Genomic DNA, 111,972 nt, shown 5'->3' on the forward strand with positions numbered 1-111,972 from the left:
GACCTTATCCGTCACCGGGTTTTTCCAACGGTACTTGTATTCCCCCTGGTCCTGCTCGGCCATCAGCTTGAGGATCGGCTCGCCCACCGGCTTGCCGTCGGGGTCCTTGATCTTGCTGAAGTCGGTGTTGATCAGGCGCAGGTTGGTGCCATGGGCCACGTAGCGCTGGGTGTTCAAGTCCACGACAAACACATAGAGGTCATCCTGCAGGAAACCGCCCTGCAATGAGTTGATGGCCTTGAGTGTGCCGGCTTCATCCTTCAGCAATGCGTTCACCGCCTTGTTGCGCAGGGCCCGGGCCTGTTCCGGGGTGGCGCGGGGCAGGTAATAACCCACGGCCAGGATGCGCTCGCCGACGCGCTGGTAAAACACATGCTTGTGCTCGACCTTGCCGTCGTTCCAGTTCTGCCAGCGGTAGTCGGCCTGTTGGATACCCTGGCCTTCCGGCACCTTGAGCGCGTCCTTGAATGACTGGCGCAACTCTGGCCCGAGTACCTCGGACACATCCCGGCCGATCAAGGCGGAGGAGGGCCCGCCGCTGGCCAGCAGCACGCCCTGGGTGTCGACCACGAATACGTAGCGGTCATGGTCGACAAACTCGCCTTGGCGGCTGAACACGGCGAGCGCCTTGTCGCCGTTGCTCTGGTAGTAGGCCAGGGCTTTTTCCAGCAGGGCCTTGGCAGCCTGGGCGTCCTCGTCCTGAGTGGTCGCGGCGTGTACCTGGCTGAAACAAAACAGCAGCAGCCAGGTGATGCGGAGCAGTCCCTTCATGTCCCGTCCCTCGTTCTTATTGATGTGAGCACAGCGTAGACGGCTCTGGCTCAGGGCGCCGCCAACCATTGGCTGACGATGCCGTCGTAGACGCCGGTGGCCACGCTCAGGTGCAACCACTGGTCGACATAGCTCTTCCACGCCACATCATCACGGGGCAGCAGGAAGGCTTTTTCGCTGTACTGCATCTGCCGCTCCGGGTTGACCGCGCACAACCCGGGCTTTTGCTTCTGCTGGTAACGCGCTTCGCTGGCGTCGGTGATCATCACGTCGGCCTTGCCGGCCAGCAGTTCGTCGAAGATGGTCACGTTGTCGTGCAGGCGGATTTGCGCCTGGCCCAGGTGGGCGCGAGCGAAGACTTCGTTGGTGCCGCCCGCCGGTTCGATCACGCGCACCTGGGGCTGGTTGATCTGCTCCACGGTCTGGTAGCGCTTGACGTCGGCGCAACGCACCAGCGGGATCTTGCCGTCGACCCCGAGGGACTGGCTGAAGAAGGCTTTTTTCTGGCGTTCCAGGGACACCGAAATCCCGCCCACGGCGATGTCGCAGCGCTGGGCGAGGAAGTCCGGCATCAGGGTTTTCCAGGTGGTGGGCACCCATTGGATCCTGGCATTGAGGCTCTTGGCCAGGGACTCGGCCATGGCAATGTCGATGCCTTCATAGCTGCCATCAGCGCGCAACGAGGTGTAGGGCTTGTAGTCGCCGGTGGTGCAGACGCTGAGGGTGCCGCGCTCAAGCACCTGGTCAAGGCGCGAGGGGGCGGTGTCGGCCAGGGCGGAGGTGGCCAGGCTTGCCAGTACGCACAGGGTTATCGTTGTTTTCATGCGATCGGGTCCTTGGGGCATGCTCGGGGGCGGTCATTATTTCCAGCAGCAAGGCCAGGTAGCAAGAGGCGTTGAATGTTTAGCCAAGTCGCAACCAAACTCCATCAACCCTGAATTTAAACACCTATGCGGGCGTGTGACGCTGGGGGCATCTCTATCATTGTGATCCACCCATGGGCGGCTCTTCCGACACTCACCCTGCGACACTGCCCTCCGAGCTCGCCTTCTGGGCCCTGTTCCACTGCCGCCACGCGCGCCCGCCAGACTCCCTTCTCCTACGCTGATTTACCCCACGGATGACGCACCCTTGTGCGCGCCTGCCTGAAACAAACGTAAGAGAAACCCCCATGAGTGTTTTTGCCAGCCTGCACGAAGCTCACGCCTTCCTTGAACAGCATCCGGATATCGAGATGTTCGAGCTGTTTATCCTCGACAACAACGGCGTGCCGCGCGGCAAGTTGCTGCACCGCGACGAATTGCTGGCGGTGTATGAAAGCGGCCGTCCGCTGCCCAGCACCATCCTCGGCCTGACCATCAATGGCGACGATGTGGAGAATTCCGGGCTGGTGTGGGAGGTGGGCGATATCGACTGCCGCGCCTACCCGATCAGCGGCAGTTTGCAGCGCATGCCATGGCGGCTGATCCCGACCGCTGCGGTGCAGGTCAGCATGCACCCCACCGAAGGCCTGCCCGCCACCGTGGCCGACCCTCGGCATTTGCTGGCCAAGGTGATCGAAGGCCTGAACGCCGACGGTTATTACCCGGTGATGGCGGCGGAACTGGAGTTCTACCTGCTCGACCAGAAGCCCGACGGCAATGGCCGCCCGCAACCGGCGCGGGACGTGGACGGCGGGCGTCCACGCGCAACCCAGGTCTACGGCCTGCGTGAGCTGGAGCAGATCGAACCGTTCCTCGCCGACCTTTACAGCGCCTGCAAACTGCAAGGCATTCCGGCGCGCACGGCGATCTCCGAATACGCCCCGGGCCAGGTGGAAATCACCCTGGAACACCGCGCCGACGCCCTGCAAGCCATGGACGAAGCGGTGCGCTACAAGCGCCTGGTCAAGGGCGTGGCGCACAAACACGGCATGGCGGCGTGCTTCATGGCCAAGCCGTTCGATGACCTGGCGGGCACCGGCATGCATATGCACATCAGCCTGGCCGATGCCGAGGGCAACAACCTGTTCGCCAGTGAAGCCGCCGACGGCACGCCACTGCTGCGCCACGCAGTGGGGGGCATGCTCAGCACCCTGCTCGATTCACTGCTGATGTTCTGCCCCAACGCCAACTCGTATCGCCGTTTCCAAACCAACAGCTATGCGCCGCTGGCCGCCACCTGGGGCGTGGACAACCGCACCGTCAGCCTGCGGGTGCCGGGTGGTCCGGCCCATTCCCGGCATATCGAACACCGCATTTGCGGCGCCGATGCCAACCCTTACCTGGCGGCGGCCGCGATCCTGGCGGGCATCCACCGTGGCATTCGCGAACAACGGGACCCCGGCGCCCCGGTGGAAGGCAACGGCTACGCCCAGGCCAAGGCGTTGCTGCCCACCGATTGGCTCACCACCCTGCGCGCGTTGGAAGGTTCCGATTGGGCGCGAAAGGCGTTCGGCAGCGAGTTCCTGGGCGTGTACCTGGCGGTGAAACATGCTGAATACCGCCAGTTCATGGGCGAGGTGGGCGAGCAGGACTGGCGTTGGTATCTGCATCAGGCGTGATGGTTTTTACGGTGGTGAGGGCTTCGACCTTTTTTTCACGTTGCAAGGGTTAAGCTGCGAATCAAGGTCGTTCACTACCGTTTCAGTCACATGAGCCTGCGATGTCGCCACAACCTCCTTCTTCCATCGAGATCGAATACGCCGAACGCTGTGGCCTTGAGCACGCCAGGGTCTGCGGTGACACGCGCCCGCCCGGTCTGCGCCAGCGCCTGGCGTCATGGCGCGACGAGTGGTTGGTGCGCCAGGCGCTCAAGGTCGCTGGCGAGCCGGGGCTGATCCTGGACCTGGCCTGCGGCTCGGGGCGCTTCTGGCCGGTGTTGGCCGAGCACGTCAACCGGGTGATCCTGGCCTCGGACAATTCCCAGGACATGCTCGACCACGCCCGTAGCCACCATCCGCCGTCATTGCTCAAGCGCGTCAAGACCTTCCAGGGCTCGGCGTTTTCCATCGGCTTGTCGGCGAATGCGGTGGATTGCATTTTCTGCCTGGAGTTGTTTCGTCATGTGCCCAGCAGCGAAGGGCGCATGGCGTTGCTGCGCGAGTTTCACCGGGTCAGCCGCGACACGGTGATTGTGTCGGTACCCTCGCGTACCGCCGTGGAAGAGGAATTTCGCCAGGCCGGGTTCAAGGTCTTGAGTCAGCAGGAATTCATGCCGGGCTCCAGCCTGTGGCGGGTCTACGTTCTTCGTAAGAAAGGATAACTCCTACTTGTCGGACTATTCTTCATCTCCTGTCTGAGTTTTCATGGTTGCCTGTGCACTGCGGATGCTCGCTAGCCCCGTTCGCGATATATACTGCGCGCCATTCTTCAAGGGAGAGCCGTGTGGCCATCGATATTCACTGGATCTGCGACAACGATAGCCTCGGCCAGCATTGCGCCGAATGGCAGCAGTTGCCATTCGTCGCCCTCGACACCGAATTCATGCGGGTCGACACCTTTTATCCCATTGCCGGGCTGATCCAGATCGGTGATGGCGTACGCGCTTACCTGATCGATCCCCTGACCATCGACAACTGGCAACCCCTGGCCGCGTTGCTGGAGAACCCGGCGGTGATCAAGGTGGTGCACGCCTGCAGCGAAGACCTTGAGGTGTTGCTGCGCCTGACCGGCAGCCTGCCGGTGCCGTTGTTCGACACCCAATTGGCCGCCGCCTACCTGAACCTCGGCTTCTCCATGGGCTACTCGCGCCTGGTGCAAGCCGTGCTCGATATCGAGTTGCCCAAGGGCGAGACCCGCTCGGACTGGCTGCAGCGGCCATTGTCCGAGACCCAGGTGAGCTACGCCGCCGAAGACGCCGTGCACCTGGCCGAGGTCTACATTCGCCTGCGCCCGCGCTTGTCGGATGATAAATACGCCTGGGTCCTGGAAGACGGCGCCGAACTGGTTGCCAACCTGCGCCGCGAAGTCGACCCGTACGAGGTCTACCGTGACGCCAAGCTGGCGTGGAAACTGTCCCGTGCCCAGCTCGCCGTATTGCGTGAACTCTGCGCCTGGCGCGAGCAGCAGGCCCGCGCCCGCGACCTGCCGCGCAACCGCATCATTCGCGAACACTCGCTGTGGCCCCTGGCCAAATCCCAGCCGGACAACCTCGCCGCCCTGGGCAAGATCGAAGACATGCACCCGCGTACCGTGCGCCAGGATGGCCAGTTCCTGCTGGACCTGATCAAGCGTGCCGGCAGCGTTTCCATGGACCAGTGGCCGCCGGCCGTGGCTGAACCGCTGCCGGTGGACGCCGCCACGCTGATCAAGCAACTGCGCGCCCTCGGCCAGACATTCGCCGAGCGCCTGGAGATGGCGCCGGAACTGATGCTGCGCAAGAAAACCCTCGAAGCCCTGGTTAAAAGTGGCTACCCCGATGGGCCTTACCAATTGCCAGACTCGCTGCGTGGCTGGCGCCGCGAGTTGATGGGCCAGGCGCTGCTCGACAGCCTGGCCCCTGCCGGAGAACAGCCTTGAAACGTATTTGCTCCATCTATCGCAGCCTGAAAAAAGACGGCATGTACCTCTACGTGCTCAAAAGCGACGCCCTGGAGCGCGTGCCGGAGCCCTTGATGGCGGCGTTCGGCAAACCGCACCACGCCTTCGACATGGTGCTGACGCCGGAGCGCAAGTTGTCCCGCGAAGACATCATCGTGGTGCTGGAAAATCTCGACAAGCAGGGCTATCACCTGCAAATGCCGCCGGCCGAGGACGAGTACATCGAGCACCTGCCCGAAGAGCTGCTGCGTCGCAACGACCCGATGTGATCGGGCAGTGCCCCGCCCGGGGCACAGGTTTCAATGGAATCGTATTAGTGGGCGGTGGCCGTAGGGAAGCGGGCGGCCGTCTGCACTGTTTTTGAAAGGTTTGAACCATGCGTGTTCTGATTGCTGAACAGGATCACCCGCTCTACGCCCAATTGCTCAATGACGCGGCGCCGGACCTGGAGGTGCTCACCAGCGGCGACTCGGCCGAGCTGTCGCGCCTGGCCGCCGATTGCCCGGTATGGCTGGGCCAGCCGGACCTGTTGGCGACGCTGTTGCGCCAGGGACACCAGCCGCAGTGGCTGCAATCGACCTGGGCCGGCATTACGCCGCTGCTGGCCGAAGGCTTGCCCCGCGACTATCGCCTGACCCGCGCCGTCGGTATTTTTGGCCAGGTCATGGCCGAATTTGTCCTCACCTACATGCTGGGTCACGAGCGCGAAGTACTGGCGCGACTGGTCAGCCAGGTCGAGCGCAAGTGGGACAGCCGCACCGGCCAGAGCCTGGCGGGGCGCAAGGCGTTGATCGTGGGTACCGGCGACATCGGCCAGCGTGTCGCCGAGTTTCTCGTGCCGTTCGGCGTCAAGCTGTACGGCATCGCCAGCACTGCGCGGGAACAAGCGCCGTTTATCGAAGTGGCCGGCCTCGACCAACTGGGCCGGTTGGTGGGGGAGGTGGACTACGTGATCAACCTGCTGCCCAACACACCGAATACCCACGACCTGTACGACGCCGCGCTGTTCAAGCAGTTCAAGCCGACCGGTTTGTTCATCAACGTCGGGCGCGGTGTGGCGGTGGTGGATGCCGATCTGGTCGAAGCCCTGAAGGAAGGGCACCTGGCCGGCGCGGTAATCGACGTGTGCCGCCAGGAACCGTTGCCGCAGCGCCACCCGTTCTGGACCGCCTGGGGCCTGCTGTTGACCGGGCACAGCTCCGCGCCGACCTCGCCGCCGATGATGGTGGAGTTGTTCCTGGAAAACCTGCGCGCGTACAAGGCCAAGCAAGCCTTGCGTGGGGAAGTGGATTTCGAGCGCGGTTACTGAGGCGGCGCTGGGAGAAAATGTGGGAGGGGGCAAGCCCCCTCCCACATTTTGAGATTGCGTCAGTTTCAGAGGCTGAAATCACCTTCTGACACCAGCTCGCTCAGCGGCTTGCGCGGGCTTGGCGCTTCACGGCCTTGCAGGTACTCCGGCAAGGTCGATTTGTCGCCCAGCTTGCCCACCGCAACGGCGGCATGCAGCGCATAACCCTGTGGAATCTTCAGCTCCTTGCGCGTCAGCTCCTGATCGAAGCCGGCCATGCCGTGGGTGTGCCAGCCGCTGAGGCTGGCTTGCAGCGCCAGGTGGCCCCAGGCCGAGCCGGTGTCGAAGGTGTGCCACAGTGCCGGGGTTTCTTCCGTGGCGCCGGGGGCGATGAAGTCGGTTTTCGAGGCAATGATCACCAGGGCCGACGCATGCTGTGCCCAACCACGGTTGAATTCATTCAGCAGGCCCAGGAAGCGCTCCCAGTCCGGCGTATCACGGCGTGCGTAGAGAAAACGCCAAGGCTGCGAGTTGTAGGCCGACGGTGCCCAGCGTGCGGCTTCGAAGAAGCTCAGCAGGGTTTCCTGCGGGATGCTCTCGCCGGTAAAGGCACGGGGCGACCAGCGTTCGGTGAACTGGGTATGGATCGGGTAATCGGCAACGCGTGTCATGGGCAGCTCCTGATCGTCAATTCGGCGCTCAAAGCTACTGCGCCCCCGCTAGACTGACAAGTCTTGTCATACCGACAGTCGTAAGCGCTTGGCCCCAGGGGCCTTGGGCACTAGACTGGCGGCCTTTTCACCTACCGATACCGATGTAGAGCCATGGCCGCCAAAGTCGAACCTTTCTGGATACGCAAAACCCTTGAACACCTCGACCAGGAGGAGTGGGAGTCGTTGTGCGACGGCTGTGGCCTGTGCTGCCTGCAAAAGCTTGAGGATGAAGACGACAACAGCGTCTATTACACGCGCATCGCCTGCAAGCTGCTGGACCTGAAAACCTGCCAGTGCACCGACTACCCCAACCGCCGCGCCTCGGTACCCGACTGCATCCAGCTCACCCCGGGCCAGGCCGACCAGTTCAAATGGCTGCCGCCCACCTGCGGCTACCGCCTGGTCAGCGAGCGCAAGGACCTGCCGTTGTGGCACCACCTGGTCTGCGGCGACCGCGATGCCGTGCACCACGAACGCATTTCCCAGTCCGGGCGCATGCTCAGCGAAGGCAGCGTGCCCGAGGACGACTGGGAGGATTACCTGATCTTCCGCGCGGGCTGAGCAAGGAGTGTGTATGAGGGCGGGAACCAAGCTGGCGGCAAGCCTGGTGTTGCTGGCGTTGAGCATGCCTGCGTGGTGCGCGAAGAAAGTCGACCTGGATTATCACGTCAAGCTGCTGCCCCAGAGCGAGCAGGCCGAGGTGCGGGTGAGCCTGTCCCAGGGTTCGGCGGTGCGCAGCCTGAACTTCGACCTGGGCCGCACCGGCGACTACAGCGACTTCAAGGCCGATGGCCAGTGGAGCGTCAATGACCACCGTGGCCTGTGGCAACCCAGCGCCAACAAGGCCAGCCTGACCTATCGGGTGCGCCTGAGCCACGCGCGCAAACCGGGTATTTACGAAGCGCGGATGACCCCGAGCTGGGCGCTGTTTCGCGGCGAGGACCTGGTGCCGCCCGCCCGCCTCGACCAGCAGGACGGCGTCGAACTGGTCTCGCGCCTGGTGTTCGAACTGCCGGCCGGCTGGAAAAGCATCGAAACCGCCTGGCCGCGCATCGGCAAGAACAAGTTCCGCATCGACAACGTCTCGCGCCTGTTTGACCGGCCCACCGGCTGGATGCTCGCCGGCACCCTGGGCAGCCGCCGCGTGCGCCTGGGCGAGACCGAAGTGACCATCGCCTCGCCCAAGGGGCAAGCCATGCGGCGGATGGATGTGCTGACACTGCTGACCTTTGTCTGGCCGCAGGTGGAAGCGGCGTTCCCACGTCATCCGGCCAAGCTGCTGGTGGTGGGCGCCAGCGATCCGATGCGCCGTGGTGCGGTCTCGGCGCGCGACTCGATCTACCTCAACAGCCGCACGCCGCTGGTCAGCGAGAACGGCAGCAGCCCGTTGATCCGTGAAGTGGTGCAGGCGATTGGCCGCTTCAACGACCACGACACCAGTGACTGGATCAGCGAGGGGCTGGCGGAGTACTACGCCATTGAGCTGGTGCGCCGTGCCGGTGGGGTGACCGATGAGCGCTATCAGGCGATACAGGCGCGCTTGGCCAGGGACGGCAAGGACGTGACCAGCCTGCGCGGCGACCACGTCAGCGGTGCGACGGTGTCACGGGCGGTGGTGGTGTTGCAGGAGCTGGATCGCGAGATCCGCGTAAAGACTCACAACAAGCGCTCCCTGGATGACCTCGCGCAGGCGGTGATGCGCGCCAACAGCATCACCACTGCGGAGTTCGTGCAGTTGGCGGAGAGCATCATCGGCGAGTCGTCGGTGGTGCTCGACAGCAAGTTGTTACGCTGAGTCTTCGCCATACAAAAAAGTGGGAGAGGGCAAGCCCCTCCCACACTTGAATCTAACCAGTGGTTTTAACCGCCTTCTCAGCCGCCACTTCCGCCTTGGTCTTCAGGTTTTTCAGCTCTGCACCGGCACGTTCGATCTTCGTGCGCACGCTGTTCATTTCCTGGCGGCCCTGTTCCAGCTTGTCTTTAAGCGCGCTGTGCCCGGTAAAGCCGCGCGCCAGGGCCACGCCGCCGATCGCCACCTGAATCAGGCCGAAAATTCCGCCACGGCGCAGGCCTTTGCCCACCATCATCACGCCACCGGCCACTGAGCCGATGCGCTCCCAGCCGTGCACGTTCTGGGTGGGCTGATTCTGGAAGGGGGTGTGTTCGATGATAGGTCGCAAGGTTGTGCTGTCGCTCATGATCTGTCTCCAACAAGGTCAAGTGTATGCAGCTGACTGCGCGCAGGCGCCGGATGTTCCCAAAAGATCAGTACTTGGGGCCCGAGCGGGTGTTGTTGCCCTTGGCCATGCGGTCGTAGAGCACCACGTTGACGGTGGCGGCCAGGTTCATGCAGCCGGTGGTGGGGATGTACACGACGTCTTCGCACCAGTCGCGGATGTCTTTATCCAGGGACCCGTCTTCAGGGCCGAAGATATACAGCGCGCGGTCGGGGTGAGTGTATTCGGGCAGCGGGCGGGCACCGTCCACCAGCTCCACGGCGACCGGGATGCAGCCCAGGGGCAGGATCTTCTTCAGGTCATCGATGCCGATCAGCGGAATGTCGTGGTGGACCTTCTTGGTGTCGGTGACGAAGTCCCGGGCGCGCTCGTAGCGCACGCCGGTGTAGAACACCGAGGCCACGCCGTAGCAGCCGGCGGCACGCATGACCGAGCCAACGTTTTCGGGGGATTTGGGGTTATACAGACCGATGCAGCTGTAGCGTTTATTGCCCACGGGGAAGGGTGCCTTGGAGAAAAGCGGCGATTATACGGCCTGAAGGTGGTGTATTGCTTGGGCTAACGCTATCGGGAGCAAGCCCCCTCCCACATTTGAAAGTGTTCACAACTCAAAATGTGGGAGGGGGCTTGCTCCCGATGAGGCCAGGACAGGCGACGACACTCTTCAGTCGTCTTTCTTCATCAACCCCGCCAACGCCGCAAACGGGTTATGCGTGGCCTTGGCGATCGTCGGGCTGCTGGTGGAGCCTTCGCCGAAGTACTGCTGGTCGGTGTAGCGCGAGTGTTCGTTGTCGTGGCAGTACAGGCACAGCAACTCCCAGTTCGAGCCATCCTGGGGATTGTCATCATGATTGTGGTTACGGTGGTGTACGGTGAGTTCGCTCAAGCGCTTGCCGGCGAACTCACGGGCGCAGCGGCCGCACACGTGGGGGTACATCTTCAGGGCTTTGTCGCGGTAGCCCATTTCCCGGTCGCGCTGGGCATCGGCAAGGATGCGGTCCAGCTTGGCGGTGTGGGAGGGCGGGTTGGTCGAGCTCATCATGGCTCCTGGCTGTTTGGTGGTCACGGATAGCGTTGATTCTAGCCGCTTGCGTCGCAAATGACCGCTGGGATCGATTTACTTTACTCATAAGGATCTGAAAAACATGCGTCTGCTTTCATGGACTGTTGCACTGCTGCTGTGTGTCGTTACCCTTCAGGCCCAGGCGTTCTCGACGCCCCAGCCCGGGCAGGTGATCGAGGTTGCCCTTGAACAGTTGCATCCGACCCAGGCGGTGGTGGGCTTCGACCAGATCTACTACAGCCTGGGCCTGTTCGCCGATAAACCCGCCAAGGTCTTCGATGAATACTGCGAAACCAACGGCCAGGGTGAGGCCGGCAAGGTGCCCGACAAGGCTGACCTGCACCAGCCCGACAGCTTCACCTGCAAGGACCCGGTGGGCACCCATCCCGAGGACATGAAAACCGTGGTGGTCGGCCCTGCCGGCCAGCTGTACCTGACGGACGGTCACCACAGTTTCACCACCTTGTGGGAAGTGCCCGGTGGCGGCCCGCGCTTGAAGATGTGGGTCAAGGTCACCGACGACTTCAGCAACAGCCCGAACATGGCGAGCTTCTGGCAGCGCATGGAAGCGGCCCGCAAGGTCTGGCTCAAGGACAACCAGGGCCAGGCCCTGCCGCCGGAACAACTGCCGGCGCACCTGGGCTTCAAGAACCTGCAGGACGACACCTTCCGCAGCCTGGTGTATTTCACCCGCAAGGCCGCCTATGGCAAGCCGGATGGCGGCGAGATCGCACCGGAGTTCCTGGAGTTCTATTGGGGTAACTGGCTGCGCACGCAGATTGATCTGGGCCAGTACAACCTGAACAAGAAAGGCGGCTACAAGGACGCTATCGAAGCGGTCGCCAAGCGCATGGTCAGCCTGGCGCCGGGCTCACAGGTGGGTGACAGCGGTTTCACCGCCCATCAACTGGGCGGCATGACCCGGCTGGACCGCGATGAGCTGGAGAAGACCTTCGACAAAAAAGTGCCGTACGTGATCGACTACCGCAAATCCCACGACTGACAGGGATCAACATGTGGGAGGAGGGCGTCTTGGGAAGCGTGCTCAGCCCTTGAGCTTCTCCGCAATCCAGATGGTGTGCCGGGTGCCCTTGTTGCCATGGGCAAACACCTGCACTTCCTCGGCCTTGAAACCGGCCTTGCGCAGTTTGTCGCTGAACAGTTTGTCGGCGCTGGCGGACCACACCGCCAGCACGCCCTTGGGCCGCAGGGCCTTGGCGCAGGCAGACAGGCCACCGGCGGAATAGAGCCAGCTGTTGGCCTTCTGCGTCAGGCCTTCGGGGCCGTTGTCGACGTCGAGCATGATCGCGTCAAAGCCCTGGGGCTCGGCCTGCAGCACCTTGGCCACGTCTTCCATGCGGATCACCGTGCGTGGGTCCAGCAGTGGGCGACCGGACTTTTCCCCCAGGGGCCCCCGGTTCCACTCCACGACGCCGGGCACCAGTTCCGCCACCACCACTTCGGCGCTCTTGCCCAGGTGCTTGAGCGCCGAGGCCAGGGTGAAGCCCATGCCCAACCCACCGATCAGTACCCGTGAGCCCGGGCGCCCCGCGACCTTGCGGCAAGGGATTTCCGCCAGCGCGTCTTCGGAGCCGTGCATGCGCGTGTTCATCAACTGGCCGCCGTCACCGCCCTGGATCTTGATGACAAAGTCTTCACCGTATTCGAACAGGCACAAGGCACCGCCGTTGTCGGGGATCGGGGTGGTGTCCAGCAGAACGAAACGTTTCATGGAAATCTCATTGGGAAGGGCATTCTTGCGCGGTTGGGAGTAGCCTTACGACATTCCGGTCAGGCCATGGAGCCATCGATGAAGTGCAGCATTCTAACGGTCATTGTGTTGAGCGCGCTCGCATTGGGTGCGGCGCAGGCTCAGGAGTTGCAAACCGTACCGGTGGCGCCGGCACCTAGCCCCGGCGCACCGGGCACGCCGACGCCGACGCTGTATCCGCAGATCACCCCGCCGGCCGTGCCGAAGACGAACGGCTCACCGCCGTTGGTGCCCATCGTATTGCCGACACCGCCGAAGGATCAGACGGTGCCCGGCTTGCAGCAGAACGACAGCAAGCCGAAGACGCCCGGCGGTTAAAACTGTTGGGAGAGTAATTGCCCATCGGCCATGCGCAGGCGCTTGGACAACGCGATGGCGATTGCGCGGATGATCTTCGCCGCCACACGCGGCGTTTCATTGAGCATCTTTTCCAGGGCGTCCTTGCCCAGGTTCAACAACACGCAGTCGCTGGCGGCCACGCAACTGGCGGAGCGCCGCTCGCCGTCAAGCACGGCCATCTCCCCAAAGGCCCGGCCGCTGCGCAGGGTGGCAATGGTCAGGCGCTGGCCGGTGTGGTTGGTTTTCTGCACCGCCACCTGGCCGCTGTGGATGATGCACATGAAGGTGCCGGCATCGCCCTCGAGGAAAATCACCTCGCCCTCGGCAATGCTGCTGATATTGAAGTAGCCGGCGGCGACGTAGAAGTCTTCCGGCAACAACGGGTCGAACAGGCCGCAGTCCATGAGCATGTCGCGGATTTCGGTATTCATTAGCGTCGGTAGTGCCATGGCTGCAATCTTGGTCCATCAATCAGGAGGCGGTCTGAATGTTCAGACAGGACCGCCCCGCTAAGTTCCTTAAACCAGCCCCAGCGCCTTGAACACAAATGCATATTCGAGTGCTACGTCACGTAATCCCTGGTAGCGACCGCTCATCCCGCCATGGCCGGCACCCAGTTCGGTTTTGAGCAACAGCAGGTTGTCGTCCGTCTTGGTCGCGCGCAACTTGGCCACCCACTTGGCCGCTTCCCAGTACTGCACGCGGCTGTCGTTGTAGCCGGCGATCACCAGCGTGGCCGGGTAGGCCTGGGCGCTGACGTTTTCGTACGGCGCGTAGGCCTTGATGCGTTCATACACCGCAGGCTCTTCGGGGTTGCCCCACTCGTCGTACTCGGTGATGGTCAGCGGCAATTCCGGGTCGAGCATGGTGTTGAGCACGTCGACAAACGGCACTTCGGCAATCGCCGCCTGGAACAACTCCGGACGCTGGTTGAGCACCGCGCCGATCAACAGGCCGCCGGCACTGCCGCCGCTGATGACCAGTTGCCTGGAGGTGGTCAGGCCCTCGGCGATCAGGTGTTCGGCACACGCGATAAAGTCGCTGAAGGTGTTCTGCTTGTGTTCCTGCTTGCCATTGCGATACCAGGCTTCACCCAGTTCGCCACCGCCGCGCACATGCGCAATGGCGAAGGCCACGCCACGGTCCAGCAGGCTCAGGCGTGCATGGGAGAACCACGGGTCGAGGCTTGAGCCATAGGCGCCGTAGCCATACAGGTACAAAGGTGTCGGCTTGCCGAGCTGGTCGCGCTTGACCACCAGGCTGATCGGCACCTGGGTGCCATCGACGGAGGTGGCCCACAGGCGTTGGCTGACGTAGTCATCGGCATTGAACACGCCGAGCACCGGGGTTTCCTTGAGCACCTGCTGCGCGCCGCTGGCCAGTTCCAGCTGGCGCACCTGGGCCGGGCGGTTCAGGGCTTCATAGCGCAGGCGGATCTTGTCGCTGACGAATTCCAGGCTGTTTTGCACGTAGAGGCTGTAGGCGGCGTCGGGCAGCTCCACGCGATACGCCGGTAAGCCCTGGGGGTGCACTTCGATCACCGGCAGGCCGCCGATGCGCAGGCTCAGGGTCATGGCGCCGGTGTTCAGGCTGACACCGTCGAGCATCACGTCATCGCTGTGGGGGATCAGGTTCTGCCACTCATCCTCGGTCGGCACGTCGCCAATGTCGGTCGCCACAAACAGGGCGTAGTTGATGCCGTCACGGTTGCTGCGGATAAACCAGGTCCACGCGCCGTTCAGTTGGCCGTGGTCGACATCGTATTCATGGTCCTCGACCCGTGGCGCCAGGCAGGTGAAGTCCAGGTGCGGCTGGTCGGCATCCAGCGCCCAGACCTCGCTGGTGGTCTTGCTGCCGAGCGAGAGCAGCAACTGGCGCTCGGAGCTGGAACGGTAGCAATGCAGGAAGAACCGGCCGTCGGGCTCATGGAACACTTCCTGCGCCGCCGTGCCATCCAGGCGGTAGCGATACAGTTTGTGCGGGCGGTGGGTGTCGTCCAGCTCGCCGAAGAACAGGGTCAGGCTGTCATTGGCCCAGGTCATGCTGCCGTCGCAATCCTGGAACTCCAGTTCGCTGACTTTGCCCGTGGCCAATTCCTTCACGAACAGGGTGTAGATCTCTTCGCCACTGGTATCGAGGCTGTAGGCCAGGCGCTGGTGGTCGGGGCTGATGCTGAATGCGCCGAGGGAAAAGAAGCCGCCGTTGGCCAGCACGTTAGGGTCCAGCAACAGCTCTTCGCTGCTGTCGTCCACCTGGTTGCCGTCGTCGGCCGGGCGGCGGCAGCGGTAGTGGCGGGCGTATTCGTCACCGGCGGTGGTGCGCGTGTAATACAGGTACGGGCCCCAGGGGGAGGGCAGGGACAGGTCGGTTTCGAGGATGCGGCCCTTGATCTCCTCGAACAGGGTTTCGCGCAGGGCCTGCTGGTCGGCGAGCCGGGCTTCCTGGAAGGCATTTTCGGCCTTCAGGTAATCAAGGACCTCAACGCTGTCGCGCTCTTGCAGCCAGGCGTACGGGTCCTGGCCTGGGGCTTTACGGGCAATCGGGGCGGTCGATGAAGGCATGGAGCACTCTCTGTCTGGCGGAAGGTGGCAGGCATTGCAGCCGCGACACGCAAAAGCCGTTATCATAGCCGCCTGTTTGCCTACCTTGCCATGGACACCATGACCGAGAACGACTATCTGACCGCTTGGGGCCTTTACGCCTTCGCTGCCTTGGGCTGCCTGTTGGTGTGGTGGCGCATGACCCGCTGGATCTGGCGCTGGCTGCGCGAACCGCTGCAATTGCTGATGGCCGTGCTGCTGTTGAGCCCGACCATCGTCGACCCGGTCAAGACTCAGTTCGCACCGGCCGTGGCCATCACGGCCCTGGACCTGGTGCTCAAGGTCGGCAATAACGCCTGGCGGGCGATTTCCGATTTGTTCATGTACACCCTGATCGCCTTTGGCGTGTACCTCGTGTTTGTGCTGATCCGCTGGCCCATCGAGCGCGCCGCCAACGCCCGCCGTGAGCGCAAGGCCGCCACCGACGCCGCCTTGGCCGCCGAGCCTGTGGATGAAGACGATGAGCCGTTCCGTCGTCCTGCACCGGTGAGCGGTATGCGGGTCGAACCGCGCCTTTAACGTTGTCCGCCCTGCAGCGAGAGCCCTGGCATGTGTGAATTATTGGGCATGAGTGCCAACGTCCCCACCGATATCGTGTTCAGCTTTACCGGGCTGATGCAGCGCGGTGGGCGTACCGGCCCCCACCGCGACGGTTGGGGCATCGCTTTCTACGAAGGCCGTGGCCTGCGCCTGTTCCAGGACCCGGCCGCGAGCAGCGAGTCGGAAGTCGCCCTGCTGGTGCAGCGTTACCCCATCAAGAGTGAAGTGGTGATCGGCCATATCCGCCAGGCCAACGTCGGCAAGGTGAGCCTGGCCAACACCCACCCGTTCGTGCGCGAACTGTGGGGCCGCAACTGGTGTTTCGCCCACAACGGCCAGTTGGCGGACTTCCATCCCCGCGCCACGTTCTATCGGCCAGTCGGCGACACCGACAGCGAAGCGGCCTTCTGCGACTTGCTCAACCGCGTGTGCGAGGCCTTCCCCGAGCCGGTGGACATCGAACAGATGCTGCCGGACCTGATCGCCGCCTGTGCCGAATACCGCAGCAAAGGTGTGTTCAACTGCCTGCTCAGCGACGGTGACTGGCTGTTTTGCTATTGCTCGACCAAACTGGCGCAGATCACCCGGCGTGCGCCGTTTGGTCCGGCGCGCCTCAAGGATGTCGACGTGATCGTCGATTTTCAGGCCGAAACCACCCCCAATGATGTGGTGACGGTGATCGCCACCGAGCCGTTGACCGACAACGAAAACTGGACCCGCTACGAACCGGGCCAATGGAGCCTGTGGCGACGCGGTGAATGCGTCAGCCAGGGCGTTACCGAGTAAGGATATCGACCATGTTGCTCAGTTATCTGCGGTTGGTGCTGTTTGCCATTGGCCTGTTGGTCGGCGTGCAAGTGCCGGGGTTTATCAACGACTACGCCAAGCGCGTCGAAGCCCACCTGATCGAGGCCCAGACCGGCCTGAGCGGGTTTGAAACCACCGCGCGGCAGTTCTTCAACGGTGACTTGAAGGCCTTGGTGGCGCATTACCGCGCCAGCGACGACCCGGTGTTCCAGAGCGACGCCAACAGCCTGGGCGCCATGCTTGACCGCCAGGTGGCGTTGGACAAGCAATTCCAGGCCATGCAAGGCCCGTGGTACATCCGCGCACTGCAAGTGGCGGTGGCCGCCGACCCGGATATCCGCCTGGAGACCTGGAACGGCTACAGCTACCAGATCCTGCTGACCCCCGAAGCCATGGGCTGGGGCCTGGGCGGGGCGATGCTGCTGTCGTTTGGCCTGGAGTGTCTGTTCCGCCTGATCGACTGGGTGGTGCTGGGTGGCAAGCGCTTGCGCCAGAGCCGGCCGATTGAGGAACGGGACCTGAAAGGTCTCTAACCCACGCCTCGGTCTAATGTGGGAGGGGCGGTGCGACGACTCGACTTGCCCCCTCCCACATGTGTATCCGGTTTATTCAGTTGTTCAGCACCATCCGCTCTTCGCCGACTTCCTCGGCATAGCGGGTAACGACCTTCTGGCACAGCCCGACAATCTCCTCCACCAATTCCACCCCCACGCGCCACGACACCACCACCTGCAGGTTCGGCAGTTTCTGCGCCATCGGCAACATCACCAATTCGCCACGCGCCAGTTCTTCCCTGACCAGCACCGGCGGCAATGCACCAATCCCGAAGCCATCGCGCAACAACCGGGTAATCGCCGACACCGAGTTCACGCAGTTCATCCGTGGCGCGGCCACGCCGTTGGCCTGCATCAGGCTGATGACGTCCTGGTGCGGGTGGGAGTTTTTCGAGTAGGTGATGATGCGCTCCTGGGCCAGTTCGGCGAGGGAGGCGTAGTCGCGGTTGTAGATCGACTGGCTGGCGACGATCCAGGCCATGGGGTGGCTGGCCAGCTCCAGGCTGCGCACGGTTTCCAGGCGCAGCAGGTCGGTTTGCAGGATCAGGTCGAGAAAGCCTTTTTGCAGCTGATCGCTGAGGTTAAGCGCGGTATCGGCGACCAATTCGATTTCCACCAATGGGAAATGGTCCATCAGTTCCGCCACCAATGGGCTGAGCCAGGTGTGGATCACCGTGTCCATCGCACCGATGCGGATGCGCCCGACCTTGCTGCTGGTGGTTTCCAGGGACTGTTTCAGGCCCTGCATGGTCACCATCATCTGCTCGGCATAATCGAGCACCTTCAAGCCTTCCGGGGTCAGGCTCACGCCCCGGGAGTCGCGCAGGAACAGCTTTACCCCCAGCTCGCTTTCCAGCACGGCGATGCGGCTGGAAATCGAGGCCTGGGTGGTAAACAGCTTCTCCGCAGTCAGGCGGAAGCTCTTGAGCTTGGCCACCCAGACGAAGGTTTCGAGGAACTTCAAATTCATGGGATCAACTTTTTCTTATGCATGGATCGGTTTTTATTAGTTGGACGCCGCACCGGGCAAACGCCAAAAATCAGGCTATTCCACGATAAGCGCCGTTGGGGTGTCAGGACAAGTTGCGAGTTCTGCGTAAAAAATCCCACACTACAAAAAAACAAAGCCTACAGGAGCAACCAGCGTGAGCCGTCTGCTATTGAATTGCGACATCGGCGAGAGCTTTGGCAACTGGACCATGGGTCTGGACGCCGAGGTCATGCCGTTCATCGATTGCGCCAACGTGGCCTGCGGTTTTCATGCCGGCGATCCGAGCATCATGCGCAAGACCGTCAGCCTGGCCCTCAAGCACGGTGTACAGGTGGGCGCACACCCGGCGTACCAGGACCTGCAGGGCTTCGGCCGCCGCTCCATGGCCTACACCCCCCAGGAAATCCAGGACCTGCTGCATTACCAGATCGGCGCCCTCGACGGCATCTGCCGTGCCCAGGGCGGACGTGTCAGTTACGTCAAACCCCATGGCGCGCTGTACAACGACATGATGGCCAACCCGGCGCAACTGCGTGCGGTGATCGAGGCCGTGGCCGCGTATGGCGACCTGCCGCTGATGCTGCTGGCGACCCGCGACAACAGCGCGGCCCAGGCACTGGGCGACGAATACGGGGTGATCCTGTGGTTCGAGGCTTTCGCCGACCGTGCCTACGACGCCAACGGCCACCTGGTTTCGCGCCAGTTGCCGGGTGCCGTGCACCATGATCCAGAGGTCATCGTCCAGCAGTCCTTGACCCTTTCCCGTGGCGAACCCCTGACCGCCAGCGATGGCAGCCCGTTGTTGTTGCGCGCCAATACCCTGTGCGTGCATGGCGACAATGCCAGTTCGGTCGCCGCCGTAAAGCGTATCCGCGAGGCATTGAAGCCAGCATGAAGCCACGGATTGAAGTGGTGGCGATCGACTGCCTGATGGTGCGTCTGTTCGAGGTGATCGCCGAAGCCAATATGCCGTGGATGCTCTCTGCCACCCAGCGCTTGCGCAGCGGCTTTGGCGCAGCCCTGGTGGATCTGGTGCCTTCCTACACCACCTTGATGGTGCATTACGACCTCACGGCGTTGAGCCCGGCCCAGGCGCGGGAATTGATCGACCAGGCGCTGACCGACCTGCAACCCCAGGCCCAGGGCAGCGGCCAGTGCCATGTGCTGCCGGTATGGTACGACCTGAGTGTCGGCCCTGAACTGACGTTGCTGGCCCGGCGCAGTGGCTTGTCCGTCGACGACGTGATCCGCCGCCACAGCGCCCACGAATACCAGGTGTTCGCCCTCGGCTTCGCCCCCGGTTTTGCCTTTATGGGGTTGGTGGATGAAATCCTCGCCACCCCGCGCCTGAGCACCCCACGCCAGCGCGTGGCGGCCGGCAGTGTCGGTATCGCCGAGCGACAGACCGCTGCCTATCCGGTGGTGTCCCCCGGTGGCTGGAATCTGATCGGCCGCACGCCGGCCAAGTTGTTCGATCGCGAGCGCGATGGCTACAGCCTGATGCAACCCGGTGACACGGTGCGCTTTGAGTCGGTCAGCCACGCTGAATTTATAAACCTGGGTGGCGATGACACGCCGTTGGAGGCGCAGGCATGAGCCGCTTGATCATCGAGGCCAGCACGCCGCTGTGCCTGCTGCAGGACGCCGGTCGTTTTGGCGTGCGCCACCTGGGCGTGACCCAGGGCGGCGCGCTGGATTGGGTGTCGATGTCCTGGGCCAACTGGCTGCTGGGCAATGCGCTGGACGCGCCGGTGGTGGAAATCACCCTCGGTGGCTTTACCGTGCAGGCCGAGGATTATTGCCTGTTGGCGCTGGCCGGGGCGGATCTGGGGGCGTATATCGATGAACGTGCGATCAGTCCCGGGCGTAGTTTTATCCTGCAAAAGGGCCAGCGCCTGCGCTTTACCCAGCCCTTCAGCGGCGCGCGGGCTTACCTGGCGGCCCCCGGCGGGTTTGATGCGCCGGATGTGCTGGGCAGCTGCGCCACGGTGGTACGTGAGGCGCTGGGCGGGCCGGACGGTTTCGGCAAGGCCTTGGTTGAAGGCGGGCGACTGGGCTACTCCGGTACCGGCGGCGGGATGAAAGTGCTGAGCGAGCAGGCGTTGCCGGCCAAGGGGCCGCTGGAGGTGATCGTCGGCGCCCAAATTGGCCTGTTCAGCGGCCAGAGCCTGTTCGATGCCTTTAACACCGAGTGGACCCTGGACAGTCGCGCCGACCGCATGGGCATGCGCTTGCTGGGCACGCCGTTGCAGTACCAGGGACCGTCGCTGATTTCCGAAGGGATTCCCTTGGGTGGCATCCAGGTGCCGCCGGATGGGCAGCCGATCGTGTTGCTCAATGATCGCCAGACCATCGGTGGCTATCCGCGCCTGGGCGCCTTGACGCCGTTGGCGCTGGCGCGGCTGGCGCAGTGTTTGCCGGGAGAAAAGCTGAGGTTGGTGCCGGTGGTGCAGGAAATGGCGCATCGGCAGCATGTGGAGTATCTGCGCCGGTTTGCGCTGTAAGGAAAGCTCCTACGGGAGTGCCAGTGTTTGTCGTCTTCGCTGCTTTAGCGCAGTCATGAAAACCTGAATGGGTTCATCCACTATCCAGGCTTTTCCATGCGCTATTTGAAGATTTTTGCCCAAGATGTGCTCGATAACGATGTTCCCGATGTGGTGTACCTGGAGTTCTATGACGATTCCAGGACCCCCGCGCTTGTCCATCGGGCCACGGCCTTCGATATCACCGACGACGGCCAGTTCGACTGGATCATTGCGGACGATCTCAATCAGGACGGCATTGTCGACACCGTGGACCGAGAGATGGCCATCGAGTTTGCCCAGCTGTTTCTGGCGTTCGAATGGTTCAGCCTCGACGAACCCTTCGACAAGTACCTGAAGGTATTTGCCGGTGACTTTGATAACAACGGGATTCCCGACACGGTGCGCTTGCACTTTCATCAAGGGGAGGGGGGGCCGCGAGATGAAACCATTGTCTATTCGGCAGCGGTGTACAGCGACGGTAATGGTCGTGGCGCCTTTGTCTCGATCAACCAGGACGTCAACAATGATGGGAAGGTCGACCGTCAGGATTCGGAACTGGTCAAGCGGTTCGCCGCGCTCTTCCTCAAGTTTGCCTGGATCGACCGCGAGCACTGCTGAGTGAGGGGCCCGTAGCCGATGTTATCGGCTATGGGCCTGCTATCACTTGGACAGGAAGCGCATGCCTTCTTCCAACCCGCGCAACGTCAGCGGGTACATCTGGTCTTCCACCAACTCCCGCACAATCCCCGTCGACGCGGTATAACCCCAGGTATCCTTGGGATACGGGTTTATCCAGATCAGTTTCTTGTACTTGGCCATGAAGCGCTGCATCCACACATACCCCGGCTCTTCATTCCAATGCTCGACGCTGCCGCCGGCCTGGGTGATTTCATACGGCGCCATCGACGCATCGCCGATAAAGATCACTTTGTAATCGGCACCGTACTTGTGCAGCAGGTCCTGGGTGGAGGTGCGCTCGGAGGTGCGGCGCTGGTTATTCTTCCACACCGATTCGTACACGAAGTTGTGGAAGTAGAAGTACTCCAGGTGCTTGAACTCGGTCTTGCAGGCCGAGAACAGTTCTTCGCAGATCTTCACGTGGGCGTCCATCGAGCCGCCGATATCGAACAGCAACAGCAGCTTGATGGTGTTGCGCCGTTCCGGGCGCATCTGGATATTCAACAGCCCGGCATCGCGGGCGGTGTGGTCGATGGTGCCATCGATGTCCAGCTCTTCGGCCGCACCCTGGCGGGCGAACTTGCGCAGTCGGCGCAGGGCGATCTTGATGTTGCGGGTGCCCAGTTCCACCTGGTCGTCGAGGTTCTTGTACTCGCGCTGGTCCCAGACCTTCACGGCCTTGCCCTGGCGTTTGCCGGCGTCGCCGACGCGAATGCCTTCGGGGTTGTAGCCGCCGGAGCCGAACGGGCTGGTACCGCCGGTGCCGATCCATTTGTTGCCGCCGGCGTGGCGTTCCTTCTGTTCTTCCAGGCGTTTCTTGAATGCCTCGATCAGCTTGTCGAGGCCGCCGAGGGACTGGATCTGTGCGCGCTCTTCGTCGCTCAGCGAGCGTTCGAACTCCTTGCGCAGCCAGTCTTCGGGGATCAGCGCCTGCAGGTGATCGTCGAGCTTTTCCAGGCCATTGAAGTAGGCGCTGAAGGCGCGGTCGAACTTGTCGAAATGCCGCTCGTCCTTGACCAGGATCGCCCGGGCCAAGTAGTAGAACTCGTCCATGTCGGCAAAGGTCACGCGCTGTTTCAGCGCGTTGATCAGGTCGAGCAGCTCGCGCACCGACACCGGGACCTTGGCTGCGCGCATTTCATTGAACAGGTTGAGCAACATTATCGATTACCGCGACGGCTCATGAATGCCAGGCGTTCGAGCAACTGCACGTCTTGCTCGTTCTTGACCAAGGCACCGGCCAGGGGCGGGATGGCCTTGGTGGGGTCGCGCTCGCGCAGCACCGCTTCGCCGATATTGTCGGCCATCAGCAACTTGAGCCAGTCGACCAGTTCGGAGGTGGACGGTTTTTTCTTCAGGCCGGGGACTTTGCGCACGTCGAAAAACACGTCCAGCGCCTCGCTGACCAGCTCCTTCTTGATGTCCGGGTAGTGCACGTCGACGATTTTTTGCAGGGTGGTGCGGTCGGGGAAGGCGATGTAGTGGAAGAAGCAGCGGCGCAGGAACGCGTCCGGCAGCTCTTTTTCGTTGTTGGAGGTAATGATGATGATCGGGCGCTTCCGGGCCTTGATGGTCTCGTCGATTTCGTAGACGTAGAACTCCATCTTGTCGAGTTCCTGCAGCAGGTCGTTGGGGAACTCGATGTCGGCCTTGTCGATTTCATCGATCAGCAGGATCACCCGCTCCTCGGACTCGAATGCTTCCCAGAGCTTGCCCTTCTTCAGGTAGTTGCGCACGTCGTGCACCTTGTCCACCCCCAGTTGCGAGTCGCGCAGGCGGCTGACCGCGTCGTACTCGTACAGGCCCTGGTGGGCCTTGGTGGTGGACTTGATGTGCCAGGTGATCAGCCTGGCGCCGAAGGACTCGGCCAGTTGTTCGGCGAGCATGGTCTTGCCGGTGCCGGGCTCACCCTTGACCAGCAGCGGACGCTCCAGGGTGATGGCAGCGTTGACGGCCAGTTTCAGGTCATCGGTGGCAACGTAGGCCTGGGTGCCTTCGAACTTCATCGGTCATTCCTCGAATTCATCAATGCCCGGACTATACCGCGCGGCCCCGGCGACTGTGAACGCAGACGGGTTATTCAGTCTCTGAATGACCGGTCACGGCTCAATCCGCCGAAGGCTTTGGCTGCTCATAGCGCGCATTGAACGCCTGGATAAAACCATTACGCAAAATCGCCAAAAATGCGGAGAACGCGCTGACATTTTGCTGATGCACGCTGCCACTGAGTTCCACGCGGGTGGCGAACTGATTCTTTGCCTGGTTCTTCAATACGGTCTCGCTGGCGCCCACCACGGCCTCCCAGATCGAACGAAAGATGTTCTTGTCCTTGTTCTCCACGTCCTGCTGCCAGTCGAAGACTTCCACGTCGCGCAGCAGCGGCTTGATGTACCCGGTCAACTGACCTTTTTCCGCCTGGGCTTCGATCACCACGTCCCCGGTGCCGGCCTTGAAGTCGAACTTGCCATAGGCCGCGGCGAAGTCGTTCATGCGCTTGAGCTGCAAGTCCCTGGCGCGGAAGCGAAACTCGAAGTTCTCGAAATTGCTCAGCGGGTCGAAGGTGGCGGTGGCTTCCAGCGGAGCCTGGCCTTGCAGCAGGGCCTTGCCGTCGAAGCGCGCGTCGCGCCGGCCTTTGACGTCTACCACATTGGTCAGGTTGTAGAAGCTGGCGTTGACGTCGGTCGCGTCGATCTTCACCACGGGCTTGGAGCTGAAGTTGTGGAAGGCGATCTTGCCGTCTTCAATGCGCACTTCATCGAGGGTGATGGGGGCCAACTTACTCAACTGCTCGCGCCAGTCGGTGCCCTTACCGGTCTGGGAGGCTTGCTTGTTGGCACCGCCGTCGACGAAGTTAACCTCGGGCTTGATAAACAGCACTTTGGCCACCACCGCGTGGTCGTACCAGAGAGAGTGCCAGCTCACCGCCAGGTCGATCAGCGGCGCCTTGACGAACGGGACGGGCACCTTGCCGTCGACCTTGACGATCTCCAGGCCGTTGATCCGGTACGCGCCACGCCATAGCGCGAGGTCCACGTCGGTCACCTGGCCGCGGTAATCGCCCATGTCGGCGAGCTTGTCATTCAGGTAGTTACGCACCAGGTAAGGGAGCGCGATGCTCACGGCGACCAGGACCACCAGCAATCCGGCAATGGTCCATAGTGGCCAGCTGTAGCGACGTTTCATGGGGAGAGTCCTCTGTCCATACTGGTGCGGTGGACCCCTGCGGCAGGCGCAACGTTCCTTCGACTGGACGCTTTGCAGCACGAGGCATACCCTTGGAGCCTTTCTGAAAACCGCCTAATAGGACCCGCCATGAGCCGCATTTTTGCAGACAACGCGCACTCCATCGGTAACACGCCCCTGGTTCAGATCAACCGTATCGCACCCCGTGGCGTGACCATCCTGGCCAAGATCGAGGGGCGTAACCCGGGCTATTCGGTGAAGTGCCGCATTGGCGCAAACATGATCTGGGACGCCGAAGGCACCGGCAAGCTCAAGCCGGGCATGACCATCGTGGAACCGACTTCCGGCAATACCGGTATCGGCCTGGCCTTTGTCGCCGCCGCCCGTGGCTACAAGTTGCTGCTGACCATGCCGGCGTCCATGAGTATCGAACGCCGCAAGGTGCTCAAGGCTCTCGGTGCCGAATTGGTCCTGACCGAGCCGGCCAAGGGCATGAAGGGCGCCATCGACAAGGCCGGCGAAATCGTTGCCAGTGACCCGGCCACCTACTTTATGCCGGCCCAGTTCGAAAACCCGGCCAACCCGGCCATCCACGAAAAAACCACCGGCCCGGAAATCTGGAACGACACCGATGGCGCCGTGGACGTGCTGGTGGCGGGCGTGGGCACGGGGGGCACCATCACCGGCGTGTCGCGCTACATCAAGAACACCGCAGGCAAGCCGATCCTGTCGGTGGCTGTCGAGCCGATGGTGTCGCCGGTGATCACCCAGGCCCTGGCCGGTGCCGAGATCAAGCCCAGCCCCCACAAGATCCAGGGGATTGGCGCCGGGTTCGTGCCGAAGAACCTCGACCTGTCGATGGTCGACCGCGTGGAACTGGTGACCGACGAGGAATCCAAGGCCATGGCCCTGCGCCTGATGCAGGAAGAGGGCATCCTGTGCGGTATTTCCTGCGGTGCCGCCATGGCCGTGGCCGTGCGCCTGGCCGAGAAGCCGGAAATGCAGGGCAAGACCATTGTGGTGATCCTGCCGGACTCCGGTGAGCGCTACCTGTCGAGCATGCTGTTCAGCGATTTGTTTACCGAGCAGGAAAACCAGGCTTGATTTATGTCAGCCGGTCAGCCTGGGCCTTCTGCATAATGGCCCAACTGTTTATCATGGCCGGCTGTCACGTCTGGCCTCCCGTCGCCGGGAGGCTGTTGGCCAGGCGCTTATTTCCAGGAGTTGCTGCATGACCTTTTCTTTGGCCGCCAAACTGTCGGTGTTGTTGCTGTTTATTGGCAGCACGCTGTATGTGCACCTGCGCGGCAAGGCCCGTTTGCCGATGTTGCGCCAGTTCGTCAACCATTCGGCGCTGTTCGCCCCCTATAACGCCTTGATGTACCTGTTTTCGGCCGTGCCGTCCAAGCCGTACCTGGACCGCAGCAAGTTCCCGGAACTGGACGTGCTCAAGGACAACTGGGAAGTGATCCGCGAAGAGGCCATGCACCTGTTCGACGAGGGTTACATCCGCGCCGCGGAAAAGAACAACGATGCCGGTTTCGGTTCGTTCTTCAAGAAAGGCTGGAAGCGTTTCTACCTCAAGTGGTACGACAAACCCCTGCCATCGGCCGAGGCGTTGTGCCCGAAAACCGTGGCACTGGTGAGCAGCATCCCCAACGTCAAGGGCGCGATGTTCGCGCTGTTGCCGGGCGGCAGCCACCTCAACCCGCACCGTGACCCGTTTGCCGGTTCCCTGCGGTATCACTTGGGCTTGTCCACGCCGAACTCCGACGACTGCCGCATCTTCGTCGACGGCCAGGTATACGCCTGGCGCGACGGTGACGACGTGATGTTCGATGAAACCTACGTGCACTGGGTGAAAAACGAAACCGACAAGACCCGCGTGATCCTGTTCTGCGACATCGAGCGTCCCCTGAGCAACCGCCTGATGACCCGCGTCAACCGCTGGGTCAGCAAGCAGTTGGGCCGCGCCACCGCACCGCAGAACCTGGATGACGAGCGCGTCGGCGGCATCAACCAGGCGTATGCCTGGAGCAAGACCTTCAGCGACAAGTTCAGCGGTGTGGTCAAGCAGTGGAAGCGCAAGCATCCGAAGGCTTACCGCATTGCGCGGCCGGTGCTGGCGGTAGTGGTGTTGGTACTGCTGTGGAAGTGGTTGTTCGGCTGATCTGAAGCGTTAGACGCGGTCAAAATGTGGGAGGGGGCTTGCCCCCGATGGCGGTATGTCAGTCAAAACATCTATGACTGATCCACCGCTATCGGGAGCAAGCCCCCTCCCACATTTGATCTCCTGTGTTCTTAAGAGGCAATCAACTGCCGCAGCACATAGTGCAGAATCCCCCCCGACTTGAAGTATTCCACTTCATTCAAGGTATCGATCCGGCACAGCACCTCGACCTTCTCGCTGCTGCCGTCCTCCCGGGTGATCACCAGCGTCAGGTTCATCCGCGGCACGATCTCTACCTCGGTCAGGCCGAGGATATCGATCTTCTCCTTGCCCGTAAGCTTCAACGCCTTGCGGTTCTGATCCAGCTTGAACTGCAGCGGCAGCACGCCCATGCCCACCAGGTTGGAACGGTGAATCCGCTCGAAACTCTCGGCGATCACCGCCTTGACCCCCAGCAGGTTGGTGCCCTTGGCGGCCCAGTCGCGGCTGGAGCCGGTGCCGTATTCCTGGCCGGCGATCACCACCAGCGGTGTGCCCGAGGCCTGGTACTTCATGGCCGCATCGTAGATCGGCATTTTCTCGCCGGTGGGGATGTACAGCGTATTGCCGCCTTCCTCGCCGCCAAGCATTTCGTTGCGAATGCGGATATTGGCGAAGGTGCCGCGCATCATCACTTCATGGTTGCCCCGGCGTGAGCCGTAGGAGTTGAAGTCACGCGGCTCCACGCCTTGCTCGCGCAGGTAGCGGCCGGCGGGGCTGTCGGTCTTGATGTTGCCGGCGGGGGAAATGTGGTCGGTGGTCACCGAGTCCCCCAGCAACGCCAGTACGTGGGCGCCCTTGACGTCTTTGATCACCGGCAGAGGCCCGGCGATGTCGTCGAAGAATGGCGGGTGCTGGATGTAGGTAGAGTCTTTTTGCCACACGTAGGTCGCGGCCTGTGGCACCTCAATGGCTTGCCATTGCTCGTCACCGGCAAATACCTCGGCGTATTCCTTGTGGAACATTCCGGTGCTGACCTGCGCAACGGCGTCGGCGATCTCCTGGCTGCTCGGCCAGATGTCCTTCAAATACACCGGATTACCCTGTTGATCGTTACCCAGCGGTTCGCTGCTGATATCGATGCGTACGGTCCCCGCCAAGGCGTAAGCCACCACCAGCGGCGGCGAGGCCAGCCAGTTGGTTTTCACTAATGGGTGCACGCGGCCTTCGAAGTTGCGGTTGCCGGACAGCACCGAGGCTACGGCGAGGTCGGCCTTCTGGATGGCTTTTTCAATCGGCTCGGGCAACGGGCCGGAGTTGCCGATGCAGGTGGTGCAGCCATAGCCCACGAGGTCGAAGCCAATTTTATCCAGATACTGGGTGAGGCCCGCGGCCTTGTAGTAGTCGGTGACCACTTTGGAACCGGGCGCCAGGGAGGTCTTCACCCAGGGTTTGCGCGTGAGGCCTTTCTCCACGGCTTTTTTCGCCACCAGCCCGGCGGCCATCATCACGCTGGGGTTGGACGTGTTGGTGCAGGAGGTGATGGCGGCGATCACCACGGCGCCGTTTTTCAGGCGATAGGTCTGGCCTTCGTATTCATAGTCGGTTTCGCCCACCAGGTCGGCGTTGCCCACGGCCACACCGCCGCCGCCTTCACTTTCCAGGCGGCCTTCTTCCTTGGTGGTGGGTTTGAACTGCAGGTCGAGGAAGTCGCTGAACGCCTGGCCGACATTGGGCAGGGACACGCGGTCCTGTGGGCGTTTCGGCCCGGCGAGGCTGGCTTCGACGCTGCCCATGTCGAGGGCCAGGCTGTCGGTGAACACCGGTTCCTGGCCAGTGTTGCGCCATAGGCCCTGGGCCTTGGTGTAGGCCTCGACCAGCTTCACGGTGGCAGCCGGGCGCCCGGACAGGCGCAGGTAGTCCAGCGTCACTTCATCCACCGGGAAAAAGCCGCAGGTGGCGCCGTATTCCGGGGCCATGTTGGCGATGGTCGCGCGGTCCGCCAGGGGCAGGTCGGCCAGGCCGTCGCCGTAGAACTCGACGAACTTACCCACCACGCCTTTTTTACGCAGCATCTGGGTGACGGTCAGCACCAGGTCGGTGGCGGTGATGCCTTCTTTCAATTTGCCGGTGAGCTTGAAGCCGATCACTTCCGGGATCAGCATCGACACCGGTTGGCCGAGCATCGCCGCTTCCGCTTCGATCCCGCCCACGCCCCAGCCGAGCACGCCGAGGCCGTTGATCATGGTGGTGTGGGAATCGGTGCCCACCAGGGTGTCGGGGAAGGCGTAGGTGCGGCCGTCCTCGTCCTTGGTCCATACGGTGCGGCCCAGGTATTCGAGGTTGACCTGGTGGCAGATGCCGGTGCCCGGCGGTACCACGCTGAAGTTGTCGAAGGCGCTCTGGCCCCAGCGCAGGAAGGCGTAGCGTTCGCCGTTGCGCTGCATTTCGATGTCGACGTTCTGCCCGAAGGCGTCGGCGTTGCCGAACTTGTCGACCATCACCGAGTGGTCGATCACCAGGTCCACCGGCGAGAGTGGGTTGATGCGCTGCGGGTCGCCGCCGGCCTTGGCCACGGCGGCGCGCATGGCGGCCAGGTCGACCACGGCGGGTACGCCGGTAAAGTCCTGCATCAGCACGCGGGCGGGGCGATACTGGATCTCACGGTCGGACTGGCGCTCTTTGAGCCAGGCGGCAATGGCCTTGAGGTCGGCGCCGGTGACGGTCTTGTTGTCTTCCCAGCGCAGCAGGTTCTCCAGCAGCACCTTGAGGGACATCGGCAGCTTATCCAGGTCACCCAGGCGCTTGGCGGCTTCGGGCAGGCTGAAATAGTGGTAGGTCTTGTCGTCGATTTCTAAAGTTTTAAGGGTACTCAGGCTATCAAGGGATGACATTACATGACTCCTTATGGTCCGCACGGCTACGGACCTGACGGGACGAACAGAGCTTTCAAACTAGCGCTGTTTTCAGTAGCTGGCTAATTACTGGACTCTATGGACAGAACCAAGGTTCCGAACTCGGCTATCATGCGCGCGTTTTCATGACAGGCATTGCGATAGCGCAACGTCAGTTGAGTCACCAGGAGAGTCGATGAACACCCTTTTTATGCACTGCCGCCCGGGTTTTGAGGGCGAAGTCTGTTCCGAGATCGCGGAACACGCCGCGCGCCTGAACGTTTCCGGCTACGCCAAGGCCAAGACCGGCAGCGCCTGCGCCGAATTTGTCTGCACCGAAGAAGACGGCGCCCAGCGCCTGATGCACGGCCAACGCTTTGCCGAGCTGATCTTCCCGCGGCAGTGGGCGCGCGGGGTGTTTATCGACCTGCCGGAAACCGACCGTATCAGCGTGATCCTCGCCCACCTGCGTGAATTCCCGGTGTGCGGCAGCCTGTGGCTGGAGATGGTCGACACCAACGACGGCAAGGAACTCTCGAACTTCTGCAAGAAATTCGAAGTGCACCTGCGCAAAGCCTTGTTGAACGCCGGCAAGCTGGTGGACGACCCGAGCAAGCCGCGCCTGCTGCTGACCTTCAAAAGCGGCCGCGAAGTGTTCATGGGCCTGGCCGAGTCGAATAACTCGGCGATGTGGCCGATGGGCATCCCGCGCTTGAAATTCCCCCGGGACGCGCCCAGCCGCTCGACCCTGAAGCTGGAAGAGGCCTGGCACCACTTTATCCCCCGCGACCAATGGGACGAGCGCCTGCATGGCGACATGACCGGTGTCGATCTGGGTGCGGCCCCTGGCGGCTGGACCTGGCAGCTGGTCAACCGTGGCATGCTGGTGACCGCCATCGACAACGGCCCCATGGCCGAAAGCCTGATGGACACCGGCCTGGTGCAGCACCTGATGGCCGACGGCTTTACCTTCGTGCCCAAGCAGCCGGTGGACTGGATGGTCTGCGACATCGTCGAAAAGCCGACGCGCAACGCGGCATTGCTGGAGACCTGGATCGGCGAAGGGCATTGCCGCGAGGCGGTGGTGAACCTGAAGTTGCCGATGAAGCAGCGTTACGCCGAGGTCAAGCGCCTGCTGGAGCGTATCGAAGACGGCTTCAAGGCGCGCGGTATTCGGGTAGAGATCGGCTGCAAGCAGCTGTATCACGACCGTGAAGAAGTGACCTGCCACCTGCGTCGGCTGGTGGATGTGAAGAAAACCAAGGCCCGCTAAACTGAGCGCCGGTTCCAGGAGTAGACAATGAGCGATATTTTCGACACCGCCGTGGATGGCACCCTCGACGCAACGGGCCTCAACTGCCCTGAGCCGGTGATGATGCTGCACCAGCACATCCGCGACCTGCCGCCCGGCGGCTTGCTCAAGGTGATCGCGACCGACCCGTCGACGCGCCGCGATATCCCCAAGTTCTGCGTGTTCCTTGACCATGAATTGGTGGATCAACAGGAGCAGGCCGGCACGTACCTCTACTGGATCCGTAAAAAGGCCGACTAACCCCGCGCCTTCTCCAGGCGAATGCGCCGGCGTGCACTGCGCGCCAGGCGCACCAGCAGCATCCCCGCCGCACAGCTCAAGCCCACGATCAGCCCTTGCCACAAACCGCTCGGGCCGCTGGGTTCGCCCAGCCAGTTGCTCAGCCCCAGGGCGTACCCCACCGGCAGCCCCACGCCCCAATAGGCAAACAGGGTCAGCACCATAGTGACGCGGGTGTCCTGGTAGCCCCGCAGGGCGCCGGCGGCGGTGACCTGGATCGAGTCACTGAACTGGAACAGCGCTGAAAACACGATCAGCGTCGAGGCCAGGTGGATGACGATGGGGTCCGGGGTGTAGATCGCCGCAATCTGCTCGCGAAACACCAGCATCAGGCTGCACGACAGGCAGGCGTACGCCAGCGCCGTGCCCATGCCGACCCCGGCGGCGAAGCGTGCTTCACGCGCCTCGCCACGCCCCAGGGCCTGGCCGACGCGCACGGTGACGGCCATGCTCAGGGAATAAGGGATCATGAACACCAGTGAGCTGACGTTCAGCGCGATCTGGTGCCCCGACACAACGGTGGCGCCCAGGCTGCCGAGCAGCAGGGCGATGACGGCAAAGATGCTCGATTCGGCAAAGATCGCGATGCCGATCGGCAGGCCAATCCCCAGTACGCGCTTGATCACCGACCACTGCGGCCAGTCGAAGCGCTTGAACAGTTCGCTGCTCTGGTAGGCGGCCCCCCAGCGGGTCCAGGCAGCCATGCCGAGCATCATCACCCACATCGCAATGGCCGTGGCCCAGCCGCAGCCCACGCCGCCCATGGCCGGCACGCCCAGGTGGCCGTAGATGAAGATGTAGTTCAGCGGAATATTCAGCGCCAACCCGCACAGGCCCATGGCCATGCTGGGCAGGGTGCGGCCCAGGCCATCACTGAAACAGCGCAGCACGTAGTAGAGGGCGATGGCCGGCATCCCGGCGGCGATGCCATGCAGGTAGCCCATGGTGGGGGCGATAAGGTCCGGCTCAACCTTCATGGCATGCAGGATCGGCTCGGCGCAGAGCAACAGCAGCGCGCCGATGATGCCGACCACCACCGCCAGCCACAGTGACTGACGCACCAACGGCCCGATTTCGCCGTAGTGGCCCGCCCCGTAGCGCTGGGCGACTTTCGGCGTGGTGGCCAGCAGCGTACCGGTCATCAGCAGGTACACCGGAATCCAGATCGAGTTGCCCAGGCCCACCGCCGCCAGGTCCTGGGGGCTGACGCGCCCGGCCATCACCGCATCGACGAAGCTCATGGCCGTGGTTGCCAGTTGGCCGATCATGATCGGCAGCGCGAGCGTCAGCAGGCCACCCACTTCCCGGCTGATGCGGGCGGGGCGGGTGAGGGGGGCAGTGGCAGTGTTCACGTACGCAAGTCCAGTCAAAAGGGTGCAAGGCCGCGGATTCTACGCCTTGACGTAACGGTCAGGAAAAAACCTGTGTTAGGGATTTGTAAGCGACCTGCCAGCCCCCTCCCACATTGAAGATCGCATCCCTGTACACTGCTGATCCGCCAAAGGAGCCTGCCATGTTGATTGTTGCCGACGAAAATATCCCGCTGCTCGATGAGTTTTTCCAAGGATTTGGCGAGATTCGCCGAGTGTCCGGTCGTTCCATCGACCGCGCCACCGTCGAACAGGCCGATGTGCTGCTGGTGCGCTCGGTGACCAACGTCAACCGCGCCCTGTTGGACGGCACGAAGGTGCGTTTTGTCGGCACCTGCACCATCGGCACCGACCACCTCGACCTCGATTACTTCAAGCAGGCCGGTATCCAGTGGTCCAGCGCTCCCGGCTGCAATGCGCGGGGCGTGGTGGACTATGTGCTGGGCAGCCTGCAAACCCTGGCCGAGATCGAAGGCGCCGACCTCAACCAGCGTACCTATGGCGTCGTCGGCGCCGGTGAAGTGGGCGGGCGCCTGGTCGAAGTGCTCAAGGGCCTGGGCTGGAACGTGCTGGTCTGCGACCCGCCGCGCCAGATCGCCGAAGACGGCGATTACGTCAGCCTCGAGCAGATCATCGAGCAATGCGATGTGATCAGCCTGCACACGCCGTTGACCAAATCCGGCAATGGTTCCACCTGGCACCTGTTTGATCGCGATCGGCTCAGCCGCCTCAAGCCCGGCACCTGGCTGATCAACGCCAGCCGTGGCCCGGTGGTGGACAACGCGGCCCTGCGCGACGTGCTGCTGGCGCGTGAAGACCTGCAAGCGGTGCTGGACGTGTGGGAAGGCGAGCCCGAGGTGGACGTCGACCTGGCCGACCTGTGTGTGTTGGCCACCCCGCACATCGCCGGCTACAGCCTTGATGGCAAGCAGCGCGGTACGGCGCAGATCTATCAGGCGTTCTGCTCGCACCTGGGCCAGGGGCCGAGCATTCAGCTGGGCGACTTGTTACCGCAACCGTGGCTGGCCGAGGTGCACTTGAACGCATCGACCGACCCCGCCTGGGCGCTGGCGACGTTGTGCCGCAGCGTGTACGACCCGCGCCGTGATGATGCGGATTTCCGCCGCAGCCTGGTAGGTACCGTCGAAGAACAACGCAAGGCGTTCGACGTGCTGCGCAAGCATTATCCGGAGCGTCGTGAAATCGACGGCTTGAAGGTGCGCATTGTGAATGGGGAGTCAGCGGTGTTAGCGCGCATCGTGTCCGCATTGGGCGCGGCAACCGTTTAAACACCGAACAAAAAACCCGGCCACCTGGGCCGGGTTTGAAAGAGCGTAGGCCCTTCAGCCTTGCTGGGCAGGCTTGACCAGTCGCTGTTCCAGCTCGCGGCACGCCTGCTGGATCATCTCTTCGGTAATCTGCACTTCGCGGCCCTGGGCGTCGATCACGGAGCAAGGCAAGTGCTGCGGTTGGCGGATCACTTCAATCTTGGCATCGCTGCTGTTTTGCAAGGTCATGGCCTGTCTCCTCATCAGGTTGTGTACCTACTGTATAGCCCCCGAGTGACCGCGCTGTTACAACTCCTTACGAGATCACCGGTTCGAACATCCAGTCCACCAGAAACCGCTGTGGATTTCCAGCCGGGCGTTAGACCGATAGCCTCTAGGGGCCAGCATCGGCGGGCATAATTAACCTGACTCATTGTTATTCGCGCAAGTTCCCCCCATGTAAGCAGGCAGGTACCAACCCTTTCCGATCAGGTGATGCCCTCCATGCTCTCAGTCCGTCAACGCCGTGCAATTCGCCTGGCCAGCCGCTTCATCGCGCCCTACCGCTGGCAGGCCCTCGGTGCCCTGGTCGCGCTGATCGTCACTGCGGGCATCACCTTGTCCATGGGGCAGGGCATTCGCCTGCTGGTGGACCAGGGCTTCATGACCCAGTCGCCGCACCTGCTCAACCAGTCCATCGGCCTGTTCATGGTCCTGGTGCTGGGCTTGGCCGTGGGCACGTTTGCGCGGTTTTACCTGGTGTCGTGGATCGGTGAGCGGGTGGTGGCGGACATTCGCCGGCAGGTCTTCAACCACCTGATCTACCTGCATCCAGGTTTCTACGAGAACAACCGCAGCTCGGAAATCCAATCGCGGTTGACCACCGACACCACACTGCTGCAATCGGTGATCGGCTCGTCGTTGTCGCTGTTCCTGCGCAATGCCTTGATGGTGATCGGCGGCATCGTGCTGTTGTTCATCACCAACCCCAAGCTCACCAGCATCGTGGTGGTGGCGCTGCCGCTGGTGCTGGCGCCGATCCTGATCTTCGGCCGTCGCGTACGCAGCCTGTCGCGCCTGAGCCAGGACCGTATCGCCGATGTGGGCAGCTACGTGTCCGAAACCCTCGGCCAGATCAAGACCGTGCAAGCCTATAACCACCAGGTCCAGGACGAGCAACGCTTTGCCGTGACCGTGGAAGAGGCGTTCACCACCGCCCGCAAACGCATCGCCCAGCGCGCCTGGTTGATCACCCTGGTGATCATGCTGGTGCTGGGTGCGGTGGGCGTGATGCTCTGGGTCGGAGGAATGGATGTGATCAGCGGGCGCATTTCCGGCGGCGAGCTGGCTGCGTTCGTGTTCTACAGCCTGATCGTCGGCAGCGCCGTCGGTACCCTGAGCGAAGTCCTCGGTGAACTGCAACGTGCCGCCGGTGCAGCGGAGCGCATTGGTGAGCTGTTGCAGTCGAGCAACGAGATCCAGGCGCCGGCCACGGGCAGCGTGCAGTTGCCCGAGCGGGTCAGCGGGCGCATGGAGCTGCAGGACCTGCGCTTTTCCTACCCTTCACGACCGGACAGCTACGCCATCGACGGCCTGAACCTGAGCATCAACCCCGGCGAAACCCTGGCACTGGTGGGGCCGTCCGGCGCGGGCAAGTCGACGCTTTTCGACCTGCTGCTGCGTTTCTACGATCCTCAGCAAGGCCGCATCCTGATTGAAGGCCAGGCGCTGACCGATCTCGACCCCCTGGACCTGCGTCGCCACTTCGCCCTGGTGTCCCAGAGCCCGGCGCTGTTCTTCGGCAGCGTCGAAGAGAACATCCGCTACGGCAACCCCACCGCTACCCGCGAGCAAGTCGAAGCCGCTGCCCGCATCGCCCACGCCCACGATTTCATCCTGCAAATGCCCGACGGCTACCAGACCCACCTCGGCGACGGCGGCATGGGCCTCTCCGGCGGCCAGCGCCAACGCTTGGCGATTGCCCGTGCGTTGCTGGTGGACGCGCCGATCCTGCTGCTGGACGAAGCCACCAGTGCCCTGGATGCCCAGAGTGAACACCTGATCCAGCAAGCGTTGCCGCAATTGATGCAAGGGCGTACCACGCTGGTTATCGCCCATCGACTGGCGACGGTGAAGAACGCTGACCGCATCGCGGTGATGGATCAGGGCAGGCTGGTGGCGGTGGGCACGCATCAGCAGTTGATTGCGAGCAATCCGTTATATGCGCGATTGGCGGCGTTGCAGTTCAGTGATGGGGTTGAGGAGAGCAGCGAACACTGAGTTTCGGTGCCGATAAAAAATGCCCGCATCTCTCAATGCGGGCATTTTCATTTCTGCTTTAAACCTTATTGATCATCAAAGTAGCGCTCATGCCAATCCACCAACGGCTGTGGTGAGTTGAGCTTCTGCCCGTAGATCACCGAATAAGACAACACGTTCTGCACATACTGGCGGGTTTCGTCGAACGGGATGCTTTCCACCCAGACGTCGAAGCTCAGGTGGTCGGCGCCGCGCAGCCATTGGCGTACGCGGCCGGGACCGGCGTTGTAGGCGGCGGAGGCGAGGACGCGGTTGCCGTTGAACTGGCTGTGCACCTGGCTCAGGTAAGCCGCGCCGAGCTGGATGTTTTTGTCCGGGTCCAGCACCTGGGCGGGTGAGGCCAGCGGGATGCTGAACTTGCGCGCGGTGTCCTTGGCGGTGCCGGGCATCAGTTGCATCAGGCCGCTGGCGCCGACGCCGGAGCGGGCGTCGTCCATGAAGGCGCTTTCCTGGCGGGTGATGGCGAATACCCAGCTGGAATGCAGGCCACGGACCTTGGCTTCGCGCACCAGGGTGTCGCGGTGGGCCATCGGGAAGCGGATGTCCAGGTCATCCCAGTACTGGGCCTGGCTGATGGTGCGGATCGCCGGGAAGTACCACTTCATGTCGTAGGCCAGCTTGGCCTGGGCGACCATTTCGTCACGGTTGAAATGGCGGCTGACGTGGTACCACTCGCGGCGGCCATCCACGATCTGGCCACGGGCGTAGAACTCAAGGGCACGGCGCACACCCGGGGTGTTACGCACTTTGTTGACCAGCGCCTGGCTCATCAGCAGCGGCTTGTTCTTCAACTGGTACGGCGCCTTGGAGCGATCGGCGGCCAGGAAGCCATAGAAGTCACGTTCCTGCGCGAGATTCTTGTACAGCACCAGGGCTTGCGGGTTTTTCGGCTCGGCCAGTTCCAGGCTGCGGGCCTGCCAGTAGCGCCAGCGGTTGGTGGTGGCCAAATCCTGCGGGAGTTTGCGCGTCAGTTGGTAGGCATCTTCCCAGCGGGCCAGGCGCAACAGCAGGCGCAGGCGCCATTCGGACACGGTGTTGTCGCGCAACTCGGGGTCGTACTTGGTCATCACCTCAAGCGCCCGCGGGTCGAAGCGCTTGGCCAGGGTCAGGCCGATTTCACGGGCGATTGCCACTTTTTCGTCACGGGAGAAGTGCATGCTGCTGGCGTAACCGTCGAGCAGGGCCATGGCCTTGTCCGGATCCTGGCGTGCCAGGCGGCGCAGGCCCAGGCCCACGGCGTCAGACATCGCCTCGGTGGCCGGCAGGAAGCGCGACGGGTCGCCGAGCATGTCGGGTTTTTGCGCCACGTCCACCATCAGGCGGCCCTGGGCGCCCAGGGTCGGCAGGGTTTTTACCAGGCTGTTGGCCAGCGGGTAATTGCGTGCTTCGGCGGCGAGTTTGGCGCGGTCCCAGATTTTTTGTTCAGTCAGTTGGCCGTCGGCGGCCCATTGGCTGAAGGTGGCATCGCAGGCGGCCGGCTGGGATTTGCCGGTCATCCACAGTTTTTCGGTGGTCTTGTAGCCTTCAGCCTTGAGGTTGTGGGTCAGTTGGAACTGACCGTGCAGGCAGTCCAGCTCGACGAAATTAAGCTTGGGGTCGTAGTACTTTTCAAAGGTCTGCCAGTCGCCACGGTCGGCCAACCAGCGCAACCAGCGCAGCTTCATCCAGTTGGCCTGGGGCAGGTCGCCGTTTTTGGCGAGGAATTGTTCGATTTCCTCGTTGCTGGCGGTCTTCAACCGGGCGGTCAGTTCGTCGTAGGCCAGGTAGGGCGTCAGCGGGTAGTCGGCCAGGGCCTGGCTGTATTGCATGTAGGGGCCGGTATCGCCCTTGGCCAGGGCGCGTTTGGCTTCATCGTAATATTGACGTTGGGTGGTGAGGTCCACGGCCTGGGCGGATTGAACGGCGGTGGCGGAAAGAAGCAGGCAAGATAAAAAGTTGAAAAGGCGACTGCGCATGAGACGTCCGTGCAGAGAAATCACGACTAGCACCGGCACCGCCGACACTGATTGCCCCTAGCTTAGCCTTTTGCCAGCGGCCGGCGAAAGCTTTGCCGGGTGGTTCGTTCAAGTTCTCCGGAAATGTCCTACAGAACGTGTCGGTAGCGAAAATGCTGGCCGCATCCCACCCTCAAGTCAGGTAGAATGCGCGCCCAGTTTTTGGAGAAGCGTATGACCCTGCTCAAATTCAGCGATGTGTCCCTTGCTTTCGGCGCTATGCCGTTGTTGGACAAGGTGTCCTGGCAGATCGCCCGTGGTGAGCGGGTGTGCATCATCGGCCGCAACGGCACCGGCAAGTCCAGCATGATGAAGCTGGTAAAGGGCGACCAGAAGCCCGATGACGGCTCTGTCTGGCGCGCCCCAGGCCTCAAGATTGGCGAATTGCCGCAGGAATTGCCGGTTGCCGACGGACGGACTGTGTTCGACGTGGTTGCCGAAGGCCTGGACGGTGTCGGTGAGTTGCTTGCGCAATACCATCACCTGGCCCAGAACTGCGTCACCGAAGCCGACCTGGACAAGCTGATGCACGTTCAGCAAGACCTCGAAGCCCGTGACGGCTGGCGCCTGCAGCAACTGGTCGACAGCACCCTGAGCCGCCTGCAGCTGCCGGCCGACAAGACCCTCGCCGAGTTGTCCGGCGGCTGGCGTCGTCGTGTGCTGCTGGCCCAGGCCCTGGTGTCCGAGCCGGACCTGCTGCTGCTCGACGAGCCAACCAACCACCTGGACATCGGCGCCATCGCCTGGCTGGAAGAAGCCCTCAAGGATTTCCAGGGCGCCGTGCTGTTCATCACGCATGACCGTTCCTTCCTGCAAAACCTCGCCACGCGGATCCTCGAGCTGGACCGTGGTGGCCTGATCGACTGGAACGGCGATTACGCCAGCTTCCTGGTGCACAAAGAGGCGACGCTGGCTGCCGAAGAAACCGCCAACGCGCTGTTCGACAAGAAACTGGCCCAGGAAGAAGTCTGGATCCGCCAGGGCATCAAGGCGCGTCGCACCCGTAACGAAGGCCGCGTGCGTGCCCTCAAGGCCCTGCGCGTAGAGCGCAGCGAACGTCGCGAGCGCACCGGCAAGGCCAATATCCAGCTGGATACCGCCGATAAGTCGGGCAAGCAGGTCATGGTGCTGGAGAACGTCAGCTTCCATCACCCGGATGGTCCGTTCCTGATCAAGGACTTCTCCATGGTCCTGCAGCGCGGCGACCGTATCGGCCTGTTGGGTGCCAACGGTACCGGCAAGACCACCTTGCTCAAGCTGATGCTCAATGGTCTGCAGCCGACCAGCGGCACGGTGGAAGAGGGCACGCGCATCGACGTGGCCTACTTCGACCAGTTGCGCCATCAGTTGGACCTGGAAAAGACCGTGATCGACAACGTCGCCGAAGGCCGCGACTTTATCGATATCGACGGCCAGAGCCGCCACGTACTCAGCTACCTGGGCGACTTCCTGTTCAGCCCGCAGCGTGCGCGTACACCCGTGAAGGCCTTGTCCGGTGGCGAGCGTGCGCGCCTGCTGCTGGCCAAGCTGTTCAGCAAGCCTGCCAACCTGCTGGTGCTCGACGAACCGACCAACGACCTCGACGTGGAAACCCTCGAGCTGCTGGAAGAGGTCCTGCTGACCTTCAACGGCACTGTGCTGATGGTCAGCCACGACCGGGCATTCCTCGACAACGTGGTCACCAGCACCCTGGTCTTCGAAGGTGAAGGCAAGGTGCGCGAATACGTCGGTGGTTACCAGGACTGGCTGCGTCAGGGCGGCTCGCCGCGTCTGTTGGGCGTGACCGAGAGCAAGTCCGGCAAGGCCGACCTGGCCTCGGCTGTGGTGGCTCCGGTGGAAGCGGCTGCACCGGCCCAGGAAGCGGCACCGGCGGCCAAGAAGAAACTCAGCTACAAGCTGCAGCGTGAGCTGGAAGCCTTGCCGGGTGATATCGACGCCAAGGAACAGCAGATCGCCGCGGTAGAAGCGGAAATGGCTGACGCAGGTTTCTACCTGCGCCCGGCGGCGGAAACCGCCAAGGTCATCGCCTCCCTGGAGACGTTGAACCAGGAGCTGGAAGTGCTGGTCGAGCGTTGGGCCGAGCTGGATGCCTGAGTGACCTTCGTGCAATAAAAAAGCCCGGCGCCCTAATATGGGCGCCGGGCTTTTTCATATGAAATGCGGTTCAAATGTGGCCTTAAGAGGTTTTTACCAGCCTGACGGCCAATACATCGCACGGCGCACCGTGCAGCACATCATTGGCAGTAGAACCCAGCAGCAACGCCAAACCATGACGGCCATGGCTGCCGACCACGATCAGGTCGCAATGCTGCTCCTTGGCCAGGTGGTGGATTTCCTGGCGCGGTTGGCCGTAGGTGAGGTGGGAGTTTTCCTTGGTCACTTCGGGGTATTTGACGATCAGGCGGTCAAGGCGCTCCTTGGCCTGGTCGAACTGTTGTTGCTGCAGTTGGGAGAGGTCCATGGGCACGTCGCCGCCAAAGGCCATGGCCATGGGCTCGACGATATGCACCAGTGACAGTTTTGCGCCACTGGCAACGGCAAACGCTCGGGCGCGCTTGATCACTGGATCGCACTCTTCGGTCAGGTCTACGGCGACCAGAATATGTTCGTAGGACATGGGGCGTTCCTCCAGGGGACTGCAATAGATTCAGTATGGCTGCTTTCAAGCGGATAGGGTTGCGTCAGGTCAAATCCGCTCATCAGAAAAATCGGGAGTACACATATGACGGTCTGGATAGTGGTGTCAATCCTTGTCGTGGTTCTGAGCCCCCTGGCATGGCTGCGCCCATCGCGCCATCAGAGCGGGCGCATGGCCCTGCGCATGGAGGCACGCCGCATCGGCCTGGCCATGCAACTGGCGCCCCAGGAATGGCCGCACTGGCTCAAGCAAGAGCCGCCGAGCCCCTGTGCGCAGTACTGCCGACCCCGGCGCGGCAGTATGCCGGCCGTTTGGAGCTACTGGCAGCTGGAGCCGGGCGTGTGGGTCAATCAGTGGCGCGAAGTATGTGTGGATGAGAAGTTGTTGCCGCATTTTGCAACGCTGCCGGCGAATGTCTACAAGGTCGAGGCCGACAAGCAAATGATCGCCCTTTACTGGGGCGAGAAGGGCGAGGCGAGCGACCTGCTGGCCATTGATACATTGCTCAAGGCCCTGGCCTGACACCTGTGTGTCAAACCCCAGGCAATAAAAAGCCCGAAAGCATCATCGGGCTGGAGTTGGCCAGGCAGGCCGGTAAATCCGGGTTTCCCGCGCCGGATGTTCATCCAGGCGCGTTACGGTTGTCGCTAGCCTAGCGGCATATCCGGTTCTGTACAGCGGTTTTCCCTATCTTTTTCATTATTGATTTCGTGAATAGTCGAATATTGACGAATCGCGGGCCTGGCCCCGGGGTTCTGAAATGACTGGAAAGTCGCGTTTTTCCTAGCCTTTCGAGCGATTGACAATTGCTCGGAATTGGATGAAGGTGGCGTACCCAAATCAAACGGGCGTATGAATTGAGCGTTTGTCTGTCAGACCGCTCATACAGAAACCCGACTATCGCATTGGCGGGTGTGCCTGGCGGATTGGCCTGAGCATTGACGAAATTATCAATGTCCAAGCATAGGCCAGCGTCCAATGTGTACTGTTCAGCTTCCATATCGTGGAGATCAGTTGATGATTTACGAAGGTAAAGCCATCACGGTTAAGGCTCTTGAAAGTGGCATCGTCGAACTGAAGTTCGACCTCAAGGGTGAGTCCGTCAACAAGTTCAACCGTCTAACCCTGAACGAACTGCGTCAGGCCGTAGACACCATCAAGGCTGATGCATCGATCAAAGGCGTGATCGTCTCCAGCGGCAAGGACGTGTTTATCGTCGGCGCTGACATCACCGAATTCGTCGACAACTTCAAGCTGCCCGATGCCGAGCTGGTGGCTGGCAACCTCGAAGCCAACAAGATTTTCAGCGATTTCGAAGACCTCAACGTACCCACCGTTGCCGCGATCAATGGCATCGCGCTGGGCGGCGGCCTGGAAATGTGCCTGGCGGCGGACTTCCGCGTCATGGCGGCCACCGCCAAGATCGGCCTGCCCGAAGTCAAGCTGGGCATCTACCCAGGCTTCGGCGGCACCGTGCGCCTGCCGCGCATCATTGGTGCCGACAACGCCATCGAGTGGATTGCCGCCGGCAAGGAAAACCGTGCCGAAGACGCACTGAAAGTCGGTGCCGTCGACGCCGTGGTGGCTGCGGACAAGCTGGCTGAAGCCGCGTTGAACCTGATCAAGGGCGCCATCAGCGGCGAATTTGACTACAAGGCCAAGCGTCAGCCGAAGCTGGAAAAACTCAAGCTCAACGCCATCGAACAAATGATGTCGTTCGAAACCGCCAAGGGTTTCGTGGCTGGCCAGGCTGGCCCGAACTACCCGGCGCCGGTTGAAGCGATCAAGACCATCCAGAAGGCCGCGAACTTCGGTCGCGACAAAGCCCTGGAAGTGGAAGCGGCAGGTTTCGTCAAACTGGCCAAGACCTCGGCGGCCCAGAGCCTGATCGGCCTGTTCCTGAACGACCAGGAACTGAAGAAAAAGGCCAAGGCCTACGACGAAATCGCCAAGGACGTGAAACAGGCTGCCGTGCTCGGCGCCGGTATCATGGGTGGCGGTATCGCCTATCAGTCGGCGTCCAAAGGCACGCCGATCCTGATGAAGGACATCAACGAGCACGGTATCGAACAGGGCCTGGCCGAAGCCGCCAAGCTGCTGGTCGGCCGCGTTGATAAAGGTCGCATGACGGCTGCGAAGATGGCTGAAGTGCTTAACGGCATTCGTCCTACGCTGTCCTACGGCGATTTCGGCCATGTCGACCTGGTGGTCGAAGCGGTTGTCGAGAATCCGAAGGTCAAGCAGGCGGTACTGGCTGAAGTTGAAGGCCACGTCAAAGACGACACCATCCTGGCGTCTAACACCTCGACCATTTCCATTTCGCTGCTGGCCAAGGCCCTCAAGCGTCCGGAAAACTTCGTCGGTATGCACTTCTTCAACCCGGTACACATGATGCCGCTGGTGGAAGTGATCCGTGGCGAGAAGTCCAGCGAGCTGGCGATTGCCACCACCGTTGCCTACGCCAAGAAAATGGGCAAGAACCCGATCGTGGTCAACGACTGCCCGGGCTTCCTGGTCAACCGCGTGCTGTTCCCGTACTTCGGCGGTTTCGCCAAGCTGGTCAGCGCCGGTGTGGACTTCGTGCGCATCGACAAGGTCATGGAAAAATTCGGCTGGCCTATGGGCCCGGCGTACCTGATGGACGTGGTCGGCATCGACACCGGCCACCACGGTCGTGACGTGATGGCTGAAGGCTTCCCGGACCGCATGAAAGACGACCGCCGTTCGGCGATCGACGCGCTCTACGAGGCCAAGCGCCTGGGCCAGAAGAACGGCAAGGGTTTCTACGCCTACGAGGCGGACAAGAAGGGCAAGCAGAAGAAAGTGGCCGACCCGTCGGTGCACGAAGTGCTGGCTCCGGTCATCTACGAACAGCGTGAAGTGTCCGACGAGGACATCATCAACTGGATGATGATCGCCCTGTGCCTGGAAACCGTGCGTTGCCTGGAAGACGGCATCGTTGAAACCGCCGCCGAAGCCGATATGGGCCTGGTGTACGGTATTGGTTTCCCTCCATTCCGTGGTGGTGCGCTGCGTTACATCGATTCGATCGGTGTGGCCGAGTTCGTTGCCCTGGCTGATCAATACGCTGATCTGGGCCCGCTGTACCACCCGACCGCGAAGCTGCGTGAGATGGCCAAGAACGGCCAGCGCTTCTTCGGTTAAGTGCCCAGACGACTAGAGCGAGAATATTTATGAGCTTGAATCCAAGAGACGTCGTGATTGTCGACTTCGGTCGTACGCCGATGGGCCGCTCCAAGGGCGGCATGCACCGCAACACCCGCGCTGAAGACATGTCGGCGCACCTGATCAGCAAACTGCTGGAACGTAACGTCAAGGTCGACCCGAACGAAGTCGAGGACGTGATCTGGGGCTGCGTCAACCAGACCCTGGAGCAGGGCTGGAACATCGCGCGCATGGCGTCGTTGATGACGCAGATCCCGCACACGGCAGCCGGCCAGACCGTCAGCCGCCTGTGTGGCTCGTCCATGAGTGCGCTGCACACCGCCGCCCAGGCGATCATGACCGGCAACGGTGATGTGTTCGTGGTCGGTGGCGTGGAGCACATGGGCCACGTCAGCATGATGCACGGCGTCGATCCCAACCCGCACATGTCGCTGTACGCGGCAAAAGCCTCGGGCATGATGGGCCTGACGGCGGAAATGCTCGGCAAGATGCACGGCATTACTCGTGAAGCCCAGGACGCGTTCGGCGTGCGTTCCCACCAGCTCGCCCACAAGGCGACCGTGGAAGGCAAGTTCAAGGATGAAATCATCCCGATGAACGGTTACGACGAGAACGGCTTCCTCAAACTGTTCGACTACGACGAAACCATTCGTCCGGATACCACCCTGGAAAGCCTGGCGGCCCTCAAGCCTGCCTTCAATCCAAAGGGCGGCACCGTGACGGCGGGTACTTCGTCGCAAATCACCGACGGTGCCTCGTGCATGATCGTAATGTCGGCGCAGCGTGCCCAGGACCTCGGCATCCAGCCGCTGGCGGTGATTCGCTCGATGGCGGTGGCGGGTGTGGACCCGGCAATCATGGGCTATGGTCCAGTACCGGCGACACAAAAAGCCTTGAAGCGCGCGGGCCTGACCATCTCCGATATCGACTTCTTCGAGCTCAACGAAGCTTTCGCTGCACAGGCCCTGCCGGTGCTGAAAGATTTGAAAGTGCTCGACAAGATGAACGAGAAGGTTAACCTGCACGGCGGTGCGATTGCCCTGGGCCACCCATTCGGTTGCTCCGGTGCGCGTATTTCCGGCACTTTGCTTAACGTGATGAAGCAAAATGGCGGTAACCTTGGGGTTGCAACCATGTGCATTGGTCTCGGCCAAGGCATCTCCACCGTCTTCGAACGCGTCTAAGCGTTGAGTCGACGGAAGCCGGGGCCCAGTGCCCCGGTTTTTGTTTTTTGGAATTTTTAATATTTTTTTCAACAAATTTTGTAAGGGGGCCAGAGCATGAAAGTCGAACCAGGGCTCTACCAACATTATAAAGGTCCGCAGTACCGCGTTTTCAGCGTGGCACGGCATTCCGAGACCGAAGAAGAAGTGGTGTTCTACCAAGCACTGTATGGCGATTACGGCTTTTGGGTGCGCCCCTTGAGCATGTTCCTGGAGACCGTCGAAGTTGACGGCGAGCAGGTCCCGCGCTTTGCTTTGGTCCAGGTCGAACCCAGTCTTTTTTCAGGGCAATAACGGCAGGTCGCGCAGAATGCTGCGCTTGACCTCACCTTGTTGCCACTATATATAGCGTTGCCGCGTCAGGCGCCAACTGCCTTTCACTTCTCGAATTCAGGAATTTTCCGATCCATGGGCAAATCGCTGGTCATTGTGGAATCCCCGGCTAAGGCCAAGACCATCAACAAGTACTTGGGCAACGAGTACGTGGTGAAGTCGAGTATCGGCCATATCCGAGACCTGCCCACCAGCGGTTCGGCTAGCGCCAGCAAGGAGCCTGCCGCCAAGCGCGGCAAGGCGGCTGCGGGCGAAGGTCCGGTGCTCACGCCTAAAGAGAAAGCGCGCAAGCAGCTGGTCTCGCGCATGGGTGTGGACCCGGATCATGGCTGGAAGGCCAAGTACGAAATCCTTCCGGGCAAGGAAAAGGTCATCGAAGAGCTGCGCCGGCTCGCCAAGGATGCCGACACCATCTATCTCGCAACGGACTTGGACCGCGAAGGGGAAGCCATTGCCTGGCACCTGCGGGAAGCCATCGGCGGTGATGACAGCCGCTACAAGCGTGTGGTGTTCAACGAAATCACCAAGAAAGCCATCCAGGAAGCCTTCTCCAAGCCGGGCGAGCTGGACATCGATCGCGTCAACGCCCAGCAGGCCCGTCGTTTCCTCGACCGCGTCGTGGGCTACATGGTCTCGCCGCTGCTGTGGGCCAAGATCGCCCGTGGCCTGTCCGCCGGCCGTGTGCAATCGGTAGCGGTCAAGCTGGTGGTGGAGCGCGAACGTGAGATCCGTGCGTTCAACCCCGAGGAATACTGGGAAGTCCACGCCGACCTGGGCACCGCCAAGGGCGCCAACGTGCGCTTCGAAGTGGCCCGTGAGAAAGGCGAGGCGTTCAAGCCGCTGAACGAAGCCCAGGCCATGGCCGCGCTGGAGAAGCTCAAGGCCTCCAGCTACAGCATCGTCAAGCGTGAAGACAAACCGACCAGCAGCAAGCCGTCGGCGCCGTTCATCACCTCCACCCTGCAACAGGCCGCGAGCAACCGCCTGGGCTTCGGGGTGAAGAAAACCATGATGATGGCCCAGCGTCTGTACGAAGCCGGCTACATCACTTATATGCGTACCGACTCCACCAACCTGTCGCAAGACGCGGTGGCGATGGCGCGTACCTATATTGAAAGCGAATTCGGCAAGAAGTACCTGCCGGAAAAACCGAACGTCTACAGCAGCAAAGAAGGCGCCCAGGAGGCTCACGAAGCGATTCGTCCTTCCGATGCCAACACCGAGCCAAGCAAGCTGAGTGGCATGGAGCGCGACGCTGAGCGCCTCTACGAGCTGATCTGGCGCCAGTTCCTGGCTTGCCAGATGCTGCCGGCGCAATACCTGTCCACTACCGTCAGTGTCGGCGCCGGGGACTTCGAGCTGCGCGCCAAGGGCCGTATCCTCAAGTTCGACGGCTACACCCGGGTGATGCCGCAGATCGCCAAGCCTGGCGATGACGATGTGCTGCCGGACATGGCCCAGGGCGACACGTTGAAGCTGATCAAGCTCGACCCGTCCCAGCACTTCACCAAGCCGCCGGCGCGTTATTCGGAAGCCAGCTTGGTGAAAGAGATGGAGAAGCGCGGTATCGGTCGTCCGTCGACCTACGCGGCGATCATCTCCACCATCCAGGACCGTGGCTACGTCGCGCTGCACAACCGTCGTTTCTATTCGGAAAAGATGGGCGATATCGTTACCGAGCGCCTGTCCGAGAGCTTCTCCAACCTGATGGACTACGGCTTTACCGCCGGTATGGAAGAGAACCTCGATGACGTGGCCCAGGGCGAGCGCGACTGGAAAAACGTGCTCGACGAGTTCTACGGCGACTTCAAGAAAAAACTCGAAGTGGCCGAAAGCCCCGAGAGCGGCATGCGTGCCAACCAGCCGGTGATGACCGACATCCCGTGCCTGACCTGTGGCCGTCCGATGCAGATTCGTACCGCATCCACCGGCGTGTTCCTCGGTTGCTCGGGCTACAGCCTGCCGCCGAAAGAACGCTGCAAGGCCACCGTCAACCTGGTGCCGGGCGATGAAATCGCCGCCGACGACGAGGGTGAATCCGAGTCGCTGGTACTGCGTGGCAAGCACCGCTGCCCGATCTGCAGTACGGCGATGGATGCCTACCTGCTGGACGAGAAGCACAAGCTGCACATCTGCGGTAACAACCCGGATTGCGACGGCTACGAGATCGAAGAGGGCAGCTACCGCATCAAGGGCTATGAAGGCCCGAGCCTGGAATGCGACAAGTGCGGCAGCGAGATGCAGCTCAAGACCGGCCGCTTCGGCAAGTTCTTCGGTTGCACCAACCCGACCTGCAAGAACACGCGCAAACTGCTGAAAAGCGGTGACGCGGCGCCGCCGAAGATGGACCCGGTAAAGATGCCGGAACTCAAGTGCGAGAAGGTCAACGACACCTACATCCTGCGTGACGGCGCCTCGGGCCTGTTCCTGGCGGCCAGCCAGTTCCCGAAAAACCGCGAGACCCGAGCGCCGTTGGTGCTGGAGATCGTGCCGCACAAGGACGAGATCGATCCGAAGTACCACTTCCTGTGTGAAGCGCCGAAGAAGGACCCGGATGGTCGCCCAGCCGTGATCCGCTACAGCCGCAAGACCAAGGAGCAGTACGTGCAGACCGAAGTGGACGGCAAGCCAACCGGCTGGAAAGCGTTCTACGACGGTGGCAAGTGGAAGGTCGAGGACAAGCGCCAGGGCGCTTGACCCGTCGGATGCGCTGAAGATCCAATGTGGGAGGGGGCTTGCCCCCGATAGCGGTATATCAGTCGACATGTGTATGACTGATGCTTCGCTATCGGGGGCAAGCCCCCTCCCACATTTGGATCTGTTTGGATCTGAAAGTCGAGTTTTGACCCGCATAAGCAGCGGTTTATTGCACTTGCAGTAGGCTCGGCTGATCCGTGACACTGTTCAGCCAGCATCACGCTTATTCGTTGTGGAGATTGCCGTTATGGCCAACGAGCTCTATACCCGTACCAATCAGAAAATTTATTTTGCGGGTTTGTCCCTGGAAGCCCTTGGCCGTGCCGAGGAGGGGAAGGAGATGAACGCGATCGCGCTGGTCCAGGCCGGGCGTGAAGCCGCGTTGTTCCACCTGTATGGTGCGTTACTGGGCTTGTGTCATGAAATCGCCGGGTTCTACCGCTTGCCCCAGGCCGGTTCGCCCCGTGCGGAAATGATCATGAATCGTGAGGTGCTGGAAAGCATGGCGATCCCTGAGCTGGCCGAGTTGGTGGAAATGGCGCAGAGCCCTGACAGCTGGGTCGCGCGTCTGCTTAAGGCCCATGCGGATATGTTTCAGCCACCCCGTGTTCCCCATGTGCCCAAGGGCGATGTGACCCAGCCCTTGATCGTGGCGGTAGCGCTGGAAGAGGAAGAGCCCGAGCCACTGAGTCGCGAAGAGTTGGAAGGCTGGCGTCAGGCGCTGAAAAAGATGGCATTGCGCTTTCGTGAAGGTTTGAACGAGTGCTGAACGTTGGTCGGATTCACATGGCACCGTTCATCAAGCCGTAAAGAAACCTCTTCAGATCCTCAGCGAGGCCGGGCGGATGACTGATATAATCCCGGCCTTTCGTGGAGAACAGACTTTTATGCCGACGTCCTTTCTGGAAATTGTTGAGTTGCCTGACGGCCGAATCGAGCTGCGCCGGGCCGAGGACGAAGGTTCTCTGGTTATCCTGGATTTTTCCGAGGACGCCAAGGTGTTCCTGCAGGGCCAGCACGTGGAAGTGGCAAAAGCCATGTTGAGCGTTGGTGTGCAGATGGCCGGCCGCCTGGCAGAAGGCGAGCCCGAGAAAGAAGACGGCCCGCGCGTTCTTCACTGAGTGTGGCAAGTGGGTTCGCTGTTGTGGCAAGCCCGCTCACCACAACAGGCCCCCTCCACAGGGATAGCCTGCGGCACACAGAATTAACCCAATCGAATATTCAAGCTCTGTGCATCGCCGGTACGCGCTGCGCTGATCAGCTGTGCCTTGGCAGTGGCATTCAGCGGGTTGAGCCAGCTCACCACGGTGTGGCTACGGCCCAGGCGCAAGGCTTCACAGGTTAACTGCTGAGCACTTTGCGCACCGCGGGGTTGCAGCAACAGGATGCGCTCGCGATTAAGGCCGGCATCCCGCAGCCAGGCCTGGGTCAGGCTGGCGGGCGGGGCGATCAGCGTCAACCAGCGTGCATCCTGTTCCTCGCTCAGTTCACGAAGGATCGGCGCCAGCAGGCTCAGGCAGCTCCCGGCCGCACCGCGCAACGACAGTTCACTGAACGCCTCAGGTTCGGCGCTCCAGGGCGCCTCGACCGTTTCCTTGAGGATGGGCGCAAGGGGTTGGGCCATAAAGGCCTCGAACAGCGACAGTTGTGTGTGTTGGGGGGTGTGCACGAGCTGCATGATGCCTCCTTTAGCGGCGAATGACGCCGACGCTCAGGCCTTCGATCACCAGGTCCTGATCTTTCAGGTTCACTTCAATCGGGGCGAACTCAGGGTTCTCGGCCAGGAGCCAGACCTTGCTGCCTTCGCGCTTGAAGCGTTTGACGGTGACTTCATCGCCGATACGGGCGACGACGATCTGGCCATTACGGGCTTCGCGGGTAGTGTGGACGGCCAGCAGGTCGCCATCGAAGATCCCTACGTCCTTCATGCTCATGCCGTGCACCCGCAACAGGTAGTCGGCGCGAGGATGGAAGAAGGTCGGGTTGATGTTGCAGGATTCCTCGACGTGCTGCTGCGCCAGGATGGGCGCACCGGCGGCGACGCGACCGATGATCGGCAGTGTCGATTCGTCGGCCTTGGCTTCGAAGCCAGGGATGCGAATACCCCGTGAAGCACCGGGGGTCATCTCGATCGCTCCTTTGCGAGCGAGGGCCTTGAGGTGTTCTTCGGCGGCGTTGGGGGACTTGAACCCCAGTTCCAGCGCAATTTCCGCTCGTGTCGGCGGGTAGCCGTTGTCATCGAGGCAGCGCTTGATAAAAGCCAGAATCTCAGCTTGGCGTGGCGTCAGTTTTAGCATGTTGATCGCTCTGTCTTTTTATACAGTGACTGGGATTATATACAGTGGACTGCACTTGGCAATCATCCTTTTCTGCGCCTCCGCTGGACGGTCATTCGTCAAGTGTCCTACAAGGCAGAGATAGCGCTGCCTACAGACCTGGGAGTATGTGATTAAATAGCGATGAAATAGATGACTGCCCGGCCGGAAAGCGAACTTGCAGGCTTGACAAGACACACCCTGAAACGTATGTTTCAAACAAGTGTTTGTCAGGCGGAGTATCCATGGCCCAGTCGGAAACCGTTGAACGCATTCTCGATGCTGCCGAGCAATTGTTCGCGGAAAAAGGATTTGCTGAAACTTCATTGCGGCTGATCACCAGCAAAGCCGGGGTCAACCTCGCCGCAGTGAACTACCATTTCGGCTCGAAAAAGGCCCTGATCCAGGCGGTATTCTCGCGCTTCCTGGGTCCGTTCTGTGCCAGCCTCGACCGTGAACTCGAGCGCCGCCAGGCCAAGGCCGACCACAAGCCGACCCTGGAAGACCTGCTGGAAATGCTCGTGGAGCAGGCGCTGGTGGTTCAGCCACGCAGCGGCAATGACCTGTCGATCTTCATGCGCCTGTTGGGCCTGGCATTCAGCCAGAGCCAGGGCCACTTGCGCCGTTACCTGGAAGACATGTACGGCAAGGTATTCCGCCGCTATATGTTGCTGGTCAACGAAGCCGCCCCGCGTATTCCGCCTATCGAACTGTTCTGGCGCGTGCACTTCATGCTCGGTGCGGCCGCATTCAGCATGTCCGGGATCAAGGCGTTGCGTGCGATTGCCGAGACCGATTTCGGCGTGAACACTTCTATTGAGCAGGTCATGCGCCTGATGGTGCCATTCCTTGCCGCCGGTATGCGCGCTGAAACCGGCGTGACCGACTCGGCCATGGCTGCCGCCCAATTGCGCCCGCGCAGCAAATCCACGCCAGCTGCCGCCAAGGTTTGACCGCTCCGGGTGTGCGCGGCCGCTTGCATCCGCTAAGCTAGCTGCCCATGTCGAATTCAGCTATTTACTCGCAACCTGTTGTCCTCACTGCGCCTGGTGGGGTCAACGGGTTGTGTGCGTTATTTAAGGAAGGTTTATGACTGCTGCCCTGCAAGGTTCTTTGATGGTCGACGTGGCTGGTACTTGGCTGACGGCCGAGGATCGCCACCTGTTGCGCCAGCCTGAGGTCGGTGGCCTGATCATTTTTGCGCGCAATATCGAGCACCCGCGGCAGGTGCGGGAATTGAGCGCGGCGATTCGTGCCGTGCGCCCGGACCTGCTGCTGGCGGTCGACCAGGAAGGCGGTCGCGTACAGCGCCTGCGCCAGGGCTTTGTGCGCCTGCCGGCCATGCGCGCGTTGGCGGACAACCCCAACGCCGAGTACCTGGCCGAGCAGTGCGGCTGGATCATGGCCACTGAAGTACTGGCGGTCGGTCTCGACCTGAGCTTCGCCCCGGTACTGGACCTGGACTACCAGCGCAGCGCCGTGGTCGGCACCCGTTCCTTCGAGGGCAATCCCGAGCGCGCCGCCGTGCTTGCCGGTGCCTTTATCCGAGGCATGAACAGCGCCGGCATGGCCGCCACCGGTAAACACTTCCCGGGCCATGGCTGGGCCGAGGCTGATTCCCACGTCGCGATTCCCAATGATGAACGCAGCCTGGAACAGATTCGCGCCAATGACCTGGTGCCTTTCGCACGCCTGAGCAAGCAGTTGGCGGCAGTGATGCCGGCGCATGTTATCTACCCGCAGGTGGATGCGCAGCCTGCCGGTTTCTCACGCCGCTGGTTGCAGGACATCCTGCGCGGCGAGTTGCAGTTCGATGGGGTGATTTTCAGCGATGACCTGTCGATGGCTGGCGCCCATGTGGTCGGCGACGCCGCCAGTCGGATCGAGGCGGCGCTGACCGCCGGTTGCGACATGGGGCTGGTGTGCAACGATCGTGCGGCGGCTGAGCTGGCGCTGAGTGCGGCGCAGCGCATGAAGGTCACGCCGTCGGCCCGCATCGCGCGTATGCGTGGGCAGGCGATTGCTTCGACTGACTACAAGCAGGATCCGCGCTGGCTCACCGCACTGGGCGCTTTGCGGGATGCACAGCTGATCTAGCGCTTTTCCTGCTTATTGGGCAACGGCGCAAACAACGCCTCGATATCGTCGTTGCCCAACTGCCAATCCCCCGTCGTACGCCCATCCAGCACGCCCGCTGCCAGGTCGGATTTTTCCTTCTGCAGGTGCTGGATTTTCTCCTCCACCGTGCCCCGCGCAATCATCTTATAGACGAACACCGGCTTCTCCTGGCCGATGCGGTATGCACGGTCGGTGGCCTGGTTCTCGGTGGCCGGGTTCCACCAAGGGTCGTAGTGAATCACGGTGTCGGCTTCGGTCAGGTTCAGGCCCACGCCACCGGCCTTCAGGCTGATCAGGAAAATCTGCAACTTGCCGCTCTGGAAATCCTTCACCGGTGTGCGCCGGTCGCGGGTCTGGCCCGTCAACAGGGCGTAAGCGACACCGCGCTTTTTCAGCTCCACTTCGATCAGGCTCAACATCGAGGTGAACTGGGAAAACAACAGGATCCGGCGACCTTCCTCAAACAGCTCTTCGAGCATTTCCATCAGGCTGTCGAGCTTGCCCGAGCTGCTGCCGCGGGTGGGCAGGGTCGCGTCGTTGACCAGGCGCAGGTCGCAGCACACCTGGCGTAGCTTCAGCAGTGCTTCAAGGATGATGATCTGGCTGCGCGCCACGCCTTTGCGGGTGATTTCGTCGCGGACCTTTTTATCCATGGCCAGGCGCATGGTTTCGTACACATCACGCTGAGCCTCATTGAGATCGACCCAGTGAATGATTTCGGTCTTGGGCGGCAGCTCCGTGGCCACCTGCTCCTTGGTGCGGCGCAGCAGGAAGGGTTTGATACGGCCGTTGAGGTGCTGCAATCGCATCTCACTGGCGCGCTTTTCGATGGGAACGCGGTAGTCGCGGTTGAAGCTCTTGACGTCGCCCAGCCAGCCCGGCAGCAGGAAGTGGAACAGCGACCACAACTCGCCCAGGTGGTTTTCCAGCGGTGTACCGCTCAGGCACAGGCGCTGCCGGGCATTCAGCTCGCGCGCGGCCTGGGCAGCCTTACTGGAAGGGGTCTTGATGTACTGGGCTTCATCGAGGATCAGCACATGCAAGGGCAGGGCGGCCAGGTGCTCGATGTCCTTGGGTAGCAGGGCGTAGGTGGTCAACAGCAGGTCGTAGTCCTGCAGGCTGGCGAAGTGTTTTTTGCGCGTGGCCCCGTACAGCGCCAGCACCTTGAGTTGCGGGGTGAAGTGCGCCGCTTCGTCGAGCCAGTTGGGGATCAGGCTGGTGGGCATCACCACCATGCACGGCCGGTCCAGGCGTCCGGCGATCTTTTCACTGAGGATATGCGCCAGGGTCTGCAGGGTTTTGCCCAGGCCCATGTCATCCGCAAGTATGCCGCCCACCTCCAGTTGGCGCAGCGACTGCATCCAGCTCAACCCTTCCAGTTGATAAGGCCGCAAGGTCGCGTTCAGGCCTTCGGGCGCCACGCAGGTGAAGTCCTTGATGTCCCGCAGGCGCTGGGCAAAGTTGCGGATCTTCTCGCCGCCCTCCCATTGCAGGGGCAGGTCTTCCAGCGGGTTGAGGCGAATAGCATCGGCCTTGGCCAGGCGCAGCGCGGTGGTGCCGGGCTCCTGCAGGTAAAACTCGCCGAGGGTGGCCAGTACCGGTTTCAGGCGGCCGTAGGGCAGGGCCACTTGCAGCGGGCCGTGGCCGCCATTGGGCAGGCCGGGAATATTCACCAGGATCAGCTCGTCATCCCGGCGCCGCGCGAGTTTTTCCGGGTTGAGGATCTCGGTGTGGGAGCGCATCAGGTTGAGCAGGATCGGCAGCAGGCTCAGGCGCTCACCGTTGACGATAATCCCCAGTTCCAGGTCGAACCAGTCGCGCTCGGGGCCTTCATCGACGGTGGCGTACCAGTCGTCGACGGCGCTCAGGTCAAACCCGAAGTCATCATCGATCTGCAGTTCCCAACCCTCGGCCCGCAGGGTCGGCGAGGCGTTGAGGGTGAAGTTCAGCCAGGCGCTGTCATTGACCATCTCGAACAGCTCGCCGGCGCTTTCCGGCAAGGCCTTGCTCTGGCGCGTGGCGATCTTGAAACCGAGCAGGCGCAGTTGTTCGCGATAGGGCTGCTCCAGCTCGGGATGGCGCTTGATGCGCAGGCTCTGGGTTTCCTGGCGCACGATGATGTCGGCGTTCTTCTGCCCGCTGACATAGTTGCCCAGGTAGTTGAACGACAACGCCGCACGGTGCTGGATATAGCGTTGCATCTTGCCGTTGCGCGGCTCAAATGCGCTGAACTCGACGCTGGCCAGCCACAGGCGCGGCACGGGCACCACATCCTCCATCACCACCTGCGGCAACACCACGCGGTTATCCAGCACGGCCTGGAGTTTTTCCAGCAACTCGGCATCCTGGGCCGCCGCCGGGTAGGCCAGGGTTTCCTGGACCTTGAGCAGCACCGCCGCGATGTGTTTGCAGTTGGTGTGCACCGGGCAGGTACAGCGGCTGTCCACCAGGATCAGCGCGCCCTTGGCAGATTCGCGCAATGAGATGGTCTGCCGGTAAACGTTGCCCCCCGAGCCTTCGCAACTGGCGATGATGGTGCTGTCGCCGGACTCGACGATGCGCACACGGTTTTCCAGGGCATAGCGCCGCCCGCGCTCCAGGCTTTGTTCTTTGAAGCGATTGGCCCATGAAGGGGCCAGGGGTTTGGTCAACGGCGACGTCAGGGTCATGGCGCTGGATCAGTCCTGAATGTCGGGTGGGGGTGCGCTGGGTGGCTTGGCGGTCAGCGAAGTGATCTTGATCAGCAGTGCCAGGTGGCCGCCGTCCAGGTAGTTGAGCTGGTTGTTCTTGGTGCGCACGTCTTTCTGGCTCAGGTGTTCGCTGGCCACCACGCTGCCGTTGCTGTCGAACGTGTTGAGCCAGAAGTCCGCATCGATATCCGTGAAGCGCCCCAGTTGCAGGCTCAACACGCCCTCGATGGGGAACTGGCCGAACTGCTCTTGGCCGTCGGTGATCGCGATCTTGACCGGCTGCTCGCCGAGGTTCTGTTCCCAGGCCTTGTGCGCCAGCACGGTGAAGCTGTTATCGGCGTTGAGTTTGTCGACGATATTGTTCAGGCGCGGCGGGCTCAGCCTGTCGCCCAACCGCTGCGCGCCCGCATCCCAGTTTTCCGGCGCAGCGCGGCTGTTGAGCGCCGGCTCCGCGTTCTGGCGTACCAGGATCATTTCCACCTGGTACGGACTGTCGGCAAATGCCGAAGGCGCGAGTACCACCAACAACAGGCTCAGAATGCGGAACAGGCGCATTGGGGCGTCCTTCAAGCAGATTTCGGGATGAGGCGCTCGAACAACGCCTCCAATGTATTAAAGCGTTCTTCGGCACGTTCCATCGGCACCATGAACTTGAACAGCGTAGCCCCTTCGAACTTGTAGCGATTGGGCTGGCCCTGGATCAGCTTGATCAGCACCAGGGGGTCCACCGGCGTCTGCGCTTCGAACTCGATACGCCCGCCTTGCGGCCCGGCGTCGACTTTCTTGATCCCGAGCTGCTCGGCCTGCAATTTGAGCAGGGTCAGGCGCACCAGGTTCTTGGTCGGCTCGGGCAGCAGGCCGAAGCGGTCGATCATCTCCACCTGCAGGTCCTTGAGGCCCTCTTCGTCGGTGGCCGAGGCGATGCGCTTGTACAGGATCAGGCGTGCATGCACATCCGGCAGGTAGTCTTCGGGGATCAACGCCGGCAAGCGCAGGTTGATTTCCGGACCGCCGCCCAGGGGCTGGTCGAGGTTTGGCTGCTCGCCCTTGCGGATGGCTTTCACCGCGCGTTCGAGCATCTCCATATACAGGGTGAAGCCGACGGCCTGGATTTGCCCGCTCTGGCCATCGCCCAGCAGTTCGCCGGCACCGCGGATTTCCAGGTCGTTGGTGGCCAGGACAAAACCGGCGCCCAGGTCCTGGGTGTTGGCGATCGCTTCCAGGCGCTTCTCGGCGTCCCCGGTGATCTGCTGGCGGGGCGGCGTCAGCAGGTAGGCATACGCCTGGTGGTGACTGCGCCCAACCCGGCCGCGCAGCTGGTGCAGCTGGGCCAGGCCGAACTTGTCCGCCCGTTCGATGATGATGGTGTTGGCGCTAGGCACGTCGATGCCGGTCTCGATGATGGTCGAGGCGATCAGCACGTTGAAGCGCTTGTGGTAGAAGTCGCTCATCACCTGTTCGAGATCGCGTTCGCGCATCTGCCCGTGGCCGATGGCGATGCGTGCTTCCGGCACCAGTTCGGCGAGGTCGGCGGCGCATTTCTCGATGGTTTTTACGTCGTTGTGCAGGTAGTACACCTGGCCGCCACGCAGCAATTCCCGCAGCAGCGCTTCCTTGACTGTGCTTTTGTTCTGCTCCATCACGAACGTGCGCACCGACAGGCGCCTCGCCGGCGGTGTGGCGATGATCGACAGGTCGCGCATGCCCGACACCGCCATGTTCAGCGTACGCGGAATCGGCGTGGCGGTGAGGGTAAGGATGTCGACCTCGCTGCGCAGGGCCTTGAGCTGTTCTTTCTGACGCACACCGAAGCGGTGTTCTTCGTCGATGATCACCAGGCCCAGGTTCTTGATCTTTACATCGTCCGACAGCAGCTTGTGCGTTCCGATCACGATGTCGATCTTGCCTTCGGCGAGGTCGGCGACGGCGGCATTCACCTCCTTGGCGGACTTGAAGCGGCTCATCACTTCCACGGTCACCGGCCAGTCGGCAAAGCGGTCACGGAAGCTGTTGTAGTGCTGCTGGGCGAGCAGGGTGGTCGGCACCAGGATCGCCACTTGCTTGCCGCCGTGTACCGCAATAAAGGCCGCGCGCATGGCCACTTCGGTCTTGCCGAAGCCCACGTCGCCGCACACCAGGCGGTCCATCGGCTTGGGCGCGAGCATGTCGGCGCGCACCGCTTCGATGGTGGTTTGCTGGTCCGGGGTTTCTTCGAAGGCGAAGCCGGCGCTGAAGGTGGCGTAGTCGGCCTTCGGGTCGGCGAAGGCATACCCTTCGCGCGCCGCACGACGGGCATAGATGTCGAGCAGTTCGGCGGCGACATCGCGCACTTGCTCGGCGGCCTTGCGCTTGGCTTTCTGCCAGGTCTCGGAGCCCAGGCGGTGCAACGGCGCCAGGGCGTCGTCGCTGCCGGTGTAGCGGGCGATCAGGTGCAGGTTGGCCACCGGCACGTAGAGCTTGGCGCCCTCGGCGTATTCCATGGTGAGGAATTCGGCGGCCTGGTTGTCGATCTCCAGGGTCTGCAGACCCAGGTAGCGGCCGACACCGTGGTCGATATGCACCACCGGCGCGCCTTCGCGCAGTTCCGTGAGGTTTTTGATCACCGCGTCGTTGTTGGCGTCGGCGCGTTTTTCACGGCGGCGACGCTGCATCACGCGCTGGCCGAACAGCGGGCTTTCGGCGATCAGCGCGAGCGCCGGGTCATCCAGCAGCAGGCCTTCGTCCAGTGGCGCGATGGTGATCGCCAGGCGCTCTTTGCTGGCGACAAAATCCGGCCAGCTGTCGACGGTTTTCGGCCGCAGCTTCAGGCGTTCCAGCAGCTCCAGCAGCACTTCACGGCGCCCGGCGGATTCGGCGGTGAACAGCACGCGGCCGGGGAAGTCGCCGAGGAAGTTCGAGAGTGCTTCCAGGGGTTGCGTGGCTTTGGCCTGGATCGCCAGGTCCGGCAACGTCGCCGCAGGGAAGCGCTCGCGGCCGCTGCCGGTGTCCACATCCTGCTGGCTGGCGACCACGCGCGGCCAGTTTTTCAGGCGGGCGAAACAGTCTTCCACCGGCAGGAACAGCTCGGCGGGCGGTAATAAAGGCCGGGAAGGATCGACGCGGCGCTCTTCATAGCGGTTACGCACGTCGTTCCAGAAGTTTTCCGCCGCCTGTTCGATGCCCGGCAACGAGAACACCTGGGTGTCCTGGGGCAGGTAGTCGAACAGGGTCGAGGTTTCGTCGAAGAACAGCGGCAGGTAGTACTCGATGCCCGCCGGGGTAATCCCGCTGCTCAAGTCCTGGAAGATCGGGCAGCGGCGGAAGTCCACGTCAAAGCGTTCACGGAAGCGCGCCTTGAAGCGCGTGACCGCGTCCTTTTGCAGCGGGAACTCCCGTGCCGGCAACAGCTTGATCGACTCGACCTTGTCGATGGACCGCTGGTTTTCCGGGTCGAAGGTGCGCAGGGTCTCGATTTCGTCATCGAACAGGTCGATGCGGTACGGCAACTTGCTGCCCATGGGGAACAGGTCGATCAGCGCACCACGCACGGCGAATTCACCGTGTTCATACACCGTGTCGACGCAGCGGTAGCCGCTGGCTTCGAGGCGCGTGCGCATCTGTTCCACGTCGAGTTTCTGGCCGATATCCAGCACCAGGCTGCTGCCCAGCAGGAACTTGGTCGGCGCCAGGCGGTGCAGGGCGGTGGTGATCGGCACCACCAACACACCGTGGGCCAGTTCCGGCAGGCGGTACAGGCTGGCGATGCGCTGGGAGATGATGTCCTGGTGCGGCGAGAACAGGTCGTAGGGCAAGGTTTCCCAGTCGGGAAAATGCAGCACCGGCAAATCGGGGGCGAAGAAGCTCAGCTCCTGCTCCAACCGTTCGGCGCTTTGGCTGTCGGCGGTAAGCAGCAGGGTAAAGCGCTTGGCTGCGCTGGCAGCCTCGGCAATGGCCAGGCTCAGGGCGGCACCGGGCAGGTTGCCCCAGTGCTGTTTACCTGCCGCGGCAGGGAGAAGCGGTAGACGCAGAACGGGCACGGAAGGTTGAGCTCCAAGCGTTGCGACAAAGTCGGTAATTGTAACGGCCCGGGGTGCCGCCTGTCAGTTGCTGACTGAGCCTATTACGGTTTGTAGGAAATGTAGTGGCTAAGACAAACAAAGCAGCCTTTTGACTCATTATGTAGTGCCGTTTTGCACGGATGTTTCGGAGAGTTACGGACAAGTTGGCGGCACTGCGCCATTGGTGGCCTTCTGAAACCCGCGTGTTTCCTGGCCTGTAGCGGGGTGGTATTTTTTTGCAAGGGCTTTTTGTTGTGGTTGGCGCATTGCTCAACGGGCGGTCGGACGACATAATGTAGCCCCTTTTTTCAGCCCCTACATGTGGAAGGTTCCCGTGACTCAGAAGCCCGACCAGTGTCTTGGTGAATGGATCGACCGTGAAGCACTCGCAGAAGCGATGATCCCGCTTATCGGTCAGCTGTACCGCAATAACAATGTGGTGAGCTCGATCTATGGCCGCAGCCTGATCAACCAATCAGTCATCGCGATTCTCAAGGCGCATCGCTTTGCTCGCCATCGTTCCGCCGACGACAGCGAACTCTCCGTCCACGAAACATTCCCCCTGCTCAAGGCCATGAGCGAGCTCAAGCTCGGCGCGGCTTCGGTAGACCTGGGCAAGCTGGCCTACAAGTTCCGCAAGGAAGGTGCCGGCCGCAGCGCCGAGCAGTTCGTGCGTGAAGAAATGGCCGATGTGGTGGGCCAGCAAAACGCCGCTGCCCGCAAAGGCACCGACGTTGTCCTCTACGGTTTCGGTCGTATCGGCCGCCTGCTGGCGCGCATCCTGATCGAAAAAACCGGTGGCGGCGACGGCCTGCGCCTGCGTGCCATCGTGGTGCGCAAAGGCGCCGAGAACGACCTGACCAAACGCGCCAGCCTGCTGCGTCGCGATTCGGTACACGGTTCGTTCAACGGCACCATCACCATCGACGAAGAAAACAACACCATCACCGCCAACGGTAACCTGATCCAGGTGATCTACGCGAAGAACCCGACCGAGGTGGATTACACCCAGTACGGCATCAAGGACGCCCTGCTGGTGGACAACACCGGCGTATGGCGTGATGCCGAAGGCCTGGGCCAGCACCTGGCCTGCCCGGGCATCGACCGCGTCGTGCTGACCGCGCCTGGCAAAGGCAAGCTCAAGAACATCGTGCACGGCATCAACCACGGTGAAATCACCGCTGACGACAAGATCGTGTCCGCCGCCTCCTGCACCACCAACGCCATCGTGCCGGTGCTCAAGGCCGTTAATGACAAGTTCGGCATCGTCAACGGCCACGTTGAAACCGTTCACTCGTACACCAACGACCAGAACCTGATCGACAACTTCCACAAGGGCGATCGCCGTGGCCGCAGCGCCGCGCTGAACATGGTCATCACCGAGACCGGTGCCGCCACCGCCGCTGCCAAGGCCTTGCCTGAGCTGGCCGGCAAGCTGACCGGTAACGCGATCCGTGTGCCGACGCCGAACGTGTCGATGGCCATTCTCAACCTGAACCTTGAGAAAGCCGCTACCCGTGAAGAGATGAACGAGTACCTGCGCTACATGGCGCTGCACTCCGACCTGCACAAGCAAATCGACTTCGTCAATTCCCAGGAAGTGGTGTCCACCGACTTCGTTGGCTCGCGCCACGCCGGTGTAGTGGACGCGGAAGCGACCATTACCCAGGACAACCGCGTTGTACTGTACGTCTGGTACGACAACGAGTTCGGCTACAGCTGCCAGGTGGTTCGCGTGATGGAAGACATGGCCGGGGTCAACCCGCCTGCGTTCCCGCGCTAAGCCTTTGCACTGAATGAAAAAGCCCCGACTGGTTCGGGGCTTTTTCATGGCTGCGGGTTTTGTGTTGCCGAGCAGGGCCTGATCGGCAGCAGGCTCCTTCCCACATTTCGAGGTGTGAATACCTTCAAATGTGGGAGGGGGCTCGCCCCCGATAGCGGTAGTTCAGCGTATGCCTGCCTAACGGGCAGGCCATTTTCATTTCAGCAGTTTGCCGCGCAAGTCATCGGACAAACCCTTGGGCGCCAGCCAAATGCCCAGGTAGGCCCTTGCCAGCGCGTCATTGCGGCTGCTGAACACCACCTGCCCATTGATCTCCAGGTTCAGGCCACGGCCGGGGCGAAAGTCCAGGGCGTAGCGATCACCGCTGCGGATGTTACGAAAGCTGGCGTGCAACTGGTCGACTTCAAGCTTCAGGCGAGGGCTGGCTTGCTGGCGCTCCAAGGTGGCCGTCGCCGCCTTGATCACATCGTTGCGGTCGATGTCGCGAAAGTAATACAGCACAAGGCGCAGCGGCTGTTGCGAGTCCCATGCCTGCCTGGCGCTCCCATTTTGCGGGGCATACAGCGCAGCCGCGTACACATCCGCCCAGAGGTAGGTGAACACCGTCTGGTTTTTCAGCGCCAGTCCATGGGCTTGCGCAGGAAAATCGGCTTGCCGGAGGCGGTCTGCCTCACTCGCATGCACCACAACCGAAAAAATCATCATTAAACAGAAAACGACATGCCGCATAATGGCCCGTCCTGCAAAGGTGCGTGTCAGCAGTGTAATGCCGGTTTCCTGTTCCTGTAGTAAAGGCAAAACTGGCCTACGACGCGACCAAGGGTTAATGTGCGCGGCGTTGAGCCTTATATAGACTGTGCCCCGGTTCACACACTTGAGCCAAATTGTCCTTCATGACCGCTGGCCGCGGCATGATTTAGCCAGGCGTCCAACCGTGCGCCTGGCCTGTTCTGAGGAGTACGCATGGCTGTCTACAACTACGACGTGGTGGTACTGGGTTCCGGCCCGGCTGGAGAAGGTGCGGCGATGAACGCCGCGAAGGCAGGGCGCAAGGTGGCAATGGTCGATAGCCGTCGCCAGGTCGGCGGTAACTGCACCCACCTGGGCACCATCCCGTCCAAGGCTCTGCGTCACTCGGTGCGCCAGATCATGCAGTTCAACACCAACCCGATGTTCCGGGCCATTGGTGAGCCGCGCTGGTTCTCGTTCCCGGACGTGCTGAAAAGCGCCGAGAAGGTCATCTCCAAGCAAGTCGCTTCGCGCACCGGCTACTACGCCCGTAACCGTGTCGACCTGTTCTTCGGCACCGGCAGCTTCGCCGACGAGCAAACCGTCGAAGTGGTGTGCGCCAACGGCGTGGTCGAGAAGCTGGTGGCCAAGCACATCATCATCGCCACCGGTTCGCGCCCGTATCGCCCGGCGGACATCGATTTCCACCACCCGCGTATCTACGATAGCGACACCATCCTCAGCCTGGGCCACACCCCGCGCAAGTTGATCATCTACGGCGCCGGCGTGATCGGCTGTGAATACGCCTCGATCTTCAGCGGCCTGGGCGTGCTGGTGGAGCTGGTGGACAACCGCGACCAGTTGCTGAGCTTCCTCGACTCGGAAATTTCCCAGGCGTTGAGCTACCACTTCAGCAACAACAACATCACCGTGCGTCACAACGAAGAATACGAGCGGGTCGAAGGCCTGGACAACGGCGTGATCCTGCACCTCAAGTCCGGCAAGAAGATCAAGGCCGATGCCTTGCTGTGGTGCAACGGCCGTACCGGCAATACCGACAAGCTCGGCATGGAAAACATCGGGGTCAAGGTCAACAGCCGTGGCCAGATCGAAGTCGACGAGAACTATCGTACCTGCGTGCCGAACATCTACGGCGCCGGTGACGTGATCGGCTGGCCAAGCCTGGCCAGTGCGGCGCATGACCAGGGCCGTTCGGCGGCCGGCAGCATTGTCGACAACGGCAGCTGGCGTTATGTGAACGACGTGCCGACCGGGATCTACACGATTCCCGAGATCAGCTCGATCGGCAAGAACGAGCACGAACTGACCAAGGCCAAGGTGCCTTACGAAGTGGGCAAGGCGTTCTTCAAGAGCATGGCGCGTGCGCAGATCGCCGGTGAGCCGCAAGGCATGCTCAAGATCCTGTTCCACCGCGAAACCCTGGAAGTCCTCGGCGTGCATTGCTTCGGCTACCAGGCTTCGGAGATCGTGCACATCGGCCAGGCGATCATGAACCAGCCGGGTGAGCAAAATACCCTCAAGTATTTCGTCAACACCACGTTCAACTACCCGACCATGGCCGAAGCCTATCGGGTAGCGGCCTACGACGGCCTCAACCGGCTTTTTTGAGCGGCTCCGGCCGGTGGCCTGAGCCGGCCGGGGAGACCGATTTCAGTAATTCTCGAGGGTGGCAGTGGCCAAACCGGGAAAGTCTGTAATCAGGCTATCTACGCCGAAGTCGGCGAGCCTGCGCATCAGCGCAGGTTCGTTGACCGTCCACACGGACACATGCAAACCCTGGCGCTGGGCTTTTTCCAGGCGTTCGGGGGTGCACAACGTCCAGTTCAACGCCAGCATCTCACAGCCATAGTTCTGCGCGACCTTCAGCGGGTCGAGCCAGGCATATTCGGCGACGAGCCCGCGTGACAGGTCGGGGGTGAGTTCAACCGCTGCTTTCAACACTTCCCGCGAGCTTGAGGTCACGGTGACCTTGTCCATCAGGCCGAAACGCACGGCCATCTCACGAATGGCCAGCACGGTGGTCGCGGCGCGGGTGCGCGAGGCGCTTTTGACTTCCAGTTGCCAGTGATCGAAGTCGCACTGTTCGAACAGCTCTTCCAGGCGCGGAATCGGGCAAGGCTTGACCCAGCCCGGGCCGCCTTTGCGCGCGTCCATCTTCACCAGGTCTGCTGCCGAATACTCGACGACTTTGCCGCGCCGGTCGGTGGTGCGCTTGAGGGTTGGGTCGTGGATGACCATCAGCTCGCCGTCCATGGACAGGTGCAAATCCAGTTCGCAGCGGCGTACACCGTGCTTGAGACACGCCTGGAAGCTGGTCAGGGTGTTTTCCGGTGCTTCGCCTTTGGCACCGCGGTGGCCGTAGATCAGGGTCACAGTTGCTCCTTTACGCCAGCTTGTCTGGCGGGGTAAATACGAATTCAGGTGTCTTGGGCGTCGCTCTGTTCCCGTGCCAGGCGCCGTTCCTGCGCCTGTTTCTGCAGGATGTAGCGCGCCAGCAGCTGGCGTTGGGCATCGGTCATGGCTTCGAATTCCGTGCCGACGTCAAAGCCTGTGCCCTTGGGATCGCAATGGGTGACCCGCGCGCGCAGCAGCAGGCCGAGCGCCTGGGGCATCAGCACCAGCTTGACCGCCAGGTGCGCACCCACCGTCAGGGGGGAGGGGTGTTGGAAATCGATGCCGCCTTCGGAGATGATCACCGGTTGCGGGGCGCCGACCTCATCCAGCAGGCCGCGGGCCATGATTTGGCTGAGCAAGTCCAGGCGTTTGTTCTGCACCCGGAGAAAGGCCACGAGGGTGCGATCCTTCTCGCTGAGCTGGCGCAGCAGGTGCTGGGCTTCAAATTCGCTCAGGTGCAGTTCACTGAGCAGATTGAACAGCGGTGAATCATCCAGCAACACTTCCTTGCTCGCCGCTTCGGGGGCAGACAGGCTTTTGATTTGGAGTGCGATCATGTCGTCGATACGGTAGTATTCGCGGCGCTCTTCTTCATCTAATGTCGACATGGCGAACCCCAGGTAACGGTAATGGTCTGAGTGTAAAGCTGCTTACCAGACCCCGCCACCGGGACGTCTTCTTTTCCTCCGAACAAGCCCCGACATGTTCAGACCTCTCTTCGTATTTATTGGCACGCGTTATACCCGTGCAAAGCGTCGCAATCATTTTGTGTCGTTCATTTCCTTGACCTCGATGATCGGTCTCGCCCTTGGCGTGGTCGTGATGATCGTAGTGCTGTCGGTGATGAACGGCTTCGATCATGAGATGCGCACCCGCGTGCTGGGCATGGTGCCCCACGCGACCATCGAGGGCGATGCGCCCATCAGCGACTGGCAAAGCCTGGCCGCCAAGGTCAAGCAGAACCCCAAGGTAGTGGCCGTGGCGCCGTTTACCCAGATGCAGGGGCTGCTGACCAACGACGGCAAGGTGCAGAAAATCCTGCTCAATGCCATCGACCCGGCCCAGGAACGCAACGTCTCGATCATCGACAAGTTCATGTTGCAGGGCAAACTCGACGATCTGGCCCCCGGCAGCTTTGGCATTGTCATCGGTGACAAGGCGGCGGCCAAGCTCGGCGTAGGCATCGGCGACAAGCTGACCTTCGTCGCGCCGGAAGTCACCGTGACGCCGGCCGGCATGTTCCCGCGCATGAAGCGCTTTACCGTGGTCGGCACTTTCCACGTCGGCGCCGGCGAGATCGACGGCTACCTCGGCCTGACCAACCTCACCGACCTGGCCCGCCTGCATCGCTGGCAGCCGGACCAGGTGCAAGGCCTGCGCCTGAAGTTCAACGACTTGTTCGATGCCCCGCGCGGCGCCTGGGAAATCGCCCAACACCTGGGTGAAAGCCAGTACTACGCCCGCGACTGGACTCGCACCCACGGCAACCTGTACCAGGCCATCCGCATGGAAAAAGCCATGATCGGCCTGCTGTTGCTGCTGATCGTCGCCGTTGCCGCCTTCAACATCATCTCCACGCTGGTGATGGTGGTGAATGACAAGAAGGGCGACATCGCCATCCTGCGCACCCTCGGCGCCACGCCGGGGCAGATCATGGCGATCTTCATGGTGCAGGGCACCGTGATCGGCGTGGTCGGCACCTTGATCGGCACCGCGGTAGGCATTTTGGCCGCGCTGAATGTGAGTGCCGCCATCGCCTTGCTTGAAAAGGTGATCGGCCACAAGTTCCTCAACGCCGACGTCTACTTCATCGATTACCTGCCGTCCCAGGTGCAAGCCCAGGACGTGCTAATGGTGGGCGGCGCCGCGTTGGTCCTGAGTTTCCTTGCCACCCTGTATCCAGCCTGGCGCGCGGCACGTACCCAGCCAGCACAGGCCTTACGTTATGAGTGAATCGGGCATGAGTGAAAAAGCAATCCTGAGCTGCCGCAACCTGGGCAAATCCTACGAGGAAGGCCCGGAATCGGTCGTGGTGCTGTCCAACCTGCAACTGGAACTGCATCCCGGCGAGCGCGTGGCGATCGTCGGCAGTTCCGGTTCCGGCAAAAGTACCTTGCTCAACCTGTTGGGCGGCCTCGATACGCCGTCCCAGGGCAGCGTATGGCTGGCCGGTGAAGAACTGTCGGCCCTGAATGAAAAGGCCCGTGGCCAGTTGCGCAACCGTTCGTTGGGCTTTGTGTACCAGTTCCACCACCTGTTGCCGGAATTCACCGCCCTGGAAAACGTGTGCATGCCGTTGCTGATCGGCAAGACCGCGATCCCGGAAGCGCGCCAGCGCGCCAAGGCGTTGCTCGAGCGCGTCGGCCTCGGCCATCGCCTGGAGCACAAGCCGGCCGAACTGTCCGGCGGTGAGCGCCAGCGTGTGGCGATTGCCCGTGCCCTGGTGAACAACCCGGGGCTGGTGATGCTCGACGAGCCCACCGGCAACCTCGACTCCCACACGGCCCAGGGCATCAAGGACTTGATGCTGGAACTGAGCACCCAGATGCGCACTGCGTTCCTGGTGGTGACCCATGACATGAGCATGGCCCGCCAGATGGACCGTGTGCTGCACCTGCAGGAAGGTCATCTGGTCGCCATCTGACCTGTTTCAAGCCCGGTGCCTGACGCCGGGTTTTCTATTTTTCCAACGGTGCCCGCGAATGTTCAGACCGTTATCGATTTTCATCGGCACGCGCTATACCCGCGCCAAGCGCCGCAACCGTTTTGTTTCGTTCATCTCGATGACCTCGATGATCGGCCTCGCCCTGGGCGTGCTGGCGATGATCGTGGTGCTATCGGTGATGAACGGCTTTCAGCGTGAAATGAGCTCGCGCATCCTTGGCATGGTGCCCCACGCCACTATCGTCGGGGTGAACCCGATCGACGATTGGCAGCCGGTGGCCGCTGCGGCGATGAAGAATCCGCAAGTGACTGCCGCCGTACCGTTCACGCAGATGGACGGCATGTTCTCCTACAAGGGCGCGATGCAGCCGATTGAGATCAGCGGCGTCGATCCGGCCCAGGAAGGCAAGGTGTCGATCGTGGCCCAGCATATCGTGCAGGGCAAACTGGAAGACCTGAAGCCCGGCGAGTTCGGCGTGGTGGTCGGCGAAATCACCGCCCGGCGTTTTCGCCTGAATGTGGGCGACAAATTGACCCTGATCGTCCCGGAAATCAGCAGTGCGCCCGGTGGTATCACCCCGCGCATGCAGCGTCTGAACGTAGTGGGTATCTTCAAGGTCGGCGCCGAGCTGGATGGCTCCATGGCCCTCATCCACATGGCTGACGCTGCCGAGATACAGCATTGGCAGCCGAACCAGGTGCAGAGCGTGCGCCTGGCGTTGAAAGACCTGTACGCAGCGCCCAAGGTCTCGGCGGACATCGCCGCCAGCCTCGGCAGCGGCTACAAGCCCGATGACTGGACCCACACCCAGGGCAGCCTGTTCAGTGCGATGAAGATGGAAAAGACCATGATCGGCCTGTTGTTGCTGATGATCGTCGCCGTCGCGGCGTTCAACATCATCGCCACGCTGATCATGGTGGTGAACGACAAGGGTGCGGACATCGCGATCCTGCGCACCATCGGTGCCACGCCACGGCAGATCATGGCGATCTTCATGGTGCAGGGCACGGTGATCGGCATTGTCGGCACCTTGATCGGCGGCGTGCTGGGGGTGATTGCGGCGCTGAACGTGAGTGAGCTGGTGGGCTGGCTGGAGCGGGTGAGCGGGCAGCATATCTTCAGTTCGGATGTGTACTTCGTCAGCAACCTGCCTTCGGAGCTGCAAAGTGGCGATGTGGTGCTGATTTGTACGGCCGGGTTTGTGTTGAGCTTCCTGGCGACGATTTACCCGGCGTATCGGGCGGCGAAGATTGAGCCGGCGCATGCCCTTAGGTATTCGTAGTCTTTAAGACCGCTATCGGGGGCAAGCCCCTCCCACATTTGAATGTATTCACGGATCAACGTGTGGGAGGGGGCTTGCCCCCGATAGGGCCGGCCTGGCTTGCATCAATTTCCCCTGGGCAACTCAATCACAAACCTTGTCCACCCCGCCGCGGATTCACAAAAAATCCTCCCCCCGTGTGCCCGCACAATCGACTGGGTAATCGCCAATCCCAGCCCCGCATGCTCGCTGCTGCCTTCATGGCGCGCCGGGTCGGCTCGGTAGAACCGGTCGAACAGCCTCGGCAACACGTGCGCTGGAATACCTTCCCCGCTGTTTTCTACCGTCAGTGTCACGCCCCGTACGCCTTCAACCATCCGCACGCGCACTTGGCCGCCGGCCGGGGTAAACCTGAGGGCGTTATCCAGCAGGTTCGACAGGGCCCGGCGCAGCATGCCGCGATCGCCGGCGGTTTGTGCGCCGCCTTCGCGTACCAGCGAGACCTGTGCGTCTTCTGCCAGCAACGCGAAAAACTCCAGCAACGTCTCCACTTCATCCGCCAGCACCAACGGCTCGCGCTTGGGCACCAGCAAGCCGTGGTCCGCCTTGGCCAGGTACAGCATGTCATTCACCAGCTGCGCCATCCATTGCAGCTCTTCCAGGTTGCTGTGCAGCGCTTCGCGGTAATCCTCCAAGAGGCGCGGTTGGGTCAGGATGACCTGGGTCTGGGTCAGCAGGTTCGACAGGGGCGTGCGCAGTTCATGGGCAATGTCGGCGGAGAAGGCCGACAGGCGTTGGAAGGCGTCGTCCAATCGCCCCAGCATGGCATTGAAGGCCTGGGCCAGTTCGGCCAATTCCGCCGGCATTTGCTGCTGAGGCAGGCGTTGGGTCAAGGAGTGGGCCGACACACTGGCAGCCACTTCGCCCATGCGCCGCAACGGCCGCAAGCCACTGCGTGCAGCCCAGGCGCCCAGCAGCGCGGTGGCCAGGGCCGATAGGCCGACGGTGAGCCAGATCAAATGTTGCATGCGTTGCAGGAAGTGCTGGTGATGGGTGATGTCGAGCATCAGGGTCAGTTGCGGTGAGGCGGGCTGGCCGGGCCTCAAGGGGGCGTTGTACACGCGGTAGTCGGTGCCGGCGTTCTGCAGGGTGTGCAGGCCAGGCGCCTCGGGCAGGCTGACGCTTGGCGCATCGTCCAGCCAGCGCTGGCCGGCGGCGGTGATGCGCAATGTCAGGTCAGGCTGGCGATTGAGCTCGGCTCGCAGCTGCGCTTCGCGTTGGGCGAATGAGTCCAGTGATTCGACGCCCTGCAAGGTACTGCGCAGCGCCACCAGCTTGCTGTCGAGTTGCTGTTGGTCCAGCTCAATGAAGTGCGCCTCGCTGGCACGGTTGAACAGCACGCCGGCGAACAACGAGACCACCGCGGTGCACGCCGCAAACAGCAGAGCCAGGCGGCTGGCCAGGGACAGACGCTGGATCAATGGCTGCGCTCCTCCAGCACATAACCCATGCCGCGCACGGTATGGATCAGCTTGGTGGGGAAAGGATCGTCGACTTTCAGGCGCAGGCGCCGGATCGCGACTTCGATGATGTTGGTGTCACTGTCGAAATTCATGTCCCATACTTGGGAGGCAATCAGCGACTTGGGCAGGACTTCGCCCTGGCGGCGCAGCAGCAGCTCCAGCAGGGAGAATTCCTTGGCGGTGAGGTCGATGCGCTGGCCGTCCCGTTCGACGCGGCGGCGGAGCAGGTCCAGGCGCAGGTCGGCCAGTTGCAGGGCGGTTTCCTGCGGCGTGCTGCTGCCACGGCGCAACAGGCTGCGTACCCGCGCCAGCAGTTCGGAGAAGGCAAAGGGCTTGACCAGGTAATCGTCGGCACCCAGTTCCAGGCCGTGCACCCGGTCTTCCACGGCATCCCGGGCGGTCAGAAACAGCACCGGGATCTCCAGGCCGGCACTGCGCACCGCTTGCAGGATTTGCCAGCCGTCGCGACCGGGCAGCATCACATCCAGGATCAACAGGTCATAATCGCCGGTCAGCGCCAGGTGCTGGCCGCTGGTACCGTCGGCCACCAGTTCGGTGGTGAAGCCCGCCTCGGCCAGGCCTTGGCGCAGATAGTGGCCGGTTTTCGGTTGGTCTTCGACGATCAGCAATTTCATGGGCGGCTCTTGGCAACAGTTCACCAGGGGCTTTATACCCTGGGTGCCAGGGGAAGGGCGCAACCTGACAAAGTTGTAATCTAGCAGTCAGCTGGCTGGCAGCGGCGCACTCTTAGAGTGCTGTCCAAGCAGGTTGCACACTTTTTGGAGAATCGAGATGGCATTGCGTACACCCCTGTTGTTGGCGGGCTGCCTGTTGGCGTTGAGTTTCAATGCAATGGCGGATGCGGCCCATACCTATGCGTTCGGCCAGCCGGCACCGGCGGATAAGGCCACACGCACCGTGGAAGTGACGCTGCAGGATATTTCCTTTTCGCCCACGTCCCTGGACGTCAAGGCCGGTGAGACGGTGCGCTTTGTACTGGTCAACAAAGGCCAGTTGCTGCATGAATTCAACCTCGGTGACGCGGCGATGCACGCCGAACACCAGAAGGAAATGCTGCAGATGCAGGCCAGCGGCATGCTCACTTCCACGGGAATGGGCAAGATGGATCATAGTGCCATGGGCCACGGTGAAATGGGCGGCATGAAACACGACGATCCCAACAGCGTGCTGGTGGAGCCCGGCAAGACCGCTGAGCTGACCTGGACGTTCACCAAGGCCACCGGCCTGGAGTTTGCCTGCAACCTCCCCGGGCATTATCAGGCGGGCATGGTCGGCAAGCTGACCGTTGAGTAAGGCGTTTCTTAAGGGCGGGGGCAAAGGCTGGTAGACTGGCGCGGTTTATTTAGCCAGGTTTCCGCCATGCATCCCGCAGCCGAACATTCGCCGCTGGGCAAGTCCAGTGAATACATTTCCACCTACACCCCTTCGTTGCTGTTCCCGATTCCACGCGCCGCCAAATGGGCCGAGCTGGGCCTGAGCGCCGAGACCCTGCCGTACAAGGGCGTGGATTTCTGGAACTGCTTCGAGTTGTCCTGGCTGCTGCCGTCGGGCAAGCCGGTGGTGGCCATCGGTGAGTTCAGCATCCCCGCCGACTCGCCAAACATCATCGAGTCCAAGTCGTTCAAGCTGTACCTCAACTCGCTGAACCAGACCGCGTTCACCGATACACCAAGCCTGGAAGCGACCCTGCGCACCGACCTCAGCGCCGCCGCCGGCAAGCCTGTTACCGTGCGTATCCGCAGCTTGGCCGACATTGAGGCCGAAGGCGTGATGGCGTTGCCGGGCACGTGCATTGACGATCTGGATATCAGTGTCAGCAACTACGAACACCCGCGCCCGGAGCTGCTGCGTTGTGATGACTCGCGCATTGTCGAGGAGAGCGTGCACAGCCACCTGCTCAAGTCCAACTGCCCGGTGACCAGCCAGCCCGACTGGGGCAGCGTGGTGGTGGAGTACCGTGGTTCGGCGTTGGATCACGGGAGTTTGCTGGAATACCTGGTGAGCTTTCGCCAGCACTCGGATTTCCATGAACAGTGCGTGGAGCGCATTTTCCTCGACCTGCAGCGTTTGCTGAAGCCGGAGAAGTTAACGGTGTATGCGCGCTATGTGCGGCGCGGCGGGTTGGATATCAACCCTTACCGCAGTACTGAGGATGTGGCGTTCCAGAACGTGCGCCTGGCCCGTCAGTAAGCAAAGGTGGGAGGGGGCAAGCCCTCTCCTACCTTTTGGTTCTGCGCCTGGCTTGGGCTCGGGTCAGATCCCCATATTGCCCAAGGTGATCATGATATTGCGCAGTGTCCCGGAAATCACCGGGTGCTCAGCGTCGAACTCTATGGCAGCTTGGCTCACATCGTCGGAAATACTCGGCGTTTGAGTGGCTGGTTCAAGTTCAAGTTGCAATTCAAACTTGGCAATCAAGGCTTGCAGAGCATCACGTTTTTCTTCCGACAGCGGCGGCTCCTGTTCCAGCTGCCCGCGCAGGATCTCGACCTGTTCTTCCAGTTTTTTGCGATCAGGCATGACGTTCTTCCTTTTATCGATAGGCACTGGCATAGACCACGGCACGCCGTGAAAGGTCTACGGACTGACCTGTAGATTAATCCACGGGCGCCGACTGTGCATGATCTCGATCAGGGCTTCTCGCCTTTGAGCTGGCGCAGGCTGATGTCGGCCAGGCAGGTGCCGAGTTCACCGAGGTGATCGATCACCGAGTGGACCCCCAGGCCATAGAGCTCAACGGTGGCTTTGCCGCGCCTGTGCTCGCGTTCCTTGTCGCTCAGCGCCTGCCACTGCTCAGGCGCCAGGCCGCACAATGAACCACAGGAGGCCAGGCCAATGGTCCACAAGCCGGCATTCAGGCCCGATTGCAACAGGCGCGGCTCGCCGCTGACCAGTACGCAACCTTCCAGGCGTTCAATGTTGAGTTCCATCAAGGCTTGCCAGCAGGCATGAGGGGCGGGCCAGCGGATGGAGGAGGGGGATGCGGCCTTGAGCCAGTTGGGCAGTACGGCGGCCAGTGGTGTGGTTACCGAAGGCGGCAGTTCATCCAGCCAGGCACAGGGGACGCCTTGTTCCTTGAGGCTGCGCAGGATTTTCAGGGCGCCGGGTGTGGCTTGGGAGTCCGGGGAGGGTGAATCGGTGCGCGCCCGGGAACCAAAGTCCACCAGGCAACCACTCAGGCCAAACAGAACAGCAGTCAAGGCGGGCGCGTTGGCGATGGCTATCTCGGCGTGAGGCATGTCGACATCCCTGAAATAGCTGTGACGCTATCGGGGCAGGATGACAAGCAGATGACAGCGGGGTAATTGTAGGAAAATTGTCCATTTGTGTTAGGACGATTCCTAGCAGCTGCCTAATTGGACACTTCCGTCATATACTGACGGCCTTATTCAGGGCATAGCGCCCATGACAGACCATTCAAGGAGCAAAAGCTATGCGCTGGAGCCACTACTTCGCTCAGCTATCGGTGTGTGCCACTGTCCTGCTGGCGCCTTTCGCTGCACAGGCTGCATCGGAAGATGATCCATGGGAAAGCGTCAACCGCCCGATCTTCACCTTCAACGACACCGTTGATACCTACGCCCTCAAGCCATTGGCCCAAGGCTATCAGTGGATCACTCCGCAATTTGTCGAAGATGGTATCCACAACTTCTTCCGCAATATCGGCGATGTCGGCAACCTGGCCAACAACGTGCTGCAGCTCAAACCCCACAATGCCGGGGTCGACACTGCGCGCTTGCTGGTTAACACCACGTTCGGCGTGCTGGGCTTTATCGACGTCGGCACCAAAATGGGGCTGCAACGCAGTGATGAAGACTTCGGCCAGACCCTCGGTTACTGGGGCGTGGGCAGCGGTCCCTACGTGATGATCCCGCTGCTGGGCCCGAGCACCTTGCGTGATGCACCGTCCAAATACGTGGACAGCTACACCCAACCGTACCGCTATATGAACGATATCGGCTGGCGCAACAGCACCATGGGCCTGAACATCGTTGACACCCGTGCCAGCCTGCTCGACAGCGAGAAATTGATCACCGGCGACAAGTACACCTTTATCCGCAATGCCTACCTGCAGAACCGCGAGTTCAAGGTCAAGGACGGCAAGGTCGTCGACGACTTTTAAGCTGTGATGTTTTGAAATGAAAAAAAGGCGACCCTGGCGGTCGCCTTTTTTGTGCGCGGGTTTCAGCGCATTTTCAGGATCCTAAGCCCGAGTTGTTGCTCGTCGCCCACGGTTTTGGTCCAGACCACTTCCGTGTCAGCCTCCAGGCCCTTGAGCGCCACGTGCTCTGAATCAATGCGCACGGTGAGTAGGTCTCCCACCGCGAACTGACGCGGTGCCTGCACCTGCATCCCGGAGCTGGAAAGGTCCACGCAAACCCCGGCAAACTCCTGGCCTTCGTGGAGCAAAGATACTTCGGCATCCACCCGCATGCGGATGAAATCGCGTTTTTCGGCGTAGTCGCGCTCGTGTTCGCCCATCGGTTCCATCCTTACTTTGTGTTGTGGTCTTGGCTGTTCTTATAACTCCCGGTGATTTGCGATGTAAAGACGCCCGGCGACCATCGGCATGAGCTTGAAACCCCCGGCGGATGGGAGTACCGTCTGCGCCTTAGAAGGGCACCTCTGCTTTACAGTTGTGCATGGGAAAAATCCCATTGCGTTGTAGTACAGAGAGGCTAGAAAGCGAATCCAGTACGTGAGCCCGGCCATTGCCGAGCCACCTACGCCAACCTAATTCTGGCGCCGTTTGCCCACATGCAAAAAACCAGTGCCACGCTGCTGATAATCGATGACGACGAAGTAGTGCGCGCGAGCCTTGCGGCCTATTTGGAAGACAGTGGCTTCAGCGTCCTGCAGGCCAGTAATGGCCAACAGGGTCTCCAGGTATTCGAGCGCGACCAGCCCGACCTCGTGATCTGCGACCTGCGCATGCCCCAGATGGGCGGCCTGGAGCTGATTCGCCAGGTGACCGAGCTTGCCCCGCAGACGCCGGTGATTGTCGTGTCCGGTGCCGGCGTCATGAACGATGCCGTCGAAGCGTTGCGTCTGGGCGCTGCCGACTACCTGATCAAGCCCCTCGAAGACCTGGCGGTACTGGAGCACTCTGTGCGCCGCGCCTTGGATCGTGCGCGCCTGCTGGTCGAGAACCAGCGCTACCGCGAAAAGCTCGAAACCGCCAACCGCGAACTCGAAGCCAGCCTTAACCTGCTCCAGGAAGACCAGAACGCCGGTCGCCAGGTGCAGATGAACATGCTGCCGGTCAGCCCCTGGACCATCGACGAATTCCAGTTTGCTCACCAGATCATCCCGTCGCTGTACCTGTCGGGCGATTTTGTCGACTATTTCCGTGTTGACGAGCGGCGTGTCGCGTTCTACCTGGCCGATGTCTCCGGCCATGGTGCTTCCTCTGCTTTTGTCACCGTGTTGTTGAAGTTCATGACCACACGGCTGTTGTTCGAATCCAAGCGCAATGGCACCTTGCCGGAGTTTACCCCCTCCGAGGTGCTGGGCCACATCAACCGAGGCCTGATCAGCTGCAAGCTGGGCAAGCACGTGACGATGGTAGGCGGCGTGATTGATGAAGAAACCGGTCTTTTGACCTACAGCATCGGCGGTCACCTGCCGATGCCTGTTTTATACACTCCCGACAGTGTGCGTTACCTGGAAGGGCGTGGTCTGCCCGTAGGCTTGTTCAATGAAGCTACTTACGAAGACCACATCCTGGAGCTGCCGCCGACGTTCAGCCTGACGCTGATGTCCGACGGCATCCTGGACCTTCTTCCAGAGCCTACACTCAAAGAGAAAGAAGCCGCCTTGCCCCAGAAGGTCAAGTCGGCGGGCGGCAGCCTGGATGGCCTGCGGCAGGTTTTTGGATTGGCCACGCTAGGGGAGATGCCGGATGATATCGCCCTATTGGTGTTGAGCAGGAATCTTTGATGAGTACCGGAAGAATCCAATTCGCCGAGCAAGACGGGACCTTCGTCCTGAAGTTTGTCGGTGAAGTGCGCCTGACCTTGTGTTCGGCGCTGGATGCGACGATTGAGCGGATTTTCACGGCGTTGAATTTCTCGGCGATCGTGATCGATCTGACCGAAACCCGCAGCATCGATAGCACCACCCTTGGGCTGTTGGCCAAGTTGTCCATTCTGTCCCGGCAGAAGGTCGGCCTGTTGCCGACCGTCGTCACCACCCACGAAGACATCACCCGTCTGTTGCAGTCCATGGGCTTCGACCAGGTGTTCAACATCGTTGATCGCCCGATCCCTTGCCCGGAATGCCTCACCGACCTGCCGTCCCAGGATCAGTCCGAGGAAGTGGTGCGGGTCAAGGTGCTGGAAGCGCACAAGATCCTGATGGGCCTCAACGAGTCCAACCGCGAAGCCTTCCACGACCTCGTCAACGCCCTCGAGCGTCACTGATCCCAGGGATCGCCTGCTACTTTAGGGACAGCAGAGCAAAAAAGGGCGGTACCCTCACAGGTACCGCCCTTTTTGTCGCCTGCGCCGTTTACAGCTTGGCGGACAACAGTGCCTCAAGCTTCTCCTGGTCCCGGGCAAACTGACGAATCCCCTCCGCCAGCTTCTCAGTCGCCATCGCATCCTCGTTGGACTCCCAACGGAACTGCGCTTCAGTCAGATGCACTCGCGCTTCTCCGGCGTGCCCTGGCGACAACTTGCGTTCCAGCTTGCCGTCATCCGCCGCCAGCTTCTCCAGCAGGTCCGGGCTGATGGTCAGGCGATCACAGCCGGCCAGCTCTTCAATCTGGCTCAGGTTGCGGAAACTCGCACCCATCACCACGGTCTTGTAGCCATTAGCCTTGTAGTAGTTGTAGATGCGTGTCACCGACTGCACGCCCGGATCATCAGCGCCGGTGTAGTCGTTGCCATTGGCTTTCTTGTACCAGTCGTAGATACGGCCTACGAACGGTGAAATCAGGAACACGCCGGCTTCTGCGCACGCCACCGCCTGGGCAAACGAGAACAGCAGGGTCAGGTTGGTCTGGATGCCTTCTTTTTCCAGCTTCTCCGCCGCGCGGATGCCTTCCCAGGTGGACGCGATCTTGATCAGCACGCGGTCACGGCTAACCCCAGCTTTGTCGTACAGGTCGATCAGACGGTGCGCACGCTTGAGTACGGCGTCAGTGTCGAACGACAGGCGGGCATCCACCTCGGTGGAGATGCGCCCTGGCACGACCTTAAGGATCTCCTGGCCCACAGCCACCGCGAAACGGTCGCTGGCCAGGCCGACATCACCGTTGCAATCCTGCACACACTCATCCAGCAGCTTGGCATAGCCCGGAATCGACGCGGCCTTGAGCAGCAGGGAAGGGTTGGTAGTGGCGTCTTGGGGCTTGAGCTTGGCGAGGGTGGAAAAATCGCCGGTATCGGCTACGACAGTAGTGAATTGCTTGAGTTGTTCCAGCTTGGAAGTCATGGGCGTGCTCTGTCCTATGGGTCTGATGACATTACCCGAGCGCTGGCAGGCGCTCAAGGGCGCAAATGCGTTCGATCGTTTGCGAGGGCAACAACCTGAAAACAGCCGTTTGAATGCCCGGCCGTAGTGCTGAATAGGAGGCCAGAACGGCCGACAGGTTCAACCCGACTGCCCGATGACACTTGGATAGCGCCTTCATGCCAACTGACTCCTTCCCTGGCACACACCGCACCAAATGTGGGAGGGGGCTTGCTCCCGATGGCAGTGTGTCGGCTCATCCAATAACCAACTGCCCCCCCCCTGCAAGCTATCCAATCAACGCCCTTCCAACAAAGCCCCAGCCTGATCAAGCAATGCCAATGGATCCGCAGCCTTATGGATATCCACCGACAACAACTGCCTGAATCTGCGCGCCCCAGGGAAACCGGTGCCCAACCCCAACACATGCCGCGTAATGTGATGCATCGTCCCGCCAGTCGCCAAATGCTCAGCAATATAAGGCCGCAACTGCGCCAACGCCTCCGCCCGACTGATCACAGGCTGCGCGCTACCAAACAACTGCTGATCCACCTCCGCCAGCAGATACGGATTGTGATAAGCCTCGCGGCCCAGCATCACCCCGTCAAACGTCTGCAAATGCTCATGGCACTGCTCCAGCGTCTTGATCCCGCCATTGAGAATAAACTCCAGCTCAGGGAAATCCTGCTTCAACTGCGCCGCCACGTCATACCGCAACGGCGGAATGTCGCGGTTTTCCTTCGGCGACAAGCCCTCAAGAATCGCAATCCGCGCATGCACGGTGAAACTGGTGCAGCCGGCGTCCTTCACCGTCCCGACGAAATCACACAACTGGGCATAACTGTCCCTGCCGTTGATGCCGATACGGTGCTTCACCGTTACCGGAATCGACACCGCATCACGCATCGCCTTCACACAATCGGCCACCAGGGCCGGGTGAGCCATCAGGATCGCGCCGATCATGTTGTTCTGGACGCGGTCGCTGGGGCAGCCGACGTTCAGGTTCACTTCGTCGTAACCGGCAGCCTCGGCCATACGGGCGCAGGCTGCCAGGTCTGCGGGGACACTGCCGCCGAGCTGGAGCGCGAGCGGGTGCTCGGCTTCGTTATGACGCAGGAAGCGGTCATGGTCGCCGTGGAGGATTGCGCCGGTGGTGACCATCTCGGTGTAGAGCAGGGCGCGTTTGGAGAGCAGGCGCAGGAAGAACCGGCAGTGGCGGTCGGTCCAATCCATCATTGGGGCGACGGAGAAGCGGCGGGAGAAAGTAGCAGTGTGTAGGGACATTGGGGATCTGAGTCAACGAGGCGAATTGGGCGCAGTTTATCAGGGATGGATCTAGGCTGTGGGAGACGCTTGTTTTGCGGTATTCACCACTTCGAACGCGGACATTGCCGTGTATGGAATATGCCGAGGATTTACAGGCGATCACTGCGAGCCCGACATGCGATCAGGTAGGACCAGTTGGCTACTGCCCATTCGCGGTTGTGTTTGACCCGGCCTCCGTCGATCAACCAGCCGGCAACCTGAACCCTCCCTGTCCCCCAGCAAAGTTTCATAATTCCTTCCACCGTTGAGGTCTACGATCTTCCTCAAGTGAAGCCCCCACGGTCCAGCCCACAGGGAACTGAAAAATGATTTTGAACCTCGTCAAAGTCGTGATGATTACCGGCGCGTTGCTGTTGGGCGCTTGTTCTTCGGGTGCGCCGGGCATGAGTGGCGACCCTTGCTTTTCAGGCGGATGCCAGGCGTTTGGTGACCACAGCTCCAGCAAGGCTGCCAAAGCTAATTTTGGCGGTAGTGGCCTGGGGAGTAGTTATGGGGAATATGGGACGGGGTTGTTGCATGATGATTGATGGCGCATATGGCCCGGCGGGGGCAAGCGCCCTTGTCGCCGGGGGAGGTGAGTCAGCCTGTTATCACAACCCCATTATGGAAAATCTCGCGCCTGGCGCGGCGGCTGATGTTCTCATGTTTGCTTGACGTGTAGATTTCGTCAAAACGACGGCGATCAATGCCCTCGTAGTTGCCAAGTTCTTGCAGCACCCTCCGGTCGTAATCCTCTTCGATCATGAACCGGAAAATTTCCCGCCGATAATAGAACCCGAATTGAAACGCCAGTACCTCGGTCAAGTAGTCCGTTGGCGTGAGAAAGCAGTTTTCCAGGTCGATGGCCTTGGCGTGCGTCGGCTGCTCCAGGTTGATCATCACATTGTTTGCCCAGAAGTCCATATGCACCACGCCTTTGCTGTGCAGGCAGTGCAACAGTTTGAACGACGCGGTGATCAGGCTCTGGATGTCACGCTCCTGCTTGAGCCATTCCAGGCCATTGAGGTGGCCCTCCAGCATCTCGGTAAAGATGAAGAATTCCTGGATCAGGCCAAGCGCTGACTTTCGATAACCGAACCCATACAAGCCAGCAACCGGCGCACCGCGTTTCTGGGCGCCGAGGGTGTTGATGACTTCTTCGACCGGCCAGTCAAACGCACCGTCCCGCTTGGCGCGCCCGAAGGTCACGCGCAATTTGGGCCTGAGGCTGTCCAGCGGCTGGGACTTGGCGAACAGGTTGGCTTCCATCCCTTTGAGCGGTGCGCTGATGCGATCTGTCAGTTGGTGGCGCGTGTCGATCAGGTCCTGAATCGCCTGCTGCGTTTTGTGGTCGGTGGTGTCGGTGGTGAAGATCGTCGCTTTGCGATGAGTGATGGTCGTCGGAAAACTTTGCAATACACCTGTGTCAGGAAAGCTCAAAACACGTCCTTGTCATTGGGAATAAATATGACGGATATGTTACAGCTTGTACTTATTGGATCCAACCTGAACTTTACCTGAACGAAAATGAAATAGTCTAACTGCGCCGATTCTTCACTGTTCATGGCGATTGAAATGTGCTTATAGCCCTGGGGCTTGAGCTTAATGCCCTCCCTGCATCCGCCGTGCTATCAGGTAAATGCCCAGCCCGACCAGTGCCGTCGCCGCGCCGATGTAGCCGGTGCTGGTCCAGCCATACCCGGCCGTAATCGCCATCCCGCCAAACCATGGCCCCAGCGCATTGGCCAGGTTGAACGCCGCATGGTTGGACGCTGCCGCCAGGCTCGGTGCTTCGTGGGCGATGTCCATCAGGCGGATCTGCAGCGGTGCGGCCAGCGAGACCATGGTGCCGACCAGGCCCATGCTCAGCAGCACGCCCCATAGCGAGGACGCCGCGAAGGGGAAGAACAGCAACACGGCCATCGACCACACCAATATCCAGCCCACGGCGCGAAACTGCATGCGATCAAACAGCTTGCCGCCAGCGATGTTGCCGATAATCCCGCCCACGCCGAATGCTGCCAGCCCGAATGGAATCCACTGCGGGGATACCTTGGTCACTTCCAGCATGGTCGGTGCCAGGTAGCTGAACACGCAGAACATACCGGCAAAGCCGATGGCGCCAATGGACAGCGCCATCCACACCTGGGGTTTGGTGAAGGCGCGCAGTTCCTTGCGCGGGTCGCTGCGTTGTTCATCGTGGCGATGGGGCACAAATTGCCAGACGAGGGCGATGGTGCACAGGGCGATCACGCTCACCAGTGCAAACGCAGAGCGCCAGCCCAGGTGCTGGCCGAGGAAGGTGGCGATGGGGTTGCCCAGCAGCATGGCCAGGGTCAGGCCCATCATTACCCGCGCCACGGCGCCGGCACGTTTGTCGTTGGGCACCATGCTCGAGGCGACCACCGCAGCAATGCCGAAGTAGGCGCCGTGGGGCAGGCCGCTGATAAAGCGGAACGCCACCAACGAGCCGAAGGTCGGGGTGAACGCAGTGGCGAGGTTGCCCAGGGCATACAGGCCCATCAGCAACAGCAACATATGTTTGCGCAGCAGCTTGGCGCCGAGGATGGCCAGCAGTGGGGCGCCGACCATCACGCCCAACGCATAGGCGCTGATGGCGTGGCCAACCTGGGGTTCGCTTAAACCCAGGTTTTGCGCGATGTCGGGCATCAGGCCCATGATGGCGAATTCGCCGGTACCGATAGCGAAGGCGCCCACGGCCATGGCAGCTTCCATTTTGGCGGCGCTGCGCGCGGGCAGTACGTGCCCGGGAGTTTGGTGGATAGACATGGATCGCTCTGTATTGAAGGGGTACGAGGGAAAACCGTCGATGCTACGCAAGCAGCGACGAAGGAGTCTAGAACCACCTTTTGCCCGAGAGTTCCTGCCCTGTGACCTCAGGTCGCGCTTGCCACACTTGACACTCGCGCGTTAAAACCGGCGATTTAGAGTTGTCAATTGGCCAAACGACGCATAAACGCCGTGTGGCGTGATATTCTGCGCGCCGTCTTGGTCTGGTCTTTCCCCGGTACGTACACCCGTATACGTCCCGGCGTTTGGCTGTCGCCCAGGTAGCTGAAGCCAATAATGATAAGAAGTCAGCGCAGAAGGGACATAAAAGTGAGGTCGATACGTCGGCCTTGTGTGCCCACCCTGCGGTCCCCGAGTGAATGTGCAAACCCCGCGGTGCGTTGCCTGGCGCAGCGTGATTGAGGGTTGCCCATGATCAGGGGCGGTGGGGCGGATGGCGTTTTATCATAGGTGCTACTGATGTTTAAAAAAGTAAACACTGCCCTGCTGGGGCTGGCTTTGTCGATGGGGATCACGTCCGTTCACGCGGAAGAGGCAAAGAAAGTCGATGTGCTGCTGATCGGCGGCGGCATCATGAGTGCAACCCTGGGTGTCTGGCTCAACGAGCTGGAGCCGGGTTGGTCGATGGAAATGGTCGAGCGCCTCGATGGCGTCGCCGAAGAAAGCTCCAACGGCTGGAACAACGCCGGTACCGGCCACTCGGCCCTGGCTGAGCTGAACTACACCCCGGAAGACAAGAACGGCAACGTTGAGATCCCGAAAGCGGTCGAGATCAACGAAGCGTTCCAGATATCCCGTCAGTTCTGGTCCTGGCAGGTCCAGCAGGGCGTGCTGAAGAACCCGCGTTCGTTCATCAACTCCACACCGCACATGAGCTTTGTGTGGGGCGATGACAACATCAAGTTCCTCAAGAAGCGCTACGAAGCCCTGCAAGCGAGCCCGCTGTTCGCCGGCATGCAGTACTCCGAAGACCCGGCGCAGATCGCCAAATGGGTTCCGCTGATGATGGAAGGGCGTGACCCGAACCAGAAAATCGCGGCCACCTGGAGCCCGCTGGGTACCGACATGAACTTCGGCGAGATCACCCGCCAGTTCGTCGCTCACCTGCAAACCACGCCTAAGTTCGACCTGAAACTGTCGAGCGAAGTGCAGGACATCACCAAGAACGCCGACGGTTCGTGGCGTGTCAGCTACAAAAACCTGAAAGACGGCACCAAGACTGAAACCGACGCCAAGTTCGTGTTCATCGGCGCTGGCGGCGGTGCACTGCACCTGCTGCAAAAGTCGGGCATTCCTGAAGCCAAGGAATACGCTGGCTTCCCGGTCGGCGGCTCGTTCCTGGTGACCGATAACCCAACCGTCGCCGAGCAGCACCTGGCCAAGGCCTACGGCAAGGCTTCGGTTGGCGCGCCACCGATGTCGGTTCCGCACCTGGACACCCGCGTGCTGGATGGCAAGCGCGTGATTCTGTTTGGCCCATTCGCCACCTTCTCGACCAAGTTCCTGAAAGAAGGCTCGTACCTGGACCTGCTGACCAGCACCACCACCCACAACATCTGGCCAATGACCAAAGTCGGTATTCGTGAATACCCACTGGTCGAGTACCTCGCCGGCCAACTGATGCTGTCGGATGACGATCGCTTCAAGGCGCTGCAGGAGTACTTCCCGAACGCCAAGCAATCCGACTGGCGCCTGTGGCAGGCCGGCCAGCGCGTGCAGATCATCAAGCGTGACGAAGAGCAGGGCGGCGTCCTGAAACTCGGTACCGAAGTGGTCAGCTCTGCCGACAACACCATTGCAGGCCTGTTGGGTGCGTCGCCAGGCGCGTCCACCGCGGCTCCGATCATGTTGACCGTGCTGCAGAAAGTGTTCAAGGACAAGGTTGCGACCCCTGAGTGGCAGGCAAAACTGCACCAGATCGTGCCTAGCTACGGCACCAAGCTGAACGACAGTCCTGAGGCTGTTGCCAAGGAATGGGCCTACACCGCCAATATCCTGCAACTGCCTGCACCGCCTGCGATTCCGCAACAGGCTGCTGTCAAGGCGCCCGAGGCTGCCAAGCCTGCGGCTGAGCCGAGCAAGCCGGCGTCTGACCTGGCGCTGTAAGCCGCTGGGGAGGTCCTGGGTCAGGACCTTGCCGGTAACAAAAAGCCCGCTGAACCGGTAACGGTCAGCGGGTTTTTTTGTGCGTGTCTAACGGCGGGTGCGTTCGACAGGCGGCAGTTCAACCGTACGCTCGGCGGCGGCCAGCGCTGCCTTCAAGCCAGCCTGGTCCAGCGGCACGCAATAGGCAGGCTTGCCGCGTTCCAGCCGCCAGCTGTCATCCAGGCTGCCGGCATCCACGGCGTCGAAACCCAATTCGTCGAGAAGCGTGATGACGCGTGCCTTCGCTGCGGCGTCATCCGCGGCCACCGGCAACGCCCGGCGGTCGGGGGCACCGTGGGGGCGGGCGTCCTGCGTCAGGTCGGGAGCGAAGATCGCGTTGAACACTTTGACTACATGTGAATGGGGCAAATGCTCGGCGAGCAGCCGGCTGGTGGTGGTTTCGAAGCGATCCAGTACCGGTATATGGCCGTCGCGGTTCGGGTAGTAATTATTCGCGTCCATCACGGTCTTGCCCTCCAGCCATTGCGCCGGGACGCTGCGGTAATGCTCCAGGGGGATCGCCACGAGCACCACATCGCCGAATTTGGCGGCGTCGTCGGCACTGCCCACCTGCACGCCGAGTATGCCGCTCACGACGCTGCTCATGGTGTGGGGGCCACGGGAGTTGCTCAACATCACTTCGTGCCCGGCCGCCAGCGCCAGTTGGGCCACGGCGCGCCCGATAAAGCCTGCTCCAATAACACCAATCTTCATGGTCTTGCTCCAATGAATAGGGGAGCGGTTATGATGATTGGCAACCAATTGGCGATAAATCGTCGTTTTGGCGTGAATGTTGTTACTGGGAGTAGGGAATGATGGATCGCCTGTCGAGCATGAATGCCTTTGTGATGGCTGCTGAGTTGGGCTCGTACGCGCGGGCTGCCGAGCGCTTGGGCATGTCGCCGCAGATGGTGGCCAAACATGTCACCGCGCTGGAGCAGCGCCTGGGCGCTCGCTTGCTTAACCGCACCACACGAAGGCAAAGCCTGACGGAGCTGGGGAGCGCGTACTACGAGCGTTGCAAACATATCCTGGTAGAAGCCGAGGCTGCCGATTCACTGGCGCAGATCATGAACGACACGCCGCGCGGCAAGCTGAAAATCACCGCGCCCGTCACCTTCGGCTCCTACAGCCTGATGCCGTTGATTACCGGGTTCCTGCGCGACAACCCGGATGTGGAAATCGACCTGCACTTGACCGACCGTTTCGTGGACCTGGTGGAGGAGGGCTATGAAGCCGCTTTTCGTATCGGCCCCCTGGCGACCACCGGCCTGACAGCCAGGCCACTGGCACCTTATCGCCTGGTGGTCTGCGCGTCGCCGGAGTACCTGGCGGCACGCGGTACCCCGCAGGCCCCGGTGGACCTTGAGCGTCATGAATGCCTCGGCTACGCCTTCTGGTCGCGGCCGGCGGATCGCGAGTGGGTGTTCTACCAGGCTTCGACGCCTTGCAAGGTGCAGGTTGCCAGTCGCTTGCAGATCAATGAAAGCAGGGCCTTGATGACCGCCGCGCTGGATGGTTTTGGCATCGTGCTCGGTCCGGAAGACTTCTTGCGCGGGGCATTGGCCAGGGGCGAATTGGTGAGAGTGCTGCCGGACTTTGAAGCGCCGAGCCGGCCGATGCACCTTGTCTACACGGCGAACCGTCAGCGTACGGCCAAGTTGAGACGCTTTGTCGAAGCGGTGTTGGGACGCTTCGGTCACCCTTGATGCGTGCTGCTTCAGCAATCCGACAGACACAACCTGTTAAAAAAGTACCCAGGCCTGAGCAGGAGCACGGCTGAAACACGGGGGCATTTTTACCGGTGCAGGTGTTGGGCGATAACGCCCGAGGGGGTTGTATGTTGTTACGTTACGCGGCATTAGCGGCAGTTGTGGTCGCGGCGTCCGGGTGTGTACAGGAGCGCGTGGTGCATGAGCGCCGGCCTGTACAGCGTGAATATGTCGAGGTGGTTGCGCCACAACCGCCGCCGACCCAGGTCATCGAAGTCGAGCCTGCCGTACGTGAAGGTTACATATGGTCACGTGGTTACTGGCGCTGGGAAGGCGGGCGCTACGTTGCCGTACACGGCCATTGGGAGCCGGTGCGCGAAGGCTATCGTTATGTGCATCCGCATTGGGTGCAGCGCAATGATGGCTACCACTGGCAGGTGGGGGGCTGGGTTCGTTGAACCCCGACTAGGAAGGCTTCTTTGTACCCAGGAGCCGTACTTCCCGCAGCAGCGCGGCACCGAGTTGATCGGTGCCCAGTTCCTTGTATCCCACGGCCTTGACCTCTCCGTTCTCTTCGGCCTGGATGATGATCACCGGTGTCTCTTTGCCGCTGGCTTCGTCGATGTGAAAAGCATATTGGGGAATATCCACCTTGATCGGCGTACCTGCGGCCTTGCCTTGCACATTGATCAGGAACGCTGCGCAGCCGGCGTCGACATCCACACTGGTGGCAGAACGCCCGCTGACGAAGCAGTTCTTTGGCAGGTCGGGCCAGATGATCTCGGCCAGTGCGAGGGGCGGCGTCAGGACCAGGGCAGCAAGAAGAAGCGTGCGCACGTGGGGCGTTCTCTCGTTCAGGGATTAGCGATTTTTACCAAAGCCTGCCCCTTGCCGCAATGTTGCCGCTCAGCCCAGACGCTTCATACCCGCTGCCTTGGCCGCACCGAGGTCAAAGGTAGCGGTGTATTCGCACCCGGCCGCGTGGGCGCAGCGCTCTATCAGGCAATCGGCAAAATCGGCGTTGTTGGCCGTGAACCGTCGAAGCGCCTGCCAGACGACCTCGGCATGTTCGACGGTCAATTCACGGGTGCGCAGCAGTGTTTCCATAACGACGACAATGTCATTTTTGGCGCATTGGTAGCAGCTCTGTAATACCCACACCAGCTCCACCACGGACACCAGGCTGACAAACCCTGGCGAAAGCGTGGTGAGGGATTCAATCAATTCGCAGGCCTTGGGGGATTGAACGGGATCATCCTGGGTGACGTAGCGCACCAGCACATTGGTATCCAGCCCGATCATCCAGCCTTCGCTCCCTGTGCTGCGATGGCGCGGTTCATGTCGTCAATGGACACGGCCCTTGCAGGCTTACGGACCAGCCCCTTGAGGTCATGGACCGTCTTGCTCGCTGCAATGATGGAAAACTTGCCATCTTCCGTTTCGACGAATTCGACGCGGTCGCCTGTTTCCAGGCCGAGTGCGGTCCTGACTTGGACGGGGATGGTGATTTGCCCTTTTGAGGTAAGTGTGGCGGTCGCCATGGTAAAGATCTCCAACATGATGCTCCTTACCTTAGGGTAAGGAGTGGTGGAGGACAATATCCGTTGGTCCATAGGTCGCTCTTCAGGTGGAGGATGAGTCGGAGTCATGAAAACCTAGTCCGAACTCAGCCCTCCCGCACGCTTACCCATGGCGCAAAGAGATACAAACTATGACCGACCGCCAGTAAAGCCTGGCGGCTGTAAGCAAATTACCTGGCGAGCTCATTGCACTACGCGATAACACGGCACATACGCCGCGCCACCCGGCAACTTCATGCGATGCTGGGCAACGAACGCCTGCAACAGCTCATCCAGTGGCTTCATGATGGCCGGGTCGCCGTGGATCTCGTACGGGCCATGTTCTTCGATCAGGCGAATGCCCTTGTCCTTCACGTTACCCGCCACGATCCCCGAAAACGCACGGCGCAGGTTGGCTGCCAGTTCATGGGGCGGCAGTGCGTGGCTCAGTTGCAGGCTGGCCATGTTTTCGTGGGTCGGGTCGAACGGGCGCTGGAAGCCTTCGTCGATCTTCAGCAGCCAGTTGAAGTGAAACGCGTCGTTGCGCTCACGGCGGAACTGCTTCACCGCCTTGAGGCCGGCAGTCATCTGGCGGGCCACTTCGGCCGGGTCGTCGATGATGATCTGGTAGTGCGCCTGCGCGGCTTCGCCGAGGGTGGCGCCGACGAAGGCATGCAATTGTTGCAGGTACGGCGCGGCTTGTTTCGGCCCGGTGAGAATGACCGGGAAGGGCACGTCGCGGTTGTCCGGGTGCATCAGGATGCCCAGCAGGTACAGGAACTCTTCGGCCGTACCGGCGCCGCCGGGGAAGATGATGATGCCGTGGCCTACGCGCACGAAGGCTTCAAGGCGTTTTTCGATGTCCGGCAGGATCACCAGTTCGTTGACGATCGGGTTCGGCGCTTCGGCGGCGATGATGCCCGGCTCGGTCAGGCCCAGGTAGCGCCCGCCGGTAATGCGTTGCTTGGCGTGGGAAATGGTCGCGCCCTTCATCGGGCCTTTCATCACGCCCGGGCCGCAACCGGTGCACACGTCGAGGCTGCGCAGGCCGAGTTCGTGACCGACTTTCTTGGTGTATTTGTACTCTTCGGTATTGATCGAGTGCCCGCCCCAGCACACCACGATCTTCGGCTCCACGCCCGGACGCAGGGTGCGAGCATTGCGCAGCAGGTGGAATACGTAGTCGGTAATGCCCTGGGAGTTGCTCAGGTCGATGCGCTGGCTGTCCAGCTCGTTCTCGGTATAGACGATGTCCCGCAGGGCGCTGAACAGCATTTCGCGGGTGCTGGCGATCATTTCGCCATCGACGAAAGCATCGGCGGGGGCGTTCAACAGCTCCAGGCGCACGCCACGGTCCTGCTGGTGGATGCGCACTTCAAAGTTCTTGTAGGCGTCGAGGATGGTCTTGGCGTTATCGATATGGGCGCCGGTGTTGAGGATCGCCAGGGCGCACTGGCGAAACAGGGTGTAGATGCTGCCGGTACCGGCTTCGCTCAGTTGCTGGACTTCACGTTGGGACAGGGTTTCGAGGCTGCCCTTGGGGCTGACGGAGGCATTGATGACTTGGCGTTGGGGCATTCTGATTCCTTGAAAACGCAGCCACCGCACCTGTCGAGGTGCGATGACGTGAGAATGGTGGGCGCAGGTTAGGGCGCACGAGCCGGATATTTACCTCAGGCGCAGGGCCGAGCGCAAATACCGTCCAACACCATCATGCCGCAGAACTTACTCAATCAGCTTCCAGTTTTTGTAGAAAACCCGACGCAGGGTAAAGACCAGCCCGGCAAATCCCGCGATGACGGCGTTAAGCACCGACGGCAGCGGCGTCGGCCGTACAATGTCGATGAACAGGCAGTAGCGCTTGGCGTCGTTCTTGTTGAAGGACGCATGCATCAGCGTGTCATCAAAGATAAACAGCGGGTCGTCGTGCCAGTAGTGCTTGTGCTTGCCGACCTGGATGTACACGCCGTCGTGATGGGGCGCCGGTGCCATGTTGTAGAGCACGCGGAACATCATGCGCAGGGGACCGAAGTGAAAGGACGTCGAGCGGTTCTCGTTGAACACCGACACGCCGATGGTTTTCACGAACGGCAGTTTTTTGCGCAGTTCAGGAATATCCAGGGTGGTTTCGATCGGGCGCCCGTACCACTGGAAAAACAACATGCCGCGCTTCTTCTCGGCCATGCGTTCGTCCAGGTAGCCGATGATTTCATCCTTGTGGGCCATGGCGTCATCAAGCACCTGTTGCAGGTCTGTGCGCCAGGCCGGTGGCAGGTCGCCCATCGTGTAGACGTGACGGTTACGCGCGCTCAGCAGGTCGAACAGGGTGTTGAACGGCGCCAGCAGCCAAGTGTTGCGACCGCTGCCGATAAAGTATTTCTTGACGGTCGGCTTGTCATACAGGCCGTTACGCAGGAAGTCGTAAACGCCGCACACCAGTACCAGGCAGAGGAACACCAGCGTGGTTTCGGGGAACACATCGATAATCAGCAACACGCCGAGTACCCAGGCGACCGATACCGCTTTCTTACGCAAAGCAGACTTGTTCATGCAACTCAGCTCCAGGAGGACGCCATTCGACAGGTCCGGATCCGTGGCCGCGAGTGGTGGGGTTTTGAAACATAATGAAACATCTTCGTCATGATAAGGCGTCCAGCAGCGGATTGGCGTTTTAAATAGTGCAAAATTGTGAAGGCTCGACACAGTCTTTAACCCTGGTGGGCTCGTATGGATTGGATTTTGTAAACAGAAGATTTGCGACTATCGTGACGCTTCGGTTTTTCGGACGTCATAGACCGGTACGATTGAAGTTGAATGGCCACCATTGGCCTTCGGCACCTTGGAAGAGGCAGAAATTTTATGATCATCAAACCGCGGGTTCGTGGCTTTATCTGTGTGACCGCTCACCCTGTTGGCTGTGAAGCGAACGTCAAGGAACAGATCGACTACGTAACTGAGCACGGCGCCATCAAAGACGGCCCGAAGAAGGTGCTGGTCCTTGGCGCTTCCACCGGCTACGGCCTGGCCGCGCGCATCAGTGCAGCGTTTGGCTGCGGCGCCGACACCCTGGGCGTGTTTTTTGAGAAAGAAGGCGAAGAAGGCAAGCTGAGCTCCGCCGGCTGGTACAACAGCGCTGCGTTCGAGAAGTTTGCCGTTGAAAAAGGCCTGTACGCCAAGAGCATCAACGGCGACGCGTTTTCCGACGAGATCAAGCGCCTGACCATCGAAACCATCAAGAAAGACCTGGGCAAGATCGACCTGGTCGTCTACAGCCTGGCCGCGCCACGCCGTACCGATCCCAAGACCGGTGAAGTCTACAACTCCACCCTCAAGCCAATCGGCAAGGCTGTAACCCTGCGCGGTATCAATACCGACAAAGGCGTTGTGGTCGACACCACCCTCGAACCTGCAACCCAGGAAGAAATCGACGGCACCGTCAATGTCATGGGCGGCGCCGACTGGCAGCTGTGGATCGACGCCCTGCGTGACGCCGACGTACTGGCCGAAGGCGCCAAGACCACCGCGTTCACCTACCTCGGTGAGAAGCTGACCCAGGACATCTACTGGAACGGCTCCATCGGCGAAGCCAAGAAAGACCTGGACAAGAAAGTCCTGACCCTGCGCGACAACCTCGCTGCACTGAAGGGCGACGCCCGCGTATCGGTTCTCAAGGCGGTGGTCACCCAGGCCAGCTCCGCGATCCCGATCATGCCGCTGTACTTGTCGTTGCTGTTCAAGGTGATGAAAGAGCAGGGCACCCACGAAGGCTGCATCGAGCAGGTCTACGGCCTGTTCAAGGACAGCCTGTACGGCAGCGAGCCGAAGCTCGACGCCGACGGCCGCCTGCGTGCCGACCTGGCCGAACTGGAACCGAAGGTCCAGGACGCCGTGGCGGCACTGTGGAACCAGGTTACCGACGAGAACGTCGACGAGATCAGTGATTTCGCCGGCTACAAGGCTGAGTTCCTGCGCTTGTTCGGCTTTGAAGTCGATGGTGTGGACTACGAGGCTGACGTCAACCCGACCGTGAAGATCAAGGGTCTGGTCCAAGCCTAAACGCGGTTAAAAATGTGGGAGGAGGCGTGTCCCCCTCCCATATTTGTTTTTTTGGTTTTTCAGATCCGTCTTACGCTCCGGCGCGCACCTCCCTCCTTGTAAATCTGCCAGACTCCCTCAGCTCTCAAACCATGCTAACGGAGGATCTGATGACGATTCGTGCAGTCGTTTTTGATTTCGGCGGTGTTCTCTTCGATTGGAACCCGCAGCACCTCTATCGCAAACTGATTGCCGACGAGCAAGAGCGGCAGTGGTTCCTCGATAACATCTGTACCCAGGCCTGGAACACCGAGCAGGATGCGGGGCGGCCGCTGGCCGAAGCCACGCAGATCCTGATCGATCAATACCCCGAGCATGAACCCTTGATCACGGCCTATTACGGCCGCTGGCACGAAATGCTGCGTGGCCCGTTGCCCGAAGGCGTGGCGATTCTCAACGCGCTGCATCAGGCCAACATGCCACTGTTCGGGCTCACAAACTGGTCGGCCGAGACCTTTCCCTATGCGCTGGCCCATTACCCCTTCCTTCGCAAATTTCGCAACATCGTGGTGTCTGGCGAGTTGAAGCTGATCAAGCCTGACGCGGCGATCTACCACGCCAGTCTCAGCCAGGTACGGGTGTACCTGCCGGATATCCAGCCGGGGGAAGTGGTGTTTATCGATGATGTCGCCGGCAATATCGAAGCGGCCGTCGCCCTCGGCTGGCAAGGCATTCACCATGTGTCTGCCGAGCAGACGGCGGCGCGACTGCGCGAGTTGGGCGTGGGCTTCTAGCGCGCCCACTTTTCCATGGCGAAATCCACAAAGGCGCGCAGCTTCGGCAAGCGATAACGGTCCTGGCCGTACAGCAGATGCATGGGCCGGCTGGGCAGTTGATAAGTGGTCAGCAAGGCCACCAGCTTGCCGGTTTGCAGGTCGGGCTGTACCAGGGCATCCGGCAGCATGACGATCCCCATGCCTTGCACGGCGGCCTGGCGCAAGGCCTGGGAGCTATTGATGGTCAGCGAGCCGGACACCGGGATTTCCACTTCGCCTTCTGCGCCGGTCATGCGCCACAGCTTGTCGGCGTTGCGCCAGTCATCGGTGGAAGGGTAGGCGAATGCCAGGCAGTCGTGCTGTTGCAGGTCCTCGGGCGTCCGGGGTGTACCACGTCGGGCCAGGTAGTCCGGTGAGGCGCACAGGGTGATGGTGTAGTCCTGCATTGGGCGGGCGATCAGGCTTGAGGGTTCCAGCTCGCCCAGGCGGATGGCCACGTCAAAGCCGCTGTCGACCATGTCCATGCGCTGGTTGCTGAGCACTACGTACAGCTTGATCAGCGGGTAGCGCTGGGAAAACTCGCTTAGGGCCGGCGCCAGGCGTTCAGTGCCGAACGCCGGTGGCGCGGTGATGCGCAGTGTGCCTTTGGGGACGTCGCCGTGGGCCTGTTCGGCCCATTGCTCGGAGTCGGCCACCAGCCCGAGTACTTCCAGGCAACGCTGGTAATACTGGCCGCCGAACTCCGTGAGGCTCTGTTTGCGGGTAGTGCGCTTGAGCAGGCTGACGCCCAGGCGTTGTTCGAGAGCGCGCAAGTGGTTGCCGACCATGGTGGTCGACATCCCGCAGGCGTGTGCGGCGGCGGTCATGCTGCCGCTCTCCACCACTTTCACGTACACCGACATCGCTTGGAACAGGTCCATTATCAAGTCCTGGTTTAAAGTCATTGTAGGGGAGCGCAGTTTATCCAGCTGGAATGGCTAACGATACTGTTGCTATCTCAACGATGCACTGGAGTCCGCCACCATGACCGCCGCCTGCCTGATGACCACCTATCAACCCCTGGCCCTGAGTTTCACCCGTGGCCTCGGCACGCGCCTGTGGGACCAGCAGGGGCGCGAATACCTGGACGCAGTGGCGGGTGTGGCGGTGACCAACGTCGGGCATTCCCACCCGAAACTGGTGACGGCCATCAGCGAGCAGGCCGGCCTGTTGTTGCACACCTCCAACCTCTACAGCATCGACTGGCAACAACGTCTGGCCCAGCGCCTGACGCGGCTGTCCGGCCTGGACCGTGCCTTCTTCAATAATTCCGGCGCCGAAGCCAACGAGACGGCGCTGAAACTGGCGCGGTTGCATGGCTGGAAAAAAGGCATCGAAGAGCCCTTGGTGGTGGTGATGGAGAATGCCTTTCATGGCCGTACGCTGGGCACCATGGCGGCCAGCGATGGCCCCTCGGTGCGCTTGGGTTTCCAACGCTTGCCGGGGGATTTTCTCAAGGTCAGGTTTGGTGATCTGGCGGCGATCGAGGCAATCACCCAGACGTTTGGCACACGGATCGCGGCGGTCTTGCTGGAGCCCATCCAGGGCGAAAGTGGTGTACTGCCCGCGCCGCCGGGTTACCTGCAAGCCCTGCGTGACCACTGCACACGGCACGGCTGGCTGATGATGCTCGACGAAATCCAGACCGGCATCGGCCGCACCGGCGCCTGGTTTGCCTTCCAGCATGAAGGCATTGTCCCGGATGTGATGACCCTGGCCAAAGGCCTCGGCAATGGCGTGCCCATCGGTGCGTGCCTGGCCAGGGCAGCGGTAGCCGCGCTTTTCACGCCCGGCAGTCACGGCAGCACCTTTGGCGGCAACCCGCTGGCGTGCCGGGTGGGCTGCACGGTGTTGGACATTATCGAAGAGCAAGGCTTGTTGCAGAACGCTGCACAACAGGGCGAGCGCTTGCTGGCGCGGTTACGCATGGAATTGGAAGAGCATCCGCAGGTGCTGGCGATTCGCGGGCAGGGCCTGATGATCGGTATTGAACTGGCCAGCCCCTATCGCGACCTGGCCCAGCGTGCTGCCCAGGAGCATGGGCTGCTGATCAACGTGACGCGGGGCAAGGTCATTCGCCTGCTGCCGCCGCTGACCCTGGATGCCAAGGAGGTGGAGATGATCGTGCGGGCCATCACTCGGCTATTGAACTAGGTCCTTTCCGTTGAGCCACTCCTGGTTCATGGTTTCGGTATCCCCCAGGTATTCCAATAACCACGCCATGGCCGGGGACAGTTTGCTCTGTGCCCAGGCCACGCACGATGGGCTGGCCGGGAAGGGGCGCGTCAGTTGCAGCGCCACCAATTCACCGCGTTCGATCCAGGGCAATACCTGATGCGCCGGTGCCATGCCGACGCACAGGCCATCGCGCAGGCAATCGATGGCGGAGGCCCAGTTCGGGACTACCAACCGGCGTTGGTTATCCAGGGTCCAGGTGTCGCGCTTGGGCAGGTTGCGCGAGGTGTCGGTCATGCACAGCGAGGCGAAGGGGCGCAGTTGGTCGTCATTGAGCAACCCGTCCACCGCCGCCAATGGGTGCCGGGCGCTGACCACGCACAGCCAATTCAATAAGCCCATATCGCGAAAAGTAAAGTGACTGGCCACCGGCACGGCGCTGGTGGCACCGATGACAATATCGGTGCGCTCATCCGCCAGGGCATCCCACACACCGTTGTACACCTCGTATTCCAGCAGCAATTCCACCTCGGGAAACTGCCGATAGAAATCCAGCACCAACTGTCGGCAGCGCTGGGGTTTGACGATGGAATCCACCGCGACCTTCAACTGGCCACTCCAGCCATTGGCCACCTGCTGGCACAGGCGCCGTGTGCCGAGCATTTTTTTCATTACCCCGCGGGCCTCGTCGATAAACAGGCGGCCGGCGGGTGTCAGTTCCACATCACGATGCCGGCGCACAAACAGCGGTACCGCCAGCCACTCTTCAAGTTGGCGTACGGTATAACTGATGGCTGACGGCACGCGGTGCAATTCCTGGGCGGCGGCGCTGAAGCTGCCATGGCGCGCTACCGCATCGACGACATCCAGGGAGTATTCGGACCACATGAGGGTTGCCTTCAAAATTATTGATAACAGACGCCAATTATTATCGCTTCACAGCAAAACTGTCAGCTTCATAATGGGCGGCAGTCAGCAAATAGTTTGATGGCAGGATTAACAAGGTTTCAATGAAAAATTCTTTTGGTTTCACCTGGTATCTGGCGGGGCTGAGCATGCTCGGTTACCTCGCCATGGACATGTATTTGCCGGCGTTCGGCGCCATGGGCGAGCAGTTGCAGATTGGTGCGGGCGCGGTGGGCGCCAGCCTGAGTATCTTCCTCGCGGGCTTTGCCGTGGGGCAGTTGCTGTGGGGGCCGTTGTCCGACCGCCTGGGGCGCAAGCCGATCCTGCTCGCAGGCTTGAGCCTGTTTGTCGTGGGTTGCGCGGGAATGTTTTGGGTCGAGACCGCGCCGCAGTTGCTGGCCTTGCGCTTTATGCAGGCGATTGGCGTGTGTTCTGCGGCCGTGAGCTGGCAGGCGCTGGTGATCGACCGCTACCCGGCCGACAAGGCCCACCGTGTGTTCGCCAGCATCATGCCGTTGATGTCGTTGTCACCGGCGCTGGCGCCACTGCTGGGCGCGATGGTGCTGAACCACTTCGGTTGGCAGGCCATCTTCGGTGTATTGCTGGGGGTGTCGCTGCTGTTGTTGCTGCCGACGTTGTTCCTGCGCTCCGTGTCGAAACCTCAGACGCGGGAAGACGAACCTTCGCGCCTTGGCTATTGGCAGTTGCTCACCTCCCGGGTGTTTACCGGCAATGTGATGATCTTCGCCGCCTGCTCGGCCAGTTTCTTCGCCTGGCTGACCGCTTCACCCTTCATCCTCGGCGACATGGGCTATAGCCCGAATGACATCGGCCTGAGCTACGTGCTGCCGACATTGGCGTTTCTGGTGGGTGGCTACAGTTGCCGTAGCGCTTTGCAGCGTTTCCAGGGCAAGACGCTGTTGCCGTGGTTGCTGCTGGCCTATTGCATCAGCATGGTGGCGCTGTACCTGGTCGCCACCTTGACCGTGCCGACGCTCACCACCTTGCTGATTCCGTTCTGCCTGATGGCGCTGGTCAACGGCGCCAGCTACCCGATCGTGGTGGCGAATGCGCTGATGCCGTTTGCAGAACATTCCGGCAAGGCGGCGGCACTGCAAAACACGCTGCAATTGGGCCTGTGCTTTCTCAGCAGCCTGTTGGTGTCATCGATGATCGAACAGCCGTTGCTGATTACTGTGATAGTGATGCTGGCGACCGCGCCCTTGGCCGTCTTGGGCTATTGGCTGGCGCGGCCGAAAGCAGACAAGTCGGAACTGGCCGCCGCCTAGAACGTCACTTCCATGTTCACCGTCGGCGTTGACGTACGGCTGCCCCGGCCGCCGTCCACGCCGAACTTGTTATGCCAGTACTCGTAACCCACCCCGAGGTACAGGTTCGGCTTCACGCTCTTGCCCGGCCGCACCGCGACCATCAGCGCGCTGCGCATCAGGGTTTCCGGTGCCGTGTCACGGCCATGGTAGTCCGCGCCTTTTTCCCCGACGTAGTTCACAAAACCCTGGAATTTCGCCGCATGGTTGGCGATCTCGAAAGGGCGCATCCACGTCAGGTTGAGCATGTAGGTGTCGTCAAACGTGTGGTTCGACTCACGTGCACCGGGGATGCCGGTGTGGTTGCGCTCCTTGTAGTACAGAAGGCTCAGGTCCAGCACACCCACGGTGTTGAACTTCAATGTCGGGCCGAGCACCAGTGCGCGTTTTTTCGCCGAAGCGACGTTGTTGTTGCGGTTGGCATCAAAGCCCAGGGTCAGCGCGTAATCCTTGACCAGCCCGGTGCCCAGGGGCACATCCAGCACCCGTGATGCATACAACTGATGCCGGTACACCGCGTACACCTCGCTGCCGCCGTGGTCGGTGCCCTTGCGCGGGTCGCGGTTGTCGGACAGGAACACGTCCAGGTTCAGGAAGTTGCTGCCATACCGGTAGCCGCTGGCGTGGGTAACGCTGTAGATGCGCTTGCTGAATTCGTCGGGGTTATTCGGATTGGTGAACTGCTGGCCGTAGCGAAAACCTACGCTGTTGTTCATCCATTCCACCGCGACGGCCTCCCCGCCGCCGAGGAGGGTGAGTGCAACGGTGGCTCCCTGTAATGCCTTTTTCATTGTTCTAGTGTCCTTTGGCGTTCTGGCTCATCACGGCCGGGTTGTTTTTGTAACGCCGATGGAGGGTATCTTGTTCGAGCGATTGTATACAACTCTATGGACATCCAGTCTAAACATTGCATACAGTGTCACCACAACAAAAACAGAGAACCCCTCACCATGACTATCCCGAAGGCGTCACCGCAGCGGCCGGAAGATGAGAATCTAGGCGTCGCCGCCAACATGGCTTACGGCCTGCAGCATGTGCTCACCATGTACGGCGGCATCGTCGCGGTACCGTTGATCGTGGGCCAGGCGGCCGGGTTGTCACCGGCGGATATCGGCCTGTTGATCGCCGCGTCGCTGTTTGCCGGTGGCCTTGCCACCCTGTTGCAAACCCTTGGCCTGCCGTTTTTTGGCTGTCAGTTGCCGCTGGTGCAGGGCGTGTCGTTTGCCGGTGTGGCAACCATGGTGGCGATTGTCGGCAGCGATGGCGCCGGCGGGGTACCGGCGATTCTCGGCGCGGTGATGGCCGCGTCGTTTATCGGGCTGTTGATCACCCCGGTGTTCTCGCGGATCACCCAGTTCTTCCCGCCGTTGGTGACCGGTATTGTGATCACCACCATCGGCCTGACCCTGATGCCCGTGGCGGCGCGCTGGGCCATGGGCGGTAACAGCCGCGCGGCGGATTTCGGCAGCATGCCCAATATCGGCCTGGCGGCGTTGACCCTGGTGCTGGTGCTGCTATTGAGCAAGATCGGCAGCGCGACCATCTCGCGCCTGTCGATCCTGCTGGCGATGGTGATCGGCACGGTGATCGCGGTGTTCCTCGGCATGGCGGATTTTTCCGGGGTCAGCCAGGGGCCTATGTTCGGTTTCCCTGCGCCGTTCCATTTCGGTATGCCGACCTTTCACATCGCGGCGATCATTTCCATGTGCATCGTGGTGATGGTGACCCTGGTGGAAACCTCGGCCGACATCCTGGCGGTGGGGGAAATCATCGATACCAAGGTCGACTCCAAGCGTCTGGGTAATGGCCTGCGCGCCGATATGCTGTCGAGCATGTTCGCGCCGATCTTCGGTTCGTTCACCCAGAGTGCCTTCGCCCAGAACGTTGGCCTGGTGGCGGTGACCGGAGTGAAGAGTCGTTTTGTGGTGGCAACCGGTGGCTTGTTCCTGGTAATCCTCGGCTTGCTGCCATTCATGGGGCGCGTGATCGCGGCGGTGCCGACCTCGGTACTGGGCGGTGCCGGGATTGTGCTGTTCGGCACCGTGGCGGCCAGTGGTATTCGCACCTTGTCCAAGGTGGATTACCGCAACAACATGAACCTGATCATCGTCGCCACGTCCATCGGGTTTGGCATGATCCCGATTGCCGCACCGAGTTTCTACGACCAGTTCCCCAGCTGGTTCGCGACCATTTTCCATTCGGGTATCAGTTCGTCGGCGATCATGGCGATCCTGTTGAACCTGGCGTTCAACCATTTCACCGCCGGTAACTCAGACCAGCAGTCGGTGTTTGTGGCGGGGACTGAGCGCAGTTTGTGTTTCCACGACGTAGCGGCGTTGCGTGATGGGGACTATTTCAGGGGGGGCAAGTTATTTGATGCCGAGGGCAAGGAAATTCCATTGGTGGCGCAGGAGCCAAGGAAAGCCCCACACGCAGAAACCACAGAGGTCTAAAAATGTGGGAGGGGGCTTGCCCCCTTCCACATTTGGAACTCAACCAGCCTTGCGGACTGTGTGCGGAACAGAGCACGCCTCATCCAGAAACTTCACCACGGTGCCCATGCACGCCTGGCGTTCTTCCACGTGGGGCATGTGGCTGGAGTCTTCGAACAGCGCCCAGCGCACATCCGCGATTTCATCCAGGAACGGCTTGACCACCAGTGGCGTGGCTTCGTCATGCCGGCCGGAGATCACCAGGGTCGGTACCTTGATCGCCGACAGGCGACCAATGGATTTCCAGTCCTTCAGGCTGCCGATCACGTGGAACTCGGTCGGGCCGCTCATGGCGTGATACACCGTGGGGTCCGAGTCGACCTGGGCGAAGGTGCGCGCCACTTCTTCCGGCCATGGGTTCACCCGGCACACATGCTGGTCATAGAACACCCGCGAGGCGGCGAGGTATTCCGGGTCGTGGTAGGTGCCGGCGGCTTCATGCTTGAGCAGGGTTTCATGCACGCCTTGGGGCAGCAGCTTGCGCAGGCGGTTGGCTTCGCTGACCCAGGTGCGCATGCAGGTCGGCGAGTTGGCCGGGATAAACGCACGCAGGCCCTTGGGTTGCAGGATTGCGTGCTCGCTGCCGAGCATGCCGCCCCAGGACTGACCAAGGATCGCGTAGTTATCGCTGATCTGCAGGTGGTCCAGCAGGTTGTCCAATTCTTTAAGGAACAGATCGACGGTCCAGAAGGACGGGTCTTTCTCAGGCAGGTGCGTGGAGCGGCCGTTGCCCAGTTGGTCGTAGTGGATGACCGCATGACCGCTGGCCGCGACGTCCTTGAAGGCGTCGACATAATCATGGGTGCAGCCCGGGCCGCCGTGGATGACCACCAGCGGCGTGCGGCCGCTGGCCAGGTCGCCAGTGACGCGGTACCAGGTCTGGTAGTCGCCAAACGCGGCATACCCTTCGCGGATTTTTTCGATGAAGTCCATTTCCTACCCTGCCCTGAAAAAATGATCAGGGACACGATAGTCTGCGGGCGAGATTTAGGTAACTAGCAAAACAGCTAGGTTTTGCCGGGGGATCAGTCTTCCAGCAGGCGGTAATGGGTGGCGCGGACCACCGCCTGCACGCGGTTCTTGGCGCCCAGTTTGTGCATCGCCGAGGCCAGGTGCAGGGTGACGACGGCCAGTGAGCGGCTCAGTTGCGTGGCGATTTCGGCGGCGGTCAGGCCGTCGGCGGCCCATTTGAGGCATTCGCGTTCACGTTTGGTCAGGTGAATGTGCGGGTAGGTGCGCAGCTCCTTGCCGAACAGCGGGTAGGCCGCTTCCTGCAAAGCGTGGGAAATCAGGCTGAAGTCCGACAAGGTCTGCTGCGCGTCCTGCAACACGGTAGGCGTTTTGCCAGTGCGCAAGCCGGTCAGTGACGCGAAGCCGCCACGGGGCAGATGCATCGGCACGCTGACGCCGCAGGTCAGTTGCTGGTCGTGCAGGTAGGATGAAACGGGGGCGTGGCAGGGGTCGATGATGGTTTGCAGGGCCGTGTCAGCCTTGGCTTCGTAGGACCACACGAACGGCGATACCGTGCGCAGGGCCAGGTGTTGCACCGGGTCGATCTGGTAGAAACCCTTGCTGCACCATAGTGCATGCCAATCGGTCGGCGTGTTACGCAGCTCCAGCACCGAGGGGGTGATCAACGCACCATTCTGGTCGATCGGCACCGGGGTGTAGTCGTATACCAGTGCATCGAAGCCCAACTGCTGGGCGAGGATAAAAGTGTTGTCCATCTGCTCATCCAGGCTCCTGCCCGGCATCAGACGATTATTGAAGGCAGTTAGCTTGGCCAGCATCCGTTCTGCTCCCGAATTCATTTGAATCTCCACTTCCTGCAAGTAGAATGCCACGCCCCGGCGAAGGACTGCCAGGCCAAACCTATAAGAAATACCAGGTTATGGACGCGCGGCATCCTCGGTAGTGTTGGCCTGATAAACGGCCGCTGCCCGCCAGGCCGAAACAACACAAGGAATGTATGCATGTGGCGTGAAATTGCCCCCGACCAGCAGTACAACGTGCAAGTCGATGGCCACAACCTCGTGGTCTACAGCTTCGGCGAAGGCGATGAGGTGCTCTTGTGTCTCAACGGCGGGCCGGGCCTGCCGTGTGACTACTTGCGCGACGCCCATGGCTGGCTCAAGGACCATGACCTGCGAGTGGTTGCATTCGACCAGCTTGGCACAGGCGCATCAGCCAGACCGACCGATGTTTCCCTGTGGGAAATCCGCCGTTATGTCGAAGAAGTCGAAACCGTACGCCAAGCCCTTGGCCTCGGCCGCGTGCACCTGCTCGGGCATTCCTGGGGCGGCTGGCTGGGCATCGAATACGCCATCCATTACCCCGACAGGCTGAAAAGCCTGATCCTCGAGAACACCGTCGGCGACATTCCGCATCTTTCTCAAGAACTCGAACGCCTGCGCGGCGCGCTGGGCAGTGAGACCGTGGCGATGATGCAACGCCACGAAGCCATGGGCACCCTGGATCACCCGCAATACCAGGCCGCGATCACCTTGCTCAACTATCGCCATGTCTGCCGCCTGGACGAATGGCCCGAGCCGGTCAAGCGCTCCCTCGGCGACTGGAACATGGGCCCCTACGAAACCATGCAGGGCCCCAACGAATTTCTCTACGTCGGCAACCTCAAGGACTGGAACCGCATCCCCGAGATGGCCGCTTTCAACATGCCGATCCTGATCACTACCGGCCAGCACGACGAACTCACCCCAGCCTGCGCCATGCGCATGAAGATGGCGGCCAGACACGCCGAACTGCATGTATTTCCCAACAGTAGCCATATGCCGTTCTATGAAGAGCCACAGGCTTATTTTCCGGTACTGTTGGACTTTCTCGCTCGCCACCGAGGCTGACCGATGAACCTGGCGCGCTACCGTTTTGTACTGTCCCGGCCGCTGCAATTGCTGCCGGTACTGTTTGGCATCAGCCTGATCACGTTTGTGCTGGTGCGCTCGATTCCTGGCGACCCGGCACGGGCCCTGCTGGGTTCGCGCAGCACGCCGGACGCCTTGCTGAAAATCCGCGCCCAGTACGGCCTCGACCAGCCTTTGTGGCAGCAGTATTTCTATTTCCTGAAGAACCTGCTCAAGGGCGATCTCGGCCAATCACTGCTGTACAAAGTCGACGCCTTGAAATTGATCGTCACCCGCATCGAACCCACCCTGGTGCTGGTGCTCGGCAGCGTGGTGCTGGCGCTGCTGATCGCGGTGCCGCTGGCGACGTGGGCCGCGCGCAATAAAGGCGGGTGGGCGGACAACCTGATCCGCGTGTTCACCACCGTGGGCCTGGGCATGCCGGCGTTCTGGCTGGGCCTGATGCTGATCCTGCTGCTCAGTGTGCAATGGGGCCTGTTCCCGGTGTCCGGCTACGGTCGTACCTGGCTGGACAAGGCGCACCATATGGTCTTGCCGTGCCTGACCATCGCCCTGGCGCTGTCGGCGGTGCTGGTCCGCAACCTGCGGGCGAGCATGTTGATGGAGCTGCAGGCCGACCACGTCACTGCCGCGCGGGCCCGCGGGCTGTCGGAAGCAGCGGTGTTCCGTCGCCATGTGTTGCCCAATTCCCTGGTGCCGGCGGTCAACCTGCTGGCGGTGAATATTGGCTGGCTGATCAGCGGCACCGTCGTGATCGAAAGCCTGTTCGCCATTCCCGGCATCGGCCAGTTGCTGGTGCGCGGCATTTTTACCCGCGACTACATGGTGGTGCAGGGCGTGGCCATGGTGCTGGCGTGCGCGACGGTGGTGGTCAACTTTATCGCCGACGTGGTCACGGTGGCCCTCGACCCTCGGGTGAAAATGCAATGAGCAGCCGTCCACTGATTACTCCATGGCGCCTGCGTGTGCGGTTTGGCTTTCGCAATGGTCGCCTGACGGCCGCGTGGGGGCTTTTGGTCCTGCTGGTGTGGTTGGTCCTGGCGCTGTGCGCGCCATGGATCGCGCCCTATGACCCGATCGCGCAGAACACCGACATCAGCTTGCTGGGGCCGAGTCTCGCCCATCCATTCGGTACGGATAACTACGGTAGGGACATCCTTTCGAGGGTGATCTGGGGGGCGCGCGTCGATCTGCAACTGGCCATTATCGGGGTGATTTTCCCGTTCATGATCGGCACGTTTGTCGGCGCGGTTTCCGGCTATATCGGCGGGCGCTTCGACAGTTTCTGCATGCGCGTGATCGATGTGATCCTGGCGTTCCCGTTCCTGGTGTTGATGCTGGCGATCATGGCGATCCTTGGTCCGGGCCTGAAGAGTTTCTATATCGCCATGGCGCTGGTGGGCTGGGTGTCGTATGCGCGGCTGATCCGCTCACAGATCCTGGTGCTCAAGGAAAGCGACTTTGCCCTGGCAGCCAAGAGCCTGGGCTTTGGCCATGGGCGCATCCTGTTCCGGCATTTGCTGCCGAATGCGATGTTTGGCTCGATTGTGTTTTCCATGTCTGACGCGGTGCTGGTACTGCTCAACGGCGCGGCCGTGAGCTACCTGGGCCTCGGCGTGCAACCGCCGACGGCGGAGTGGGGGACGATGATTGCCGAAGGGCAGGCGTTTATCACCACGGCCTGGTGGATCTGCACCTTTCCGGGGCTGGCCATCGTGACCCTGGCCATGGGCTTCAGCCTGCTGGCCGATGGTGTGGCGCAAGTGCTGGGGGATCGCTCATGAGTCTGCTTCAAGTGCGGGATCTGAGTGTGATCGCCAGTAACAGCGGGCGCGATGTGACCCTGGTCGACCGCGTGTCCTTCGACCTGGCCGAAGGCGAGATCCTCGGCCTGGTGGGCGAAAGCGGCTCGGGCAAGACCATGGCCTGCCGTGGCTTGATGCGCTTGTTGCCGTCACCCAGCCTGCGCGTGCAGGGCGGTGCGGTACGCCTGGCGGGCCAGGACCTGCTGCAACTGGATGACGCCGGCATGCGCGCGGTGCGTGGCGGGCAGTTGGGCATGATTTTCCAGAACCCCAGCAGCCACCTTGACCCGTTGATGCGCATCGGCGATCAGATCGCCGAAGGCATCCGCCTGCATCAGGGCGCGTCGAAAAAACACGCGCGCCGACAAGCCATCGAAGTGTTGCGCCAGGTGGGCATTCCCGATCCCCAGGCACGGGTCGACAACTATCCCCATGAATTTTCCGGTGGCATGCGCCAGCGCGCGATGATCGCCGTGGCCCTGGGCTGCAACCCGAACGTATTGATTGCCGACGAGCCGACCACGGCGTTGGACGTGACCGTGCAGGCGCAGATCCTGCGCCTGTTGCTGGACCTGCGTGACCAGCGCGGCCTGTCGCTCATCATGATCACCCACGACCTCGGCGTGGTTGCGCAAACCTGCGATTCCATCGCCGTGATGTACGCCGGGCGCCTGTGCGAGCACGGCAGCAAGTACGACGTGCTCGCCCATCCGCAACACCCCTACACCGCGGGCCTGATTGATTGCCAGCCGGCCCACGGCAGTGGCCCTGGGTTGCTGCGTACCATCCCCGGCCAGCCGCCCTTGCTCGATGCATTACCCGGCGGCTGCCGCTTCAACCCGCGTTGCCCGCAGGTCGGCGCGTTGTGCACCGAACGGTTGCCCGAAGGCGCGCGCGTGGCCTGTCACTACCCGCTCGGAGCACGCCCATGAGCCTGTTGCAGATCAAGAACCTGGAGGTGCGGTTCGCCGCGTCCGGCACGGGGGTGTTCGGCCTGAACAAGCAGTGGGTGAGGGCGGTGAACGGTGTGTCGCTGAACCTGGCCGCCGGTGAAACCCTGGGGCTGGTGGGGGAGTCCGGCAGCGGCAAAAGCACCCTGGGCCGGGCGATCCTGCACCTCAACCCGATCACTGCCGGACAGGTGCTGTTCGATGGCATCGACATGGCCCATGGCAGCGCGATCGACATCGCGCGCCTGCGCCATGAAACGGCGATGATCTTCCAGGATCCCTACGCCGCGTTGAACCCGCGCCACACCATCGGCGAAACCATCGCCGAGGTGCTGCGGGTGCAGCGCAAAGTCCCGGCAGAGCGTATCCCGGCTCGCGTCAACGAACTGCTTGACCTGGTCGGCCTGCGCCCCGAACTGGCCAGTCGCAAACCCGGCGCCCTCAGTGGCGGCCAATGCCAGCGTGTCGGTATTGCCCGGGCGCTGGCGGTGGAGCCTCGCTTGATCATCGCCGATGAATGCGTGGCGGCCCTGGATGTATCGATCCAGGGCCAGATCATCAACCTGCTGTTGGAACTGCAACAGCGCATGAACCTGGCGATCCTGTTTATCGCCCACGATTTGGCCATCGTGCGGCGCCTGTGCGACCGCGTGGCGGTGATGTACCTGGGCAAGATCGTCGAGGAAGGGCCGGTGGAAGCGGTCTTCACCGCGCCGCGCCATCCGTATACCGCGGCGTTGATCGAGGCGATTCCGGAGATCGATCCGCACCGGCCTTTGCCGACGCAGCTGTTGCCTGGCGAGCCGCCGAGCCCGCTGAATTTGCCTACGGGCTGTGCCTTCCACCCGCGTTGCCGGTACGCCCGGACGATGTGTTCCGTGGTGTTGCCGCCTACCCATTCCCAGCACGAGCATCGATACAGTTGCGTGCTTGAAGAACCGTTGACCCTTCCTGCCCATCATGAACAAGGAGTTATGACATGCAATCGCGCCACTTGAAGTTGCTCGCCGCTGCTACGTTGACCGCGTGGTCCCTCACTGCCGGATTGGCGCAAGCCGCCGGCGTCCTCACTATCGGTTGCCGTGAAGACAGCACCACGTTCGACCCGATCAAAAGCGCGCAGAACCGCGATACCTGGGTATTTGCCAACGTCTACGACACCCTGGTGCGCGTGGACAACCTGGGGACCAAGATGGAGCCCGGCCTGGCTGAAAGCTGGGATATTTCCAAGGACGGCCTGACCTACACCTTCAAGCTGCGCGATGCGAAGTTCTCCGATGGCTCGGCGATCACCGCCGAGGATGCGGCGTTCAGCCTGTTGCGCATCCGCGATAACAAGGCTTCGTTGTGGGCTGATCCCTTCAACCTGATCGACACCGCAAAGGCGACGGACTCGAAAACCCTGGTTGTCACACTGAAGACCCCGGCAGTCGCCTTCCTGTCGCAACTGGCTTCGCCGACGGTGTCGATCCTGTCGGAAAAAGCCATGACAAAAATGGGTGAAGACGCCTACTCGGAAAATCCGGTGACCTCCGGCGCGTTTACCGTGGACGAATGGCGCAAGGGCGACCGGGTCATCCTGAAGAAGAACCCGAACTTCTGGCAGGCCAAGAAGGTCAGCCTGGATGGCGTGGAGTGGGTCTCCGTGACCGACGACAACACGCGGATGCGCATGGTGCAGAACAACGAGCTGGACACGGCGATCTTCGTACCGTTTTCCCGGGTTGAAGAGCTGAAGAAAGACAAGAACGTGGTGATCCACTCCGACCCGTCCACCCGTGAAGATCACCTGCTGATCAACCACGCCCACGGTCTGCTGGCCAAGCAGGAAGTACGCGAGGCGCTGGACATGGCCATCGACAAGCAGTCGCTGGTGAAAACCGCGACCTACGGTCAGGGCACTGTGGCCTATTCCTACATCCCGAAAGGCTCGTTGTTCCACTACGCCAACAACCTGCAACGCCCGTATGACCCGACCGCCGCCAAGAAACTGTTGGAAAAGGCTGGCGCGAAGGACTTGAAGCTCAACTATGTGGTCAACGCCGGCAACGAAGCCGACGAGCAGATCGCGGTGATCATCAAGGACCAGTTGGCCAAGGTCGGCGTGACCGCCAACCTGCAGAAGGTCGACCCGACCCAAAGCTGGCAGATGCTGGTGGACGGTGAGTACGATATTTCGGTGATGTACTGGACCAACGACATCCTCGACCCGGACCAGAAGACCACCTTCGTGCTGGGCCACGACACCAACCAGAACTACATGACCCGCTACAAGAACGACAAGGTCAAGGAACTGGTCGCGGCGGCGCGCATCGAGGCTGACCCGGTCAAGCGTGAGCAGATGTATGTCGAATTGCAGAAACTGGCGAAACAGGATGTGAACTGGATCGACCTGTACTACAGCCCGTACATCAACATCTCACGCAAGAATGTGAGCAACTTCCTGCAAAACCCGTTGGGGCGCTTCACCCTTGAGGAAGTGGTGAAGAACTAAGAGCCAGAGAACACCGCAATACAAATGTGGGAGGGGGCTTGCCCCCGATAGCGGTGGGTCAGTCACAGATACAGTGACTGACACCTTGCAATCGGGGGCAAGCCCCTCCCACATTTGGTTTCACTGGGCGTCAAACGCCTGCCCATTGATGCCGGTACTGTCCGGCCCCATCAGGTACAGGTACACCGGCATGATCTCTTCCGGTGCCGGCCTTTCCATCGGGTTCTCCCCTGGATATGCCTGGGCCCGCATGCTGGTGCGCGTGCCGCCCGGGTTGATGCTGTTGGCTCTTACTGCAGCCACGTCTTCGAGCTCATCCGCCAGGGTCTGCATCAAGCCTTCAGTGGCGAATTTCGACACCCCGTAAGCCCCCCAATACGCCCGGCCCTTGCGCCCGACGCTGCTGGAGGTGAACACCACCGACGCATCCTGGGACAGCTTGAGCAGCGGCAACAACGTGCTGGTGAGCATGAACATCCCATTGACGTTGATGTGCATCACCCGCATGAAGTTCTCGCCGGACAGCTGCTCGATCGGCGTACGTGGGCCGATGATCGAGGCGTTGTGCAGCAGGCCATCGAGGTGGCCGAATTCTTTTTCGATCATCGCGGCCAGCTCATCGTATTGATGGGGCAGGGCGGTCTCCAGGTTGAAGGGGATCACCACCGGCTGCGGGTGGCCGGCCGCTTCGATCTCGTCATACACCTGGGCCAGGTTGGCTTCGGTCTTGCCCAGCAACAGCACGGTCGCGCCATGGGCGGCGTAGGTTTTCGCCGCCGCCGCACCAATTCCGCGACCGGCGCCGGTCACCAGGATCACCCGGCCTTTGAGCAGTTCTGGACGTGCAGAGTAATCAAACATAAAAAGCCTCGACAGAATTCAGCGGGTTACAAACACCCATCTTGAGCGCAGTGAAGATCCAAATGTGGGAGGGGGCTTGCCCCCGATAGTGGTATATCAGTCACCAAATGCAGTGACTGACACACTGCAATCGGGGGCAAGCCCCCTCCCACATTGGATCTTCCTTAGTCAGTAGAGTGAGTGAGCCATCAGCAACTGCACAGTGCGTTATCCAGCACCGTGCGCAGTTCCAGCGGGTGATCCACCACCACATCCGCGCCCCAATGGCGCGGGTTGTCGTCCGGGTGGATGTATCCATAGGTGACCGCCGCCGTGCGGGTGCCGGCGTCGCGGCCGGACTCGATGTCGCGCAGGTCATCCCCCACGAACAGCACGCTGGCCGGGTCCAGGCCGAGCATCTTGCACGCCAGGATCATCGGCTCCGGGTCCGGCTTGCTGTTTTTCACATGGTCCGGGCAGATCAGCAGCGCCGAGCGCTCGGCCAGGCCCAGTTGCTGCATGATCGGCTCGGCAAAGCGCAGTGGCTTGTTGGTGACCACGCCCCAGATCAGCTTGGCCTTCTCGATGTCTTCCAGAAGCTCGGCCATGCCGTCGAACAATGTGCTGTGGACCGCACAACCCTTCAGGTAACGCTCGAGGAATTCCAGGCGCAGCTCTTCAAAGCCGGGGGATTCCGGGTCCATCGAAAAGGTCACGGCCACCATCGCCCGCGCACCGCCGGAGATTTCATCGCGGATATGCTGTGGGTTGATCGGTGGCAGGTCGCGGTCGGCGCGCATCGCCTGGCAGATGGCGATAAAGTCCGGCGCGGTGTCCAGCAGGGTACCGTCCATGTCGAAGAGAACCGCTCGCAACTTCACAGGCTTACTCCTCGCGCAGGGTCTGGATCATGTAGTTGACGTCAACGTCGCTGGCCAGTTTGTAGTGCTTGGTCAGCGGGTTGTAGGTCAGGCCGATGATGTCCTTGACGGTCAGCCCGGCCTGGCGGCTCCACGCACCCAGTTCGGACGGGCGGATGAATTTCTTGAAATCGTGGGTGCCGCGCGGCAGCAGCTTCATGATGTATTCGGCGCCGATGATCGCGAACAGGTAGGCCTTGGGGTTGCGGTTGATGGTGGAGAAGAACACCTGGCCGCCCGGCTTGACCATGCGGAAGCAGGCGCGGATCACCGACGATGGGTCTGGTACGTGCTCCAGCATTTCCAGGCAGGTGACCACGTCGAACTGCTCGGGCATTTCCTCGGCCAGGGCTTCGGCGGTGATCTGGCGATATTCCACGCTCACGCCGGATTCCAGCTGGTGCAACTGGGCCACGGCCAGCGGCGCTTCGCCCATGTCGATCCCCATCACGGTGGCGCCGCGCTGGGCCATGGCTTCGCTGAGGATGCCGCCGCCGCAACCGACGTCCAGCACCTTCTTGCCGGCCAGGTTGACGCGTTCGTCAATCCAGTTGACCCGCAACGGGTTGATGTCGTGCAGGGGTTTGAACTCGCTTTCGCGGTCCCACCAGCGGTGGGCCAGGGCTTCAAACTTGGCGATTTCGGCGTGGTCGACGTTGCTCATGGTGAATCCTCTGAATCTGATAAATCGGTTTGTCGGTTCTGAACACGCGGGTTCAGAGCCAGCGTTATTCGGTGTGCCCGCTGATGCGTTTTCCCCAGGCAATCGCCGTGGCGGTCAACTGTTGTTCATCCATGCGGGTGAGTTGCCGGTCGTCGAGCAACTGCTTGCCGGCGACCCAAAGGTGTTTCACGCAATCGCGTCCGGTGGCATATATAAGCTGTGAGACCGGATCGTAGATCGGTTGTTGCGCCAGCCCGGTCAGATCGAAGGCAACCATATCCGCCGCCTTGCCCACTTCCAGGGAGCCGATTTCGCTCTCCAGGCCCATGGCACGTGCACCGTTGAGCGTAGCCATGCGCAGCGCGCGGTGGGCGTCCAGGGCGGTGGCCGAACCCGCGACGGCCTTGGCCAGCATCGCGGCGGTACGGGTTTCACCCAGCAGGTCCAGGTCGTTGTTGCTGGCGGCGCCGTCGGTGCCGATGGCCACATTGACGCCCGCCTGCCATAGACGCTCCACCGGGCAGAAGCCACTGGCCAGTTTCAGGTTAGATTCCGGGCAATGGATCACGCTGGTGTTGCTTTCTACCAGCAAAGCCAGGTCGTCCTCGCTGATTTGGGTCATATGAACCGCCTGGAAGCGCGGGCCCAGCAAGCCCAGGCGTCCCAGGCGCGCCAATGGCCGCTCGCCGGTCTGTTCGACGGCCTGTTGTACCTCGAAAGCGGTTTCATGCACATGCATATGGATCGCGGCGTCCAGCTCTTCGGCGATGACCCGGATCTTTTCCAGGTTGGCATCGCACACCGTGTAGGGCGCGTGGGGGCCGAAGGTGATCTTGATGCGCGGATGGTGCTTGAGGTCGCCGAACAGCTCGATGCCCTGGCGGATCGCCTCATCGGCGGTGCCGGCGCCGGGAATCGGGAAGTCGAGGATCGGAATCGCGATCTGCGCACGCATGCCGCTGTTGTGCACGCAATCGCTGGCGACCTTGGGGTAGAAGTACATGTCCGAGAAGCAGGTGATACCGCCCTTGAGCTGCTCGGCAATGGCCAGGTCGGTGCCGTCACGCACGAAGGCCTCGTCGACCCACTTGGCTTCGGCGGGCCAGATGTGTTTTTCCAGCCAGGTCATCAGGGGCAGGTCATCGGCCAGACCGCGAAACAGGCTCATCGCCGCATGCCCGTGGGCGTTGATCAGGCCTGGACTGAGCAACATGCCCGGCAGTTCGCGCACTTCAGTGGCCGACAGCTTCAACGCCGCAGCCCGTGGACCAATAAAGGCGATACGCCCATTGCGGATGCCCACGCCATGGTCCTTGAGCACCACGCCGACGGGTTCGACAGGTACCAGCCAGGTTGGCAGTAGCAATAAGTCGAGCGGGGCGGCAGTGGAGGTCATCGCAGGCTTCTTCCCGGGCAGCTATAAAAGAAGCGCGAAGTATACCCGAGCGTCCTGGCTGGCGGATCGCTATAATCGGCGGCTTTTGTTGATGAGTATGGGGTGATGGATGCGCGATCGACTGTTGGCAGCGGAGAAAGTGAAGGCCATCGATTGGCGTGATGGCACGCTGCACCTGCTCGATCAACGCGCCCTGCCGTCCCAGGAACGCTGGGTGGCCTGCTCCACGGTCGATGCAGTGGCTGCGGCCATTCGTGCCATGGTGGTGCGTGGCGCATCGGCGATCGGCATCAGCGCGGCCTATGGCCTGGTGCTCGCCGCTCGCGAGCGCATCGCCGAGGGCGGTGACTGGCAGGCCGCCTGGGAAGAGGACTACGCACTACTGGCCGATACCCGTCCGACCGCCTCGAACCTGTTCTGGGCGCTCAAGCGCATGCGCGATCGCCTGGATCGCGTCAAGAAGCACGCCGATCCGCTGGCGGTGCTGGAGGCCGAAGCGATCGCTATCCATGAAAGCGACCGGGAAGCCAACCTCGTCATGGCCCAGTTGGGCGTTGAGCGGATTCGCAAGCATCAGGGCAACGCCCAGGCGATCTTGACCCATGGCAACGCCGGCGCCTTGGCAACCGGCGGTGTCGGAACGGCCCTCGGGGTGATTCGCGCGGCCTTTCTGGAAGGCTTGATCGAGCACGTCTACGCCAATGAAACCCGCCCATGGCTGCAAGGCTCGCGGCTGACCGCCTGGGAGCTGGCGGGCGAGGGGATCCCGGTCACCGTGAATGCCGACTCGGCCGGTGCGCATCTCCTCAAGACCAAGGGCATCACCTGGGTGATCGTCGGCGCCGATTGCATTGCCGCCAATGGCGATGTGATCAGCAAGATCGGCACTTATCAATTGGCAGTGTGCGCCATGCACCACGGCGTGCGTTTCATGGTGGTGGCGCCGAGTTCGAGCCTCGACTTGATGATGGCCACTGGTGACGATGTGGCCCTGGAGGAGCGCGATCCCGGTGAACTGCTGGAGGTCATGGGGCAGCGCTTGGAGGTCAATGCGTTGAATCCGGTATTTGATGTGACCCCGGCCGACCTGATCGATGTGATCGTGACTGAGAAGGGCGTGGTTGAGCGGCCGGATACGGCGAAATTGGCCAGGCTGATGTGCCGTAAGCGGCTGCATTGAAGGATTTGGTGTCTGTGAAGTGGCTATCGGGGGCAAGCCCCCTGCCACATTTTGACTGTTCACAATTAACGTGTGGAATGGGCTTGCCCCCGATTGGCCCTGAAAGTCAATAAAACCCTCGGATCCACCCTCAAAAAAAAGCACCACCCCATCTCTGAGCCCCTCTCGGCCTCCTCAAGCCTGTCATCCGTCAAATTACTAGTCTCCATGCGCATCAGGGGGATAGGTGCGTGGCGGCGATTGTGATAACATCCGGCGGTTTCCAGGGCCGCCCCCAGGGGTTGCCCATAACGTGCAGATCCGT

Annotated in this window: 108 protein-coding genes (1 of these 108 cut by a window edge); 58 read left to right on the forward strand and 50 right to left on the reverse strand. The window is 61.4% G+C overall.

What is annotated here, in order from left to right:
* On the reverse strand, positions 1–771 hold the 5' portion of the coding sequence (locus B9N88_RS09305; RefSeq protein ID WP_027604281.1) for a cache domain-containing protein. Its footprint begins 69 nt before the window's first position; 771 of the gene's 840 nt are visible here — the first part of the coding sequence; its start codon is at positions 769–771; the stop codon falls past the left edge of the window.
* 50 nt (positions 772–821) lie between these two features.
* Positions 822–1,595 (reverse strand): transporter substrate-binding domain-containing protein, encoded by a 774-nt coding sequence (locus tag B9N88_RS09310; RefSeq protein ID WP_027604280.1) that lies wholly within the window; start codon positions 1,593–1,595, stop codon positions 822–824.
* A gap of 347 nt (positions 1,596–1,942) precedes the next feature.
* Between B9N88_RS09310 and B9N88_RS09315 the strand changes: the two genes are divergently transcribed.
* The 5 genes from B9N88_RS09315 (at position 1,943) to B9N88_RS09335 (ending at position 6,600) form a co-directional block, all read left to right on the forward strand.
* Positions 1,943–3,313 carry a glutamine synthetase family protein gene (locus B9N88_RS09315; protein ID WP_027604279.1) on the forward strand — a complete coding sequence of 457 codons (1,371 nt, stop codon included), beginning with the start codon at positions 1,943–1,945 and terminating at the stop codon, positions 3,311–3,313.
* Between the two features lie 101 nt (positions 3,314–3,414).
* The gene (locus B9N88_RS09320; RefSeq protein WP_027604278.1) at positions 3,415–4,014 is read left to right on the forward strand and encodes a class I SAM-dependent methyltransferase; all 600 of its coding nucleotides are present in this window, start codon (positions 3,415–3,417) and stop codon (positions 4,012–4,014) included.
* Positions 4,015–4,136: 122 nt separating this feature from the next.
* On the forward strand, positions 4,137–5,270 hold the full coding sequence (gene rnd / locus B9N88_RS09325; protein ID WP_027604277.1) for a ribonuclease D: 1,134 nt from the start codon (positions 4,137–4,139) through the stop codon (positions 5,268–5,270).
* Entirely contained in the window at positions 5,267–5,560 is a 294-nt protein-coding gene (locus tag B9N88_RS09330) for a YcgL domain-containing protein (RefSeq protein ID WP_027604276.1), read from the forward strand. Before rnd ends, B9N88_RS09330 begins: the two co-directional genes overlap by 4 nt.
* Positions 5,561–5,667: 107 nt before the next feature.
* Positions 5,668–6,600, forward strand: a complete 933-nt coding sequence (locus B9N88_RS09335) for a D-2-hydroxyacid dehydrogenase (protein ID WP_027604275.1) — start codon at positions 5,668–5,670, stop codon at positions 6,598–6,600.
* Positions 6,601–6,665: 65 nt separating this feature from the next.
* Here B9N88_RS09335 and B9N88_RS09340 read toward each other — a convergent pair whose 3' ends face one another.
* Positions 6,666–7,250 (reverse strand): nitroreductase family protein, encoded by a 585-nt coding sequence (locus B9N88_RS09340; protein WP_027604274.1) that lies wholly within the window; start codon positions 7,248–7,250, stop codon positions 6,666–6,668.
* Positions 7,251–7,403: 153 nt separating this feature from the next.
* Between B9N88_RS09340 and B9N88_RS09345 the strand changes: the two genes are divergently transcribed.
* Together B9N88_RS09345 and B9N88_RS09350 are read left to right on the forward strand one after the other, a co-directional pair.
* Positions 7,404–7,853: a YcgN family cysteine cluster protein gene (locus tag B9N88_RS09345; RefSeq protein WP_003172524.1), complete on the forward strand. Its 450-nt coding sequence runs from the start codon at positions 7,404–7,406 to the stop codon at positions 7,851–7,853.
* 13 nt (positions 7,854–7,866) lie between these two features.
* Positions 7,867–9,087, forward strand: coding sequence for a hypothetical protein (locus B9N88_RS09350; RefSeq protein ID WP_027604273.1), 1,221 nt, complete (start codon positions 7,867–7,869; stop codon positions 9,085–9,087).
* A 52-nt stretch (positions 9,088–9,139) separates the two neighbouring features.
* Here the strand turns inward: B9N88_RS09350 and B9N88_RS09355 are convergent, their stop codons facing one another.
* The 3 genes from B9N88_RS09355 to B9N88_RS09365 form a co-directional block, all read right to left on the reverse strand.
* A complete protein-coding gene (locus B9N88_RS09355) occupies positions 9,140–9,490 on the reverse strand; it encodes a YgaP family membrane protein (RefSeq protein ID WP_027604272.1) in 351 nt (116 codons plus the stop codon).
* 67 nt (positions 9,491–9,557) lie between these two features.
* The gene (locus B9N88_RS09360; protein WP_027604271.1) at positions 9,558–10,025 is read right to left on the reverse strand and encodes an RNA methyltransferase; all 468 of its coding nucleotides are present in this window, start codon (positions 10,023–10,025) and stop codon (positions 9,558–9,560) included.
* 168 nt (positions 10,026–10,193) lie between these two features.
* Complete coding sequence (locus B9N88_RS09365) at positions 10,194–10,568, reverse strand: YajD family HNH nuclease (RefSeq protein ID WP_003210675.1); 375 nt, start codon at positions 10,566–10,568, stop codon at positions 10,194–10,196.
* A 106-nt stretch (positions 10,569–10,674) separates the two neighbouring features.
* Here B9N88_RS09365 and B9N88_RS09370 point away from each other — a divergent pair, with 106 nt between their 5' ends.
* Entirely contained in the window at positions 10,675–11,595 is a 921-nt protein-coding gene (locus B9N88_RS09370) for a ParB/Srx family N-terminal domain-containing protein (RefSeq protein WP_027604270.1), read from the forward strand.
* A 42-nt stretch (positions 11,596–11,637) separates the two neighbouring features.
* Here B9N88_RS09370 and B9N88_RS09375 read toward each other — a convergent pair whose 3' ends face one another.
* On the reverse strand, positions 11,638–12,324 hold the full coding sequence (locus tag B9N88_RS09375; RefSeq protein ID WP_027604269.1) for a spermidine synthase: 687 nt from the start codon (positions 12,322–12,324) through the stop codon (positions 11,638–11,640).
* A 78-nt stretch (positions 12,325–12,402) separates the two neighbouring features.
* On the opposite strand from B9N88_RS09375, the gene B9N88_RS09380 reads away from it, so the two are divergent.
* Positions 12,403–12,681 carry a hypothetical protein gene (locus B9N88_RS09380; RefSeq protein ID WP_027604268.1) on the forward strand — a complete coding sequence of 93 codons (279 nt, stop codon included), beginning with the start codon at positions 12,403–12,405 and terminating at the stop codon, positions 12,679–12,681.
* Here the strand turns inward: B9N88_RS09380 and B9N88_RS09385 are convergent.
* Positions 12,678–13,151 (reverse strand): cyclic nucleotide-binding domain-containing protein, encoded by a 474-nt coding sequence (locus B9N88_RS09385; protein WP_027604267.1) that lies wholly within the window; start codon positions 13,149–13,151, stop codon positions 12,678–12,680. The two genes, B9N88_RS09380 and B9N88_RS09385, sit on opposite strands and share 4 nt — an antisense overlap.
* Positions 13,152–13,220: 69 nt before the next feature.
* Positions 13,221–15,263 (reverse strand): S9 family peptidase, encoded by a 2,043-nt coding sequence (locus B9N88_RS09390; protein ID WP_027604266.1) that lies wholly within the window; start codon positions 15,261–15,263, stop codon positions 13,221–13,223.
* 24 nt (positions 15,264–15,287) lie between these two features.
* Here B9N88_RS09390 and B9N88_RS09395 point away from each other — a divergent pair, with 24 nt between their 5' ends.
* The 3 genes from B9N88_RS09395 to B9N88_RS09405 are packed head-to-tail and all read left to right on the forward strand — an operon-like array spanning position 15,288 to position 17,182.
* A complete protein-coding gene (locus tag B9N88_RS09395) occupies positions 15,288–15,821 on the forward strand; it encodes a hypothetical protein (protein WP_027604265.1) in 534 nt (177 codons plus the stop codon).
* A gap of 30 nt (positions 15,822–15,851) precedes the next feature.
* Positions 15,852–16,628, forward strand: a complete 777-nt coding sequence (locus B9N88_RS09400) for a class II glutamine amidotransferase (RefSeq protein WP_027604264.1) — start codon at positions 15,852–15,854, stop codon at positions 16,626–16,628.
* Positions 16,629–16,639: 11 nt separating this feature from the next.
* Positions 16,640–17,182 carry a DUF2937 family protein gene (locus B9N88_RS09405; protein ID WP_027604263.1) on the forward strand — a complete coding sequence of 181 codons (543 nt, stop codon included), beginning with the start codon at positions 16,640–16,642 and terminating at the stop codon, positions 17,180–17,182.
* 76 nt (positions 17,183–17,258) lie between these two features.
* On the opposite strand, the gene B9N88_RS09410 is transcribed toward B9N88_RS09405, so the two are convergent.
* A complete protein-coding gene (locus tag B9N88_RS09410) occupies positions 17,259–18,173 on the reverse strand; it encodes a LysR family transcriptional regulator (protein ID WP_027604262.1) in 915 nt (304 codons plus the stop codon).
* 175 nt (positions 18,174–18,348) lie between these two features.
* On the opposite strand from B9N88_RS09410, the gene B9N88_RS09415 reads away from it, so the two are divergent.
* The 4 genes from B9N88_RS09415 to B9N88_RS09430 all read left to right on the forward strand — a co-directional run bounded on the left by B9N88_RS09415 (position 18,349) and on the right by B9N88_RS09430 (position 21,337).
* Entirely contained in the window at positions 18,349–19,089 is a 741-nt protein-coding gene (locus B9N88_RS09415) for a 5-oxoprolinase subunit PxpA (protein WP_027604261.1), read from the forward strand.
* Complete coding sequence (gene pxpB, locus B9N88_RS09420; protein ID WP_027604260.1) at positions 19,086–19,790, forward strand: 5-oxoprolinase subunit PxpB; 705 nt, start codon at positions 19,086–19,088, stop codon at positions 19,788–19,790. Before B9N88_RS09415 ends, pxpB begins: the two co-directional genes overlap by 4 nt.
* Positions 19,787–20,698: a 5-oxoprolinase subunit C family protein gene (locus tag B9N88_RS09425; RefSeq protein WP_027604259.1), complete on the forward strand. Its 912-nt coding sequence runs from the start codon at positions 19,787–19,789 to the stop codon at positions 20,696–20,698. The genes pxpB and B9N88_RS09425 overlap by 4 nt, the downstream gene beginning before the upstream one ends.
* 96 nt (positions 20,699–20,794) lie before the next feature.
* Positions 20,795–21,337: a hypothetical protein gene (locus tag B9N88_RS09430; RefSeq protein ID WP_027604258.1), complete on the forward strand. Its 543-nt coding sequence runs from the start codon at positions 20,795–20,797 to the stop codon at positions 21,335–21,337.
* 42 nt (positions 21,338–21,379) lie between these two features.
* On the opposite strand, the gene B9N88_RS09435 is transcribed toward B9N88_RS09430, so the two are convergent.
* The 3 genes from B9N88_RS09435 to B9N88_RS09445 form a co-directional block, all read right to left on the reverse strand.
* Positions 21,380–22,558 carry a vWA domain-containing protein gene (locus B9N88_RS09435; protein WP_024074064.1) on the reverse strand — a complete coding sequence of 393 codons (1,179 nt, stop codon included), beginning with the start codon at positions 22,556–22,558 and terminating at the stop codon, positions 21,380–21,382.
* A complete protein-coding gene (locus tag B9N88_RS09440; protein WP_027604257.1) occupies positions 22,558–23,403 on the reverse strand; it encodes an AAA family ATPase in 846 nt (281 codons plus the stop codon). The genes B9N88_RS09435 and B9N88_RS09440 overlap by 1 nt, the downstream gene beginning before the upstream one ends.
* A gap of 100 nt (positions 23,404–23,503) precedes the next feature.
* On the reverse strand, positions 23,504–24,580 hold the full coding sequence (locus B9N88_RS09445; RefSeq protein ID WP_027604256.1) for a DUF748 domain-containing protein: 1,077 nt from the start codon (positions 24,578–24,580) through the stop codon (positions 23,504–23,506).
* A gap of 129 nt (positions 24,581–24,709) precedes the next feature.
* Here B9N88_RS09445 and cysK point away from each other — a divergent pair, with 129 nt between their 5' ends.
* Entirely contained in the window at positions 24,710–25,684 is a 975-nt protein-coding gene (gene cysK / locus B9N88_RS09450) for a cysteine synthase A (RefSeq protein WP_027604255.1), read from the forward strand.
* Positions 25,685–25,811: 127 nt separating this feature from the next.
* Positions 25,812–26,750, forward strand: coding sequence for an aspartyl/asparaginyl beta-hydroxylase domain-containing protein (locus tag B9N88_RS09455; RefSeq protein WP_027604254.1), 939 nt, complete (start codon positions 25,812–25,814; stop codon positions 26,748–26,750).
* 131 nt (positions 26,751–26,881) lie between these two features.
* Here the strand turns inward: B9N88_RS09455 and acnA are convergent, their stop codons facing one another.
* A complete protein-coding gene (gene acnA / locus B9N88_RS09460) occupies positions 26,882–29,623 on the reverse strand; it encodes an aconitate hydratase AcnA (RefSeq protein ID WP_027604253.1) in 2,742 nt (913 codons plus the stop codon).
* A 196-nt stretch (positions 29,624–29,819) separates the two neighbouring features.
* Here acnA and rlmM point away from each other — a divergent pair, with 196 nt between their 5' ends.
* Positions 29,820–30,896 carry a 23S rRNA (cytidine(2498)-2'-O)-methyltransferase RlmM gene (gene rlmM / locus B9N88_RS09465; protein ID WP_027604252.1) on the forward strand — a complete coding sequence of 359 codons (1,077 nt, stop codon included), beginning with the start codon at positions 29,820–29,822 and terminating at the stop codon, positions 30,894–30,896.
* 27 nt (positions 30,897–30,923) lie between these two features.
* Positions 30,924–31,175 (forward strand): sulfurtransferase TusA, encoded by a 252-nt coding sequence (gene tusA / locus B9N88_RS09470; RefSeq protein WP_027604251.1) that lies wholly within the window; start codon positions 30,924–30,926, stop codon positions 31,173–31,175.
* Here the strand turns inward: tusA and B9N88_RS09475 are convergent.
* Positions 31,172–32,566, reverse strand: coding sequence for an MATE family efflux transporter (locus B9N88_RS09475; protein WP_027604250.1), 1,395 nt, complete (start codon positions 32,564–32,566; stop codon positions 31,172–31,174). The two genes, tusA and B9N88_RS09475, sit on opposite strands and share 4 nt — an antisense overlap.
* A gap of 161 nt (positions 32,567–32,727) precedes the next feature.
* On the opposite strand from B9N88_RS09475, the gene pdxB reads away from it, so the two are divergent.
* On the forward strand, positions 32,728–33,873 hold the full coding sequence (gene pdxB / locus B9N88_RS09480) for a 4-phosphoerythronate dehydrogenase PdxB (RefSeq protein WP_027604249.1): 1,146 nt from the start codon (positions 32,728–32,730) through the stop codon (positions 33,871–33,873).
* A gap of 54 nt (positions 33,874–33,927) precedes the next feature.
* Here the strand turns inward: pdxB and B9N88_RS32660 are convergent, their stop codons facing one another.
* Positions 33,928–34,101, reverse strand: a complete 174-nt coding sequence (locus B9N88_RS32660; RefSeq protein WP_027604248.1) for a PA1571 family protein — start codon at positions 34,099–34,101, stop codon at positions 33,928–33,930.
* Positions 34,102–34,347: 246 nt separating this feature from the next.
* Between B9N88_RS32660 and B9N88_RS09485 the strand changes: the two genes are divergently transcribed.
* A complete protein-coding gene (locus B9N88_RS09485; protein ID WP_166655311.1) occupies positions 34,348–36,132 on the forward strand; it encodes an ABC transporter transmembrane domain-containing protein in 1,785 nt (594 codons plus the stop codon).
* A gap of 65 nt (positions 36,133–36,197) precedes the next feature.
* On the opposite strand, the gene B9N88_RS09490 is transcribed toward B9N88_RS09485, so the two are convergent.
* The gene (locus B9N88_RS09490) at positions 36,198–38,126 is read right to left on the reverse strand and encodes a transglycosylase SLT domain-containing protein (RefSeq protein ID WP_027604246.1); all 1,929 of its coding nucleotides are present in this window, start codon (positions 38,124–38,126) and stop codon (positions 36,198–36,200) included.
* Positions 38,127–38,339: 213 nt separating this feature from the next.
* Here B9N88_RS09490 and B9N88_RS09495 point away from each other — a divergent pair, with 213 nt between their 5' ends.
* On the forward strand, positions 38,340–40,259 hold the full coding sequence (locus B9N88_RS09495; protein WP_027604245.1) for an ATP-binding cassette domain-containing protein: 1,920 nt from the start codon (positions 38,340–38,342) through the stop codon (positions 40,257–40,259).
* Between the two features lie 82 nt (positions 40,260–40,341).
* Here the strand turns inward: B9N88_RS09495 and B9N88_RS09500 are convergent, their stop codons facing one another.
* Entirely contained in the window at positions 40,342–40,782 is a 441-nt protein-coding gene (locus B9N88_RS09500) for a universal stress protein (RefSeq protein ID WP_027604244.1), read from the reverse strand.
* A 105-nt stretch (positions 40,783–40,887) separates the two neighbouring features.
* On the opposite strand from B9N88_RS09500, the gene B9N88_RS09505 reads away from it, so the two are divergent.
* The 7 genes from B9N88_RS09505 to B9N88_RS09535 all read left to right on the forward strand — a co-directional run bounded on the left by B9N88_RS09505 (position 40,888) and on the right by B9N88_RS09535 (position 49,363).
* On the forward strand, positions 40,888–41,325 hold the full coding sequence (locus B9N88_RS09505) for a hypothetical protein (RefSeq protein ID WP_027604243.1): 438 nt from the start codon (positions 40,888–40,890) through the stop codon (positions 41,323–41,325).
* Between the two features lie 495 nt (positions 41,326–41,820).
* Positions 41,821–43,968: a fatty acid oxidation complex subunit alpha FadB gene (fadB, locus tag B9N88_RS09510; protein WP_027604242.1), complete on the forward strand. Its 2,148-nt coding sequence runs from the start codon at positions 41,821–41,823 to the stop codon at positions 43,966–43,968.
* A gap of 29 nt (positions 43,969–43,997) precedes the next feature.
* Positions 43,998–45,173, forward strand: a complete 1,176-nt coding sequence (gene fadA, locus B9N88_RS09515) for an acetyl-CoA C-acyltransferase FadA (RefSeq protein ID WP_026136849.1) — start codon at positions 43,998–44,000, stop codon at positions 45,171–45,173.
* Positions 45,174–45,269: 96 nt separating this feature from the next.
* Positions 45,270–45,506 carry a DUF1653 domain-containing protein gene (locus tag B9N88_RS09520; protein WP_027604241.1) on the forward strand — a complete coding sequence of 79 codons (237 nt, stop codon included), beginning with the start codon at positions 45,270–45,272 and terminating at the stop codon, positions 45,504–45,506.
* Positions 45,507–45,620: 114 nt separating this feature from the next.
* The gene (gene topA, locus B9N88_RS09525) at positions 45,621–48,242 is read left to right on the forward strand and encodes a type I DNA topoisomerase (protein WP_027604240.1); all 2,622 of its coding nucleotides are present in this window, start codon (positions 45,621–45,623) and stop codon (positions 48,240–48,242) included.
* Positions 48,243–48,489: 247 nt separating this feature from the next.
* A complete protein-coding gene (locus tag B9N88_RS09530; protein WP_027604239.1) occupies positions 48,490–49,011 on the forward strand; it encodes a DUF6586 family protein in 522 nt (173 codons plus the stop codon).
* A gap of 118 nt (positions 49,012–49,129) precedes the next feature.
* Positions 49,130–49,363, forward strand: a complete 234-nt coding sequence (locus B9N88_RS09535) for a hypothetical protein (protein ID WP_010212068.1) — start codon at positions 49,130–49,132, stop codon at positions 49,361–49,363.
* An 83-nt stretch (positions 49,364–49,446) separates the two neighbouring features.
* Here the strand turns inward: B9N88_RS09535 and sulA are convergent, their stop codons facing one another.
* Together sulA and lexA are read right to left on the reverse strand one after the other, a co-directional pair.
* Entirely contained in the window at positions 49,447–49,920 is a 474-nt protein-coding gene (gene sulA, locus B9N88_RS09540; RefSeq protein WP_027604238.1) for an SOS-induced cell division inhibitor SulA, read from the reverse strand.
* 10 nt (positions 49,921–49,930) lie between these two features.
* Positions 49,931–50,539, reverse strand: a complete 609-nt coding sequence (lexA, locus tag B9N88_RS09545; protein WP_003172575.1) for a transcriptional repressor LexA — start codon at positions 50,537–50,539, stop codon at positions 49,931–49,933.
* 263 nt (positions 50,540–50,802) lie between these two features.
* Between lexA and B9N88_RS09550 the strand changes: the two genes are divergently transcribed.
* Positions 50,803–51,510 carry a TetR/AcrR family transcriptional regulator gene (locus B9N88_RS09550; protein ID WP_027604237.1) on the forward strand — a complete coding sequence of 236 codons (708 nt, stop codon included), beginning with the start codon at positions 50,803–50,805 and terminating at the stop codon, positions 51,508–51,510.
* Between the two features lie 136 nt (positions 51,511–51,646).
* Positions 51,647–52,654, forward strand: a complete 1,008-nt coding sequence (gene nagZ / locus B9N88_RS09555; RefSeq protein ID WP_027604236.1) for a beta-N-acetylhexosaminidase — start codon at positions 51,647–51,649, stop codon at positions 52,652–52,654.
* Here nagZ and B9N88_RS09560 read toward each other — a convergent pair.
* The 3 genes from B9N88_RS09560 to mfd are packed head-to-tail and all read right to left on the reverse strand — an operon-like array spanning position 52,651 to position 59,381.
* Positions 52,651–55,344, reverse strand: coding sequence for a DEAD/DEAH box helicase (locus B9N88_RS09560; protein ID WP_027604235.1), 2,694 nt, complete (start codon positions 55,342–55,344; stop codon positions 52,651–52,653). The genes nagZ and B9N88_RS09560 overlap by 4 nt on opposite strands.
* Positions 55,345–55,353: 9 nt before the next feature.
* Positions 55,354–55,920: a CsiV family protein gene (locus B9N88_RS09565; protein ID WP_027604234.1), complete on the reverse strand. Its 567-nt coding sequence runs from the start codon at positions 55,918–55,920 to the stop codon at positions 55,354–55,356.
* Between the two features lie 11 nt (positions 55,921–55,931).
* Positions 55,932–59,381 carry a transcription-repair coupling factor gene (gene mfd / locus B9N88_RS09570; RefSeq protein ID WP_027604233.1) on the reverse strand — a complete coding sequence of 1,150 codons (3,450 nt, stop codon included), beginning with the start codon at positions 59,379–59,381 and terminating at the stop codon, positions 55,932–55,934.
* A gap of 340 nt (positions 59,382–59,721) precedes the next feature.
* Between mfd and B9N88_RS09575 the strand changes: the two genes are divergently transcribed.
* Positions 59,722–61,185 (forward strand): glyceraldehyde-3-phosphate dehydrogenase, encoded by a 1,464-nt coding sequence (locus tag B9N88_RS09575; RefSeq protein ID WP_027604232.1) that lies wholly within the window; start codon positions 59,722–59,724, stop codon positions 61,183–61,185.
* Positions 61,186–61,380: 195 nt separating this feature from the next.
* Here the strand turns inward: B9N88_RS09575 and B9N88_RS09580 are convergent, their stop codons facing one another.
* On the reverse strand, positions 61,381–61,914 hold the full coding sequence (locus tag B9N88_RS09580) for a chalcone isomerase family protein (RefSeq protein ID WP_027604231.1): 534 nt from the start codon (positions 61,912–61,914) through the stop codon (positions 61,381–61,383).
* Positions 61,915–62,148: 234 nt separating this feature from the next.
* Here B9N88_RS09580 and sthA point away from each other — a divergent pair, with 234 nt between their 5' ends.
* Positions 62,149–63,543, forward strand: a complete 1,395-nt coding sequence (gene sthA / locus B9N88_RS09585; protein WP_003189670.1) for a Si-specific NAD(P)(+) transhydrogenase — start codon at positions 62,149–62,151, stop codon at positions 63,541–63,543.
* Between the two features lie 42 nt (positions 63,544–63,585).
* Here the strand turns inward: sthA and B9N88_RS09590 are convergent, their stop codons facing one another.
* Together B9N88_RS09590 and B9N88_RS09595 are read right to left on the reverse strand one after the other, a co-directional pair.
* A complete protein-coding gene (locus B9N88_RS09590) occupies positions 63,586–64,308 on the reverse strand; it encodes a glycerophosphodiester phosphodiesterase (RefSeq protein ID WP_027604230.1) in 723 nt (240 codons plus the stop codon).
* Between the two features lie 44 nt (positions 64,309–64,352).
* On the reverse strand, positions 64,353–64,937 hold the full coding sequence (locus tag B9N88_RS09595; protein WP_027604229.1) for a PilZ domain-containing protein: 585 nt from the start codon (positions 64,935–64,937) through the stop codon (positions 64,353–64,355).
* 94 nt (positions 64,938–65,031) lie between these two features.
* Here B9N88_RS09595 and B9N88_RS09600 point away from each other — a divergent pair, with 94 nt between their 5' ends.
* From B9N88_RS09600 to B9N88_RS09610, 3 genes are read left to right on the forward strand one after another with little or no spacing between them, the layout of a single operon-like run.
* A complete protein-coding gene (locus B9N88_RS09600) occupies positions 65,032–66,282 on the forward strand; it encodes a lipoprotein-releasing ABC transporter permease subunit (protein WP_027604228.1) in 1,251 nt (416 codons plus the stop codon).
* A gap of 7 nt (positions 66,283–66,289) precedes the next feature.
* Positions 66,290–66,973 carry a lipoprotein-releasing ABC transporter ATP-binding protein LolD gene (gene lolD / locus B9N88_RS09605; protein ID WP_024074097.1) on the forward strand — a complete coding sequence of 228 codons (684 nt, stop codon included), beginning with the start codon at positions 66,290–66,292 and terminating at the stop codon, positions 66,971–66,973.
* A gap of 58 nt (positions 66,974–67,031) precedes the next feature.
* Entirely contained in the window at positions 67,032–68,276 is a 1,245-nt protein-coding gene (locus B9N88_RS09610) for a lipoprotein-releasing ABC transporter permease subunit (protein WP_027604226.1), read from the forward strand.
* 104 nt (positions 68,277–68,380) lie between these two features.
* Here B9N88_RS09610 and B9N88_RS09615 read toward each other — a convergent pair whose 3' ends face one another.
* Together B9N88_RS09615 and B9N88_RS09620 are read right to left on the reverse strand one after the other, a co-directional pair.
* Positions 68,381–69,736 (reverse strand): heavy metal sensor histidine kinase, encoded by a 1,356-nt coding sequence (locus tag B9N88_RS09615; protein ID WP_027604225.1) that lies wholly within the window; start codon positions 69,734–69,736, stop codon positions 68,381–68,383.
* Positions 69,733–70,413, reverse strand: coding sequence for a heavy metal response regulator transcription factor (locus tag B9N88_RS09620; protein WP_027604224.1), 681 nt, complete (start codon positions 70,411–70,413; stop codon positions 69,733–69,735). The genes B9N88_RS09615 and B9N88_RS09620 overlap by 4 nt, the downstream gene beginning before the upstream one ends.
* A gap of 157 nt (positions 70,414–70,570) precedes the next feature.
* Between B9N88_RS09620 and B9N88_RS09625 the strand changes: the two genes are divergently transcribed.
* Complete coding sequence (locus B9N88_RS09625; RefSeq protein WP_027604223.1) at positions 70,571–71,092, forward strand: copper-resistant cuproprotein CopI; 522 nt, start codon at positions 70,571–70,573, stop codon at positions 71,090–71,092.
* A gap of 66 nt (positions 71,093–71,158) precedes the next feature.
* A complete protein-coding gene (queF, locus tag B9N88_RS09630; protein WP_027604222.1) occupies positions 71,159–71,989 on the forward strand; it encodes an NADPH-dependent 7-cyano-7-deazaguanine reductase QueF in 831 nt (276 codons plus the stop codon).
* 63 nt (positions 71,990–72,052) lie between these two features.
* Here the strand turns inward: queF and B9N88_RS09635 are convergent, their stop codons facing one another.
* Entirely contained in the window at positions 72,053–72,319 is a 267-nt protein-coding gene (locus B9N88_RS09635; RefSeq protein ID WP_027604221.1) for a DUF4404 family protein, read from the reverse strand.
* A gap of 110 nt (positions 72,320–72,429) precedes the next feature.
* A complete protein-coding gene (locus tag B9N88_RS09640; protein WP_027604220.1) occupies positions 72,430–73,038 on the reverse strand; it encodes a hypothetical protein in 609 nt (202 codons plus the stop codon).
* Positions 73,039–73,232: 194 nt separating this feature from the next.
* Here B9N88_RS09640 and B9N88_RS09645 point away from each other — a divergent pair, with 194 nt between their 5' ends.
* Complete coding sequence (locus B9N88_RS09645; RefSeq protein WP_027604219.1) at positions 73,233–73,922, forward strand: MlaA family lipoprotein; 690 nt, start codon at positions 73,233–73,235, stop codon at positions 73,920–73,922.
* Between the two features lie 62 nt (positions 73,923–73,984).
* Here B9N88_RS09645 and B9N88_RS09650 read toward each other — a convergent pair whose 3' ends face one another.
* Positions 73,985–74,281 carry a PilZ domain-containing protein gene (locus tag B9N88_RS09650; RefSeq protein WP_027604218.1) on the reverse strand — a complete coding sequence of 99 codons (297 nt, stop codon included), beginning with the start codon at positions 74,279–74,281 and terminating at the stop codon, positions 73,985–73,987.
* Between the two features lie 276 nt (positions 74,282–74,557).
* On the opposite strand from B9N88_RS09650, the gene rssB reads away from it, so the two are divergent.
* Entirely contained in the window at positions 74,558–75,739 is a 1,182-nt protein-coding gene (gene rssB / locus B9N88_RS09660) for a two-component system response regulator RssB (protein WP_027604216.1), read from the forward strand.
* The gene (gene rssC, locus B9N88_RS09665) at positions 75,739–76,221 is read left to right on the forward strand and encodes an anti-sigma factor antagonist RssC (protein WP_003172602.1); all 483 of its coding nucleotides are present in this window, start codon (positions 75,739–75,741) and stop codon (positions 76,219–76,221) included. Before rssB ends, rssC begins: the two co-directional genes overlap by 1 nt.
* 88 nt (positions 76,222–76,309) lie before the next feature.
* On the opposite strand, the gene tal is transcribed toward rssC, so the two are convergent.
* Complete coding sequence (gene tal, locus B9N88_RS09670) at positions 76,310–77,236, reverse strand: transaldolase (protein ID WP_027604215.1); 927 nt, start codon at positions 77,234–77,236, stop codon at positions 76,310–76,312.
* A 315-nt stretch (positions 77,237–77,551) separates the two neighbouring features.
* Positions 77,552–78,538, reverse strand: coding sequence for a tRNA dihydrouridine(20/20a) synthase DusA (gene dusA / locus B9N88_RS09675; protein WP_027604214.1), 987 nt, complete (start codon positions 78,536–78,538; stop codon positions 77,552–77,554).
* 347 nt (positions 78,539–78,885) lie between these two features.
* Between dusA and B9N88_RS09685 the strand changes: the two genes are divergently transcribed.
* Positions 78,886–79,107: a hypothetical protein gene (locus tag B9N88_RS09685; RefSeq protein WP_027604213.1), complete on the forward strand. Its 222-nt coding sequence runs from the start codon at positions 78,886–78,888 to the stop codon at positions 79,105–79,107.
* Between the two features lie 52 nt (positions 79,108–79,159).
* Here the strand turns inward: B9N88_RS09685 and B9N88_RS09690 are convergent, their stop codons facing one another.
* Together B9N88_RS09690 and B9N88_RS09695 are read right to left on the reverse strand one after the other, a co-directional pair.
* On the reverse strand, positions 79,160–79,999 hold the full coding sequence (locus B9N88_RS09690) for a lipopolysaccharide kinase InaA family protein (protein ID WP_027604212.1): 840 nt from the start codon (positions 79,997–79,999) through the stop codon (positions 79,160–79,162).
* A gap of 162 nt (positions 80,000–80,161) precedes the next feature.
* Positions 80,162–81,349 carry an MFS transporter gene (locus B9N88_RS09695; protein ID WP_027604211.1) on the reverse strand — a complete coding sequence of 396 codons (1,188 nt, stop codon included), beginning with the start codon at positions 81,347–81,349 and terminating at the stop codon, positions 80,162–80,164.
* Between the two features lie 480 nt (positions 81,350–81,829).
* Between B9N88_RS09695 and mqo the strand changes: the two genes are divergently transcribed.
* The gene (mqo, locus tag B9N88_RS09700) at positions 81,830–83,476 is read left to right on the forward strand and encodes a malate dehydrogenase (quinone) (RefSeq protein ID WP_027604210.1); all 1,647 of its coding nucleotides are present in this window, start codon (positions 81,830–81,832) and stop codon (positions 83,474–83,476) included.
* Positions 83,477–83,563: 87 nt separating this feature from the next.
* Here mqo and B9N88_RS09705 read toward each other — a convergent pair whose 3' ends face one another.
* A complete protein-coding gene (locus B9N88_RS09705) occupies positions 83,564–84,277 on the reverse strand; it encodes an NADPH-dependent F420 reductase (RefSeq protein WP_256221121.1) in 714 nt (237 codons plus the stop codon).
* Between the two features lie 50 nt (positions 84,278–84,327).
* Between B9N88_RS09705 and B9N88_RS09710 the strand changes: the two genes are divergently transcribed.
* Entirely contained in the window at positions 84,328–85,224 is an 897-nt protein-coding gene (locus tag B9N88_RS09710) for a LysR family transcriptional regulator (protein ID WP_043293389.1), read from the forward strand.
* Positions 85,225–85,355: 131 nt separating this feature from the next.
* The gene (locus B9N88_RS09715; protein WP_043293388.1) at positions 85,356–85,685 is read left to right on the forward strand and encodes a YXWGXW repeat-containing protein; all 330 of its coding nucleotides are present in this window, start codon (positions 85,356–85,358) and stop codon (positions 85,683–85,685) included.
* Positions 85,686–85,692: 7 nt separating this feature from the next.
* Here B9N88_RS09715 and B9N88_RS09720 read toward each other — a convergent pair whose 3' ends face one another.
* The 5 genes from B9N88_RS09720 to B9N88_RS09740 form a co-directional block, all read right to left on the reverse strand.
* Positions 85,693–86,064 carry a hypothetical protein gene (locus B9N88_RS09720; protein WP_027604206.1) on the reverse strand — a complete coding sequence of 124 codons (372 nt, stop codon included), beginning with the start codon at positions 86,062–86,064 and terminating at the stop codon, positions 85,693–85,695.
* A gap of 69 nt (positions 86,065–86,133) precedes the next feature.
* On the reverse strand, positions 86,134–86,529 hold the full coding sequence (locus B9N88_RS09725) for a PIN domain-containing protein (RefSeq protein ID WP_027604205.1): 396 nt from the start codon (positions 86,527–86,529) through the stop codon (positions 86,134–86,136).
* Entirely contained in the window at positions 86,526–86,783 is a 258-nt protein-coding gene (locus tag B9N88_RS09730) for an AbrB/MazE/SpoVT family DNA-binding domain-containing protein (protein WP_027604204.1), read from the reverse strand. The genes B9N88_RS09725 and B9N88_RS09730 overlap by 4 nt, the downstream gene beginning before the upstream one ends.
* A gap of 207 nt (positions 86,784–86,990) precedes the next feature.
* Positions 86,991–88,364, reverse strand: coding sequence for a nucleotide 5'-monophosphate nucleosidase PpnN (ppnN, locus tag B9N88_RS09735; RefSeq protein ID WP_027604203.1), 1,374 nt, complete (start codon positions 88,362–88,364; stop codon positions 86,991–86,993).
* 147 nt (positions 88,365–88,511) lie between these two features.
* Positions 88,512–89,336, reverse strand: coding sequence for an aspartyl/asparaginyl beta-hydroxylase domain-containing protein (locus B9N88_RS09740; RefSeq protein ID WP_027604202.1), 825 nt, complete (start codon positions 89,334–89,336; stop codon positions 88,512–88,514).
* A 309-nt stretch (positions 89,337–89,645) separates the two neighbouring features.
* Here B9N88_RS09740 and fabV point away from each other — a divergent pair, with 309 nt between their 5' ends.
* A complete protein-coding gene (gene fabV / locus B9N88_RS09745; protein ID WP_027604201.1) occupies positions 89,646–90,842 on the forward strand; it encodes an enoyl-ACP reductase FabV in 1,197 nt (398 codons plus the stop codon).
* A 149-nt stretch (positions 90,843–90,991) separates the two neighbouring features.
* Complete coding sequence (locus B9N88_RS09750) at positions 90,992–91,615, forward strand: HAD family hydrolase (RefSeq protein WP_027604200.1); 624 nt, start codon at positions 90,992–90,994, stop codon at positions 91,613–91,615.
* Here the strand turns inward: B9N88_RS09750 and B9N88_RS09755 are convergent.
* The gene (locus tag B9N88_RS09755) at positions 91,612–92,517 is read right to left on the reverse strand and encodes a LysR family transcriptional regulator (RefSeq protein WP_027604199.1); all 906 of its coding nucleotides are present in this window, start codon (positions 92,515–92,517) and stop codon (positions 91,612–91,614) included. The two genes, B9N88_RS09750 and B9N88_RS09755, sit on opposite strands and share 4 nt — an antisense overlap.
* Before the next feature lie 103 nt (positions 92,518–92,620).
* Here B9N88_RS09755 and B9N88_RS09760 point away from each other — a divergent pair, with 103 nt between their 5' ends.
* Positions 92,621–93,790: an aspartate aminotransferase family protein gene (locus tag B9N88_RS09760; protein WP_027604198.1), complete on the forward strand. Its 1,170-nt coding sequence runs from the start codon at positions 92,621–92,623 to the stop codon at positions 93,788–93,790.
* On the opposite strand, the gene punR is transcribed toward B9N88_RS09760, so the two are convergent.
* On the reverse strand, positions 93,779–94,699 hold the full coding sequence (punR, locus tag B9N88_RS09765) for a DNA-binding transcriptional activator PunR (protein WP_027604197.1): 921 nt from the start codon (positions 94,697–94,699) through the stop codon (positions 93,779–93,781). The genes B9N88_RS09760 and punR overlap by 12 nt on opposite strands.
* A 122-nt stretch (positions 94,700–94,821) precedes the next feature.
* Between punR and punC the strand changes: the two genes are divergently transcribed.
* Positions 94,822–96,006 (forward strand): purine nucleoside transporter PunC, encoded by a 1,185-nt coding sequence (gene punC, locus B9N88_RS09770; protein ID WP_027604196.1) that lies wholly within the window; start codon positions 94,822–94,824, stop codon positions 96,004–96,006.
* Here punC and B9N88_RS09775 read toward each other — a convergent pair.
* A complete protein-coding gene (locus tag B9N88_RS09775) occupies positions 96,003–96,836 on the reverse strand; it encodes a hypothetical protein (RefSeq protein ID WP_027604195.1) in 834 nt (277 codons plus the stop codon). The genes punC and B9N88_RS09775 overlap by 4 nt on opposite strands.
* Before the next feature lie 159 nt (positions 96,837–96,995).
* Here B9N88_RS09775 and B9N88_RS09780 point away from each other — a divergent pair, with 159 nt between their 5' ends.
* A complete protein-coding gene (locus B9N88_RS09780) occupies positions 96,996–98,498 on the forward strand; it encodes a nucleobase:cation symporter-2 family protein (RefSeq protein WP_027604194.1) in 1,503 nt (500 codons plus the stop codon).
* Between the two features lie 39 nt (positions 98,499–98,537).
* Here the strand turns inward: B9N88_RS09780 and B9N88_RS09785 are convergent, their stop codons facing one another.
* Together B9N88_RS09785 and B9N88_RS09790 are read right to left on the reverse strand one after the other, a co-directional pair.
* Entirely contained in the window at positions 98,538–99,470 is a 933-nt protein-coding gene (locus B9N88_RS09785) for a proline iminopeptidase-family hydrolase (protein ID WP_027604193.1), read from the reverse strand.
* A gap of 92 nt (positions 99,471–99,562) precedes the next feature.
* Complete coding sequence (locus B9N88_RS09790; RefSeq protein WP_027604192.1) at positions 99,563–100,327, reverse strand: LuxR family transcriptional regulator; 765 nt, start codon at positions 100,325–100,327, stop codon at positions 99,563–99,565.
* Positions 100,328–100,510: 183 nt separating this feature from the next.
* On the opposite strand from B9N88_RS09790, the gene B9N88_RS09795 reads away from it, so the two are divergent.
* Genes B9N88_RS09795 through B9N88_RS09820 form a run of 6 tightly spaced genes read left to right on the forward strand, consistent with a single transcriptional unit; the run spans position 100,511 to position 106,668 of the window.
* Positions 100,511–101,398, forward strand: a complete 888-nt coding sequence (locus B9N88_RS09795; protein WP_027604191.1) for a proline iminopeptidase-family hydrolase — start codon at positions 100,511–100,513, stop codon at positions 101,396–101,398.
* Positions 101,399–101,401: 3 nt separating this feature from the next.
* Entirely contained in the window at positions 101,402–102,349 is a 948-nt protein-coding gene (locus tag B9N88_RS09800; RefSeq protein ID WP_027604190.1) for an ABC transporter permease, read from the forward strand.
* Positions 102,346–103,203: an ABC transporter permease gene (locus B9N88_RS09805; protein WP_027604189.1), complete on the forward strand. Its 858-nt coding sequence runs from the start codon at positions 102,346–102,348 to the stop codon at positions 103,201–103,203. Before B9N88_RS09800 ends, B9N88_RS09805 begins: the two co-directional genes overlap by 4 nt.
* Positions 103,200–104,156: an ABC transporter ATP-binding protein gene (locus tag B9N88_RS09810; protein ID WP_027604188.1), complete on the forward strand. Its 957-nt coding sequence runs from the start codon at positions 103,200–103,202 to the stop codon at positions 104,154–104,156. Before B9N88_RS09805 ends, B9N88_RS09810 begins: the two co-directional genes overlap by 4 nt.
* Complete coding sequence (locus tag B9N88_RS09815) at positions 104,153–105,172, forward strand: ABC transporter ATP-binding protein (RefSeq protein ID WP_027604187.1); 1,020 nt, start codon at positions 104,153–104,155, stop codon at positions 105,170–105,172. The genes B9N88_RS09810 and B9N88_RS09815 overlap by 4 nt, the downstream gene beginning before the upstream one ends.
* Complete coding sequence (locus B9N88_RS09820) at positions 105,154–106,668, forward strand: ABC transporter substrate-binding protein (protein WP_027604186.1); 1,515 nt, start codon at positions 105,154–105,156, stop codon at positions 106,666–106,668. The genes B9N88_RS09815 and B9N88_RS09820 overlap by 19 nt, the downstream gene beginning before the upstream one ends.
* Positions 106,669–106,788: 120 nt before the next feature.
* Here the strand turns inward: B9N88_RS09820 and B9N88_RS09825 are convergent, their stop codons facing one another.
* The 4 genes from B9N88_RS09825 to B9N88_RS09840 form a co-directional block, all read right to left on the reverse strand.
* Positions 106,789–107,529, reverse strand: coding sequence for a YciK family oxidoreductase (locus tag B9N88_RS09825; protein WP_027604185.1), 741 nt, complete (start codon positions 107,527–107,529; stop codon positions 106,789–106,791).
* A 188-nt stretch (positions 107,530–107,717) separates the two neighbouring features.
* Positions 107,718–108,389 (reverse strand): N-acetylmuramic acid 6-phosphate phosphatase MupP, encoded by a 672-nt coding sequence (gene mupP, locus B9N88_RS09830; RefSeq protein ID WP_027604184.1) that lies wholly within the window; start codon positions 108,387–108,389, stop codon positions 107,718–107,720.
* 4 nt (positions 108,390–108,393) lie between these two features.
* Complete coding sequence (gene ubiG / locus B9N88_RS09835) at positions 108,394–109,092, reverse strand: bifunctional 2-polyprenyl-6-hydroxyphenol methylase/3-demethylubiquinol 3-O-methyltransferase UbiG (protein WP_003172645.1); 699 nt, start codon at positions 109,090–109,092, stop codon at positions 108,394–108,396.
* 64 nt (positions 109,093–109,156) lie between these two features.
* Positions 109,157–110,488, reverse strand: coding sequence for a TRZ/ATZ family hydrolase (locus tag B9N88_RS09840; protein ID WP_027604183.1), 1,332 nt, complete (start codon positions 110,486–110,488; stop codon positions 109,157–109,159).
* A gap of 109 nt (positions 110,489–110,597) precedes the next feature.
* Here B9N88_RS09840 and mtnA point away from each other — a divergent pair, with 109 nt between their 5' ends.
* Positions 110,598–111,668, forward strand: coding sequence for an S-methyl-5-thioribose-1-phosphate isomerase (gene mtnA, locus B9N88_RS09845; RefSeq protein ID WP_027604182.1), 1,071 nt, complete (start codon positions 110,598–110,600; stop codon positions 111,666–111,668).
* Positions 111,669–111,972 lie beyond the last annotated feature (304 nt).

This window comes from Pseudomonas sp. LAMO17WK12:I1 (assembly GCF_900177315.1).
Classification (GTDB): domain Bacteria; phylum Pseudomonadota; class Gammaproteobacteria; order Pseudomonadales; family Pseudomonadaceae; genus Aquipseudomonas; species Aquipseudomonas marginalis.

Excerpts from the sequence above, each read along its gene's own strand:
- B9N88_RS09455 (WP_027604254.1), top strand. The coding sequence starts at position 25,812 with ATGACCTTTTCTTTGGCCGCCAAACTGTCGGTGTTGTTGCTGTTTATT.
- B9N88_RS09725 (WP_027604205.1), bottom strand. The coding sequence starts at position 86,529 with ATGATCGGGCTGGATACCAATGTGCTGGTGCGCTACGTCACCCAGGAT.
- B9N88_RS09755 (WP_027604199.1), bottom strand. The coding sequence starts at position 92,517 with ATGGACCTGTTCCAAGCGATGTCGGTGTACGTGAAAGTGGTGGAGAGC.
- B9N88_RS09795 (WP_027604191.1), top strand. The coding sequence starts at position 100,511 with ATGTGGCGTGAAATTGCCCCCGACCAGCAGTACAACGTGCAAGTCGAT.
- cysK (WP_027604255.1), top strand. The coding sequence starts at position 24,710 with ATGAGCCGCATTTTTGCAGACAACGCGCACTCCATCGGTAACACGCCC.
- B9N88_RS09520 (WP_027604241.1), top strand. The coding sequence starts at position 45,270 with ATGAAAGTCGAACCAGGGCTCTACCAACATTATAAAGGTCCGCAGTAC.
- B9N88_RS09390 (WP_027604266.1), bottom strand. The coding sequence starts at position 15,263 with ATGCCTTCATCGACCGCCCCGATTGCCCGTAAAGCCCCAGGCCAGGAC.
- B9N88_RS09365 (WP_003210675.1), bottom strand. The coding sequence starts at position 10,568 with ATGAGCTCGACCAACCCGCCCTCCCACACCGCCAAGCTGGACCGCATC.
- B9N88_RS09400 (WP_027604264.1), top strand. The coding sequence starts at position 15,852 with ATGTGTGAATTATTGGGCATGAGTGCCAACGTCCCCACCGATATCGTG.
- B9N88_RS09530 (WP_027604239.1), top strand. The coding sequence starts at position 48,490 with ATGGCCAACGAGCTCTATACCCGTACCAATCAGAAAATTTATTTTGCG.
- B9N88_RS09575 (WP_027604232.1), top strand. The coding sequence starts at position 59,722 with ATGTGGAAGGTTCCCGTGACTCAGAAGCCCGACCAGTGTCTTGGTGAA.
- rlmM (WP_027604252.1), top strand. The coding sequence starts at position 29,820 with ATGAACACCCTTTTTATGCACTGCCGCCCGGGTTTTGAGGGCGAAGTC.
- B9N88_RS09760 (WP_027604198.1), top strand. The coding sequence starts at position 92,621 with ATGACCGCCGCCTGCCTGATGACCACCTATCAACCCCTGGCCCTGAGT.
- nagZ (WP_027604236.1), top strand. The coding sequence starts at position 51,647 with ATGACTGCTGCCCTGCAAGGTTCTTTGATGGTCGACGTGGCTGGTACT.
- B9N88_RS09500 (WP_027604244.1), bottom strand. The coding sequence starts at position 40,782 with ATGTCCTACGAACATATTCTGGTCGCCGTAGACCTGACCGAAGAGTGC.
- B9N88_RS32660 (WP_027604248.1), bottom strand. The coding sequence starts at position 34,101 with ATGACCTTGCAAAACAGCAGCGATGCCAAGATTGAAGTGATCCGCCAA.
- B9N88_RS09340 (WP_027604274.1), bottom strand. The coding sequence starts at position 7,250 with ATGACACGCGTTGCCGATTACCCGATCCATACCCAGTTCACCGAACGC.
- B9N88_RS09580 (WP_027604231.1), bottom strand. The coding sequence starts at position 61,914 with ATGCGGCATGTCGTTTTCTGTTTAATGATGATTTTTTCGGTTGTGGTG.
- B9N88_RS09750 (WP_027604200.1), top strand. The coding sequence starts at position 90,992 with ATGACGATTCGTGCAGTCGTTTTTGATTTCGGCGGTGTTCTCTTCGAT.
- acnA (WP_027604253.1), bottom strand. The coding sequence starts at position 29,623 with ATGTCATCCCTTGATAGCCTGAGTACCCTTAAAACTTTAGAAATCGAC.
- fadB (WP_027604242.1), top strand. The coding sequence starts at position 41,821 with ATGATTTACGAAGGTAAAGCCATCACGGTTAAGGCTCTTGAAAGTGGC.
- punC (WP_027604196.1), top strand. The coding sequence starts at position 94,822 with ATGAAAAATTCTTTTGGTTTCACCTGGTATCTGGCGGGGCTGAGCATG.
- B9N88_RS09385 (WP_027604267.1), bottom strand. The coding sequence starts at position 13,151 with ATGGCACTACCGACGCTAATGAATACCGAAATCCGCGACATGCTCATG.
- B9N88_RS09410 (WP_027604262.1), bottom strand. The coding sequence starts at position 18,173 with ATGAATTTGAAGTTCCTCGAAACCTTCGTCTGGGTGGCCAAGCTCAAG.
- B9N88_RS09595 (WP_027604229.1), bottom strand. The coding sequence starts at position 64,937 with ATGTCGACATTAGATGAAGAAGAGCGCCGCGAATACTACCGTATCGAC.
- B9N88_RS09775 (WP_027604195.1), bottom strand. The coding sequence starts at position 96,836 with ATGAAAAAGGCATTACAGGGAGCCACCGTTGCACTCACCCTCCTCGGC.
- B9N88_RS09695 (WP_027604211.1), bottom strand. The coding sequence starts at position 81,349 with ATGTCTATCCACCAAACTCCCGGGCACGTACTGCCCGCGCGCAGCGCC.
- rssC (WP_003172602.1), top strand. The coding sequence starts at position 75,739 with ATGAGTACCGGAAGAATCCAATTCGCCGAGCAAGACGGGACCTTCGTC.
- topA (WP_027604240.1), top strand. The coding sequence starts at position 45,621 with ATGGGCAAATCGCTGGTCATTGTGGAATCCCCGGCTAAGGCCAAGACC.
- B9N88_RS09820 (WP_027604186.1), top strand. The coding sequence starts at position 105,154 with ATGCAATCGCGCCACTTGAAGTTGCTCGCCGCTGCTACGTTGACCGCG.
- B9N88_RS09370 (WP_027604270.1), top strand. The coding sequence starts at position 10,675 with ATGCGTCTGCTTTCATGGACTGTTGCACTGCTGCTGTGTGTCGTTACC.
- fabV (WP_027604201.1), top strand. The coding sequence starts at position 89,646 with ATGATCATCAAACCGCGGGTTCGTGGCTTTATCTGTGTGACCGCTCAC.
- B9N88_RS09310 (WP_027604280.1), bottom strand. The coding sequence starts at position 1,595 with ATGAAAACAACGATAACCCTGTGCGTACTGGCAAGCCTGGCCACCTCC.
- B9N88_RS09535 (WP_010212068.1), top strand. The coding sequence starts at position 49,130 with ATGCCGACGTCCTTTCTGGAAATTGTTGAGTTGCCTGACGGCCGAATC.
- pdxB (WP_027604249.1), top strand. The coding sequence starts at position 32,728 with ATGTTGATTGTTGCCGACGAAAATATCCCGCTGCTCGATGAGTTTTTC.
- B9N88_RS09780 (WP_027604194.1), top strand. The coding sequence starts at position 96,996 with ATGACTATCCCGAAGGCGTCACCGCAGCGGCCGGAAGATGAGAATCTA.
- B9N88_RS09640 (WP_027604220.1), bottom strand. The coding sequence starts at position 73,038 with ATGCCTCACGCCGAGATAGCCATCGCCAACGCGCCCGCCTTGACTGCT.
- B9N88_RS09790 (WP_027604192.1), bottom strand. The coding sequence starts at position 100,327 with ATGCTGGCCAAGCTAACTGCCTTCAATAATCGTCTGATGCCGGGCAGG.
- dusA (WP_027604214.1), bottom strand. The coding sequence starts at position 78,538 with ATGTCCCTACACACTGCTACTTTCTCCCGCCGCTTCTCCGTCGCCCCA.
- B9N88_RS09740 (WP_027604202.1), bottom strand. The coding sequence starts at position 89,336 with ATGAACAAGTCTGCTTTGCGTAAGAAAGCGGTATCGGTCGCCTGGGTA.
- B9N88_RS09405 (WP_027604263.1), top strand. The coding sequence starts at position 16,640 with ATGTTGCTCAGTTATCTGCGGTTGGTGCTGTTTGCCATTGGCCTGTTG.
- B9N88_RS09435 (WP_024074064.1), bottom strand. The coding sequence starts at position 22,558 with ATGTTGCTCAACCTGTTCAATGAAATGCGCGCAGCCAAGGTCCCGGTG.
- B9N88_RS09800 (WP_027604190.1), top strand. The coding sequence starts at position 101,402 with ATGAACCTGGCGCGCTACCGTTTTGTACTGTCCCGGCCGCTGCAATTG.
- rssB (WP_027604216.1), top strand. The coding sequence starts at position 74,558 with ATGCAAAAAACCAGTGCCACGCTGCTGATAATCGATGACGACGAAGTA.
- B9N88_RS09505 (WP_027604243.1), top strand. The coding sequence starts at position 40,888 with ATGACGGTCTGGATAGTGGTGTCAATCCTTGTCGTGGTTCTGAGCCCC.
- B9N88_RS09425 (WP_027604259.1), top strand. The coding sequence starts at position 19,787 with ATGAGCCGCTTGATCATCGAGGCCAGCACGCCGCTGTGCCTGCTGCAG.
- queF (WP_027604222.1), top strand. The coding sequence starts at position 71,159 with ATGCATCCCGCAGCCGAACATTCGCCGCTGGGCAAGTCCAGTGAATAC.
- B9N88_RS09550 (WP_027604237.1), top strand. The coding sequence starts at position 50,803 with ATGGCCCAGTCGGAAACCGTTGAACGCATTCTCGATGCTGCCGAGCAA.
- B9N88_RS09635 (WP_027604221.1), bottom strand. The coding sequence starts at position 72,319 with ATGCCTGATCGCAAAAAACTGGAAGAACAGGTCGAGATCCTGCGCGGG.
- B9N88_RS09430 (WP_027604258.1), top strand. The coding sequence starts at position 20,795 with ATGCGCTATTTGAAGATTTTTGCCCAAGATGTGCTCGATAACGATGTT.
- tal (WP_027604215.1), bottom strand. The coding sequence starts at position 77,236 with ATGACTTCCAAGCTGGAACAACTCAAGCAATTCACTACTGTCGTAGCC.
- B9N88_RS09600 (WP_027604228.1), top strand. The coding sequence starts at position 65,032 with ATGTTCAGACCTCTCTTCGTATTTATTGGCACGCGTTATACCCGTGCA.
- B9N88_RS09335 (WP_027604275.1), top strand. The coding sequence starts at position 5,668 with ATGCGTGTTCTGATTGCTGAACAGGATCACCCGCTCTACGCCCAATTG.
- B9N88_RS09685 (WP_027604213.1), top strand. The coding sequence starts at position 78,886 with ATGATTTTGAACCTCGTCAAAGTCGTGATGATTACCGGCGCGTTGCTG.
- B9N88_RS09815 (WP_027604187.1), top strand. The coding sequence starts at position 104,153 with ATGAGCCTGTTGCAGATCAAGAACCTGGAGGTGCGGTTCGCCGCGTCC.
- pxpB (WP_027604260.1), top strand. The coding sequence starts at position 19,086 with ATGAAGCCACGGATTGAAGTGGTGGCGATCGACTGCCTGATGGTGCGT.
- B9N88_RS09565 (WP_027604234.1), bottom strand. The coding sequence starts at position 55,920 with ATGCGCCTGTTCCGCATTCTGAGCCTGTTGTTGGTGGTACTCGCGCCT.
- lolD (WP_024074097.1), top strand. The coding sequence starts at position 66,290 with ATGAGTGAAAAAGCAATCCTGAGCTGCCGCAACCTGGGCAAATCCTAC.
- B9N88_RS09840 (WP_027604183.1), bottom strand. The coding sequence starts at position 110,488 with ATGACCTCCACTGCCGCCCCGCTCGACTTATTGCTACTGCCAACCTGG.
- B9N88_RS09610 (WP_027604226.1), top strand. The coding sequence starts at position 67,032 with ATGTTCAGACCGTTATCGATTTTCATCGGCACGCGCTATACCCGCGCC.
- fadA (WP_026136849.1), top strand. The coding sequence starts at position 43,998 with ATGAGCTTGAATCCAAGAGACGTCGTGATTGTCGACTTCGGTCGTACG.
- B9N88_RS09495 (WP_027604245.1), top strand. The coding sequence starts at position 38,340 with ATGACCCTGCTCAAATTCAGCGATGTGTCCCTTGCTTTCGGCGCTATG.
- B9N88_RS09805 (WP_027604189.1), top strand. The coding sequence starts at position 102,346 with ATGAGCAGCCGTCCACTGATTACTCCATGGCGCCTGCGTGTGCGGTTT.
- B9N88_RS09620 (WP_027604224.1), bottom strand. The coding sequence starts at position 70,413 with ATGAAATTGCTGATCGTCGAAGACCAACCGAAAACCGGCCACTATCTG.
- punR (WP_027604197.1), bottom strand. The coding sequence starts at position 94,699 with ATGTGGTCCGAATACTCCCTGGATGTCGTCGATGCGGTAGCGCGCCAT.
- B9N88_RS09315 (WP_027604279.1), top strand. The coding sequence starts at position 1,943 with ATGAGTGTTTTTGCCAGCCTGCACGAAGCTCACGCCTTCCTTGAACAG.
- B9N88_RS09785 (WP_027604193.1), bottom strand. The coding sequence starts at position 99,470 with ATGGACTTCATCGAAAAAATCCGCGAAGGGTATGCCGCGTTTGGCGAC.
- B9N88_RS09810 (WP_027604188.1), top strand. The coding sequence starts at position 103,200 with ATGAGTCTGCTTCAAGTGCGGGATCTGAGTGTGATCGCCAGTAACAGC.
- sthA (WP_003189670.1), top strand. The coding sequence starts at position 62,149 with ATGGCTGTCTACAACTACGACGTGGTGGTACTGGGTTCCGGCCCGGCT.
- B9N88_RS09825 (WP_027604185.1), bottom strand. The coding sequence starts at position 107,529 with ATGTTTGATTACTCTGCACGTCCAGAACTGCTCAAAGGCCGGGTGATC.
- sulA (WP_027604238.1), bottom strand. The coding sequence starts at position 49,920 with ATGCAGCTCGTGCACACCCCCCAACACACACAACTGTCGCTGTTCGAG.
- B9N88_RS09710 (WP_043293389.1), top strand. The coding sequence starts at position 84,328 with ATGATGGATCGCCTGTCGAGCATGAATGCCTTTGTGATGGCTGCTGAG.
- B9N88_RS09345 (WP_003172524.1), top strand. The coding sequence starts at position 7,404 with ATGGCCGCCAAAGTCGAACCTTTCTGGATACGCAAAACCCTTGAACAC.
- ppnN (WP_027604203.1), bottom strand. The coding sequence starts at position 88,364 with ATGCCCCAACGCCAAGTCATCAATGCCTCCGTCAGCCCCAAGGGCAGC.
- B9N88_RS09625 (WP_027604223.1), top strand. The coding sequence starts at position 70,571 with ATGGCATTGCGTACACCCCTGTTGTTGGCGGGCTGCCTGTTGGCGTTG.
- mtnA (WP_027604182.1), top strand. The coding sequence starts at position 110,598 with ATGCGCGATCGACTGTTGGCAGCGGAGAAAGTGAAGGCCATCGATTGG.
- B9N88_RS09355 (WP_027604272.1), bottom strand. The coding sequence starts at position 9,490 with ATGAGCGACAGCACAACCTTGCGACCTATCATCGAACACACCCCCTTC.
- B9N88_RS09560 (WP_027604235.1), bottom strand. The coding sequence starts at position 55,344 with ATGACCCTGACGTCGCCGTTGACCAAACCCCTGGCCCCTTCATGGGCC.
- mqo (WP_027604210.1), top strand. The coding sequence starts at position 81,830 with ATGTTTAAAAAAGTAAACACTGCCCTGCTGGGGCTGGCTTTGTCGATG.
- lexA (WP_003172575.1), bottom strand. The coding sequence starts at position 50,539 with ATGCTAAAACTGACGCCACGCCAAGCTGAGATTCTGGCTTTTATCAAG.
- B9N88_RS09320 (WP_027604278.1), top strand. The coding sequence starts at position 3,415 with ATGTCGCCACAACCTCCTTCTTCCATCGAGATCGAATACGCCGAACGC.
- tusA (WP_027604251.1), top strand. The coding sequence starts at position 30,924 with ATGAGCGATATTTTCGACACCGCCGTGGATGGCACCCTCGACGCAACG.
- B9N88_RS09380 (WP_027604268.1), top strand. The coding sequence starts at position 12,403 with ATGAAGTGCAGCATTCTAACGGTCATTGTGTTGAGCGCGCTCGCATTG.
- B9N88_RS09445 (WP_027604256.1), bottom strand. The coding sequence starts at position 24,580 with ATGAAACGTCGCTACAGCTGGCCACTATGGACCATTGCCGGATTGCTG.
- B9N88_RS09440 (WP_027604257.1), bottom strand. The coding sequence starts at position 23,403 with ATGAAGTTCGAAGGCACCCAGGCCTACGTTGCCACCGATGACCTGAAA.
- ubiG (WP_003172645.1), bottom strand. The coding sequence starts at position 109,092 with ATGAGCAACGTCGACCACGCCGAAATCGCCAAGTTTGAAGCCCTGGCC.
- B9N88_RS09375 (WP_027604269.1), bottom strand. The coding sequence starts at position 12,324 with ATGAAACGTTTCGTTCTGCTGGACACCACCCCGATCCCCGACAACGGC.
- B9N88_RS09490 (WP_027604246.1), bottom strand. The coding sequence starts at position 38,126 with ATGCGCAGTCGCCTTTTCAACTTTTTATCTTGCCTGCTTCTTTCCGCC.
- B9N88_RS09485 (WP_166655311.1), top strand. The coding sequence starts at position 34,348 with ATGCCCTCCATGCTCTCAGTCCGTCAACGCCGTGCAATTCGCCTGGCC.
- B9N88_RS09350 (WP_027604273.1), top strand. The coding sequence starts at position 7,867 with ATGAGGGCGGGAACCAAGCTGGCGGCAAGCCTGGTGTTGCTGGCGTTG.
- B9N88_RS09645 (WP_027604219.1), top strand. The coding sequence starts at position 73,233 with ATGCGCTGGAGCCACTACTTCGCTCAGCTATCGGTGTGTGCCACTGTC.
- B9N88_RS09715 (WP_043293388.1), top strand. The coding sequence starts at position 85,356 with ATGTTGTTACGTTACGCGGCATTAGCGGCAGTTGTGGTCGCGGCGTCC.
- B9N88_RS09650 (WP_027604218.1), bottom strand. The coding sequence starts at position 74,281 with ATGGGCGAACACGAGCGCGACTACGCCGAAAAACGCGATTTCATCCGC.